This is a genomic window from Gilliamella apicola (genome assembly GCF_000599985.1).
Lineage (GTDB): Bacteria > Pseudomonadota > Gammaproteobacteria > Enterobacterales > Orbaceae > Gilliamella > Gilliamella apicola.
This window is the reverse complement of record NZ_CP007445.1, coordinates 1555893-1671235: the sequence shown is the minus strand read 5'-3', so window position 1 is coordinate 1671235 and position 115343 is coordinate 1555893. Positions and strand designations below refer to the sequence as shown.

Here is a 115343-nt window from a genome sequence, read left to right as displayed (position 1 = left end):
TAGAATAACAGCGATGGCACTCATGGGAAATATTGGTGGTGCTTCAGGTCCGCTCTATGGCTCTGCATTTATGGAAATGGCTAAAGCTGCTAAAGAAACCGATGAATTACCTCTCATTATTCAAGCAGGACTTAATGGCATTCTCAAACGAGGTAAAGCCGCATGCGGTGAAAAAACGATGGTTGATGTGTGGACGCCTGTTTGCGAAAGTCTTTTATCTAAACAATTAACGCAACAAATTATTGATATTGCCGTTGAATCAACAAAATCAATGATAGCAACAAAGGGACGAGCCTCTTACTTAGGAGAGCGTTCAATTGGTCATCTAGATCCTGGTTCAGTTTCAAGTGGGTATTTGTTCTCATCGATGCTAAGAAATATTCAATAAACAAGGAAATTAATAATGATAAGTTTCATTCTTGTATCTCACAGTAAGAAGATAACGGATGGTTTGAAAGAGATGATTGATCAAATGGCGTTGAATCAAGAAAACGTGACTGTTTTTTCTCTTGGTGGAACATCAGATGGAAATCTAGGAACAGATCCAATAGCAATATATGAAACTTTTCAAGAGCGCAAATCCGATGATGCCATTCTCGTATTCACAGATATAGGCAGTGCCGTAATGAGTTCAGAAGCAGCCGTCGATATGCTTGATAATGATGCGATTAAACAAAAAATTCATATTGTCAATTGCCCATTGGTTGAGGGGGCCTTCATGGCTGCTGTTCAAATTGAAAATATTGATAGTCTTGAATCAATTTTTGAAGAATTAAAATTAATAAATAAAGAATTTTAAAATGATTTGGTAATGAATGTAATTAAAGGTAAATCAGAATAATGAGTTAGATTAATACCAAGGTACATAATCGTTGTTTAGAAACTTAACTAATATTTTAATATGCCAGAAAAGCTGTTACACCAAAAGGTTTTGGATGGATAGTTAATAATGGTAATGATCGAGAAGAGATGAGTACTTGACTTCGAGTTACCGCTCAAATGATTTATTTGTATTATTCCTTAAATCCGCTTCGTTTCAATTGGTGCGGTTTTTATTGGCACTGTTATTGTCCCAAACCTTGTTAAATATATTGATAGAGTTTGGTTATATATTATTGGATGCGTAATTTGGGCTGCTGCTGATTTAACGGCTTTCTTTGTTGTCAATTCTCTTTCTACATTTGTTGCTTTTGCACTTTAGCTTACTTAGGTAGTTCTTTTATTTATACTCTCAATTCGGCTTTAATATCTGATACTGTTGAATATGGTGAATGGAAAACAGGAATTCGTGCTGAAGGTCTTATTTGTTCATCTTATCCTTTTTGGGGTGAAATGTTACAAGCTGTAGCTGGTTTTATATCAATAATTGTTTTAGCTTTAGTAGAGTATGTGCCAAATGCAGAACTAAGCGAAAATGCATTATTTGGAATTCGCAATCTTATCTATATTTACTCTTAAGTATTAGCAATATTGGCAATTGTCTTTATGTATTTCTTCTATCCTCTTTAGAATGATGAGTACGAACAGATTATTAATGAATTATCTAAAAGCAATGCCTGAATATAAAAAACTTTTTTGATTATTTATACTAACAAATTGAAGCAGGAGAACTTTTTTAATAATCCTGCTTTTATATGTTTTTGACTGTATGATTTAATATTAGTTGTATTATCTAACTAACTCTAAAGATTATTAAGAATAAAGTGGGAAGTAATTCGTTTAAATTAGTCTGTACTATGGTTTAAACTTGAGTGAAAAAAATCAATAATGGTTTTATTTACCGGCGTGATTTTCAGGTTTTTCCGCCAAACAAGGTAAATATTAATTTTTAATTTGTCATTTTGGTTGGTAATTAATTTTTTGTAGGAGACACCATCAACTTTAGCTTGTGCCTTTGATTGTGGTAAAAGCATCATTCCATTACCTAAAGCAACCTCTAGCAACATTGAAAGATTATCTGCAAGTTCTGCCCGTCTGATTATTGGTTTATCTAAACGATTGAAAACTTTATCACACTGTTCGTAAAAAAAAGGATTTAAATGTTGTTTAAACCAAAAAAGTGGTAAATCAGTTACATCACTAAGGTTTACTTTGTTTAGTTGGCTACATGGATGATTTGTTGGTAACACTAACATCATTGGTTCTTGGTAAATGAGCAATGAGTTTTCGCTAAAATCTCTATTTGAATAGTCAGAAACAATTGCAAAATCGATATTTCCTTTCTGTAATTCAAACAGTAGTTCTTTCGATGTATAGTTGTGTTTATATATTTCAGTTTCATCTCTAAATTCTGAAAAAAACAATCTAAAAAAAGGAATATAGTCAAAACTTAAGGTTTTAGTTGTTCCTATAATAACTTTTTCAAAACAATTTGTTCTTGTTGATTTTACTATAGTGCATAGACCATTTAATAATTTAGTAACTTTTGATTTTAATATTTCGCCTTCTTTAGTTAATACGATTTTGTGTGAATTTCTTAAAAAGAGTGTAATTTGTAGGGTCTCTTCCAAATTTTTTATTTGAGTAGAAAGTGGAGGTTGGCTTATGCCTAATTTTTCAGCGGCACCTGTAAAGCTAAGTTCCTCACATACGGCGATAAAATATTGTAATTGCTTGATTGTTGGTAATCTTTTGCTATAGATGTCCATAATGTTTTACTATCCTAATAAGCTATTTTTTAGATGCTTTGAAGTTTATATAACTTAACTATTATCTTGTTATTATGAATGAGATATTTATATTTTGCATTTATTTATATGTTTCTTTGCAATACGAATTTCGTATAACAAAATAAGTATTTTCCAATTATCAGTTTCAAAGTTAGTCTTTTAATCATTAATTAATTACTATTTTTTGTTAATCAATTTGATAACAGACAAACAATTTTTTGCATCGCTAATTTTTTTGTTTATGGAGTTAAACAACATGTCTAAACAAGATTTTGTACATACAAAACTGAGCGTAATCTTGTCGGCATTATTAATTGTGTTGTTAGTTGGTTCGGTTTATATAAGTCAACTTATATTTCAGGAAATATCGCAGAGTTATCATATTGATATTTTAGCAGCGAGAAATGTATTTAGCTTATCTTGTTTTTTTTATGCTATTTCGTTTTTTATTTATGGTCCTCTATCAGACAAGGTATCGACAAGGTTTTTAGTATTAGTTGGTAGTATTGGAACAGTTTGTTGTTTAGTTTTATCGGTGATTGTTGATTGTTTTGACTTATATTTGACCATCATGTCGCTAATCGGTTTTTTTGCCGCGGCTGTTCCTGCAGCATTATTTGCTTACACTGCTAAAAACACACCTAATCATAAATTGCCTCAAGCAATGGGAGTTATGATTTCAGCTTCAATTGTGGGCATTATTTTTAGCCGTAGTATGATTGCTATGTTGACAGATTTATGGTCTTGGCAAATTGGCTTTATAATTTATGCTGATTTGATAATTTTAATTTGCCTTTTTGTTCCTTTCTGTATAAAAAAAACTAATGCTCAATCTTCAGCTACCAGTGTACTCGATACTTATTTAGGTGCACTCAAATTATTATTCGATAAAGCGGTGATTATTTTTTTATTAGTCGGATTTCTACTATTTTTTGTTTACTTAGGATTATCTTCGCTACTCACATTTTATTTGAAAAGTGCACCTTTTTATTTATCTTCTACCATTTTGGGATGGCTCAATTTTGCCGGCCTCAGTGCGATTATCGGTACCATAATTACCGGCAAATTATCGCAAGTTATAAATGAACGCTATCTTCTAGTCATTTATTTGATAGCTGTATGTGCATCGGTTGTGACTATTGGTTATAGCTCAACTTTATATGTTATTGGATTAGGTATTTTTAGTTTGTTTTTATTTGTGTTTGGTATTCAGCCATTAGTTATTACCATGCTGAATAAAATTGTGTCAATTAATTCTAGAGGAGCGATTTCATCTTTATATTTACTTTCTTGTTTGGCTGGCGGAAGTATCGGAACTTATCTATTAGGTATTGTTTATCAAAACATGGATTGGAGTGGAGTAGTTACTATTTGTGTCATATTGACGATAGTTAATCTAATTCTAGCTATTGTTGGTATTCAATACATTAAAAATAGTCGTAAACATTAAAAAGGTAGCAGTTAATTATTAAGGAAACTAGTTATGAAAAAAAGATTTTTACATTTCTCTCTATTTATATTTTTATTCTTTTATTCAGGATTAAGTATGGCAAATTTAACAAAGGTAGCTTCGGGCTTTAGTGCTCCGACAGGAATCGCTTTTGATAGCTCTGGTGTGATGTATGTGACGAATTGGTCTGGTGATTCGATCGTAAAAGTTAAAAGCAATGGTGAACAGGAGACATTTTATAAAGGTATCTCTTCTCCTTCAGGAATAGTTATTGATAAACAAGATAATGTATATGTTTCGTCTTACAGTGATGATTATATTTTAAAAATCACCCCAAATGGTAAATCTCAAAAAATATCAGAGGGTTATCGTACACCTACAGGTATTGCTTTTTCTAATAATGGTCAACTATTGATCACTAACCGCTCAACGGGTGAAATTGTATCTCTTGATTTAGAAACCAAACAAAAAACTATCGTAGCTAACGGATTGTCTACACCCGTTGGTGTGACTCAACTAGCCGATAATAGTTTAGTTGTTTCTCAATATAGCGGTCGTTTGACTATGATCGAACCTAATGGTAATAAAACTGAATTAGGTGATCAATTCGATCGTCCTGGAGTTGGTATTGTAACAATTTCATCAAATGCTGTTGCTGTTATTGATAATGGTGCTGGAATGGTGCGACAAATTGATGTAAAAACGAAAAAAGTGACAAATTTGGCCTCTTCATTATCAGGAGCAGTTGCATTAGCAAATTATAATAATCATTACTATATTGGAACTTGGGGTGATGGTTCAGTTTACACAATGGATAGTAATTAAGATCTGATAAGCAATCATAATTACTTCAACAGATTCGTGTAAAACGAGTTTAATTAAAAAAATGAAATTTAAACCTATGAGTAGCAGGAATATCAAATTTAATATTGTAGATAGGATAATTAGCACTATTTCTATTTCTATTTCTATTGAATTTTGAATAAAATAATAAGTTTAATTTACAATTGATCATTGTGTTTTATAATATTGTTGCGCGTCATATACAATACAATATATAGGAATATCAATGAAAGAAAGAATTAAAAAACCTTATTATGCATTTGATCCTAATGAAGCTCATTTTTTGTTTGAACGCACATTTATATTTGATTCTCAACAGACGTTGTTTGCAAAAATTCCACGCATTATTCATCGTCTGTATTTCCCTAAATATGCGTTGATGATATTGGCTGGTTCAGTCGTCGCTTTGATATTGGTATGTTTTCTCTTTTCAACTTTTTTTACTTTAACTAATAATTTAACAAAGATTCTTGGTTTAATCCCAATAGTTGGAATCGTTGCTATACTCTATCTTCTTAGACACTATGTACAAATTTATTTCGAAATACACTCAATTAAAAAGCTTTACAAAAAAGCTAAATGGCCTGTTGAATGTTATTGTGCTTTTTTTGAAGAAGGTATTTATATCAAATCGATCGATATGGACGGTGTATTCTATTGGGATGATTTTATGGCATTAGGATGTTGTAAAGAGGCTTTAGTTTTACATTTTTGTCCTGCAGGTACACAAAGTGGAAAATTCTTCAAACAATACTATCCTCGTTTAGATAATGTCTACATCTTTATTGATGGTGATGAGAAAATTCTTGAACTAATAAAACTAGTCGATGACCAAGTTGGTGATCTGGTTGCTTTTAAATCATGATCTAAAAAAGGTAAATTTTGATATTATAAGATTTAATTTTACTATTCAAACTTATTGTTTAATTACATTCTTTTGTATATAAGAGATAATACAGCCTATTAGCTTTTCACTTAATTGGAGTAGATAAAGTAATTATTACAAATTAAATGCCAGTATAAAATTTAATCTTTAATGGTCGCGATATATAAAAAATATTCAAAAAATTATAGGGTTTGAAAAATAAAAGCTAACAACATAATCAATTGATTTTACATTAGTTAACAAATCTTTGTAAGATAAGTTTGCTAATTTTTTTTAAAATATTATACTTCGCAACATAAGATTGAATATATAAAACAAAACAATCTTTTGTAGGGAGGAAGTAATAATATGTTAAAATACAATTGGTTTGTAGGGGGTCATAATTTAAATTCATCTTTAAAATTAAAAAGTAAAGTTGATTTTTTGACTTCAATTTCTTCAAACTCTCAAAAGTATTTGCATTCAACCTCTAATTTTGCATTAAGCTTAACTAAAATCATGTTAGATAAATCTTTTTATTGCAAAATTCTGTTGATAGGTGCAAGTATATTTGTAGGGTTAAGTATTAATGATGTAACTGCATTAAATGTCAGGACAGCAAATGTAATCCAAGCTAACCCGACATATTTAATTAATACTGAAGAAACTGATAAGACACAATCAGGTTTAGCTTTATCAGATAAAACCTTAAATGGAAATAGTAATGATGAGTTAAATACAGACGATCAAATTGAAGATGAAGATGAATCTGAATTAAATGAAGACCAGATGATTGAGGTAAATCCTGTATCAGGCAATAGCCACTTGATTAAATCAATAAACTAAGCAGTTATTGTTTTAATAATATGGCTGGCATTGAATTTAGTTTGGTAGATAATACTTAAAAAAAAGGAAACGTTATAGCAACTATAATACAATTGAATGCATATAAGAAAATCATGCTATAGATTGAAGTATATTTTAAACATCATATAAATAGTGAGCTCAATTAAGACTCTATTCAAGAACTAATATGATTTACTAAATACTAGTATTTTTTTAAACATAGGTTAGGCCTATTGTATTGCATTCAAATTAAATTAGTTAATACAAACATAAAATTTAATAATTTGAAAAATATATACCTTGCTTTGATGAAATATTGTAGTTTCACTACGTCATTTTTTGAGAAAGTCTAACTTGACGTATAGGAAAATTCCTAATGTTAAGGAGGATAATGGCAAGGATAGTCGGATACGAATAAACTCAATTGAGCATCTTGTATCATTGAGCATTTCATATCTGGCTAATAAGATTATTTTAACCTTATATTCAATAGGTTATATTATTCCAATTACTAAAATTTATTGTTACATGATTTAAGTATCGAGAGCTATATTATCAAACGAATTTCGTATCCTAAAACCTTATCCAGACAAGTGCAATCATTAACTTGATTACTTTACATCATAAAAATTGTGATACTTTTGCATTAGTCACTGAATAAAAATTGATTGCATTACGGTCATAAAGATATCTTTTATGCATTAACAAAAAATGCATTAGTTCAATATCTCATTTTAACTAAAACGTATAGTTAACCTGAAACTTTTTTACAGTATTATCAGATTAGAATTTATAACGTTATCTTGACTCTGCCACGAGTGATATCACTGATATTTTTACTTAATATCAATGAGTTATCTTTTGTAATGGCTATGCTCACTTTTACTCCTTCGGCGTCAAATTCTTGATTTTCAATAATTACATCGAGTTCTTTGAGGCGATTTTCTATAATGGGCCATTCGTTATAGTAACAATGAAATTGCAATGTAATTCTTGCAATAAGCTCAATCAATGTTGCTTGTTGAAGACAGTGGCTTGTCGAACCGCCATATGCTCGAATTAAACCTCCTGTCCCCAGTTTTATACCACCAAAGTAACGAGTAACGACCACTACAATTTGATCGCAATCTTGTCCTTCAATCGCAGATAAAATAGGGCGTCCCGCTGTACTTGTAGGTTCTCCATCGTCATTAAAACGGTATTGTTGACCAATCTTCCATGCCCAGCAATTATGAGTGGCATTAGGATCGCTGATTGTATCAATGAACTGGGCTGCTTGATCTGCTGATGTTACCGGCGCCGCATTGACAATAAAACGACTTTTTTTGATTTCTTCTGTGAGTTCGGTAGGAATTGCTAATGTATATGGCATTCGTATTCTGGTAAAATTGTTTCATAACTGATAATGATACTGATCATAATTAAAATGTCTATTAATTTACAGCAATTAAAACAAACCCAGTTATCGTTGGCTAAGCAAGTGAGATTGTCCGATGACTTTAACGAACCAATCAATTTTATTGGCGGAACTGATGTAGGGTTTGAAGATAGTGGTAATATTACTCGGGCAGCGATTGTTGTGTTAAGTTATCCTAATTTTTCTGTTGTTGAATACCATGTCGCTCGTTTAAAAACTGAGTTTCCTTATATTCCTGGCTATTTATCCTTTCGGGAATATCCTGCTTTATTGGCAGCATGGCAACAAATAAAGCAAAAACCAGATTTACTATTGGTCGATGGTCAAGGTATTGCCCATCCCAGACGTTTAGGAATTGCCAGTCATCTCGGTTTATTGTTGGATATGCCAACCATTGGCGTGGCTAAAAAACGATTATGTGGGCAATATGAAACATTACCAAAACAAGCGGGCAATGTTACTCCTTTATTAGATAAAAAAGAGCAAATCGGTTGGGTATTACAAAGTAAAAATAATTGTAATCCTTTATTTATTTCGGCAGGGCATCGTGTCAGTCAGACGAGTGCTTTAAAATGGGTTAACTTGTGTTTACGAGGCTATCGATTACCTGAACCGACTCGTTGGGCAGATGCGATTGCGTCAAATAAATCTTTATTTAAAAAATTATTAAATGAAAAATAATCATCAAGAACCATTAAAAAAAGGTGGTTTTACATTTAAACGTTTTTTTGTTGCACATGATAAAAGTCCTATGCAAGTAACAACGGATAGTTGTTTGCTTGGTGCTTGGGCTCCGATTGAACATCATCCACAAAAAATACTCGATATTGGTACAGGATGCGGAGTGATAGCGTTAATGTTGGCTCAGCGTTTGGCTCATAACTCTTGCCAAATTGATGCAATTGATATTAATGCCGATGCTGTTAAGCAATGTCAGGAAAATAGTATGCATGCAGGTTTGACATCTGTTAAGGCACAACAAGCAGATATTAATAAATTCGATCCTACTATGAAGGCGAGTTATGATCTAATTGTGACAAATCCGCCTTATTTTGAACCTGCCGTTGATTGTCGCAATAGTCAACGACAACTTGCTCGTTATACTGAAAGTTTAAACTTTGGTCAGCTTATCAATTCAGTCAAACGTTTGTTAAAACAAGATGGTCTGTTTTGTTTGGTTCTCCCTTTTCATATGGCTGATCAGTTTATTTGTCTGTGCAAGTCAAATCAGCTTTTTTTACAGCAAGAGTTGTATGTCAGATATAATGCCAATAAAAACTTTTCATTGTCCTTATTGGCTTTTTCTTTAACTAATAATGGTCAAGTACTTAGTGAGCAACTTTGTATGCGTGATGATGATGGCCGTTATTCATCAGAATTCAGACAATTATTGAATGATTTTTATCTGTTTCGAAAATAACCCTCAATTATGAGTTAATTAGGTAGCACATAAAAATAGACTATGGCGATAATTGCCAAAATAATTATGGTAATGGCATAGATTTTATCATGTAGAAAACTGAAAGCAGGTAATGCTCTTTGCTTTCTAGCGTATAAGTAAAATGCCAATCCAACGCCATATAAAATCATGGATAATAATAGGTAATGTATCCCACCTGCATAAATCAACCATATCCCATAAATTGAACCCGCTAAGCCCAAAAAGATTAAGTAAGTTTTACCTCTATTTATTGCTAATTTAAATACAAAAAGGGCTGATAGCAGATAGGGAATGAGCACCATGGAAGTAGATAGTTGAATCAGCGTGTTATATCCAGATTGATAAAAGTGGGCAAGAATAATAAGTATACTGATCAAAGTTGACGTTAAATACAATGCATTTGCGGGCGTCCCTTTCTTGTTAAGTTTGCCAAAACAGCTAGGTACGGTGTGTTCGTCACCTTGTCCACTTAGAAACAGCATTTCTGCAGCAAGAAGTAACCATGATAATAATCCGCCACTCACTGATACGATAAGTCCGATATTAATTAAAGTTGCTCCCCAGCTACCGATAACATGTTCAATGACTAATGCCATTGAAGGATTTTTCATTTGTGCTAATTCATGCTGAGGGACAATGCCCAAAGATAATACTGATACACAAACGAGTAATAGACTGGTGATAGCAAAACCAAAAAAGGTGGCTCGACTTATACTTAAAATACTTTTGGCGCGTGATGCGTAAACTGTTGCACTTTCGATCCCTAAATAGACCCAGACAGTATAAAGCATAGTGTGTTTGATTTGAGTAACAATAGAGCCTAACTCAGGAGTTCCCCAGAAATCAGTTTTGAATGTATCCACTTTGAATGCTAAAACGATGCAAACAATAAATAATCCTATCGGTACAATTTTAGCTAAAGTAACTAAGCAATTTAATAAGAATGCATGATAAATACCTTTTAATACAAATGAATTGACAATCCATAAGAAAATAAGGGCACCAATAACTGCAGGGAATGTGGTGCCATTGCCAAAATAGTTAAAACAATCAAACGAACCTAGTGCACTAAATAAGATAACCAAATAACTAGCACATGACATCCATGCAGAGATCCAATATCCCCATGCTGCATTAAAGCCAATATAATCCCCAAATCCTTCTCGTACATATCCGTATAATCCATCATTAATTTTATAAAAACGGATTGATAAATACTGAAAGATTCTAGTTAGCATCAGCATGCCAAATAAGGTTATGGCCCATGCAATTAATATCGCTCCTGCGCCGGCGCCTTCGGCCATATTTTGTGGTAAGCTAAAAATACCACTACCTACGATGCTTCCTACTACTAGTAACGTGAGAGGAAGTATGCCAAGCTTTTTTCTTACTGGTGTATTCATATCGTTTTCTTATTTAGTTGTTTAGATAATTAACTTTTTTATGATTAAAATCTCAAAGACATACAACTTACACCACCGTCAATTTTACGGTATTCCGATGTATCAACTTCAATTATTTGATAACCCAGTGCTTCGATTTTAGCTTTGGTAATTGGATAGCCAGCAGGCATAATAACTCGTTCATTCACCCAAATACAGTTAGCGGCATAGCTTTCATGTTCAGGAATTTCAATAATATTAAGATGTTGAAATTCAGGTTTAGTAATAAATTCACCTGCAGCTAACAAATTGTCATGTTCTAAATAGGCAAGACCAGTTTTTAAATGTAGTACTTTTTCTAAACTAACCACAGATCCTGATAAACCATATTTTTCTAATATAGCAATCATTTGATCTGCACCCGCTTGATTAGTTCGTGCTGATAAACCAATATAATAGTGATTATTAACCATCATTATATCGCCAGCTTCAACAGTCCCTGGTGCGGAAATTTTTTCTACTTTATTGGGATAAAATCTTTCAATAGTTTCACTAATAATTTCGGTTTCACCACGACGACTTTCGGCGCCAGGTCTAGTGATGATGGCGCAATGTGGGGTACATAAAACAGGATCTTCAACAAATACCGAATCAGGAAAACGTTCATCAGCTGGTAAAATAGTGATATCAACATCACATTGTTGCAAAGCTCGAATATAGTTATTGTGTTGGTCTAATGCTTTTTGATAATCGGGTTTACCCAAGTTAGCCGATGTTAAACCATCGATAAGTGATTTAGCTGGTGTTCTTGCAATAATATGATTAAATTTTTTCATCAGTTTTAAATCCTTTTTTAATTAAATAATTATGCTTTGTTTTTGAATAATAATTCACAGCAATAACTTTATCAAGAGTTAATTTGACTTTTTATGCAATTTTTGTGTTTTTTTATTCAAATGGAAAATCTGTTTGATGGATGAAACTTAAATGAAAGAAAAATAGAGGCTGATTATTTTTTATAAAAAAGGGTAATAAACATTACCCTTAAAATTTGATTTTTAGCTATTATAAAGGCTTTATAGGTTATTCACCGCTAAAATCGACCAATGTATAACAATTAATTCCCATATTGGTTAATTTAGTTTTACCATGTAAATCTGGTAAATTGATTACAAATGCTGCATCTTCGGCTATTGCTCCCGCTTTTTGAATTAATTTAGCAGTAGCAGCAACAGTTCCACCTGTCGCAAGTAAATCATCAATGATCAATACTCGTTCATTAGGTTTTATAGCATCGCAATGCATTTCTAATGTATCAGTGCCGTATTCTAGTTGATATTCTTCTTTAAAAACCTGACGTGGCAACTTATTAGGTTTTCTTACTGGTACAAAACCGATACCCAATGCTAATGCTAAAGGCGCTGCAAAGATGAAACCACGCGCCTCGGTTCCGACAACTTTATCAATTTTTTTATCTTTATAATGATCAATTAAAAGCTCGACAGAAGTTTTAAATGCAATAGGGTCTTCAAGTAAACTGGTGATATCTCGAAAAAGGATCCCTTGTTTAGGATAATTGGGGATAGTAATAATGCTATTTTTAATAAGTTCAAGTTTTTCTTGCAATTGAGTCATATCAAATATTCTCTAACTATTTTCTTTAAGAGCGTCTAATTTTTTATTATATACCTATGCTCTTTACAGTGGCAATAAACAAACAGTTAACACACCGTAAAATAACGAAATAGGCTAGTTTGAATTCAATTACTGATCTTCATTTATGCATTGTTTAATTGGCTTTTTACAACTTTTTACAATTAAATACATTATTTAGACAATATATTTTGCAAATGATGAATAATTGAATAAACTTTATATGGAAGGAGAATTCAATGAAAATTATCAAAATCTTTGCTCTGCTAGGACTTTCAGTGTGCAGCTTATTTGGTCATGCCCAAATAAATAAACAAATCCAAGTTCGTTCAGAATTGTCATCACCAATTATTTTGGAAGGCACTCCAGAAACAAATTACTTAAAAGTCTCATTATCTGGTCAAAATATTGATTCCAAAAAACGTGTTCCGATTAATTTAGCTATTGTTATTGATAAATCTGGTTCAATGTCAGGACAGCGAATCGAAAAAGCAAGAGAGGCTGCTATTTTGGCGGTTAATATGTTGAATAAAAATGATACATTATCTATTGTTGCCTATGATTCTGAAGCAAAAGTGATTGTTCCAGCAACCAAAGTAGATAATAAACTGAGAATCATTGGACTTATTAATGAAAATATTTATGCAGGTGGAGGAACAGCTCTATTTGCTGGTTTGAGTAAAGGAATTAAACAAGTTGAAAATCAACTGACCAAAGATAAAGTTAATCGTATTATTTTGTTATCTGACGGTCAAGCAAATATTGGTCCAAGTTCAGTAGATGAACTTTCTCAGTTGGCTATTATTGCGGCAAAAAAGAATATCGCTATTACCACATTGGGAATTGGCTCTGATTATAATGAATTATTAATGTCATCAATCGCAAGTTATAGTGATGGAAATCATGTTTTTGTAAATAATTCTGCAGATCTCGAAAATGTGTTTGTGCACGAGTTTACTGATCTTATGTCAGCTATTGCTCAAGACGTTGTGATTACTATTCAATTGAAAAATGGCGTTAAACCTGTCCGTTTGCTTGGTCGAGATGGTGTGATTAAAGATAATCAAGTTACTGTTAGAATGAATCAATTGTTTTCAAATCAAGAAAAATATGTATTGTTAGAAGTTATACCCGATAAAGGTAAAGTAGGTCAAAGCAAAACTTTAGCTCAAATTGATTTGCAATATGATAATTTATTGGTAAATAAACCTGAACACGAAACTCAATCTGTTAACGTCGCGTACACTGATAATCAAAAGTTAGTTCAGGATTCAATAATCCAAGATGTTTTAGCTGAGTCAGAGATTCAGAAGGTGACAATTGCGAATGATAAAGCATTAGAGCTTTATGATCAAGGTAATCAACAAGCCGCCGAAAAAATGCTTATGGACAATAAGAGTAGACTTGAAGAACTTTCAGGCTCAATGAAATCAGCTGCATTAAAAGCAAGATTAGATAGTCAAATTGAAAATAATAATATTATGGCTGAAGCAGTACTAAATGAGGACGAATCTGTCTCTCGTAAAATAATAACTGAAAAACAATTTAAGTCAAAAAGTAATGTAATTAAAAAATAGTTATGAAAAAATTAACAACGATTTTATCTTTATTGATATTAATGATATTTATAAGTTATTTAGGTTGGCGAAGTGTAGAGCATGAAGTTTTATTGCGCGAGAATAATGAAACTTTACTCGCTAAAAGCCGTATTAATAATATCAATTTATTGATTGAATCGTTGTTAAATCAACGCCTATCTTATCTTAGTAGTTTGTCATCACAAATTGATAATAACCATGATGAAGCTGAACATTTATTAGAAGTGGAAACAGATATTAAGAATATTTTTATCATAAATAAAAATAAAATTTTATTTTTAAGTGATTTTAATGATTCTCAATGGCATAAGTTGGTTGAATCAATTGCTTTAGACAATTCTCTTATATTGAATCTAAAAGATTATGATGAACAATTTCAACCTAACTCTGGTTGGTATCAAAATTATGATCATCTTATATACTGGTTTAAAGTGTCAGATGATATTATTGGTTTTGAACTTTCAACAATTAAACTTACATTTGACATCATTAATTTACTCGATAATCAGTCATTGGATGATAACTTTAAACTTATTAATAGTGATAAACAGATTTATAGCAACGGTAAAACATTCGAGAATGAAATCACTGAGTCACTAAAATACCCATTACAAAATTGGAATTTAACTTATTATTATTCTTCACCTAATTTAGTAAATTTATATATATTAGGAATAGGGGGGATAGCACTATTTATTCTCGTTTTATTTGGATTTGTCTTTTATGGTTATCGAGAATACACACGTACTTTGCGTTTGGCAAAACAGCAAGTTACTTTTGTTGGACAAGTTTCTCATGAATTTAAAACACCTTTAACCAACATCACCTTGTATTCTGAAATGTTAAGCGAATATTTAGAAGATGAAGCTGTTCCCATTCCAGATTATTTGCAGGTAATAAGTGCAGAAAGTAAACGATTAACTCGACTTATTCAGAATGTTTTGACTTTTAATAAATCCAATAATTTAAATATAAAACCTGTTAATTTAACGGCACTTCTTAAGCAAGTCTATCTTACATTTAAACCTATACTAGCGGCTAAATCGTTACAACTTAATTTAATAAATCTTGAAAATGATTGTATTGTAAATACTGATGCCGATAGTGTTATGCAAATTCTTAATAATTTTTTGAGTAATGCTGAAAAATATGCGTCTAAGGGTAAACAAGTTGATTTGTCATTGTGTAGATCGGGGAAACAGGTTGTAATAACCGTTCGTGATTATGGTGAAGGTGTTGCCACTCATTTGTTAAAACAGATTTTTAAACCCTTCTATCGAGTCAGTTCATCTATTACTGAAGGTGTTTCTGGCACAGGGATAGGATTAACTATTGCCAACCAATTAGCCAAGCAATTGCAAGGCGAAATTAAAGTTGTAAATCAAAAACCTGGTATTGCGTTTTCACTTATTTTAATGGAGTAGAAAAATGAAAATATTAATTGCTGAGGATGATAAACATATCTTGAATGGCATGTCAGATCTTTTAGAAAAGGAAGGGTATACAATCATTAAAGCTTGTAATGGTAAAGTGGCACTTAAACTATTTAAACAACAACAACCAGATTTTATTATTTTGGATATTATGATGCCTGAGCTAGATGGTTATTCTGTTTGTCGTGAAGTTCGTAAATTGAATGAAGATGTACCTATTCTATTTCTATCTGCAAAAGATGAGGAAATTGATCGTGTAGTGGGTTTTGAGCTTGGTGCAGATGATTATATGAATAAACCTTTTGGAATTCATGAATTAAGAGTAAGAATTAAAGCCATTGCAAGACGTTATTTGAAAGCAAAAAATCCAAATCTCACTCAAGGTGATTATTTTGAATTTGGTGATTTAAAAATTTATCCTACTGAATTATATGCAAAACGAAATGACCAAATTATCGAGTTAACATTAAGAGAAATTAAAATATTGGAATGTTTATATCAACATAAAAATCAGGTTGTTACTCGTGATATGCTTTTCGATTATGCATGGGGATATGATTTTTTACCTAGCAGTCGGACGCTTGACCAACATATTTCAAAACTGAGAAAACAAATAGAAATTAACCCAACAATACCCATTTTAATTAAAACGGTTCATGGCATTGGTTATAGGCATTAGATCGCTCTAGTAATTGGGTTAAATATTTTCAATTTTCTGTTTTACTCAGTTTGATTGTGTGAGTGTGATTTTTCATGTTCTATTAACCATTTTTTTCTTTCTAACCCTCCTCCATAGCCAATCAGTTCACCCGTAGAGCCAATTACTCGATGGCATGGAATGATAATTGCTACACGATTATTACCATTAGCATTGGCTACAGCTCTAATTGCCAATGGATTATTCATTTTTTGCGCTTGCTGTTTGTAAGTTGTCAGTTCACCATAGGGAATTTGTTTTAAACATTCCCAAACAGTTTGTTGGAAGGTTGTTCCTGGCGTGTGTAATGCTACAGTGAAATGAGTTCTGATCCCTTGGAAATATTCGGAAATCTCAATTTTGGCTTGTTTTATGTGTTCGTTTTCTCCAAAAATAATCTTCATGTTAAGTTGGGTTTGTAATTGTTTGAATTCGGTTTCAAGCATTCGTCTATCGACAAATTCTAATAAACAAATACCTTGCTTGGTTGCACAAATAAACATTGGGCCTAAGGGAGTGGTTAAGCGATCAATTAAAATAACGTCATGCTGTAGATTGGTTGAGGGTGATTTTTTCATGATTTTTTTATACGTATAACCAAAACCGCTTAATGAATTATAACCTGTATCAAATGCGGTATTGATGATATTTTTTCCCGATTTAATTTCCTGAAAAGCATTGTTAATTCGAAACATTCGCTGATAAGCATGAAACGTAATTCCATAATGTTTTTTGAACCATCGACGAATAATTTCTGGGCTTAAGTTATTCAGTCTCAATTCATAATCCGTTATTTTTGTTTTAGGTTCTTTATTCATTAATTCAATAGCTTTAATTACCTCTTCCGGTGCTTGATTTGAATTTTCAGTGGGTTTACATATTTTGCAAGGTCGGTATCCTTCATCAAGTGCTGATTTAAAAGACGAGAAAAATTCGACATTTTCATATTTTGGTTTTCTTGCTCGGCATGTAGCAATACAAAAAATAGATGTCGTTTTAACACCTACATAGAAAATTCCTACGTAACTTTGATTTCGGTCCAGTAAGGCTAGGTAATAAGTTTCTTTTTGTTTAGTATCTGTAATTAGCATCGAATGTATCTTTTAGATTAATTCATTTTCGTTATTTTGTAGCTTATTAGAAAAGCCATTTTCTTGGCAACCGAAAAATTGACAACTATTTTTAAGAATAATTATTTGATAAAAATTTCAGATATTTGATCAAAATAATTGCCAAACAAATGAATATTCAATCTAATACTCACATTCAATAAAAGTAGAATTTTATGAATAATGATCATTTCAGATAAATGATTTATCTAATTTTTTATTTTAATTTATCAATAATAGCAAAATTTCAAAAATGAAAAGGAATAAAAAAATGAAAAAAGTATCTGCTATTATGGCATTACTATTGTGTTCAGGGCTGGCACAAGCAAGAACCTACGATGAAATTATCAATTCAGGTTTTTTAAAAGTTGGTGTTCCCGCTGATTATGCGCCATTGGCTTTTTATAATACCCAAGAAAAATTGGTCGGTTTTGATATTGATATGGCAAAAGATTTAGCAAAACAATTAAATGTGACGCCAGTATTTTATATCACTAGCTGGCCAACCTTATCACAAGATTTAACAGATGATAATTATGATATTGCTATGGGGGGTGTAACTTATACGAAGAGTCGTGCAGAAAAATTCTTACTGTCTGATGAAATTGTGCCAAATGGTAAAGTAGCGTTAGCTGCATGTCATGTCGCATCCAGTTTATCAAGTTTAGACAAAATTGATAAACCTGATGTTAAGGTGGTAGTTAATCCTGGTGGCACCAATGAGAGCTTTGTAAATGATAATATTCATACGGCACAAGTGATTCATGTAGAAAATAATTTTGATAACATTCAAGCGTTACGTGATAAAACAGCGGATCTTATGGTGACGGATCTTATTGAAGGTCAATATTATCAATATAAAGAGCCTAATGTTTTATGTTTAGCAACTGACACGCCATTTAAAGGTACAGAAAGCTATAAAGCTTATATGGTTCAATCGGGCAACCAAAAACTTTTGGATGCAATTAATAGTTGGCTTCCTAATTCTAATAAACAGCAATTAGCGATAAAATGGGGCGTAAAAACTCAGTTAAATTAGTTCGCTAATAACTTAATAAATATGGCGGTTAACATCGCCATTATTATCCTAAATAATGTCTGTTTTAGTTCTATTTAGTTTGTTACCTTAGGTCATTATCTATTTTCAAAACAATGTATATCAATCTTTTTTGGAGTAATACTAAAATGAATTACTATGATTTTTTAGTCATTGCATTAAAATTGTTGGTTGTATTCATCTGTATTATTTTATTTTTAAAAATTACCGGTAAAACCTCTCTATCCCAAATGTCGAGTATTGATTTTATTGGTAATATGATTTTAGGTGGAATTGCGGGTGGTATTATCTATAATCCAAAGTTAACCGTTTTTGATTTTTTGGTGGTGTTAATAATGTGGACAGCCATTATGTATACTTCCAACTATTTAAAGAAAAGAAGTCAAAATGCCAAAGCATTTATTGTCGGTAATCCAATTATTTTAATGGAAAGTGGCAAAATTAAACTAGATGCCTTTACATCAGTTAACTTAGATTTTTCCAGTTTTGCAGTATTACTTAGAATGAAGAATATTTTTACCATTCATGCTGTTGATAAAGCTATCTTGGAACCTAATGGACAATTAACCGTGGTTAAAAAAGGTGATAAAGATATATCCGTCCTTGTATTAGAAAATGAAAACCCAAATGAAGATGGGTTAAAATCGATTGGCAAAGATGAGGATTGGCTAAAATCGAAGTTAGCTGAACAAGGTTATGCTAATTATGAGGGATTGTATTGTGTTGAATACTATGATAAGCGTCTTTTTGTGATACCAAGTGAACTTGTTAATTGACTGTTTTATTATGATAAGTGTTCTGAATAAACCTTAACCATTGTTTTGGCTAAGGCTTTCTACAAATTTTACTTTATTAGTTATACAAAGGCGATCTGTTTAATGATTTAACAATAAAGCTCGATACCTGAAAGCTATTATCGAGTTTTTGTTGTATTTGTTTTGCTTCTTGTTCGGTTTTACATTGAGTAAAGATACAAGCACCTGTCCCTGTTAATCTGGTTGGGGCAAATTGAGACAGATAAGTAATAATTTTATCAACAATTGGATATCGTTTTCGAACAACGTTTTCACAATCATTTTTAAACCGATCAAATGGTAAAGCTAATAAATCATCAAGATCTCGGCTTGGTGTATTACGGGTAAGTTCAGGATCATTAAACACTTTAACTGTGGAGATTTCAATATTAGGGTAGGTGACTAAATACCAATATTGTGGAATATCAACTGATAATAACTGATCACCTATACCTTGGGCAAAAGCTGCATGGCCATAGATAAAGATAGGCACATCAGCGCCAATTTGTCTTCCTATTTCAATTAATGTTTCAGTTGTTAAATTAAGTTGCCATAATTGATTAAGAGCAACTAACACCGTAGCTGCATTTGATGATGCACCACCTAATCCACTACCCATTGGGATTTTTTTATCAATAGTGATATCTATACCCAAATCCTGACGATTTACATAAGATTTTAAGCGATTGGCAGCAATAACCATTAAGTTATTATCTACAGGGACATTAACAAACTCGGTCAGTAAATGAATTTGGTTATCCTGTCGAACGTTAAACGTTACAACGTCACAATAATCGATAAACTGAAATAAGGTTTGTAAATCGTGATAATTGTCAGCACGGCGTCCAGTTATATAAAGAAATAAATTTAGTTTTGCTGGTGAATACCATTGTTTCATCATTACTTCCTGTTATTGCAAAATCCAGTTACTTATCTTTAAACGAATATTTTCCTCATCATGATTTAACTCTATGATTGCAGGTAAATCTATTTTCTCGTTTTTATAAGTATATGTTGAATAACTAGAAATTTTTAATTTCCATCTATTATTGTTTTGCATAAATTCAGTTGATGCTAATCTGCCAGAGTTATCTAACTTATCACTGCTACTATTAGAATAACCTTTTAACCAATTATGGAGAGAGTTAAAAGGAATATTAACATTCGATACTTTCTTCATTAAGTTTTCAATATTAGTATCACTATAATGGTTACCATTTTTATCAATAAGTTCTGCAGAATCAGGCTCAGATTTTACCGTTAAAATATTTGTTCCGACAGGGGTAGTTAATTTTACTTCGAAATGGTTAACCGATTTTTGGGTAATTAAAAATCGCCCATAGTTACGAGTTTTTTCACTTATTTGAGCAATACTGCCATTAACACGAAAAGTATTTATTTGTTCAAGAATTTGTTGATGAGTTTTCCATTGTTGCTCAATTGATGCAGTATCTTTAGGTTTATTGATATGGCAAGCCGTGATTATAAAAGGTAAAACTAGGATAAATGCATATTTGATTTTAGACATGAATTATCTCTTGAAGTTGAACGTTTGAATTATTTTATTATAACTGATAATACCACAATAAGAAAAAGTAACTGTAAATTAACCTTTAATATTTTTTTATGTATAATGTTATGTAAAGGACGCTTCGTAATACAGCTATTGATTAAAATAAAACTCAAGAAGAAACAATGCAATGTCAATTACAATATTAGGTGTTAATCATAAAACTGCACCATTAGCTTTAAGAGAAAAAATTGCTTTCCCTAACGAAACAGTAGATAAAGCACTGTATAGCCTTTACCAACATCCTCTAATTGAGGGGTGTGTAATATTATCAACCTGTAATCGAACAGAAATATATCTAAATTATGAACACCAAACAGATTATATTAGATTAAAAGGATTTGTTGAAAATTGGTTAGGTCAATTTCACAATGTTGATCTTGAGCAATATAAAAATTCCCTTTATTGGTATGAAGGCCAACAAGCTGTTGAACATCTAATGGCTGTAGCAAGTGGTTTGGATTCAATGATTATAGGTGAACCACAAATTTTGGGACAAGTTAAAGTTGCCTACGGTATTGCACAAAAAAATCAGTGCTTGTCGATGACATTAGAAAAACTCTTTCAAAATATTTTCCATGTAGCAAAACTTGTGCGCAGTCAAACCGATATTGGCTCTAATACAGCTTCTGTTGCTTATGCCGCATGTCTTGTTGCTCGTAAGTTGTTTAACGACACAGCTAAATTAAATGTCATGTTAGTAGGAGCAGGAGAGACGATAGAACTAATTTCTCGTTATTTAAAACCTCATGGGTTTAATCATGTTCTTGTTGCTAATCGTACACGTGATAAAGCATTAAAATTAGCTTCACTTATTGATGCAGAAATTATTTCATTACCTGATATTGCTCATCGCCTTAAAGAGGTCGATATTGTTATCAGTTCTACTGCAAGCCCATTACCTATTATTGGAAAAGGAATGGTTGAACGCACCTTGCAAGCAAGGAATCATCAGCAGATGTTATTTATTGATCTAGCGGTTCCTCGTGATATAGAACAAGAAATTAACGAACTTGATAATGTACACTTATATACGATTGATGATCTTCAACAAACTATTGAAAATAATTTAGAACAACGTGCTATTGCTGCTCAAAAAGCGCAATATATTATTCAAGACCAAGCTGAACAATTCATCGATTGGCTTAAAGCTCGTTACGCAGTTGACTATGTTAAACAGTATCGCAGTAATGCACAAAGTATTAAACGCGAATTAGAGATCAAAGCGTTAAATGCTATCAAGCAAGGCGCAAATGTTGATGAAGTCTTTGCTGAGTTTTCTCATCGATTAACCAATAAATTAATCCATGCGCCAACCCAAACTTTACTTAATGCGGCAACTCATGATTGTGATGACTGTTTTAAAGTGTTAAGCAAAGGATTAGGTTTGAAAAGACATTAGTAAATTTTTGATATGTAAACAGGAAATAGAAATATTTGTATCAACTTGAATTTTTTGAAATACCTTCTCCTTGTAAACGCGTTTGTGAAACCGATAAACAAGGTTATTGTATTAAATGCTTTCGTTCTAGGACAGAACGATTTAATTGGTTAAGTTTTTCCGATAGTCAAAAGCAAGAAGTGCTTCGCTTATGTAAACAAAGGGAGTTAAGACGTCGTTATCTATTATTGCAACAGCAACAACAAAAGATCCAAGATACAATCTTGCAAAATGAACTCAATTTTTAAATCCTGACCTTGTTATCTATTTTACAACGGGATAACTTGTAATCTATAACAACTCGGAGTAGCATTTTTCAAACCAGCAATTATTGCAAATAATGAGTCATCATTGTTAATTAAATCGAGATCTCAGCTATGAAAATGTGTATTGCATGTGGCATGCCAATGACTTCACTTGGTGATTATCCTTTGCATGACATGTCTAAAAATTACTGTAAACATTGCGCTCATAATGATGGCACAATGAAAACGTTTGATGAGAAATGGCAAGAAGTTGCTCTGCGTTATGCTAATAATCATCATATCGATTATTCAATAGCTAAACACACTGCATATGTAATACTAAAAAAATTACCTGCTTGGAAACGAAAGTGGTAAAAAAGTATTTATTTTTTAACTTAGAAAATTGTTATTAGATTAAATATAAGAATATTAGCTAAATAAGCAGAGTTATCTGCTTATTTAATAAACTCATATAAACTAAAAATTTAATTGAAATTAAAACAAATTTTAATCAATAAATCTAAAATCTTGCAGTCTTTGACTAACAAAGATCAGCATATCATCAAATCCAGAAGTCCAATATGACCAATCATGACCACCATTGCGAGCAATAAAGGTATAGTTAATATTGTTTTTCTTGAAATTCATACTTAATAGTGTATTACCAATAAGAAAATCATCTTTAGAACCGCAATCAAGATAAAAATAGCTCTCAGACTCCAATTTATTCGATGTAGTATTTAAAATATCATATTTATCATAAAATTTATTATTTACTCTGCTTTCGCCTACAAGGTTTAAACCGAATGCTTTGCCATAGCGTCGATTATATTTATTCATATTCATTGAAATTATATCTTCTTTGGTTCTAAACGCTCCGCTTAAGGCCACCGTAGCCTTAAAAAGGCCGGGATATTGTAAACTATAATAAAGAGCGCCAAATTCGCCCATTGAAAGCCCACCAATGGCTCTAAATTTGGGTAAATTATTTACTCTGTAGCTTTTTTCAATTTGAGGCATGAATTCTTTGATAAACATATCCTAATAAAGATACTAGCCATCCGCATCATTCATATAATAGGTATTATTTTCAAAAGACCCATTTCTAGTAGTATCAGGTGTGACAACAATCATGGGTGTTATCTTTCCGGAATTGATTAAATTATCCAAATGAGCTTGTAAATTACCCTGAGTATAAGGTTCGGTATGAATACCATCCGCGCCACCATGCAAAAAATAAAAAATAGGGTAAGTTCTATTAGAACTATGATAATCTGGAGGCAAATATACCGTATAATGGACATCATTACCTAATATTTGACTTTTTATCGTTTTACTAGAATCAACAATACCCTGTGATGAAAAACAATTAGTAACATATAAAATGCTTACTAAAAAGGGATTTTTCAAAAAACGAAAAAAGGTTGTATTTCATAGGATGATTCTCCTTTTTGATTAACAGATTGAGTAATCATATATCGCTGATAATCTTTTTTAGGGAATTAAGATTTAATTTTTTGAATTTCGTCACATTATTATTAACCTAGAGCAACTTTCGATTGAATTATAGAATCCTGCTGAAGATAATTTATTTGGCGTAATTAAATATACAAAATCTGTTATTCAAAATATTGCTAAATAGATATCGGTTATAGAGACAAATCTATCATATTAAACCTTAAGGATATAAACGCTGACAATAGCTGGATTTTTAGGCAAACAAAGCGCTTTATGATAATAATTGTTGCAGATATCACAAAGCTTAGTATAATGCCCACGTTTACTTATTTACACTTCTAATGCCAGTGTGGCGAAATTGGTAGACGCAGCGGATTCAAAATCCGCCGCCCTTAAAAGCGTGTCGGTTCGAGTCCGACCACTGGCACCAATAAAGTCAATCAACAGTGACATTCTTTAAAATACATTGAATCCAATAAGGATTAAACCTATCTTATTATTCATTACGCGTCAGTAAAAGAAATTAATAACACAAATTTTTAGGTATATTTTTATCTATATGAATGCAATATATCCAAATAACATATACCTAAAATTATTATAGCAAGAAAAAACCTACCATTAACATTGTTATGTGCAAATGCACTCCAGTTGGAGTTCATAGAATTTTGCTTTAAAAAGTACTATGTTCGTCGATGTTAATGGTGGCGCAATCCAATCTAATTCGCTTGTTGTGACTCAAAAACAATTGAATTCCGAGAATAATGACGAAAACAACTTAATCAAAATTGATGCGCGTTGGCTATTACATTGGGCTGATGAATTATGCGAAAAGGATTGATACCATCATCGATTAAGCAAGCGTTCAAGCAAGAAGTCTAAGTATTTTCTAATAATATTGTTGAACAGGTAGACATTGGCACTATGACGAATGAATAGAGTACGGAAAAGGTCAAGGAAGAAGAAAAAAGTCTTAGGGAACAATCAAGAAAAAGGATAATTTTAGAACTATCTATTTGGGGTGGTTTTGCTATGATTTCAATTGGTGCGGCTATGTTTATGTTAGCGTTCGTAATGGCAACGATGGACATAGAGAGTATTACCTCTGTACGACTCCTGATGATGAACAATATACAATTGATAGCGAAGCAGATTAATAATGTTTATTATTTTTTATCTATAGCTACTTTGTGTGCTTTATATTCTCTTATTATATTACCAGACCAACCGCGTTATTATAGGCAGCGATGCACGATTAAAAGCAATTACTGTAGTTGATGAAGTCACAATTAACCCCAAACACAAACAGCCCTATTCCTGTAAGATTCCAGCAGTAGTGTTAGTAATCAAGAACGAAGCTATGAGATTTAACGAATGAAATGGCGGTATATCACGGCGGAGGGTAATATTTCACTTTGGCGAGGTTATCCCTGAAAAGAACAAGATTTAAATTCGGTTAGCAAAATAAAGCAAGAGTTATCCTCAATTGTGATGCTACTAGTTAATGAGTTAGCTGATCCTAAATAATCCACTTTCATTAAACAGCTTTGGCACATCATTAAATTGAGCTAAAAATGAAAACTAGAAGACTTATTTTAAAAAATGTACTAATTCTGGGATGAGAACAAATTCAGAAATAGATATAAGCAAAGTTTGGCTACCAAGATCTGAAGAACAAAGTTAAATATCATTTTTTATTATGAGGTTACCTTAATTCGGGATTTACTCAATGTTATTTGTTAATAATTTTGATATTTCCCATATCCAACCAAATTCAGAATATCGAGGTTCTCCGATAACTTGCTCGGAAGCTGTGTGAATCCATTGTGTTCCATTGAAATAGATCTCATTTAATTTGTTTGAGAGGTCTATTACTGTCTGTGGATATATTTCTCCATTACCAGAAAGTATTCCTTGAATAATAGAGTGGTTTCCTCCGTTTACAAAACCAATTTTCATTGGCAATACAAGCGTTACATCATGATTAATATCTTGTTTAAATTCTCCACATTTGCGATTTTTCTTTCCTATTGAACCTAGATTACAAACTAAGCTAGTAGGATGCCAAGCAGTAGGTAAAATAATATCAGAGGCTAGTTTGAGTGAGTGGTGACTTGTTGAATTCGAATGTTGTGTAGAATTAGCCAAGATTTCGTATACTATACTATGTGAACAAAGGAAATCCTGGTATAAACCAATTCCTTTTATGGCATGATGTTTTTGCTTTAAATAAGCATTTCTAATGTGTTCTGCTTGTATTGGTTTCATCACTATTTTTATCAAATCATACAAGGCTTCATTCTTAGAAAAACAAGATGAGTTTTGATTCGCAATCTTATTCGCCCACTCCATAAGATTAATAAATTGATTATTTTTCAAAGAAGTAATATTCTTTCTTTTAGAAAAATAGATACTCATGTTAACCTCATTTTTCATTTATTAGGCATTTTTATGATTAATAATTCTAATATGATTATAAATGAAGTAAGTTAATACCATGAACATTTTTTATAAAATTTTATTTTTATGGGTGGTGGATAAAATCTAAAACATAATTAACGGTAACTACTCATCTAGATAAATTTTAACACCGTCCAAAATTCTAAAATCAATTTTTTAACCTTTCAATTTGGCAAGATTAAAATACCTAATTTAGTGGTCATTTATTGTTTTGGGACTATATTAGGGACTATTTCTTTAATTAAGAAAAAGAAATGCTTTTTTCAAAAAGGTTTTAATAATCCATTTTCAAGTCCGACCACATCGCATCACTCAAATTATCGCAAACTAATCACTTATTTGGTCTATATACTTAAATGATATAACAATATAACTATTTATTATTATTTAAATATTTCTATCTAATTATAATCAAATTCATCCAAACAATATCAATGTAATCTATTTTTGTATTGAAACCAGACAAGGATGGAAAAGTTATGTCCTCTTTCCTATTATCTAATGAAAAAATTCTAAGAATTATCATTGGCTTTATTTTTATCTTTATAAGTCCTTTAACTATAGCTGTCATCGATGAAAAATCTGAGACATTAAAAGTAGGCATTGATTTGACTTATGCACCTTTTGCTTATTTAGAAAACAATCAAGCTGAAGGTTTTGATCCCGATTTTATGCGGTTGTTGGCCGAAAAAGCCAATAAAACAGCTTATTTTAATGATACCCGAATTGAAAATATCATTATTGGACTTGAATCAGGGCATTATGATGTTGTTGCAAGTGCACTATATGTAAATGCAACGCGTGCTAAACAGGTTGATTTTATTCCTTATTTACAAACTGGTGGCGTTTTGCTTGTTCGACAAAATGATAATTTTAACCCGCAAACTTTAAAAGATTTATGTGGTAAAAGTGTCTCTTCTATGAAAGGGGCTGCATGGATTGAAACCATGAATCAGGTTAGTCAGACTTATTGCAAATCAAACAATTTGAACCCAATTATTGTGAAGGAGTATCCAAGTGCTCCCGAAGCCTCACAAGCGCTGCTTTCACATGGTGTTGATGTTCAATATGAAGATGCAGCTGTAGCTAATATGGTTATAAATCAGCTAAACAATACATTGAAAATTACCAGTAAAAACATGCTAAATCCAGTTCTGATTGGTTTAGCAGTACGTAAAAATGATATGGTGTTTAAACAAAATTTAGTTGATCTTATTAAAATGGCAAAACAATCGGGACAGTATGATGCTTTGCTTAAAAAATATAATCTAGCTTACCCTAGTCAAACTTTATTGAATGACAATTTAGACTATATCGCAACAGATCTAGATGGCAATCTAAAAAACAACAATAAGATTGAACAAAAAGGCTTTAATTGGAATTATTTCTTTAACGAATTAATCAATCCAAATTTTGTAAAAGCCAGTTTTACAGTTATCTCTTTAAGTTGTTTGGCTTGGATAAGTGCGCTACTTTTTGGTTTGCTATTGGCATTAGGTAATCGTTCAAAACAGTTTATTTTAATCAAGGTTACATCATTGTATATCTGGTTATTTAGAAGTTTGCCATTACTCGTTTTATTAATTTATATTTATAGCTTACCAAGATTTTGGGAGGCAAGTAGTGTCATTCTATCTAATCCATTTTGGGCAGGGCTTATTGCTTTAATTCTTAGTGAAAGTGCTTATATGGCTGAAATTCATCGAGGTGCATTACAAGCTGTCTCAAATGACCAAATAGATGCAGGCAGAGCTTTAGGATTAAGATATTGGGCGATTCAAACTAAAATTGTTTTTCCTCAAGCACTGAGAATAGCACTTCCGCCATTGACTAATCAATTAGTCACAATCATAAAATTAACATCATTAGTGTCAGTTATTTCTTTAACAGAAATTCTATTAGTTGGCCAACAGCTTTATACGCGTAATTTTTTGGTAATTGAAACATTAACGGTTGTTGCTATTTATTACGTTGCAATCGTGACAATAGTGACTTGGTTAATTAAACGCTTTGAGGTTTATTTAGACGTCACAAAAAGGGCTAACAACGAAAAAATTCAATTTATTACCCTTGATTCCGTTTCCAAAAAAGAGAGCGATTCTTTATCAACTAATAAAACAAGCAAGTATGTGTTAGAGTTGCAACATTTGAATAAAAATTATGGACATACAAAAGTATTAAACAATATAAATTTAAATGTTAATTGGGGTGATGTTATTTCAATAATAGGACCATCAGGCTCCGGCAAAACAACTCTTATACGAACCATAAACGGATTATCAAATTTGGATGAAGGAACAATTAAATTCGAAGGAATTCCTTTTATTGAAGGACGAAAATTACATGATAAACAATTTTACAACCGTATTGTTCACCTTGGAATGGTCTTTCAAAACTATAATTTATTTCCTCACAAAACTGTCTTAGAAAATTTACTTTTAGCACCGCAATATCATGATAAAGATCTAGAAAACAGTAAACAATTGGCATTAGCTTTATTAGATAAAGTTGGAATGCTAGAACATGCCAATAAATACCCGCATCAATTATCTGGAGGGCAACAGCAAAGAGTTGCGATAGCTCGAGCACTTGTTATGGAACCAAGCATTATGCTATTCGATGAGCCTACTTCAGCTCTGGATCCTGAACTAGTTAATGAAGTCTTGCTTGTAATTGCACAGTTAGCAACTGAAGGTATGACTATGTTAATTGTCACTCATGAAATGTCTTTTGCATTTAAAGTTTCAAATCGTATCATCTTTATGGAAAAAGGTCAGATCATCCATGATGATAGTCCTGATATTTTAAAAAATTGTGATGATAAACGTCTACAACAATTTTTAAACCAAAGTGAACATTAATTTAATACACATTAATAGGATCAATAGTTAAATATGAGTAAATGAGGTATAAGTGATGCAAGAATTTCCCGAAATAGGTATTTTACATCGTCGTAAAATCGAAGCTGAAATAATCAAGCCGATCTATGAAATATTAATAAGAAATTACGGAAAAGAGGCAGCCAAAGCTGTTATTGAAGAGGCTGTTGCAAAAGCAGCTATTGAGGCAGGAAAAGAGTTTGCTGCTAAAGAACCAAATGGTACCAGTGTTGAGAGTTTTGTAGCATTACAACATCTTTGGGAACAAGATGATGCATTAACAATCACTGTTGTTGAGAATAGCCATGAAAAGTATGACTATAATGTTCATCGCTGTAAATATGCTGAAATGTATAAAGAAATGGGATTAGCTGAAATCGGTTTTCTATTATCGTGTAATCGGGATAGTAAATTCATAGAAGGTTATGCACCACAAGTTAATTTAGACCGTCCTCATACAATTATGATGGGCGATGGTATTTGTGATTTTCGTTACTGTCTGCGAGTTAAAAATGATGAATAATATACAGCCTCAAATTAATATAAAACGCCTTGAAAAATTATTAGATGATTTCGCACAAATAGGTAGGACGGATAATGGTGGTGTGACTCGTTTAACATTAACAATGGTAGATAAACAAGCACGTGATTTATTAATTCAAATTAGCCAATCTGCTGGCTTCAAAGTACGCATAGACGCAATCGGAAACATCTTCATACGCAGAGAAGGCCTTAAGGACTTACCCGTTGTTATGACAGGCTCTCATGGTGATAGCCAACCTAAAGGAGGGCGCTATGATGGCATTTATGGCGTATTAGCTGGTTTGGAAGTGCTATTAACTTTGAATGATTTTAATATTGAGACCAATCATCCAATTGAATTAGTCATGTGGACGAATGAAGAAGGTTCACGTTTTGCACCTGCTATGATGGGCTCTGCTGTTTTTACGGGTAAGTTGAAACTTGAAGAAGCTTATGCAATCAAAGATCAAGATGGAATCACAGTAAAACAAGCTTTAGAAAAAATAGGCTATTTGGGGAGTGATAATACAGAAAATTATTCTATTAAAGCTATTATCGAGGCTCATATTGAACAGGGGCCTATATTGGAACTCGAAAACAAAACTATTGGTATTGTTAAAGGTGCATTTGCCCAACGTTGGTATGAAGTAAATTTGACTGGTTTGGCTGCTCATGCAGGAACTACACCAGTCAATATGCGCCAAGATGCAGTTGTAGGATTGTCTGAATGTGTGACCGCTTTGAATCAATTAGCTTTAAATCCTAACAGTAAAGATATTCGCTTAACGGTTGGTATGATAACGGTTAGTCCTAATTCTCGTAATGTTGTTGCTGGAGATTGCTTTTTTACTATTGATTTACGGCATTATGATTCAGATTTGTTAGAAAGTTTTGAAACAAAAATGTACGCTCTATTATCTAATATAGCAAAAAAATTAAATTTAAAACTTGATATCAAAAAAGTACTGAATATGTCAGCTATACATTTCGATCAAGGCTGTATTGATTCTGTTAAGCATGCGACAGCTAAAAATAATTATTCTGCAATTGAGATGATTTCGGGCGCAGGGCATGATGCATGTCATTTAAGTACAATTGCCCCCACTTCAATGATATTTATTCCTTGCATTAAAGGAATAAGTCATAATGAAGCCGAATCGATAACTACGTCTTGGTGTAAAGCTGGAGCAGATGTTTTACTTGATACGTTATTAGATTTAACGAGGTAAGTTATTTCATTGTTGTAAAGATAATAATAAGAATGTTTATACATTAACAATTAATGAGTTGTCATAATAGATTAAAGAAAATATGCAATAATTTGTACATTACTTTTATTCTGTAACTTATTTGTCAATGAAGGTTTTACAACAATGTAAAAAACTCTGTTACCAAAAATATTATGGAAGATTTATCTTTTCATTCTAGCAAACTGACGCATGTTTGTAATAAAATGCATTTAACTTATTAATTTAAAATAACTATTATTACAGTTGAGAATAAACTAATGCTTAGTAAGTAGTAATATGGTATTTATTTAATATGTGATTGGTTTAAATTGGATTTTTTGGAAAGGAATTAATGAAAAAAGTAATAACGATAAAGCTATTTTTGGTGGTCTCCGTATTGGTTTTGATACCATATTTGAACAATGCTTTTATGTATGAATTTGTTTCTTATTTGAAACTCATCTCTTTGATAATCATTTTTGGGTGTTTATCTATTTTCATTATCAAACTGATTTATCATGATAAATGGTTACTTAAAAAATTGGTTAAACCTAATGTGACAAAAACGGTTAGAAATAATGAGAAAAGTTATGAATATTTGGATTATAGGATGAATCAAGGTGTTGCTCTTATTTGGGAAGGTGATGCAATATTTGCAAATTTTAGGTTACCCGATAATAACAAAAATTTTAGTGGTTATATAAAACAATTGTGCTTAAAAGAGGATGGAAATTTTTATCTATCTGTTGCAAATGGTCATCAAATTGAACGAATTGCATTCAATGAACTTACATCGTCGATTAAAATTACTATTAATGCAACATGTTATAGCTTTAAGTCTTTATGTAAGGATGTGTTAAAGCTGGAATTAAATAAGATATTTAAATTTGCTGATCATGTCCGAAAGCAATTAACTCTTAATGAAAAGTATATTTTTACCTTTGATCCCCCAACAAAAGTGTTTATAACTATAAATAACAATAAAGAACTATTTGAAATCGAAAAATATTATATTTTTCATAATAATGACAAAGCCATCCAGATGAAAAGCGTTTCAAAACAGAAAAGTGCTTTGGTTCCGATTGAGAATATTAAGGCTAAAATAGAATTTGAAAATGGCGAAAAAATTGATATAAAAAAATGGTTAGAGTATTTATGTGTGATGACTGATATCAATTAAAATATTTTTCGGTTATAGAAAAAATAATTGAATTCAAATTAATCATTTATTGGGTTAGCAATAAGGCTTATTATTCAATTTACTAATTAAATAACTTTTTTGTTAAATAACCGAATATAAAAAGGCAATATAAAATAGAAAGATACTTGTATTGCCTTTTCAATAGAATGGTTTTACTTCATTAAGGCATTTATCTCTTCTCTAACAAGAGGTACAGTTAATCCTACGATAATTTGTATAGATTTGCCTTTATTTACGATATTTATTGCGCCATTACTTTGAAAATATTCGACATCATATACTAATTCAGGATTGATAATTTGGACTCGTAGCCGAGTTGCACAATTAGTTAGATGTGAAATATTATCTTTTCCGCCTAAACCTTCAAGAAAAGCTATCGCCTTTTGTTTAATTTCATCATCTTCTTTTTCGACTTCATCCGTTTGAATATTAGTTGTTGTGTTATGTTTACTATTTTTATAATCTGCTTTAGTAAATAATTTTATATTGCTATCTGTTCGTCCTGGAGTCATCAAATTAAACTTAATGACAAGAAATTTAAATACAAAATAGTAAATTGCTGTGAAAGACAATCCAATCACAATTTGAATAACATAAGTAACCCAATGATTTGCACCTAATGGTAACCAATTTTGGAAAATAAAATCGATGACACCCAAATAGAAATTTCCTGACACACCAAACATAAACATAATAGTTGCCATTGTGGCAGCTAAAAGAGCATGAACAAAAAATAGCATTGGAGCAATAAATAAAAACGTAAATTCAATAGGTTCAGTAATACCTGTTAAAACTGCAGTGATTGTTGCACCAATTAATAACCCAAAGACCATTTTTTTATTTTCAGGCTTGGCAGTTGAATAAATTGCCATTGAGATACCTGTACAACCAAATACTTTTCCCATACCAATGAGCATAAATCCTCCTTGAGGAAAAAGTTCTGTTAATGATTTAGTGCTATCTGCAAATTCTGAAATGTGTGAAATCCAATAATTAACTGTTCCCCCATCAGTAACAATCGGACCGAAATAAATTGGTCCATAGACAAAATGGTGCAAACCAGTTGGTATTAAAATGCGTTCTAAAAAAGTAAATAACCAAACCCCAATAGCGCCAGAATTTAAGATAATAACTTGAAGGCTTTGTATTCCACTTTGGATTGGTGGCCAAACAATAACGGTTAAGATAGCTAGAATTAGCATTAAAGGAAAACTAAGAACGACAATAATTGGAGTTCCCGTAAATATATTTGCCCACTCTGGTAGGCGTAAATCATAAAAACGGTTATGGAGCCAAACGGTGAAACTTGCAGTTAGAATTGAGCCAACAATTGAGGTATCTAAAGTTAGTACACCACAAATTTCAATTAATCCTGCTTGTCCTGTTTGATAATTTATTCCTAACTCCTCACTCCATACATCAATAATCCCACCAATAAAATAGTTGAAAGTAAGATATGAAATAAAAGCTGCAAGCACTGCACGCCCAGATGCTTTTTGGGCTAAAGCAATAGGTAAACCAAGAGCGAAAAGCATCGGCATATTTTGAAATAAAACCATCGATGCCTTTTGCAATATGCCAAGAATTTTTACATACGTAGACCCCTCTGTAGCGAATGGAAATAAATGTGGATTAAGTAAAACTACTGTTAAACCTAGTAAAATACCGGCAGCTGGGAATAATAAAACCGGAACAAACATTGCTGCACCAAAGCGTTGAATTGTATTTCTCATATAGACATTAATCCTTTAATATATTGATTAATATTCATTTTAATTTGTTGATGACTCAAGTTAGCACTAAGGTTGAGATCAACCCTAGTGTTATTTGTTTCAACTAAATTAATTATTTAAAAAATTGCGGTAGATATTTTTTGTTTTCGTTTAATATTTCTTCGACGATTATTTTCGCTTTAGGTACATTAACTACTGTTCGATTGAGTGTTAATGCATTAATAAGCTTTTGTTTTGAACCTTCATACCAAGCATCAACAACAAGTTTTTCATAGCCTAATTGGATTTCAATCATTGCTTTTTGGAATGTTGGAATATTACCGATAGCAAACGCTTTAGGGCCATCTGATGTGAGCATACATGGGATTTCAACCATTGCATCATCTTGAATGTTATTAATAGCTCCATTGTTAGGAACAATGACAAGATAAATATCGCCTTTGTTGTAAGCTAAGGATGACGCTACGCGGATCATATAACGACCATGTATATCATCATGAACATCTTCCCCTTGGATTGAATTTTTTTCGATGATTCGACGGCACATTTCAAATACATGTTTTTCCCGTCCATTAATAACCTGACGAGCTCTGGTATTATTGATATCCTCTTTATTAACCATTTTTTCCGGATACAAATAATATTGTAAATAAGTGTTTGGTAGAAATTCAGGATTATCCCTTAACATAATTTCCATATTTTTAAAAGTTGCTTGCCAAGATGGATCATTGGCAATAACTGAATCAACTGCGCTAATACCATCTTTTAAAATGATATCTTTTATCTTTTGTGTAAGATCTTCTCCTTGTTTATTTTTTATTTTGGTGAACCAACCATAATGATTTAGACCAAAATATTCCGGTATAAAATCCCAAATTTGACAGCCAAGTAATTTGGCATAACTTACCATTATCGCTGCAGGCATATCACAAATATTTAAAATTCGCTTGTCATCAGGAAATTCTCTATTTAAAGCTTCGGCAACAATAGCTGCAGGATTAGTATAATTTAAGATCCAAGCCTCTTTTTGATAGCTTCGGATATCACGAATAAGATCTATCATGTCACCAATAGATCGTAAACCATAAGCCATACCTCCTGCACCACAGGTTTCTTGACCCACACACTGATGCGAAAGAGGTATTTGCTCATCACGCTCCCGCATTTTTAATCCACCTGTTCGGATTTGCATAAAAAAGAAATCGGAGTTTTCAAAAGCAACTTTTCTATCTGTGGTATAGATGAATTCTTCAATTTCTGGATAAAGCTCCTGAAACATTATTTTTGTTGCTTTAGCGTTTAATTCTTGACGAGGTGCATCAATATCATAGAAAACAACTCTTTTTAAAGGAAAATTATCTTTTTCAGTAATCAGACTTCTCATAATACCTAACGTATAAGTACTTCCCGCCCCAACGACAGTTAAATTGATCTTTTTCATATTATTTCCTAATTGTATTGTTGAATAAAAACAAATAAAGTACAAATATGTTACCAATAAGTATTATTTAAAATAATACTTATTTAATACAAATGTGAAAATGATCACAAAATATTTTTAATCTCTATTTGCTAATTAAATGATAAAATGACCTAAACTTAACCTGTTGAGACTTTAAATGGCAAAACCACTTTACCGACAAATAGCTGAAACTTTTGAACAAAAAATTTATTCTGGCGAATTAGATTTAGAAGATGTATTACCTACTGAACAGGCCTTACAAGATCTCTATAAAGTCAGTCGTGTAACTATTCGTAAAGCACTTGAGCAATTAGAAAATCTTGGGCTTGTAGAGAGAATTAAAGGAAGTGGTACTTATGTAAAATATAATTCAGCCAAACATGATGCTATTCAATTAAAAGGATTTGATGAAAATATTACTTCATTAGGTCGAATAGCAGGTACAAAAGTAATACATTTTCAATTGGAACAAGCTTTACCGGCTATTGCGAATCAATTAAAAATAGAAATTGGAGCGCCAATATTTTCAATAATACGAATAAGAACAATTGATGATGAACCTGAAATTTTAGAGCAAAGCTATATGCCTCTTTCACTATTTCCTGATTTAAGCGTAAAAGTTATGCAATCATCAAAGTATTATTATGTTGAAAATCAGAAGGGTTATCAAATATCTCATAGTAAGCAAGACGTAAAACCAGTGTTGGCAACCAATATTGTTGCAAAACATTTAAACATTGATACAAACCATCCAGTATTACGACTTCGCTCAGTTAGTGAGTTGAAGACAGGCGAAAGGTTTGAATACAGTATTCAATATTTAAGAGGATTTCAGTATAGATTTGAATATATTGCCCGCAGAGGATTAGGTTAATAACCAATTGGGTAATATTAGAGATAACTTAAAAAAATGATTTCTATAAATCATTATATTATTGTAGAAAGTTAAAATATCGTATAATCTATAACACGTAGGTTTTATAATATAAAAAAAATTAGAGCTTAGGTACTCCACTAACTTATCGCGTTTTTATAATTTCAAGTTCTTCGTAGTTGACTCGTTGTTGTTGAATATAAATTAGATAATAGGAGTAAATAATGAAAAAAAATGTAAGCGTTAAAAAACTGACAATATTTATTTCTACACTATATTGCTCTCTATCTTTCTCAACATCATTCGCTTTCCAAAAAGGCTCGACAGAGGATTTTTTAGGTCATGAAATAGGAGTTACTTATCATACCGCTGAGCAAGCTGTGAGTAGTAAAGAATATTTGCCGATCTACCCAAAAGAAGGCTCTCCTGAATTTGAAGCAGATAAAATTTCTTATCTTCATGGATATAACCTTAAAGGAACAGAACGCTGGAAACAAGCAACGATCGATGCTGACTTACATACTTCAAATGTTGCTAAAATTTTTTCTGTCCCTTTAGGAGTTACAATTTCACCTGAAACAACTCCAATTTTATATAAAATGCTAGGCGATCTCTTGGTAGATTCAGCTGATAATGCGACTAAAACAGCGAAAGAAGCATATAAAAGAGAGCGCCCATTTGTCTACTTTGGTAATCACACATGTCAACCTGAAGATGAAGAAGATCGTTTACGTCAAAACGGATCGTTTCCCTCTGGACATACTTCTTATGGGTGGACTTTAGCATTAGTACTTGCTCAAATAGCTCCATTACACGCTGAAGCAATTATAAAACGTGGATATGAATTTGGTCAGAGTCGAATGATCTGTGGTGCTCATTGGCAAAGTGATGTGGATGCAGGACGACTTGTAGGCGCTGTTGAATATTCTCGTTTACTCACTATTCCCAAGTTTCAAGAAGATCTTCAAAAAGCAACCGAAGAAGTTCAAAATCAGCTTAATTTAGTTAACAAAAAAATTAAGTGAAATGACTTTTTATCATTCAGTATAGAAATTGAAGAATATAATAAAAATTATTTTTAATTAATAGGTTAATAAAATATTACCAAATAAATTATTAATCAATATAGCATTAAATATATTTTTTATTGATGTTTTTTAGGAAAGTTATTGATATGCCATTTTTATATAGATCCCTTATATAATTCTATATTTTTTATTTGAATATCGGCTCAATTATCTATTAATTAAAAAAGTAAATAAAAACTTATAGGCAACACACAAATAAATAATAAAATTTACTGATTCTTAACAAACCTATCTTTGTATAAATTTCGTTCAAAATATTGAAAGTAATCTAAAAAATTAGAATAAAGACACAAAATGGTTGCAAATTATTATAAAACAGGTAGTTTATATATTACATTTGATTATTTTTTGTTAACTTTTGTAAATTTATAGTTAATTTAATATCAATAAATTTACATTCATCATAATGATAATCAAGATGTTAAATAAAAAAATTTAAAAAATTACTAATAAAAAATATATCAATATTAATCATTACAGTATGTAGGGGTTAAAACAGGAGAAAAGTATGAAAAATGAATCACTAGAATTCATGGGTCGATTATGCATAAATTTTGGTCATAATCATTATGCTTTAGAATTCCATGAAAAGAATTTAATCATATCATTATTAAATGTTGTACATAAAAATCAATTAGATCAATACTGGTATCATACTATCATTTATATCAGTTTAGCTAATATTTTATCAATTAATTCTCAATGCCTTAAAACAAATCAAACGTTTCATATGTAATACAGTTAAGTATTCACTAATGTAATGTCATATAAAAAATAGGATAAGCTAATGAACGATAAATTGCAGCAACTCTTAGAAGAATATAAATCAAACTATGATAAGTTTAGTTTTGGTCGTTATTTAGACTTGGATCATACTGAAAATGCTTTAAAAATAGGGTTAATTGGATGCTTTTATTTAGACAAATCTTATAAACCCGAAAAACGTCAAGCAATTAATCAAGTTTTATCATTATACGATAAATATTGGGGAAAATATCTTAATTATGGTTTTGGTGATGGGGATCCGAATACGTTATATCAGTATCAAAATATTAGTTTAGCTCAAAAAATAATACTTAATAATGGCTTTTGTTTAGATACATTAAGTTTTTATTGGAGCAATGTAGAGAAATTATATTTAATCCCTGATTATTTAATTAAAGTCTTATCAAGATCTGAATCTCTTGAAAAAAAATTCAACACAGTTAGTTATTTACAAATTTATTTGCCAATTTATGAATTGAAATATTTTGGTGTTGATAAATTAGTAGAATTCATCCGACAAGTAAGTCAAATTTTAAAACCTTTACATGGTTTTTTTGGTTTAGGCATAAGGCAGCGTTATAAATATTATGATTTTCAATATTTAGAAGGTGAATTAGCACGCAAATATTTAGGACTAGATATTTCTACTGATGAAGAAGATAAACATTTCAGAGACGGATTTAAAAGCATTAACTGGCTAACAATACTTAGTGAAGAACTATTCACTGAAAAACTAGGTAGCCTTGATGAAGTTAAACAACAAAATAGTGATGAGGGCGTTATTTTTCATCCCTACACTGGCGGAGTAATGGTTCAGGCTGGTGAAGTGCCAGAATTTTGTGATATTAGTCGTAATCCTTATCCTGAACATTATGTTAATGCTAATGCATTATTAAAAAATGCACGAGCTCCAATGATAGCTTCATTTGGGTTTACTTCAAATAACGGTAAAATTCAAGATAGCCAAACTTCTAAAGGATGGCAATCTCGTTTCGATGATGTAATTCCAACTGATCTTCCATCAAAAGATTCTGAAGATTAGCAAAATGTTGGGCTAAATGAAACTTGAAATGTATTTATTAAAGTATTTTTATTCCTCTAGTTAGACTTTTTAACTAACTTATAAAATACCTGATCTTTTACTATCAACATTAGTTTTTTAGACTATTGTTAAATAGTTTTAGATCGGGTATACATTCTGGTTTAAATCTATTTTATGTAAAAATACTTGTTTCAAGCTGAAACTTTATTTTATGAAAAGTTTTAGGTCAACAATAGTGCTTATTAAAAAATCGTTTTAGACTTAAATTTTAGATATAGATTGTTGAACAAAATAAAACCTTAAATTATTAAAAATCACAATTTTTTCAATAATTCATGATTTTTTATTTATTTCAGAAATCTTAACTGAATTAAAAAAATGAAATGATATACACTCCTGAATATTTTTTACAAAATAAATTATAAATAACTAATATAATTAACTTTTTATATAAAAGTTAATTCAATCATTTAATCACACTAAAAGCTTATTCACTATCTTTGATCCTATAGATTTTAAAAAAATAATTTTTATTGTTGTATTGTCAGTCATTTTGTCAAAAAGTTTGAGGTTATGGGTATGTTTCAGTCAAAAGAATTTTTTATATATAACTTTTAATAAAAATTCTGAGCAAAACATTCAATATAAAACCTAATAAAGCAAAATTTTGTTAATCCTTTTTTGATAATTCTTAAGTAATATATTTTAATTATATTTTGATAATTAATTAATGATATCAGTAAGTTATCTATCTAATTTAAGTTAAAGAAAATTTCAAAAAAAGGTTGCAAAATACCCAAAACAGGGTATTTTTATACTCTTTTTTAGGTTGTTTTTTAACGTGAATTCATTAAAGCGTTTTTCTTATAATAATAAATTTTAAAATAATCAAACCATTAGTAAAAAATAACACTAAATAATTATTAATAACAATAAACACAGTTCAATAAAGCATAGTCGTATTTGCTATGTATATGAAATATATCGAGGATAACATGGATAAAGGATTAACCAATCTGATTAGTCAGTTGGGGAATGGTTTAAGTCGTGGTTTAAAGAATGGTTTGGTTAATGGCGCGGGTCACAATCGTTATACATTAAATATCGAAGATTTACCTGCTGAGGTTTCAATCTTACAGGTTGAAGGTAATGAACAACTTAACCAGCCTTGGTATTACACTATTACTTTTACCAGCTCAAATAAACATCTTCTTGTCGAGTCATTTCTTAATCAAAATGCCCGTTTGAGTTTTAACTCGGCGAATTCTAACCATTTAAGTGATATTGCAACGAAAGGACTTTGTAACTATCCCCTAAAATAGTACATAAAAAAGTAGAAAATTCTCTATAATATTTTTAAGGAGAATTTCAATATGAAAAAATTATCGGAACACCAAATTGTCTCCATTTTAAAAGAAGCTGAAGTTGGTATCCCTATTAAAGAGCTTTGCCGTAAATATGGTATGGCCGTTTCTACTTTTTATAAATGGCGAGATAAATATGGCGGTATGCAATCATCGGACATTAAGCGGTTAAAACAGCTGGAAGCTGAAAATCGTAAACTTAAACAGATGTATGCTGAATTAAGTTTAACTTCTCAGCTCCAGCAAGAAATAATAAAAAAGCTATAGTGCCGACGGCAGTTCGTAAGAGTTGGGCACAAACACTACAGTCACAATACTGTATAACAATTAAAATGAGTTGCACTATTGTGAATTTAAGTCGCTGTGCTTACTACTATCAACCTAAATCGGCAGATGACACTATGATTATTTCATTACTTAAGTCAATAACAGACAAGCATTTACGTTGGGGATTTCCTAAGTGTTTTCATCGAATCAGGAAACTGGGATATACGTGGAATCATAAACGGATTTATCGAGTTTATTGTCAGTTAAAACTCAATATTCGTTCTAAACGCAATAAACGATTGCCCCAACGTTATCCAGAGCCATTATCAGTACCAAGTCGTTTGGGAGAATGTTGGTCAATGGATTTTATGAGTGATAGTTCTCAAAATCACCGCCGATTTAGAACCTTTAATGTTATTGATGACTTTAATCGAGAGGCATTAGGCATTGATATTGCGGTCAGTTTATCGGCAGGTAGAATTACCCGTTATTTAGACAGACTGGCTCAATATCACGGTTATCCATTAAAAATACGCGTTGATAATGGCACAGAATTTACCTCAAACAGATTTACAAGTTGGGCAAAATCACATGGAATAACCCTAGATTATATTAAACCAGGTAGTCCTTATCAAAACGGCTATATAGAACGATTTAACCGCACATATCGAACGGAGGTATTAGATCTGTATTTATTTAAAAATCTGGAACAAGTAAGAAAAATAACCGAAGAGTGGTTAGAAATGTATAACACAGAAAGACCGCATGAAGCATTAAATAATATGACACCAATTGAATATAGAAACATGAAGCAAATAGCATGATTTTCTACTTGATTTGTGTGCTAACAATGGGGTATTTACAACTTGATGCGCTCAATTCTTTAACCTCCGCCAATCCTTTACAAGCATTAAAACAGTCCGAGCCATTAAAACAGTTAGATAAGTTTACACAATCCAATCCACTTGATTCACTTAACTCTTTAACGCAACTCAATCCACTTAATTCCTTAAACTCATTATTATCTCAAGGCGGCTCACGCACTTTTTATGGTGTGATAACCCAGTTCAGTCAGTTATCGGTGAGTAATGACGAAGCCCGTTATCAGGTGGTTTTGTCCTCGCAATTAGCCAAACTGGCATTAAGTCATAACTGTGCTATTTTTCAAAATCAGAGCGTTATCAGTGTGGTTGAAGAGGTATTGCGCGGTCATGGTTATACAGGGATTGATTATCGTTTAGCACTTAAAGAGCAATACCCAGAGCGTGAATTTATCACCCAGTGGCAAGAGAGTGACCTTGAGTTTATTCAAAGACTGCTTGCTGATGTGGGCGTCTATTTCCGATTTGAAACCCATGGTGAACACAATTGTGATGTGATGGTCATCAGTGATTATGAACAAGGTTATCAGCAGGTGGCTGATATTGTCTACAAACAACCAAGTGGCACACTGGATAACGGCGTTGAAAGTGTCTGGGATATGACCTTGCACAGTCAAATGGTGGAAGCTTCAGTAAAAGTACAGGATTATAACTACCGAAATGCACAGGCGAATTTACTGGGTGAAGTTAACAGCCAACAGAAAGATAACACCACTTATGGCACTGATTACCGTTATGATGAGCACTATAAAGGGTTAAATACCAATGATAAAAGCAATAATGGAATTGATAGTGACACCAACAATAATGATGATGAAAACAGTGGTGATATCGATACCGATACCGATGACAGTCAAGACAGTAACGGCAATAGTAATGACACCGACAATAATAGCGATAATACTAACGGTAGTAATAGCAATAACAACAGCAGTGATATTAGCACTAACTCTGGTAATACGAATAATGGTGTTGAAAGTGGTGAATGGTATGCCCGCATTCGTCATGAGCGAGCGATTAGTCGTCAAATTCTTATCCGAGGTAAAAGTAATCAAGCCAATTTAGCACCAGGTCAACATATCCGCATCAAAGGCAGTGCGATATCTGGAATAGATGAAGGGATAATGATATTAACGGTGCAAGGACAGGGAAACCGCAGTGAGGCTTATGAACTGAGTTTTACCGCGATACCTTACCAACCATTAAAACCTTACCACCCGGAGCCTATCCCTTTCCCAACCATTGATGGCACCTTACCAGCACGGATAACCAGTCCGAATAATGACACCTATGGTTATATTGATACACAAGGGCGCTATCGGGTTAAATTTAACTTTGACTTAAAAAAGTGGCGAAACGGTGAAGAGAGTTTATGGCTAAGGCTGGCTAAACCGTATGCCGGCAGTACCTATGGTTTTCACTTTCCACTGATTGACGGCACAGAAGTTGCAGTTGCGTTTACTAACGGTAATCCAGACCGACCTTATATCGCGCATGCGATGCATGACAGTCAACACCCTGACCATGTGACCACCATAAACAAACACCGTAATGTGATTCGCACACCGGCGAATAATAAGTTACGGATGGATGATAAACGCGGACAAGAGCACATCAAGTTAGCGACCGAATATGGTAAAACCCAGCTTAACATTGGGCATTTAGTTGACCAAAACAAAACCCAGCGAGGTGAAGGGTTTGAACTGCGCACCGATGAGTGGGGTGCAATTGCTGCCAATAAAGGCTTATACCTGACCAGTCAGACCGAGCCTAAAGCTCAGGGTAAACAACTTGATATGCAAGCTGCCATTACTCAGCTTGAAAATGCGTTATCAATTGCCAAAGCACTGCAAAATGCGGCAACCGCTTCTGAAGCTCATGGTGCGGACACTGAAAGTCAGGAGCAACTTAAAACAACATTAACCCAGTTAGCCCAAAGTGGCATTCTTGCTTATGCACAAGAAGGTATCGCTTTAACCAGTCCTGAAAACATCCAACTGTCAACGTCAAATAGCGTTTCAGTAACCAGTGAAAACCAAACTGACATCAATGCATTAAAAAACATAACCGTCTCATCCGGTGAATCCATCGGTCTATTTGCCCATAAATCAGGAATGAAAGTCTTTGCCAACCAAGGTGATGTTGAGGTGCAAGCACAAAATGCCAACCTAAATATGGCCGCCAAGCAAGATATTAAAATAGACAGTGTCGATGGTGAACTGACGGTTATCGCAAGTGAAGAACTAACGTTAATGTGTGGTGGTTCATACATCAAAATCAGTAGCGCAGGAATTGAACTGGGTACGGCTGATAATGTTTATATAAAAAGTAATGCCATGCAGAAAATGGGACCAGCAACGAAAAATATACTTGAAATTTTATTACCTAAAGCTATGCCAAACGAATTTTCATCAAGTAAAACATATAGCTTAAAATACCTTATGGTAAATGATGAAGATCAACCATATAAAAACACAAAGTATTTAGCCTTTATGGAAGATGGTTCAGTTAAACAAGGGCAAACAGATGATAAAGGATATACGGAAAGATTTTATACAAAAAAAGAAGAAAAAATTGCGATTCGCTTATTGATAAGCAAAACAAGCAATGGCGAGTTTATCAATTAGTAAAGAATTAAGCTAAAAAATATTAACTCACTAACTTTTAGAATAATGATATAAGCTTAATCTTAAGGATGAAAATTAAATGACAATATACAACATATCAACATATATTAAGACTAAAACTGATCCTAAATATATTGTTTATGAAATGGAATTATATAAAATCGATGATAAAGGTAATAAAATTTATGCTTTAAAATCAACAGGAAAACAAAATTTGCAAGCTGATAAGAGGACATTGGTTCACTCCTCATTAGATATTTCTGCCACTGAAAATACATCTTATATCTTAGAACTCAATCTTTTTCATAAAATAGGTAACGATGAATATGAAGTGTTACCAGAACCTATGACAGCAATTATACCTCTAAAAGGATTTTTAACAGCTGATAAAAAATGGGGGTTATCAAGGGAATTTGAATACAATGAAACAACTGAAAAAACCCAAAACGGTCATGTATTCATATATAGTGTAAAGGTGACCTTTAAATCAAGAGCTTTTGAAGCTAAAGAACACCCTGTCGGTGATCAACATGATCCTTTTAGGAAAGAAAAAATTGAAGAGGGTTTGGCATTTCGATTAGCAAAATTGGATTATCCAAATCAAGATCGATCTATGCTATGTGGTCCGGCCGCGTTTTTTTATTGTTTATTGATCGATAGACCAGATCTGTATAAACAGATGGTGAAAGAACTTTGGGAATCGGGTAGAACGAAGATTGGCACATTAAAACTAGAACCTAGTTATGATTGTCGTCATCCGACAAACTTTTTTAAAAATGAACCGCCAGGATATTTACCAAAAGTTCCAGCTATTGATTGGATAACTCTAGCAAGTTTAAGAGATACAGAAAATAGTTTTTTTGATTATGATTCTCCTAATGATAACATTCCGGGTATTACGACAGCAGGGGATCTTAAAACGTGGTTTAAAAAAGCTGGCGCCGAAATTATTTACGAAATCAATACAAAGATAATAAATCATATAACAGGTCCTAAATTAACGTTAAAAGATTTATGCCGCTTAAATTCTTATGTTGGTGAAGATACGCACGTAGTCATGTTGATAACATCACGAATGTTTAATGACTTGATAAATATTCCAACTAAAAACCATTGGATTGTTTTGGCAGATAAATTAAAGTTAATAAATGGTTATGAGGTAACTGAACAAACTCTACTCACTGAGCTAGTAGAGCTTACATGTTTTTCATGGGGTAAGGTCAAGAATCATTTACTAGATAATACAACTTTAGCTGATGTTATGAGATACTCTTATGCAGCTTTTGTGATAAGTAAAATACCATAAAACGGAAAATTAAATGGCATTGAAACAAATAGGGAAGTGTTAAAAAAAACACTTATTAACAACCAATTCAATTAAACTAAATAAATTATATGAAAAAAATACGATATCACTTAATGTTAATCATTGGATTTTCTTTGACTACTGTTCTTAACGGTTGTTTTTGTATGGAAAAAATGGAAGTTCGACCGAAGTCGTTACCCAATGCCATATTAGGTACTCCCTATTATGCTAAAATTGAAGTTTTCGGTGGCTACACTGATCAGGATAACTTTTACTATGATATCCAACCAGAAAAATCAGGACTTGAATTATCTCCTAGAGGTTTAGGAACAAAATATGTTACCTATAATCATCTTGAAGTAAAAGGAACACCTAAAGTTACAGGGACAATCACAATAAAACTTTATGGAGGTACTTACGGTACAATGTCGTGTCCGGGAAGAGACTTTAAGAAAACTTATACTATTAAAGTTGAAGAATAGTATTAGGATTGGTCTAGATTTTATGAAAAAACTACAACATCATTTAATGTTAATCATTGGATTTTTTTTGACTACTGTTCTTACAAGTAGTAAAAAAATCACCCATGGTTAATATTATTAGTAATCGGCAAACAGAGCGAATCCAAAGGCAAAACTCCGCTGACGAAAGATGAGATATATGAACTAGCAAAAAAAATTGAAGCCTCAATTAAACGAAGAGCAACAGAGCAATGATTGATCATTTAAAAGGATTAGAAATTTGGCTTCTTTGAAATTGATTAGAAGTGATATAACAAGATTTATACTATTCACAACCTGTATGGCTATCAGCAGTATTGCGCAGGCTGCTGATTTAACATTTAAAACCGAATGTATTGGATCTTATTCTATTGATCTTCCAGATAATATTGAAATCGCTCTTTTTCCGATTGAGCGTTATTTACAACCTAGATCAAATTATCCAAACTATTTTTTAGACGGTAAATGGGCTATTCTTTCTACGTTTAATTATAATCGTAATAATATAGACATTGCTGATGGTAAATTTAACAAAAAAATTCTACAAAACATTGTTAACCAATTAAATAGTGATTATGATGAACGATTGAAATCTAAACGTCAGTATAAAATTAAAAATATAAATAATAACAATAAATTAATTGGTTATTATAATGATTATGCTAGTGATTTAGCTTTAATAGCCAATGCTCGAATTTATACATTCTATTCGGATGAACATTACCAAGGTAAGGAAAAAGATTTTGCATTTTACAAACAAAATACCGAATCCATTATAAATAATTTTAGAACTCGAGAACTGTTTGAAGTGCCTAAAGAAGCAGGAAAATGTATACTCTATGGTTTTGTTGCTGGTAATGATAAAACGATGCCAATTAATATGACAGTTTCTTTTCGCTTAAATGAACATCCCGATATTGTAATCTCATTTTCAGAAAATACACGCAATTTTACTAATTCATTGAGCTTTAGCAACAAAGATGAAATCAATCTGTTTTGGAATACAAATTATGATATTAATAATGATAACATTAAAAATATCAAATTATTAGGTTTTCCGTTTAAGTATCGAGATATTAAGATGGATGGACGAAAAGGATTAGCAAGCTTCGTGGAAATACGTTATAAAGATAACGCTCCGTCTGATTACGGCTACTATAGTATTGTCGAACATGTTCCAGTAGTTAAACAAAGTTCAAAAAATTACCCATGGTTAATTATGTCAGTAATTGGCAAACAGAGCGAATCCAAAGGCAAAACTCCGTTGACGAAAGATGAGATTTATGAACTAGCAAAAAAAATTGAAGCCTCAATTAAACGAAGAGCAACAGAGCAATGATTGATCATTTAAAAGGATTAGGAAATTTGGCCTCTTTGAAATTAATTAGAAGTAATATAACAAGATTTATACTATTCACAACCTGTATGGCTATCAGCAGTATTACACAGGCAGCTGATTTAATATTTAAAACCGAATGCATTGGATCTTATTCTATTGATCTACCTGATAATATTGAGGTTGCACTGTATCCTACCAATAAATTTTTTGAACCTAAAACAAGATTTCCAGTCTATTTTTCTGATGGTAAATGGGCAATTTTATCAACTTTTAATTATAATGATAATGACTTATCTATTACAGCAAAATGGAAAAATGAAGAATGGATCAATATTAAACAAAAACTATATAACTCAAACAAGAATGTTAAAATTAATAATCCTAATATTTTAGTAGAATTATTTGAGCAAAATAATGGTTTTGGATATTATGCAGATAAAGCATCTAGAGTGTTATTTGTTGAAAATAATAGAATTTATTCATTTTATACTAATAAACGTTACCAAGGTAAGGAAAAAGATTTTGCATTTTACAAACAAAATGCCGAATCCATTATCAATAATTTTAGAACTCGAGAACTGTTTGAAGTGCCTAAAGAAGCAGGAAAATGTATACCCTATGGTTTTGTTGCTGGTAATGATAAAACGATGCCAATTAATATGACGGTCTCTTTTCGCTTAAATGAACATCCCGATATTGTCATTTCATTTTCAGAGAGTACTTGGTCATTTACTAATTCATTGAGCTTTAGCAACAAAGATGAAATCAATCTGTTTTGGAATACGAATTATGATATCGATAATGATAACATTAAAAATATCAAATTATTAGGCTTTCCGTTTAAGTATCGAGATATTAAGATGGATGGACGAAAAGGATTAGCAAGCTTCGTGGAAATACGTTATAAAGATAACGCTCCGTCTGATTACGGCTACTATAGTATTGTCGAACATATTCCAGTAGTTAAAAAAAGTTCAAAAAATTACCCATGGTTAATTATGTCAGTAATTGGCAAACAGAGCGAATCTAAAGGCAAAACTCCGCTGACGAAAGATGAGATATATGAACTAGCAAAAAAAATTGAAGCCTCAATTAAACGAAGAGCAACAGAGCAATGATTGATCATTTAAAAGGATTAGAAATTTGGCTTCTTTGAAATTGATTAGAAGTGATATAACAAGATTTATACTATTCACAACCTGTATGACTATCAGCAGTATTACGCAGGCAGCTGATTTAACATTTAAAACCGAATGCATTGGATCTTATTCTATTGATCTTCCTGATAATATTGAAATCGCTCTTTTTCCGATTGAGCGTTATTTACAACCTAGATCAAATTATCCAAACTATTTTTTAGACGGTAAATGGGCTATTCTTTCTACGTTTAATTATAATAATAATAATATAGACATTGCTGATGGTAAATTTAACAAAAAAATTCTAAAAAACATTGTTAATCAATTAAATAGCGATTATGATGAACGATTGAAATCTAAACGCCAGTATAAAATTAAAAATATAAATAATAACAATAAATTAATTGGTTATTATAGTGATTATGCTAGTAATCTAGCTTTAATAGCCAATGAACGAATTTATACATTCTATTCAAATGAACGTTACCAAGGTGAGGAAAAAGATTTTGCATTTTACAAACAAAATGCTGAATTCATTATCAATAATTTTAGAGTTCGAGAACTGTTTGAAGTGCCTAAAGAAGCAGGAAAATGTATACCCTATGGTTTTGTTGCTGGTAATGATAAAACGATGCCAATTAATATGACGGTCTCTTTTCGCTTAAATGAACATCCCGATATTGTCATTTCATTTTCAGAGAGTACTTGGTCATTTACTAATTCATTGAGCTTTAGCAGCAAAGATGAAATCAATCTGTTTTGGAATACGAATTATGATATTAATAATGATAACATTAAAAATATCAAATTATTAGGCTTTCCGTTTAAGTATCGAGATATTAAGATGGATGGACGAAAAGGATTAGCAAGCTTTGTGGAAATACGTTACAAAGATAACGCTCCGTCTGATTACGGTTACTATAGTATTGTCGAACAGTATCCAGTAGCTAAACAAAGTTCAAAAAATTACCCATGGTTAATTATGTCAGTAATTGGCAAACAGAGCGAATCCAAAGGCAAAACTCCGCTGACGAAAGATGAGATATATGAACTAGCAAAAAAAATTGAAGCCTCAATTAAACGAAGAGCAACAGAGCAATGATTATTTAATTAATCTTTGGGATAATTTGACTTTATAAGTGATGATTTTTAAAGATTAACTATTCTTAGTAAATAGTATTTCAATTTATAAAAACTAAATATGTTTTATACGGATTTAAAAAATAACTTAATAATCCTTATACATAGATTAATAATTATCAATGATATTATGTAAATAGTTTCAAATATTTTTTATTTAAAACAAAAATAGCAATAATAGCGATTAAAGCACTTAAGAATGCGACAAAATAGTTAAAATATTCCACTAGTGTCATTGAGAGGGAAGAACCAATAATTTCTGAGAGTAACAACGTACTTTGAAATACGGCATAATCAGTAGCCGTTTGTTTGCTTTGTTTTGCATAAATCATGGTAAAGGTATAGATACTAACATTAATAAATCCTATACCAATTCCCAATAATGTCATTGATATCATGACGGTAACTGGATTAATATAACTAGGGTAATAATTCAGTATACTCCAGCTAAAAGCTAAGGATGCAAGTAGACTAAAACCTAATTTTAAAGTATAGCTAGGTGGATGTTTTTTTAGTAAATAAGCAGCAAGTATACAACCTAATATCATTGTTAAATAACCGCCAATACCTGTATATAGTCCTACATCACTAACCGATAAACCACGATCTAAAAGAATCAATTTAGACATTGTTAAAATCACTGAACCAGCAAAAGGTATGAGTAATGCAAGTAATAACATTGAATAAGCCTTTGGTCTTTTAAAGAAAAGGCTAAGTTTAGCTCGAGGTTTAGGTTCTGAAGTATAAAATAGTTTAGGCTCTTTCCACAACAGAAGTTGTGCAATTGAAAAAATAATAATTACAACGAGCAATAAAATACTATAAGTTTTTCCAATATAGTCATAGCAGATACTCACTCCAGCGCCACCAATTAACATTCCAGCAATATTCCCCATAACTTGAATGCTATTAATTTGTGTAATGGTATTTGTTTGTGCTAAGTCAGCGGCTAATCCATCAGTAGCAATATCTTGAGTGGCAGAAATTATACAAGATAAAATAATAATACCAATTAATTGGCTGGTAGTATCTTCGGTAAAAGGTGTAAAAGCAATTACTGCAATTAATATAGCTAATAAAAACTGCATAGGGAGTAGCCAACTTTTACGATAACCTATTTTATCCAGCCAATAATTTTCTACTAATGGCGCCCATAGAAATTTAACTACCCAAGGTATTCCCGCTAGGGGAATTATTGCAATTATAGCCAGTGATACGCCTGCATCACGCAATAAAATAGGATAAGCATCAAACGCTAAACCAACAGGAATACCCTGAATAATATAGAGTTGGGCAATTAAAAATAGAAAATAAGGTCGGCGATTACTGCTAGTATTTTTGTTATCCATAAAGCATTTTCATAAATCATTTATTTTTATAAATCTATGGGAGAATTTATTTTTTTGCTAAAAATTACAAAGAATAGTAGCTTTATTTTATTGTAAATGCAAATGATATTTGTTATCGTTTAAGTGTTATGAAGGAGCTGATATGCATTTATATGAAATGTTAAACAATTATAAGTCGGATAATAATATTTATGGTTCAATCTCTATAGAGCTTCAGCCTGGTTTATCTGTGAGTATGGTAACTGCTGAACATTTAGATGCTATAGATGTTTATAAACAATTTCCTAGCAGTAATAATTATTTATGCTTTAATTGCCAGCTACAGGGTGAATTAAATGTTAAAGTTAAAGATAGACAGTTTATTACTCATAAAGGGGATTTAACTTTTGGATTTGCTAATGGCGAGACTTTTCATTTACAACATTCCAAAGATTTTTGTAACATTGAAGTGATGATAATGCCAAAATTATTAGATATTTTAATCAAAGATATGGATTTTCATTTTTCGTGTCTATCAGCAAAAGTTGACTTTTTTCTACAACACCTTCAAATACATCAAAGCATTAATGTATTATCCTGTGCTCGACAGCTATTTTATTTAATGCAAAACACTGACTGTAAAGTAACAAATCGTCTCTTATTATATGCTCATGTACTAAAATATTTAAATTGGTATTTTAAGTCTTTTGATAGTCTTCTGACAAAGGAAGAATTTACTCAATGGGAATATGAACAATTTAATTATGTACGCAACTATTTAGTAAGTGATCTAACTAATCCTCCTACTATCGAATGGTTAGCTAAACAGGTAGGTATTAATCAGAGTAAGTTAAAAAAAGGATTTAAGCAGGTTTTTGGTAAAAGTATATATGCTTATTTTTTGACTGAAAGGATGAATAAAGCCAAACAACTTTTAATGGAAAATAGTGTTACAGAAACGGCAGTTATGATGGGGTATAGCAATATTAGTCATTTTAGTTCGGCCTTTAGAAAACAGTTTGGAGTGTTACCCAAAGAGATACGCCGCCAAAATTCGAATTTTTTAAATGAATAGTGGCAGCAAAATTATCATTAAACTGTAATTGACCTTATCAAAATACATACCTTTATAGTTATTGTTAATAATTATAAATGAAACCAACTCCTAAAGTTCGTCCTCTACCTGGAGAACCAATTGTTGCATCTGGACCACCATGATACATAGCAGGAATATAATATCCCCACAAATCATAAGATTTATTTAATAGGTTATCTCCCCATACATAAAATTCGGCATTTTCGCTTTTAATAGAAATTCGAGCATCAAGCTTGTTATAAGGTTTTAGCCCAAAATTATTTTGAATATCTGCTTTACGTGAACCAATATAACGATTAGTAATTCTGGTTTCCAATGATAATCCAGAAGCTAAATCAAGTGGTATAGAATGAAGTACTGTTAAGTTAGCATTCCATTGAGCAGTGTCAGGTACCTCGTTACGTTTTTTTACTTGAGCTAAGCTTACATTGGGGATTCCAGTGATTTTAGCATTGGTGTAGCCTATGCCACCAGTAAAATCTAGATTTCCAGGTGCTTTCCAAAAACCATCTAATTCGACACCATAACTTCGAATATCATAATTTTCAACAACAGATATAAAAGTTGCAGGATTATAAGCCATTAAATGTTCACGCTTAGTATTATTATAAAATAATGCACTATTGAATCCTACTGTATTATTTTCAACTTTAACCCCTAATTCATAAGAGTTTACATATGCTGATTTATAGGCTTGATCAGAACGGCCCAAAGTGGCAAAGTCAGTACCTTCATCATTAAAACCACCTGTTTTATAACCCCTAGAATACAATCCATATACAGTAGCATAATCGTTAATGACATAATTTAAACCAAGTCGTCCAGTGGTAAAGTTATCAGTTATTTTTTGTTTATCAAAAGCTAAGGTTGGCATACCTATTGCGTTATTGGTATAAATTGAATTAGCCAACCATTTTGCATGATAATTTTTCTTTTCATATGATTGACGAATGCCGGCGGTTAATTTGAATTTATCTGTAATAGGGTAGGTAATTTCACCAAAAATACCTAAATTATCGGTTTCAAATTGCCTTCTAATATCAGCATTCAATGAATTAGTAGGATAAAACACATCCATAACATCATAGGTGTTTCTATGGCGATTATTGGTATAGTAGTTAATACCTGCCACCCAAAATATAGAAGCTTCCGGTTTTGACGATATTCTAAATTCTTGATTAAAAAGGTTCTCTTTAGTTAAAAATGACCAGTTAGAAGGTGGAGACATACCTATTAAATGATTATATAACTTACCTTCATAAATAGGCGATCTTCTATCACTTTTGCTATAAGAATAGCTAGTAATAGATGTTAATAAGCTATTGTTTAGCTCATGTTCAACCTTTAAATTGAAACGGTAAATTTTTTTATCGTTTTTATCACTACTATTAGGAATATCAATTTTAGGATGATGACCATAAGGTCGCATCATATACATATCATCCATACCCATGGCTTCTTCTATTTCAGAAATAAATAATACAGAAGTGAGATCTGAAACCTCCCATAATAGTGAACCTCTTGCTATTTTATTTCTAAGAATGCTAACCGGCTTATCATCATTAATATTATCTAAAATACTATCTGCTTCATCATAACGAACAGCAAAACGTCCACTTAAGTTATCATTTAACGGGCCGCTGATTACGCCTTCAGTTAATATCTGATTTTGCTGACCAAATTCTGTTCTAAAAGTTGACTCAAAATACTGAGTTGGTTTTTTAGAAATAACATTAATAGCTCCAGCTTCACTATTCCGACCAAATAACGTCCCTTGTGGACCTTTTAATATTTCTACACGTTGAACATCAAGTAAATTTAAAGTTGTATTACTTTTTGACTGTGGCATACCATCCACGTTAATACTAACAGAACTATCATCACCACTCATTGGTAGTATCGATCCAACTCCGCGCATCCTTATAGACTTAGCTGCACCCATATTACTAATAACTTGCAAACCAACGGTATCATTTAAAGTCTTTTCTAAAGTATTTTCGCGGTGATCAACAAGTTTTTTATCATCAATAATATTGATGGTAAACGGAATATCTTTAGCAGACTCTTTTACATGCCTTGCTGTAACTGTTAATTGTTCTATTTGATTAGCGTTATCTTTTTCCTCAACGGTGTCAGCCATCGCATTAAAAGATAAGCAGAAAATACCTGCCAATAACCAAGGTGAACCAATATTGTTTTTATCAGAATAAACTAAGGTTGAATTAGTTATTCTATCCGTAAAAGCTAATTTGTATCTCATATAATATTTCCTAATATTACTTATAAAAGCATTAGTGCATGCTTTACACAGTTATGAACCACCATCTAACATTCCATTTAATTAGCATCATTAGATATATTTAAATAAGAATAATTATCATTTATAAGTTAAGTGTTTTACTAAAAAAGGGCTCCCCTAATCGGTCAAAAATAACCGAATCAGGTCTAAATTTTTTAAATTTTATTATTGATTATTTAAGTGATTGATTTATCTATATGAAAAATATATCTGATATCAATTATTTAATGCCAAGAAGTTCTATGAAGTAATGTCATCACAACGATGCCAAAATTATGTTTAAAATGCTTTTTATGAGGTGACATAAATGATTACTTATAAAATATAAATGAAATTATCATATTATTTTGTGGAAAATAGATGAAAAGGAGTTAAATATTAATAGAAACCGTATAAACCTTTTTAAAAGACATAGTTATATTATTATAACAAGCATATTTAAAGTGAAATGTATCGATATTTAATTATAATAATTATACCGTATTAGATTAGGCTTACCGTCGGTTGCATTGACATATATTGGGTTGTAGAAACTAATTTAGAACTTATTGGAGAAACTTATGAATAAAGTAACAGCAGGAAGGGATGTTCTAGGAGAATTTGCACCTAAGTTTGCAGAACTTAACGATGATGTATTGTTTGGAGAAGTTTGGTCTAGAGAAAAAGAGCTATCAGCAAGAGATCGAAGCTTAGTAACAGTTACTGCACTGCTTGCCAGTGGTATTTTAGACAGTTCTTTACAGTTTCATTTACAGACAGCTAAAACTAATGGCATTACAAAAGAAGAAATAGCAGAAATTTTGACTCATATAGCATTTTATGTTGGTTGGCCTAAAGCTTGGGCTGCGTTTCGTTTAGCTAAAGAAATTTGGAAAGATTAATTTTAACGTTATCAATACTTCAAACATAATAAGTAATTATTGAAGTTATTTAACTTTACATTTCCTTTGTAATATTTTCAATGCTATGATAAATCAATAAGTAAGGAAAATATCCTATTATAAAATATTTAAATAGTGTATTTAAATCAGAATTTGCAGTAGCAGCAGGAGCGATGTGTTTTTATTAGTAATAAATTTTTGCGACTTTAGGCTATCCAAAACGTTTACTAACGTGACAGAGCAAAAGAACATAATCGTTTCAAAAAACTCAGTCGTTCAGGCGATCCTGAACTACGTTACTATCTGCAATCTTCTGAATTTGAAAGAATAAAAAACTAGATTCTAATGCCTGCTGTTATTGCCGTTCCCCTAACTTACCTGATTGGGTAGAAGCAATTGATGAGCGAGGCTATACGCCCAATTTAAAAGAACAAAAAGAATTATCAAGTTAAGAGAAGAATAATGGCTAAATACAGTTTATTAAAAGGTAAGGTTAGTAAACTACATGTATTTGACGACTCCAAAGAGATACGTTCAGGTGACGTTGGTTGGCTAGCTTTATTTGGATTAATGATAATTGGAGCTTTTGAATTACTTATTGATATTATTGATTCATTAGCCATAGGTAATATTACTTTAAAAGGAAAGACTTTTTATTGTTATATAGGTAAAAAAGAGGTATTAGGGAATCTAGAGCATGTTGGTTTTAAAGAGGGGGATTATGTTGAAATGGTAGTTAAGCAAATTGACACTAACCAATATCAATCCTACGCAGTGCGAATGCCTCAATACCATGCTTTATATTTTCCTCGCTCAATCGGTGTACCAACGCTATTAAAATTAAAATTTTGTTCCATAGTTTCAGGTGTGATGTGTTTATTCGCTTATCTATTTTTAACAATTCTTGCATTTTTTGATTTAGAAAAAGATCCTGATGATTTCATTTTTAGAACTATTGCAACTATTATTATGTTTTTGCTGATCTCCATTATACTTTTTTTCTTAGCAGGGGGACGCTATTCTTTTATTAGCAATAGAATTTTTGCTACTTTAGGCTATCCGAAACCTTGGTTGCATAGTAGTGTAGAAGAACATGATCGTTTTAAAAAACTTAATCGCTCAGGCGATCCTGAACTGTATGATGATCCGCAAACTCCTGAATTTGAAAGAATAAAAAAGCTAGATCCTGATGCTTACTATTATTGCCGTACCCCTAACTTACCTGATTGGGTAGAAGTAATTGATGAGCGAGGCTATACGACCAATTTAAAAGAAAAAAAAGAATTATCAAGTTAAGAGAAAATAATGGCTAAATACAGTTTATTAAAAGGTAAGGTTAGTAAACTACATGTATTTGACGCCCCTAAAGAGATACGTTCAAATGATATTGGTTTGCTAGCTTTATTTGGGTTGTTAATAATTGGAGCTTTTGAATTAATTGTTTCTATTATTGGTTCATTAACATCAGATAGTATTACTTTATAAAAGAAAGCATTTCCTTTATTTTATTTTTGACCATTTTCTTTTTAAAAAAATTAGTAAATTTAGTGGCTAACCGTTCAAAAGACGTCGGCATATTAGTACTACTTTAAAAAACATATATTTAAAAATTCTACCATTTAGTTCTCATATACCAGCTACAGCATTGCCAATTAAAATATTGATAAATTTATTTAGTCTAAATTATGAAGTGATTTGGCAATTACTTCTTTAAAAAATAAACTAGTTTAAATGAGGTTGTATTGTTGATAAGGAGTATTATTATCATTGAATATTTTTTTAACCTATTTTAAAAAATACCATCGACTGTATTAGCAATAACATCACAGATAAGAATTTTTTGTTAAGAACTTTAATGTTGATAATTTGTTTTTTCTATTTCCAGCATTTAAGAAAAGGAAGATTTATTAGCATTAGGATAAAAAGGCTTGTTTAGTACTAGGTAAATTAATTATTGTAATCTATGCTGTTTATAAGAGGATTCAACTCATCATTCTAATTATTTTAAAAATGAATAACTCAATTTTTATATTGATAAACTTTTTTGTTAATATTATTGTATTGGAGTTGTATATTTTATAAGGAAATAATTATGATAAAACCATTGTCCAATATTATTTTAAAGGCATTACCTAGCAACAAAAAGGGAATTATTGGTGCTCAGGTTGAAGTCGATGGTGTTTGTTATCATGACAAACTGGATGTTTGTGATTTAAAAGCTGCCTATCTTTACAATAATCGTTATCTATTATTGTTTGTTATTGATGTTGATATGGGACTTTATGACGAAGAGTTATACGTATATTTGCTTGATTCTCAGACTAAAAAAATTGTTGATTATGTTATTATTGGTGGGAAAGATGATGGCTTAACGCCGAGTATTTTCAAAGTTGGAGAAATTGAAATTCTGAGTGACGATACCATAAGTTTCAAATTTATGTCGCCAAACGGTAGTGATGGTTGGGTAGTTAAACTGTTTAGTAAGCCGGTTAAAAGTTTGCCATCGGCTTTAAAATATCCACTTTTGGTGACATGTCCAGTCTCGTTAAAGCGTTATTTTCAAGTTTATCCCAAAATACCAATAAAATAAAAATAGACAACAAGAAAAATAAGATATTTTCATAAATATTATGGAGTGAAAATGGAATTTATATCTATACATGATCTATTAATTAACATTAAAGACATGCCGAGATTTTGGTTTTATCTACCACGAGATTCAAAATCATGGACGCTTGATACAATAGGATTTTGTGGAGTTGAGGATATTGACGATAATTACGAAATTAATTTACCTAAGCAAGTTATTGAAGAAGGGTGGATAGCTACATTAGAACAGGCTGATATTGAAGATATTGTCATTGTAGCTAATAATAATTCAGATAACCCAACAATAGATGAATTGTTTGACTCTTTTGTTTTCTATTTTGAAAATGACGCTTTTTTACAATACAGTGATTAAAGTTATTAAACTTTTTAATAAATTATTCTTAATCCCACTTTAATCGTTTACAAATGACAATAGATCATTGAAAGTTAATAATTCTATTGTCATTACGTTTAATAATATTAATAATCAGGACATATCAGACTAAGTTTATCTATTTTAAATAAAGCCTCTATTTAATTTAACGCTATGTTAAATCTATCGCGTGATTTGATGATCAAGTACTCGGCAGAGTAGTAAATTAATAAAATTATAAAATTTTGCCAGCCATAATTTAATCCAGAGTAGAAATAAAATATAGTCATGAAAAGATAAATATCTGTTATAACAATGGATATTCTTTAGTCTCAAATTGATATAGCGATCTCTTAATTTCAAAATTTTTAAATATTTTATCCAATATATAAGACAATATTGTGAACAAAATTCGAATTTTGAAGTAAATTCTCAAATTTATGGAAGTTCTTTGTATTAATCTTCTCAAAAAGTTAAAAACGGACAAAATTGGCAAAAATACGTTCAGATTTTCTGTTACAATCAGTTCAGTCAATCACATTGAACTTTAAAAACTTTTTCAATAAAAAATTGTTATTAAACAAGTTGTAATAGATGTTAACAACACCATTATTTTAATCATCTTTAATGCTAAAATGGATTTGGTTATTTATATGATTTATAATATGTTTATAGGGTTTAAAACAATACCTTATTGAATTATTGATATTAGAATTGAATATGTCATGGGGTGATTACCATAGGAAAATCAAATATTGAATATTAAAAAGGAAACACAAAATGACATTGGTACTTGAGAATAGTCAACAAAAATTGGCCTACGAAGATATTATTGAATTCAACCGATTATTTAATGAAAAAATCCCTTCCTCTTTTCTTGATTTTTTCCATGAATTTAATGGCGGGGATTTTCCTAAAGTCAATGATCATAATTGTGAGTATTTGAGTGGTTTTTATAGCATCAAATATGGTCATTCGACTATAACACGAATGTATAATGAATTATTAATTGAAAATCCTGAATTGCAATTCATGTTACCTTTTGCTTATGATCATAACCTCAATAGTTACTTAATCTCATTAAAAGAAGAAGATTATGGAACTATTTATCTATGGTCAAATGAAGAGCAAGGGATTGCTCATGTTTCAAATTCATTTGGTGATTTTATTCAATTATTTGATGAATTAATCGATGCGGTTGAGATAAAAAAGGTAAGTAATAATTTAAAAAATCGTATAGTTAAAACGGCTATTCTTGTTATAGCAAGTTTTATTGCTTGGTATATATTTTCCAAAAAATAAATCATTATAAGTTTTTAAACTATAGCGATTTTTCACATAAATCATCACTTTCTTACTGATTAGTTGTGAGCATTGACGATTTTTATAAAATTATCACGATAATTATTGTTAATTTTGGAATTCCAAGCCATTAACGATTTCCCATTGAACATTGTTTTGCTCAGGCGCGAGGAGCTTAACCTTTACTGGCGGGATTGCCTCATACTTTGAGGAATAAAAGCGACAGCGTTACCCCCAGCAACTAATGCTAGCAGAGTTGTCATATCACATTGTACAAAAATTTTGTGAGCATTTAGTTGATTATGCTGTAAAAATAGTTCTGTTTGTTCAGCTAAGCAAGGATAGGTATTGCTATCAAGTTGGTATAAAGGGTAATAATTTAAAATCTTATGCAAATTGTTACTCAAATCTTTGTGGCAATTTTCTGGTATGGCGAGCGCAAGCATTTCCTGACAAATTGATTGTGTAGTTAGATTGCTATCCACTGGCAAGCGTACAAAGCCGATTTGTAAGGACCCTTCAAGTAACTTAATTGATTCTAATTCGGTAATAGAAAGGGCTTGGCGAGAAGCTGCACAGATGTATGACAAAGAAATTTCAAATGATGATATGATTAAGCATATTGATGGTCAGCCTGGACCTCATACTATTTCAGCACTATTTGGCAATTTGTCACAAGTCGATCAGAAAAAAGTTCAAGACCATATAATATATGTTTAAAATACAGCTATTTATAAACCAATTAAGGGTGTGGCAGAACTTATTTTATCATTGCATAAAGTAGGTATCCGTATCGGAACTGTTACAAGTGGTTGGCGTGAAAAAATTGATTCTGTGATAAAATTATTGAAAGTCGATGGCTGTATTTCAGTAATTGTTGAACGTGACGATGTCACTAAAGGTAAACCTTATCCTGATCCTTTTCTTTTGGCAATCAAGCGATTAAATATTCCAGCCAATCATACAATTGTATTTGAAGATTCCTCAAGTGGCGTAAAATCTGCTGTAGCAGCAGGTACATATTGTGTTGGCATTGGGGGAGAGAACTTATTAAGTGTTGGTGCACAATTCACAATTACTGATTTTTCGGCTGTAAAAATTGTAACTCATCCTAATGGTCAAATTATGATTAGCTTTGATGACCAGCATCAATTAACTTATATAAATCCATGATAAACTGCTTAAATTAATTTTTTTGTAAATTAACCATTTTAATAATGCTTAAATAGTGAAAATGGTCAAAATAAAACCATTTCTTAGCTTGATTTATTGCTAGATCAGCGTTTATATATAAGAGTGATAAGTATTGTACTTATCATTCATATTAATTTACTGGAGGAGCTTATAATGGTACAAAAATTTGCTGCATACGGTAGTGATGCATCTGCAGGCACTTTTAAATGTGCTGATTGTGGCTATGTATATTCAAACCAAAGTAAAAAATCGTTACCCCCTTGCCCAGATCATAATAAAAAACCGCATAGTAAAAATGGCTGGTATATTATGTCCGGTCAAGGTGATTCAGTTAAAGATCCTCATCCTAATAAAAAATAATCTTTTTGTTCTATCTTAAGGTAACCATTGTGTTACCTTTTTTAATTTTATTTAATTAATAAATTGCATAGTTAAAGTTAGTAATATTTTTTAAAAAGTTATTCTTTATTTCATGCTGCTCTGCGCTATTGTATCTATGTTGTCTTTAATATATAGCATGTTGAACAAATATAATTAAGAACATCAAAACAAAGATAGTCAATCATTTTAAATGTGACAATGTCACTTAATGATGCAAATGAATATTTTTTATTTATCTGATGACATGCTATCTATGAGGTTAAATACAAAAATGGTTAATTAGTAGCATGCCTTAAAATAAAAATTATAAGTTTATTAGATACTCTTTTTTTGTAAAGTTTTGTGTATGATGATTATCAATCACTGTTTATTTAAGTAAAATTATCAAAAATCCCCAATAAAGATTAAAAATGACACTTGTTATCTAATGATATAGGTATTAAAAGGTGATAGAGGCTTTAACTTCACTTTAATAAAAAGAGTGAGCAAGCAGAATTAAAGGATAAAATAATGAGAAATTTGATAAGATTAATTGCATTACTTTCTGGAATTATGATGTTTTCACCCGTTTATAGCGATGAAAATTTGCCTTCGGTTAATGACGTAAGTTCAGCAATTGTAGAGAGTGCTAAAAGATCCCTATTAGGTGAAAAGGGCAAATTTCCCTTTAGTACCAAAGATGGTACTGAAATTACCAATATTAGCTACAATAGCAATAATATTTTATTTGAATTTAAAATACCATCAGATAGTCAAAGCATACTTGCACAATACCTTACGGAAGATCTGAGAATAAGATTTAATAAAGAATTTTGTCATAACGAAAATTTGATTAATGTATTAAATCATTATGATATTAGTTTTATATTCCGCTTTGAATATACTGATAATCGAACTGTTCCAGCAATGCTTTCGATGAATGAAATTTGCCCTGAAATGAACTAGTTTTCAAATAACTAACTGTAATTCGTGTTTGAAAATTAAATTAAAATAGTAATGAAGAGTCTTGATTAAAGTTTAGTAAACAGATTTTTATACTGAAACGTATAGTTGACCTCAAACTTTTTTACAGTTTCAGATGTTTTTTGAAATATTCTAAATAAAAATGGTGAATATTATTGATTGATAAACCCAATTTTTGCATTACAAATCATCCACTGTGTATGATTAAAAGAATATTTAGAAAGCACATTTATGATTAATGTTAATTTTTTATAGGGATTAAAAAATTAACGCTATTAAACTTAATCAGTTAACCTCTCATTATTATAAAAAGAGCTTACTAATAAAATGAGAGGTTAATTATTGAACTTTATTTTATGGCAATAAAAACTGCTCGCATTGGTGCTGGGTAACCTTCAATAGTTTTGCTTGAATCATTTGGATCTAAGAAATCAGCTAATGAATCTGATGTCATCCATTCGGTTTTACGTTGTTCATCCAAACTCGTTACTGATTTATCAACCATTTTAACGTCAGAAAATCCGCATTTGTATAACCAATTAATCATCGTTGGAACCGATGGAATAAAATAGACATTTCGCATTTGAGCATAGCGTTCGCCTGGCATTAAAGCTTGATGTAGATCACCATCAATAACTAACGTCTCAAGTACTAGTTGCCCACCATCAACCAATTGATCTTTTAATTGAAATAGATGATCCAAAGGGGAGCGTCTGTGATATAAAACACCCATAGAAAATACGGTATCAAACGCATTGAGTTTAGGCAATTCTTCTATCCCAAGCGGTAATAAATGTGCTCGTTGATCGTTACCCAACAATTTGCGAATCGCTTCAAATTGACAAAGGTAAAGTGCCATAGGATCAATACCAACCGCTAGCTTAGCGCCGGCTCCAACCATTCGCCATAAATGATAACCACTATTACATCCCACATCTAAAACTGTTTGTCCTTCAAGATTATTAATGTGCGGAATCAATCGCTCCCATTTCCAATCTGAACGCCACTCAGTATCGATATTAATACCATAAAGATGAAAAGGACCTTTACGCCAAGGCATCATATTTTTAAGCAATTGGGTAATACGTTGTTGTTCACCGATTGATATAGGTTGTTCGCTTTCGACAGTTACACTATTTAATAGATCAATTTGATAAGGTTTAATCGTAGGTAAATGTTTGATACTGTTGAGCCATTGATTAAAACGGTTATCAATGTTACTTTTTTGCCAATTGGCAAGTTGTGCAGGTAATACCTCAAGCCATTTGCTTAGTTTATTTTTAGCGATAATTTGGTAAAAATTGCCAAAATCAATCATTCTTTTTTCCTATTTAATGAAGTAAATAAATGTGTTATTTAATGGCAATGATTGAGCCAAAATTAAAACATTGAAACCAAGTATCAATATGTTTAAAACCCGCATCCGATAGCCGTTTTTTATGGGTTTCGATGGTATCAGTAAGCATGACGTTCTCGAGCATGTTTCGCTTTTGACTAATTTCAAGTTCGCTATAACCATTTGCACGTTTAAAGTCGTGATGCATATTAAATAGCAGTTCATCAACGGTTGAATCATTAAAACTAAATTTTTCGGACAGTATTAAGATCCCATTGGGGTTTAATGCCTGATAAATTTTATTTAAAACTTGTTGGCGGTTTTCTGGTGTTAAAAATTGTAAAGTAAAATTCAGCACCACCATTGAGGCGTTTTGCATATCAATATTGCTAATATCATCACAAATCACTTCGACAGGGGTGTTGGCTTTATAGGATTCAATATGCCTTTTACAACGTTCGACCATTGGCTGTGAATTATCAACAGCAATAATACGGCAGTTTTTATTATTGACATTCCGACGAATGGATAGAGTAGCTGCTCCTAATGAACAACCTAAATCATAAATTGTTGAATTGGGTTGAACAAATCTTTCTGCGAGCATACCAATCATGGAAATAATATTTGAATAACCTGGTACGGAACGTTGGACCATATCAGGAAATACTTCAGCAACTTTTTCATCGAATGTCCAATCGCCCAATTTATCAATTGGTGTAGAAAATAATTGATCTTTTTTAATACTCATAAAACATATTGGTGCTATTGAAATAAATTCTGTTATTATAACATTTTTTGACTTCTATTGTTTGGATTATTATGACTATTGCAGATCTTATAGCCATTTCTATAGCTATTATCATTAGTTGCTCAATGGCTGTCTATTTGGGAAAACGATGGCAGTTTTGGTTTAACTTTTCTTTAACTGGTTATTACCAAATTGTTTATTGGACAGTTGTTATTATGACTGGGGTATCAATTGTATTATCAAGGTTATCGGAAAGTATTTCAACTTATTGGCTACCACTAATCTTAAATACTGTTTGTGCAATAATGATTTGCAGCGTTTTTGTTACATTAATATTTGATATTGGCCGTTGGATCAGTAAAAAAAGGTTAAAACCTCAATTAACAACTAAAGTTGTATATATTCTTGGCATTTGTTCATTATTTTATTACGGTCATGAAATGGCGATGGAACCTAGCATAGTGAACTATCAAGTTAAAATTGATAAAAGTGCAAAAGTTAATAAACTGCGTATTGTGCAATTGAGTGATATTCATATTAATGACATGACTTCTTCTGATAGAATTCAACACATGGTTGATGAAGTAAATCAACTTGATGCAGATTTTATTGTAATTACTGGCGACACGTTGGATAGAAGGTTACAACCTTTTACTGAAAAAGGTTTTGATAAACAATTTCAGCAATTTAAGTCAAAATATGGAACCTATATTATTTTTGGTAATCATGAATATTTGAATATTAAAGAAGAAAATAATCATGAACAAGATATTATCAATGCTTTTAAACACGCTAATATGAAAGTTTTAAAAGATGATGTAGTTCATCTTGATAACGTAGGTATTACTTTTATCGGTCGGGATGATTTTTCTTCATCGCGTTATGATATTAAACGAGCATCATTGCCAGATCTTATGATGTTTTCTAATACCAACAAACCGATTATATTGTTAGATCATCAGCCACATAATCTTGATGAACCTGCAAATTTAGGTGTCGATTTAATGATTTCTGGACATACCCATGCTGGGCAAGTGTTTCCTATTAATCTTATTGAAAAACTAATCTATAAAAATAATTATGGAATATATAAAAATACAAAACAGCATTTTACCAGTATTGTAAGTAGTGGATTCGGTTTTTGGGGACCTCCAATTCGCTTAATGACACGTTCAGAAATAGTAGTCATTGATGTAACATTCGATAAAAAACTCCCTGAGCTCATTAATTTTTCTTCGTAGGAATTTAAACTTTGTCTTATCAATATATAGTTAATAATAAGCAGTTAATTGATTATTGTTCAAAAATCGGAAACAGCACTGCTTTGGCCTTGGATACTGAATTTGTTCGTACACGAACGTTCTATCCTCATTTAGGACTTTTACAAGTTTTTAATGGTGAGCACGCAGCGCTCATTGATCCGATTAATATTACTGATTGGCATGCTTTTTTAAGCATTTTAAGTAATCCTAACATTGAAAAGTATTTTCATTCCTGTAGCGAAGATCTTGAAGTTTTTTTTCATAAGTTCGGCTCTATTCCAACACCTATTATTGATAGCCAAATCTTGGCTTCATTTTTGGATAATCCACTAAGTAGTGGTTATGCAAACTTAGTTAATAAATATTTACAGGTGGAACTCGATAAAAGTGAAACGAGAACTGACTGGCTAAAGAGACCATTGACGGATAAACAATGTGAATATGCGATTAATGATGTGTTGTATTTGTATCCTTTAGTCAATATTTTAAAAGCACAATTAACCTCAAAAGGATATTTAGAAGCAGCCTATCAAGAGAGCCAAATGGTTGTCACCCGTAAATGTGAAACAATAGATCCAAATGATGCTTATTTGAATATCAAAAACAGTTGGCAATTAAAAGGGCGAAGTTTAGGTCAATTATATAAATTAGCCAGTTGGCGTTATAAATTAGCGAAAGAACAAGATTTAGCACTGAATTTTGTTGTACATGAAAAGACGTTATGGAATATTGCTCGATACTCACCATCATCATTAGCACAACTGGGCAATTTGGGCTTAAAAGGGAAAGAAATCCGTTTATATGGACAAAAAATATTAAATATTTTGTCCGAACCGGTTCCGGCATTACCGCCGATTTGTAGGGTAACGAGTTACCCTAATTACAAAAAAACTAGTGATGAATTAAAACTAATCGCCCAAGATATTTGTTCTCATACTGGATTGAATCAAGATTTATTACTTTCACGACGCTTAATCAATCAATATGTAAAATGGCAAGTGGATAAAAACGGAAGCCAACCAGAACTGTTATCTGGTTGGAGAGAGCCTTTATTTAGACAATATGGTTTATCGCTTTAATAAATATTGATAATTAGCGTTTTAAGCAAGCTCACTTAACATTGATTCAACAATTAATGATGATTGAGCTGCAGCTAATTTTAAAAAAGATTGGAAATCAACAGCAGATTCACTATCCCCATTATCTGAAATTGCACGAACTACCACAAATGGTGTCTTATATAACCAACAAACATGACCAATAGCGGCAGCCTCCATTTCAACTGCAATCGCGTCAGGGAAAGTTTGCTTTATTCTTTCTAAATTGGATTTACCATTTATAAAAGCATCACCACTACCAATTGATCCTTCGACAGCATTCACACCATGTTTTTTAATGCAAGTTTTGGCTAATAACTGATACTTTGAATCGGCTTCAAAAGCAACCGGACAACCGGACATTTGTCCAGGTTTATAACCAAAAGCGGTTAAATCAACATCATGATAAAATACATCTTTTGACACAATAATATCGCCAATATTGAGTTCTGAAGAGAGTCCTCCTGCCGACCCCGTATTGATTACAGCATCAACTTTATAATTATTTAATAATAAAGTAGTCCCAGATGCCGCAGCTACTTTACCAATACCAGATTGGAGTAAAACAATTTCACAATTTGCGATTTGACCAAGATGGAAGTCACATCCTAAATGGCGCTCGACATGGTAATGAGTTATTTTGCTTTTAAGTATAGCGACTTCTTCTTCCATTGCTGCAATAATGGCAATTTTCATTTGATCCTCTTGGTTTACAATAAGTAACTTGAATTTAGTTGTGCTATCATAATTGCTATAAGCAAACTTGACAATATATGAATATAACGGAGCAAACAAATTGCAAACGATTTTTATTACGGGTTGTTCTAGTGGGATTGGTTTAATTTCGGCGATTGCCCTTAAAAAACGTGGATATCGTGTTATTACCTCATGCCGTAAGGAAGCCGATCAAAAAAAACTTATTGAGCAAGGATTTGAATGTGTTTTGCTTGATTTAGATAATCCTGAGTCAGTTACTCATGCGGCACAAGAGGTATTGGCATTAACAGAAGGTAAGTTATACGCATTATTCAATAATGCTGGTTTTGGTGTTTATGGACGATTAAATACGATAAATCGTGAGCAATTAGAATCACAATTTTCTACCAATTTTTTTGGTGTGCATCAGTTAACTCAGCTACTATTGCCAGCCATGTTGTCACAAAATTCTGGTCGAATTATTCAAACAAGTTCAATAGTTGGTATTATAGCAACTCCAGGTCGTGGCGCATATAGTGCAAGTAAATATGCTTTAGAAGCTTGGTCTGATGTGTTACGATTAGAGCTAACTAATACAGATATTAAAGTTTGTTTAATTGAGCCGGGTCCATTAAAAACTTATTTTTCTAATAATGTTAATCAAACAGAAAAAGAAAATATTGTGAAAAATCCGCCGATTGCAAAACGTTTTACTTTGCCTCCTGAAGCAATTTTGCCCTATCTGTTTCATGCGTTAGAACACCCGAAACCAAAAATTCGTTACAGGGTAACAAAAATAACTAAAATTGCAGCCATTGCTAAACGTTTGCTTCCAGATAGATTAATGGATAAAATTTTAAAGAACAAATAATAACTCATCATATTTCTAGGATATATTATGCAAAACCAATTCATTTTTGATGTTAATGAACAAAATATTCAAGAGGTTATAGAAACCTCTTCTAAATATCCAGTATTGTTTTATTTTTGGTCTCCTAGAAGTCCAAATTATGAAGCGATGACACAAACATTAACTAATTTAGCAAATGAATATCATGGGCAATTTGTTTTAGCTAGTGTAAATTGTGATGATCAGCAGATGTTAGCTGCACAATTTGGCTTACGTGCTATCCCAACTGTATATTTATTTCAAAATGGACAACCTGTTGATGGTTTCCAAGGTCCGCAACCAGAAGAAACGATCAGAGCATTTTTAGATAAGGTTTTACCAAACGAAGATGAACTTAAATTGATTGAAGCGCAAAACTTATTTAATGAAGCCAATTACGAGCAGGCTTTACCATTATTAAGACATGTTTGGAAAACATTAACCGATCATTTAGGTAAACCAAGAACAGATATCGCCTTAATGTTAGTTAAAGCTCAAATAGAACAAAAACAGCTAAGCGAAGCTAAAGAGGTATTAGCAACTATTCCTCTGCAAGATCAAGACTCTGATTTTCATGGATTGCAAGCTGAAATTGAATTGCTTGAGCAAGCAGCCAATTCGCCTGAACTTCAACAATTACAAGCTGAACTTGCCAAACAACCTGATAATGTAGAACTTATGATTCAATTATCATCACAATTAATGCAAGTAGGGCGACATGAAGAAGCGTTAGAACTATTATTTAAACCATTAACTCATGATCTAAATGCTGGAGATGGACAGGTGAAAAAAACATTACTAGATCTGCTTGCTGCTCTTGGAACAAGTAATCCTTTAGCAAGTGCTTATCGCCGTAAACTTTACACACTTTTATATTAATTTTTATGAAACCAAAGTACAAACGATTTTGGCTACGCATGTTAATGTGGTTACTTTCTATATTGAGCCTTGATTGTTATTCTCATCAACTATGGCAACCTTATATTAAAATTTTGAAAGAAAAAATATATAAAAGTAAAGTTGATGAATTAAACAAGAAATTAGAGGAAAAAAACTCGAATCTAAGAGTATTGGATAAATTTTGAGAAATGAGGAGATTCAACAATAATAAAATTGTTGAATCTTTCTCTATTTAATGTTCAATAATTCTTGGAAAGTCTTCATTGCTACGCAATGTTAAAATTTCAACACCATTATCCGTCACTAAAAGGGTGTGTTCATATTGAGCAGAAAGACCATGATCTTTTGTTTTCACTGTCCAGCCGTCTTTCATTGTGCGTGTTCGCCAATCACCAGTATTCACCATTGGTTCAATGGTAAACGTCATTCCTGACTTCAAAATCACACCGCCATCATCAGCATCGTAATGCAGTACTTGTGGTTCGTCGTGATACACTTCGCCGATACCATGACCACAATATTCACGGACTGATGAAAAACCAAATTTATCAACATATTTTTGGATTGTTTTACCAATTTCTTGTAAACGAATACCAGGTTTGATAATTTTTATTGCTTCATATAAGCTTTGTTGGGTAACTTGGCAAAGTTTTTCACCAGCAACAGTTGGTTTACCCGCTATGTACATTCGGGACGTATCACCATGATAACCATCTTTAATAACAGTTACATCAATGTTTAAAATATCACCATCTTTTAATTTTTTATCAAAACTTGGAATACCATGACAGACGACATCATTGATTGAAATACAAGTAGTATGTTGATAACCACTATAACCAATATTGGCAGGTATAGCTTTTTGAACATTTACAATATATTCATAACAGATTTGATCAAGCTCACCAGTACTAATGCCTGGTTTTACATAGGGTTCAATCATTTCTAATACATCAGCAGCAAGCTTACCTGCTATACGCATTTTTTCAATCTCAGCGGGGGTTTTTAACTTAATAGACATTAGAGTGTTCCTGTAATTTTCATGGCAATATCCTATCATATACCATTGTTTCGTCAAATCAACGCGATAAATAAATTAATTGAATAAATTAAATAATAATTTTCTTGTAAAGAAGTTTGAGGTTAAGGGTACGTTTTAGTATAAAATTGAAAACTAATATTTATTATCCGACTTTAAGTATATAATTATTGATTATAAAAAAAGGTTATATAGTGATGCAATGTAGTTATTATCAACAAAATAAATGTTCATCTTGCCAGTGGATTGAATATTCTTATCCAACTCAACTTGAAATCAAACAAAATGAAATTTTAAATCAATTAATTCCTTTTAAACCGCTGGAAGTTAAATCTCCTTTTGCGAGTCGCGAGACAGCTTTCCGTAATAAAGCTAAAATGGCTGTCCTTGGGACCGTTGAAAAACCAGTATTAGGTATTCAAAATGGTGATGAAATCGTCGATTTGTGTGATTGTCCTCTTTATTCCCATAGTATGCAAAGCATCCTTAAAATAGTACGAAGTTACATTCGGAAACAAGGTTTAGTTCCTTATAATATTAATAAACGAAAAGGCGAATTGAAATTTGTAATTATCAATGAGAGTGTCAGTGCTGACGAACATAAATATATGTTAAGGTTTGTTGTAAAATCAGATAAATTTGTTCATAAAATCAGAGATACCTATAAACAGTTGCAAGAGAAGATTCAAAATTTACTTGTTGTTTCAATTAATATTCAACCTAAACATGCTGCAATTTTAGAAGGCGATCAAGAAATTGTTCTAACTCATAATGCTTTTTTACCTATGATTTTAAATCATATTCCACTTTATATTAAGTCCAGAAGCTTTTTTCAAACTAATACTTATATTGCCGAAAATCTTTATAAAACAGCAAGTGAATGGGTTACAACTTTGCCAATTAATTCTATTTGGGATCTCTTTTGTGGTGTTGGAGGATTTGGTCTAAGTTGTGTCAATAATGCCACATCAAATGTCATTAAATTAACTGGTATTGAAATTAATTCTGATGCAATTGAGTGTGCAACAAAAACAGCAGAAACATTAAATTTTAAACAGTTGACATTCAAATCACTCGATGCAACGCAGTACGCCATTGCAACGCAAGATATCCCAGATTTAGTTTTACTTAATCCTCCACGTCGTGGGGCAGGTAAAGATTTGATGCAATATTTAGAAGATGTTAAACCGAACTATGTTTTATATTCTAGTTGTAATTTGACTTCGTTAACCGAGGATTTAATGCTTTTACCCAATTACCAAATATTAAAAGTTCAACTATTTGATATGTTCCCTCATACATCACATATGGAAATTTTAGTTTTATTAGCGAAAAAAAATTAATCCTCTTTTGATTAGTCTATAAAGGCTAATCAATATCCATATATCTTATTGATTTTATAAATTTTATAGTAATAGCAATTTCATTTTACTAACTTAATCTTACTTTTCCGTACCTTCATAACAAATCTTAACTTACTTATCTAATTTTATTTTATGACATTCATTATAAACAGTAATGATAATTATTATTAAATGTTAATAATAATTATTATCATTGATCGTTTTAATTAAATTTGATAGATTAGCGCAACAAATATGATAAATATCAAATATTGGAGCAATACTTTATAAGTTTTATATGTTTTATGGTGTAATAATGAGAGTAAATAATATCCTTTTAACTTTTGTAATTGCTTCAATATCGTTGCCAGTATTAGCGGATAGTGATGAATTAGAAACAATAACTGTGACGGCAAGTCGGCAAAAAAAAGCAAAATTGACCATTCCTGAGACCGTTGATGTCATAAGTAAAAAGACTATTGATGATCATCAAATGACAACAATGGAAGATTTAGTCCGTTATCTTCCCAGTATTTCGGTAAATAGACAAACATCAGGAACAGATCCTTATGGTAATTTGGGTGGAATTAGAATTAGAGGAATGACCGGAAATCGAGTGCAATTACAAGTCGATGGTGCAAGAGTAATCGAAGGTTTGCAAGACGGCAATCGTAATTTTATCGATTTATCAACAATTAAAGCTGTTGAAATCGTTCGTGGACCAGGTTCTGTTTTATGGGGAGCGGATGCATTAGGTGGAGTCGTTGCATTTAAGACATTAGATCCTAGTGATTTACTGAAAGATAAACCTTATGCAGTACAAATCAAGGGTGCTTATGATAGCTTGAATAAGCAGAATACAAAAACAAGTATGCTGGCATTAGAATTGATGCCTAATTTAGAAGCACTTATCAGTTTTAGTCGACGTGATTATCAAGAAACGAAACTAAAAAAAGCTAAAGCGAATGGTGGAATATGGGGATGCCCACGCGGTGAAAATGCAATTAGATGTAATAAACTTAATCCGTTAGATGCTAAAGCTGAAAATATGTTGTCAAAACTGGTCTATCATAATGATAATCGTGAGACGAAATTAACTTTTGAAAATTTCCGCTCTAACTCTTTTGTTAAACAGTTATACGATTATGGTTTACAATCTTCTGGTACTTTTAATGGTGATTATAGAAGAACTCAAATACAAACAAGAAAGCGTTATGCTATAGAAGACTCATGGTCACCAGTTTTACCTTTTATCGATCAGATCAAAACAATGATCTCTTATTCTCCTCAAGAGCGTTACCTAAAATCTCATCGTCAACAGATTGATAGAAATAGTAATCCAATCTATACCTATACTACTAATGATTATAAAGAGAAATTTTGGCAATTTGATTTACAATTCAGTTCGAATTTCGATTTTTTGAATGTTGGTCATGACATAGTGTATGGATTTCAAGGTGATATTACCCACAGTGATTATCGTAATGTAAATTCAAAAAATGGTATAACAACCATCGGAGGTGGATTCAATTTTGCTAATTCTAAAACTCGGCGAGCAGATATCTATTTGCAAGATGAGTTTCATATATTTACGGAACGTTTAAAAGTTAAACCTGGTTTACGTTATGCTACTTATGAAATTAAACCTGATATAGACAACTATTATGCTGTGATTAAAGGCAAAGAGCCACGTAAATTAACGTCTCACCGTTTAATTCCTCAATTGGGGACATTATTCAATATTACAGATCAATATTCTATTTATGCTCGTTATGCAGAAGGCTTCAAAATGCCAACAGCTCAACAGTTATATACTTCTTTACCATCAGTATCGATGAATTTGATCCCTAATCCGAATTTAAAACCAGAAAAAGTTAAATCTTATGAAGCAGGTATAAGGGGCGATTATTCCAATGGTTGGTTTAGCTTTGGTGCGTTTAAAGCCGACTATAGTAATTATATTAAAAACTTCATTCGCGTTGGGCCTAAAGATTATACATATAAGAATTTATCGAGAGTAAATCTTTGGGGATTAGAATCATCTGCTGAATGGCGGTTTGCAAATAACTGGACTTTAAATACTTCCGCATCTTATCAACATGGTAAAAAACAAGAAACACCTGGTGAAAAGAAGTCATATTTTAATGAAGCAATGCCTTTACAAGGTACTGTTGGTCTTAAATGGCATCATCCAGAATACAATTTTGATACTGAAATAGTTGGAACGTTCTCTAAAGCTGTGACACGTGTGTCAAAAGATAGTACCTCAAATGATGAAGTATTCAAACCTAAAGGATATGCTATTTATGATGCGTATCTTAATTGGCATCCTAGTAAAAATATTACTTTTAGGGCATCAGTCTTAAATATTTTCGATCGACGTTACTTTAAGTGGCCAATGTTTAGTACATATTATAAAAATCCACAAGATAATGTAAAAGTAACCAATCCGATTGAGCTACAAACAGCACCGGGTAGAACCTTTGCTGTTGATATGGTAGTAAGTTTTTAAAAGATTTTTTGAATATAAAAGAGGCTATCTTTTCTGATTTAAATGCAGGGTAGGTAGCTTCAAAAAATAGTTGGTTTTTTTATTGAGAGTAAAAGTTTTGCAAACATTAAAAAATATTTTTTTGCTTATAAAGCTTTGCAGCAAAACTAAGCAAGGTAAGTGGGGGTTTTGTTATGCCTTCATTGTGATAAGTTTGAAAATTGTTTTAATTAAAATTAGTTTGGAGATGATTGGTTGGAATAAGAATTTCTATAATGCTCTGGAAAAATACAATTTACAGGAAGTGGTAAATCAAATTGGCGTTTTTATTTTATTAACAATCCTAGGTGCCATTACTTTTTTAATATCAGATTATTTAAGAAAAATTACCGTTATTATATGGCGTAAAGTACTTAACGATACAATATTAGATCATTGGATAAATAATAAGGCTTATTGGTTTTTGAATAATAAACCAGATGAAATAGATAATCCTGAACAGCGAATAGCAGAAGATTGCCAACTTTTTGTTGATAAGTTAACCAATGAAGGATTTTCTTTTATTACTCAACTTATTGGTCTAGTTACATATTTTATGCTGTTGTGGCAAATTACGGATAACTTCGTCCTATCTTTTAATCTATTGGGTTTTGATATTAGTCTTTCACACTATATGGTTTGGTTAGCGCCAATATATGTCATTATCTGTTCTTACCTGACCCATTGGCTTGGAAGTCCTTTAAAAGCTTTATTAATTCAACAACAGCACAAAGAAGCGGATTATCGATTTGCTTTAACCCGATTCAGAGAGTCAAAAGAACCGATAGCATTATTAAATGGAGAGAAAGTTGAAAGACAGATACTTGATCAACATTTTAGTGACATCATGACAAATTGGTATCAGTTAATAAAACGGCAGTTATTTTTAGGATGTTTTACTCGACCTTATAATCTTACTGTTTTACAGATACCAACTTTTTTTGCTTTACCTATTTACCTAATTGGCAAAGTTAGTCTCGGCTCATTGATGCAAATTAGTAAGACTTTTAGTAATGTAGTGGTTAATTTATCATGGTTTATATTTAATTATCATAATTTAGCTGAGTTGACTGCTTGTAGTCACCGTTTATGTCAGTTTATTAATCGAGCAAGATTGATAGCTGATATACATAACCAACAAAATCAATTTCAAAAAGATTCTCAGACTTTACTAATAAATAATTTAGTCATAAAAAATCCAGACGGTAAGGTTTTACTTAAATTGCCAGAACTGCGAATAAATAAAGGAGAGTCAATCATTTTGTCTGGGATGTCAGGAATAGGTAAATCGACCTTGTTTAAATTGTTGTCAGGAATTTACCCCTACTATGATGGTTATTTTGAGCTACCAAAAGCTAATAAACTCTTTTTATCACAAAATCCTTATTTTCCTATGGGAGGATTAGCTCATGCAGTGGCTTATCCTAACCCTTTATTAGAAAAGGATCTAGACAGTATTAAACAAATTTTAACAGAGGTAGGTTTCTTAGCTCAAGATATTGAACAAAAACTACTTGATTATGATTTAAATAGACTATCTGGAGGTGAAAAACAGCGCTTAATTATAGCGAGGATTTTATTACATAAACCTGATTGGATATTTATGGATGAAACGACAAATGCTTTAGATAAGCATTCAGAACATCAGTTACTAAAATTGTTACAAACTAACTTACCAACGAGTAGTTTTATTATAATTTCTCATTCAGATATATCGTCTTATTTTAAACAATGTAATCAAATAATATTATAAAAAAGAAGTAATAGATTAAGTAAAAAATAGTTATATTAAATAAGGAGTTTTTATGGCAGAATCCAAAACTAATAACGTTCAAGAAACATTAGATAATTTACATGAATCAGTGTTAACAGTCATACTATCGACTATAAATAAAGATGGAAGAGTGGAAACCAGTTATTCACCTTATTTTTTCGATGGGAATGATTATTATGTTCTTATTTCTGATTTAGCACCACATAGTCAAAATATGAAAACCAATCCTGATATTTCCTTCATTATTATAGATGATGAATCTAAAACGAAAAATATTTATGCACGTAGACGTTTAACTTCTCAAGCTTTAGCTGAAATTGTAGATAAAAAATCTCCACTTTTTGAGGACATAATCGACCAGCTTGCTAAACGGGTAAGTAAAATGGTTTATATGCTTTCTGAAATGAATGATTTTAACTTGTTTAAAATTACACCAACATCTGGACGCATTGTTATTGGTTTTGGTAAAACCTATCTTATCGATTATCAAAATAAAATGGTCACGCCTGTCGATGAAGATTATGTAGCTAAACAAAAAGAGGAAATGATAATTAATCTTTAATTTATAGCAAGTTTTTTAAATCAATAGAGTAGGAGAATTATCAACTCTATTGATTCTTAGTATTCTTCAGAAAAATTGAACACTGCATATTATTACTTTTCTATTTGAAGATAAAATAAATATTTATCTGATCTGTAATTAGTTAAAACTCTATTATGAATATAATAGTGAACTTTATCTTTTAGAATGAATAAATTTTAATTTATTGATTGAGTATTATCAAAATAGCCTATGGAAGGCTGCAATTTATGTTAATATTATCAAAATCAATCTTATCTTAGGAAACGCAAAATTATGATACCTGATGTTTCTAAAGCGCTTAGCTGGTTAGAAAAGCATTATACTATTTTACAAGGCATTCAACGCGGTCTTGAACGAGAAACTTTGCGTATTTTACCTGATGGTTCATTATCAAAAACCCCGTTCCCAGCCAATATTGGTTCGGCGCTTACTCACCCTTGGATCACAACTGATTTTGCTGAATCACTACTTGAATTCATTACGCCTGTTAATACTAATATTGATTATATGCTAACATTTTTACGTGACTTGCATCGTTATGCTAGCGTTAATATTGGTGATGAGTTGATGTGGCCTTTAAGTATGCCATGTTTTGTTGCAAATGAAGACAATATTATTCTGGCACAATATGGATCATCAAATGAAGGGCGTTTTAAAACGGTTTATCGTGAAGGTTTAAAAAATCGTTATGGCGCAATGATGCAAACTATTTCAGGGGTTCATTATAATTTTTCATTACCAATGGCATTTTGGCAAGCTAGAGATGGTGTCAAAAATACTGAAGAAGGTAAAGCAGTTATTTCCGAAGGTTATTTTACTTTAATCCGTAACTATTATCGATTTGGATGGGTTATTCCTTATTTATTCGGTGCTTCTCCATCAATGTGTTCTTCATTTATTCAAGACCCAGAAAAAGCAAAAGCTTTTATTGAACAAACAAATGGAAATTGTTATTTGCCTTATGCAACATCATTAAGATTAAGTGATATTGGCTACACGAATAATGCACAAAAGCAGTTAGGCATAACATTTAATCATTTAGATACATATGTTGCAGGACTTAAACGAGCAACACATACCAAATCACCACAATTTAGTAAATTAGGTATCAAAGTAAATGGTCATTATCGTCAATTGAATGATAACGTATTACAGATTGAAAACGAGTTTTATGCACCGATTCGTCCTAAACGGGTACCAAGATCTGAAGAATCACCATCGGATGCACTTATGCGTGGTGGTATTGAGTATATAGAAGTACGAGCGTTGGATATCAATCCTTTTTCACCTATTGGTATTACTGAGGAACAAATTCGGTTTATTGATCTTTTTTTAATTTGGTGTGCGTTAGCCCCAGCGCCAGAAATGAGCAGTGAGGAACTTGAGTGTTCTAAAATAAATTGGAATCGAGTAATCATAGAAGGACGTAAGCCTGGCTTGGAAATAGGTATGGGCTGTGATAGTTATCGGGAACCATTATCAAAAGTAGGTCATAATTTATTTAAAGATCTGCTTAGAGTTGCGGATGTTTTGGATCATAATGATGAGCATCGACAATATCGAAAGGTTTGCGAAAAGTTAAATGTTATGTTTGACCAACCTGAATTAACATTATCAGCCAGAACTCTTGAAGCTATTAGTGATTTAGGAACTTCAAATTTTGGTTTAGTACTTGCATCTCAATATAAAAAACAACTTTCAGCAGAACCTTTAGCAATATTAACTGATAGCGATTTTGTTCAACAGCGAATTTTGTCTATTGAAAAACAAAAGAAAAAAGAGCAAAGTGATACCTTATCATTTGATGAATATGTAAAACAAAAAAACAATATTTAATATGTTCAAAAAACGCAATTATACATTAAGATATAAAAAAAATAGCGATGTAGAATTGATATTACCTAACCATCATATAGTGGTAAATGAACCACTTATTGATCAAGAGTATTTTTCAATTTTAGTTTGGAATATTTTTAAGCAAAAGAGGGCGGAATGTATTAATATTTTAGAACTTTATGCGGATAAAGCTAAATTAATTTTATTACAAGAAGCCCAAACTACAACTCAATTATTAAATTTTATTTCAAGACGCAATAAAATAGCGGATCATGTTCCAGCTTATTGCTTAAACGATATTTATGCTGGTGTTATGACTATAACCGACAGTTTACCTACCAAGCTTTTATCTTTTAGGGAAATAGAACCACTGATTCGAGTTCCAAAATCAGCGTTAATAACCATCTATCCCATTAAAAACTCATCACAACAATTATTAGTGGCAAACATTCATGCTGTTAATTTTAGTATTGGAGTTAAGGTTTATCGCCAACAAATCCATATTTTATTAAATTGTATTAAAGAACATCATGGTCCAGTAATATTGGCAGGGGATTTTAATGCATGGAGTAAACAGCGCTTAGATTTATTATTTTATTTAGTGAGTTCAATTGGACTTAAACCAGTAAATTTCAGCGTTGATATTCGAAAAACATTTATGGGAAGGCCTTTAGACTTTGTTTTTTATCGAGGATTACAGCTTGATGCAGCGCAAATAATTAGTACAGCTGCATCAGATCATAATCCTCTATATGTTAGTTTTAAATTGGATTTGCATCAGCAAGGTTAATTGTTAAAACATCACCTTCTTTAACTCGTGAATTTTTTAATTTATTCCATAAAAGCAGATCGGTGATTTTTACTCGATAATTTTGTGCAATGCTATAGAGATTATCTCCCGCTTTCACCTGATAGGTGATTTGGTTATTGTTGGTATTATTCTCTACAATTGAACGAATATTTTTATTATTTAAATCATTATGTTGAACTGCTGATGACTTAACTTCAAACGGCATCGGTGCATGCGGTATATCTTGCAAAAGTTCAGTTATTTCATTTGCTACAAGATTTTCCGCTTGCAATTTTTGGAATAAACTTTTGGCATGAGCATGTGGAATAAGCAAATGGAAAGGACCATTTACGGTTTGCTGTACATACCCCGCATTGTAAGTCGTTAACTCATTGAGTGACAGCCCTGTATATTGAGCAATTTTAGCCAAGGAAATGTTTTTAGTTATATCAATTCTTACTAATGAATTTTCATAATTACAATCAGGTAATTTAACACCATATCGAGTGTTATTTTTTACAATATCTATAATTGCTAAAATTTTAGGGACATAGTGCATTGTTTCACTAGGTAAATCTAAAGACCAATAGTCAGTTGGCAAACCTTTTGCTTGGTTTTTCTCCATGGCTCTTCTTACACGACCTTCACCAGCATTATAAGCTGCAAGGGTTAATAACCAATCGCCATTAAAGTGTTCGTTTAAGTTTTGTAATAATGAAATGGCTGAATTTGTTGATGCAATTAAATCACGGCGAGCATCAAAATAATTACTCTGTTTTAAGCCATATTCTTTTGCTGTTACAGGTACAAATTGCCATAAACCAGCAGCTTGAGCGGATGATGTTGCTAAAGGGTCATAAGCACTTTCAATTACTGGAACTAACGCTAACTCTACTGGTAAATTATTTTTACGTAGTTGATTAATTATATAATAAACATAAGGCTCTGAACGTAATGCTATAGTTTCAAATCCTTTAGGATCACGTAATAGCTGCTCTCTTTCAGCTTTAATACGGCTATTATTGGGAACATTAGCATTAATTTGATTATTCATATACTGCCATGGATTCTGAGTGATAGAAACATAATTACTATTACCGATACTGACAGTTTGTCTATCGCTAACTACGGTATTTTTGGAATACTTTATTCTAACAACTGCATTGTGGCGTGGTCCACTATACTGCTGGCATGCGCCTAAAAAAGAGCATAACATTGTAAATATTAATAATTTTTTCATTAGACTGACTAAGTTCTATATTGTTTAAGTTTACTATTATACCTAAAAATTATCTTTTAGGCTCCTAAAAAAAACAAACAAATCTAATTCATCGTTAAAATTGAATTTATCTTGTAAAGATTTTTCTTCACATCGCAAAAATAAATTAATTTGTTTTTCTTTATTTAAAGTAGAAGGTAAAGTCACTGATTTATTAAATATACTATTAAAATATACCATTATTTCTTTGTCATCTGGAACTACATTTTTAGCAAAATTTAAATTTGCTAAAGTGTATTCATGTCCAGCACAAACAAGAGTATCATCAGGCAACTGTTTTAATTTTTTAAGCGAACTTAACATTTGTTGATAAGTTCCTTCAAAAATTCTTCCACATCCAGCAGAAAACAATGTATCACCAGAAAACAGATAAGGATGACAATAATAAGCTAAATGTCCCAAAGTATGCCCAGGTAAATGAAACACCTCAAAATTGAAATCACCAATACTCACTTCATTTTGATTAGTTAGATAGGTAATTGGTAAATTAATCTCCCTTGGACCATAAATGATTATATCGGGATATTTGGTTTTTAGCTCGCTAACACCTCCAACGTGGTCTATATGGTGATGAGTAAGTAAAATTGCAAGTGGTAATAGTTCATGGTGATTAAGATAATTAATGACGGGTTTTGCTTCACTAGGATCGACTATGATGACCTGATTATGTGAATTTTCTAATAACCATATATAGTTATCTTTTAATGCGGGAATGACATGTAAGTGAAACATTTATTATTGACTCCGTTAATGTTACTTATTGCAATTTATTAAAAATTTACACTTATTATCGATACTTTATCAAAATAGATTCAATTCAATGTCGTCGTTATTTGTTTTGTCAGATAATGATTCTTCAAATACAACATCGGATAAACTCGGTGCTTCTGCCATAGATTTTGCAATAACATCACAACGTTCATTTTCAATATGTCCAGCATGACCTTTTACCCAAATCCATTCAATTTTATGTATTTGAACCAATTTGTCTAAACGCATCCATAAATCCACATTTTTAACAGGTTTTTTATTGGATGTTTTCCACCCATTTTTTTTCCATCCATGTATCCAATTAGTAATTCCGTTGCGTACATATTGACTATCGGAATAGAGTTTAATCTGGCAAGTTTGTTTTAGTTGTTCTAAGGCAACAATAGCGGCTAATAATTCCATACGATTGTTTGTTGTTTTAAAATAACCTTGAGATAAGATTTTTTCATTTTGTTTATATTTTAATATAGCGGCATATCCTCCCGGACCAGGATTACCAAGGCAAGAACCATCTGTGTATATTTCAATTTGTTTTAACATTTTAATGATCTTTTTAAAAATCAAATAACATTTTGAATGTGAGTTTGATATAAAATAGTAAAATATTTGTACTAATTTGATTAAATTATTTACTTCAATTTTTGCAGATATCTACATCATAGAATTTTAGTGCTAGACTATACCACTATTTTGTTTTTTCCAAAATTTATTAATACATAAAAAGAGAATAATGTGATAACTAATTGTACCCGCCAAATTGTATTAGATACAGAAACTACTGGTATGAATCAAGAAGGCAATAACCATTATGAAGGTCATAAGATTATTGAAATCGGTGCTGTTGAAGTGGTTAACCGTCGATTAACAGGCAACCATTTTCATGTCTACATTAATCCTGAACGTTTAATTGATGAAGAAGCTTTCAGAGTTCATGGTATAAGTGATGAATTCGTTAAAGATAAACCGATTTTCAAAAATATTGCTCATGATTTTATTAAATTTATTGATGGTGCTGAGTTAGTGATTCATAACGCTTCGTTTGACGTCGGATTTATGGATTACGAATTCCGCCTTTGTGGTCTTGATTTCAAAACGTCTGAGCATTGTATTGTAACCGATACTTTAGCTATGGCAAGACGAATGTTTCCTGGTAAACGTAATAATTTAGATGTTCTTTGTGAACGTTATCAGATAGATAATTCTCATCGAACACTTCATGGCGCTTTACTTGATGCCGAGATTTTAGCTGAAGTCTATTTAGCTATGACTGGTGGGCAAACAACTCTAGCCTTTAGTTCCGATGAACATCTTTCAACTTCAACAGAGGGAAGTGTTATTAAAAGAATAGAACGCACAGGCAATCCGTTAAAGATCATAAAAGCAACGGAACACGAACTTTCTGAACATGAATCAATAATAAAGAAAATTGAAAAGAAAAGTGGTGAAGCCATGTGGAAGTTACATTAATGATGCTTTTATATTCAATTGAGCAATGATTTTAAAAATATGATTGACGAATAAGAAAATAGCCTTTAATATCACGCCTACTTTGATGTTGTTCATTAAAGGTATCCAAAAGCGGAGCGGTAGTTCAGTTGGTTAGAATACCTGCCTGTCACGCAGGGGGTCGCGGGTTCGAGCCCCGTCCGTTCCGCCAATTCTTAAATAATTTCGTTTAATTAAAGCGCCACATAAAAGTCTATTATCTATTCTAATAATTTTTGTCCCAAATTTTTACATTATCAAGGTTAGCCTTTTCAGATTGAGATAGTTTCAATATTTATTTTATAATAGTTATTATTAAAAACCAGATTAACAACCTCACAAGTACACTTGCATCAGTGTAAATTTCTTTAGTATTCTATAATTCTAAATATTTAGTATTTGGAATAACCATAACTATGTTTACACTTGTTCATTATTAGTAAACTGTATATCGATAAGTTCATCCATATCGTTTTTTTCTCTATTTGATATAAATAATGCCATCAAAATTAAAAATTACTCAATAAATGCCAACTGTTAAGCTGTACTGATATTTATGATTAATTAATGATTTAACATTAATTCAATTCGGCATGTTCTATAACTAATATATATGATTACGAACCAAAACGTTTTTTGAATTTTTCTTAATTACTTCAATGTTTATATTTGGCAAATAATTTTATTCACATATGTTTGATTTTTTTATATGCAATTACAGTATAAATAGTCTAATTATCGGTTTTTATTGCAAAAAAATTATAAATAACATAATATTACCTAAAATAAAGATACAATAAAAAGTAAGTAGTTTTAACAATCATTTATAATAAAGGAATATTTATATGAAAAAGAAACTGTTGGTCTTGTTGCTTCCCATTATATTTACAGATTTTGCTTTTGCCGAAAGTCTATCAATATCTACAATAGGTTCATGTAAATCTATTAATGATAATGACCAACGTTTAGCTTGTTATGATGCAGCTTTTGAAGTTAATACAAGTGTTGTAGAGACAAACAGCAAAAGTAAATGGGTTATTATCGAAGATGTATCCCCAATTGATGATAGTAAAACAGTGAGGTTATCATTAAAATCTGATTCTCCTATCAAATCTGATTTTTCACAAGTAATACCAACATTAAATATACAATGTCAAGAAAGAGAAACTGATTTTTATATAAATTTTAACATTTTTCTTAGTACTAATGATATTAAAACAATAACAAGAATTGATTCGGATAAGGCTGTCACTGATGTAGAGTGGACTATATCAACTAATTACAAGGGATTATTTTATCCCGGATCTCAAAAAAAGATACAAGAATTTATAAAGACTTTAATAGATAAGAAGAAATTTTTTATTCAGGTAACACCATTTAGCAAAGGATCAGTAAATACAACTTTTGACCTAACTGGTCTTGATGAAGCGATAAAACCTGTGAGAGAAGCTTGTAATTGGTAATTTTATAGTATCTGTGTTCTTTGTAAGCAAGGATGTTGTTTTGAGCAGTGAGTGCTAAAAAATTTATCAGAGCGATTCATTAAATATTATCGCAATAAATATATATGTTATCTTCTTATAAAATTATCTATAGAACAACGGTAATTTAGAATAGTTTCAAAAATCGTTTAAGTAATGAGCTCGAAATGTCTATTTAGTGACAAATGTCAATGATAATGATTTTTATATTCAATAAACTAATATTAATAAACAAGTTAACAGCTAATTGTTTTTGGACTCAAATTTTTAAAATCCATATTATGATTACAATTATTCATCAGATGGTAGTCGCTAAATATTTTGAGCTTATACGGATAAAAATAGATTATTTTCAAAGTGATAGTTCACATTATATTATGCTTGATAAATTTTTATTAAACGATTATTAAAAAACTTAAAAGATTTTTATATATTCTTTTTAGAAAAAATTATATTTTAATTAGCTACCTGTCACGTAGAATGTTGTGGGTTCAAGCTACATCCTTTCCAACAAATCTCAATATTGTTTTTTAATTATCTTATTTATTCGGACTCGATTTAAGTGCAAAGATTTATATTCCACTATTATATTTATTTTATTGATAATACTTTTGGTGATTATTAATATAAATACGTAGAAAAATTTGTTATAAACATTATAGCTTATGTTTATTAACGTAAATAAATTCGGTCTATGTCTTAAAATCATTAATAAGCATATTACTTATTTATTGTGATAATATCCTAACGCTAAACTCTAAAATAGAAAAGGACGAGAATAAAATTGCTCTATAACAGTTAAAATCATAAGAACTATCCAGATATCGTTTTGATATTAATAATAATATCAAAAATTTTAATGGCATTTTTATTGTCTACCAGAAATTATATTATTGATGTTTAAATGCAGTTAACAAAAGCATTTTACAAAAGAAAATTGCATCAGAATAAGCTATATTATATTAATTCATAGCTAATTAGACTGTAAATTCACTTAGAGCTAAATTTTATAATGTTAAAAAAGATTTTATTTATATTAGTAGGAAGTCTTTCTTTTATTTTAGGAACCGTTGGTATTTTTTTACCAGTTCTACCTACTGTACCTTTCTATTTATTAACTGCTTATCTTTGGTTGAATAGCTCTGATCGCCTTTATTTTTATTTTACTAAAAGTAAATATTATCAAATTTACATTCAGAAAATGTTTATTGAGAAAAAAGCTTCAAAATCAAGCTTAATTAAAATGCTATTGATGGTATTTATTGTTTTACTCATACCTTTTATTATTTTTAATTCATTACATGTTAGAATTATTCTTATTATTGTTTTTTTTGCGCATCTTATATTTGGTTATGTTTATTTTAATAAAAATAAATAAAAGTAATATTGTTACAAATAAGATTAATTGAAGTTAAAAAGTTATAGGGTATATACAAGTTACCCTGTAACTTTTTAGAATGTCTATTTATTATTGTTTTAAACTCTTTTTGATTTCTATTGCAAGTAAAGGATTCCACATAGCGCCTGTAGCACTCATCACAGCATTAGCACCAGCTTTTATAAACTCCTGATAATGTTCACTTGAGCTTACGCCACCAACGCCAATAATTGCAAATTTTAATTCCATTTGTTGACGATATTTAGCTAGACGGGTCACCATATCCAAACCTGCCCAACGAATAGCATCACCACAGACTCCACCTTCTTTTCTATTTTCTCCTAATGCTGGATGACCATCCGCATCAACAGGTTTAGCGGAAAGAGTATTAATAGTACTTAATCCATCTATAATTGAGCCAACTCGTTTTAATAACGACACAATTTTTTCATCATCAGGAAAATAAGCTAATTTTAAAATAAGAGGGCGATCTGGTACCGCCATTTTTATTTCATTAACAATACGCTCCACTCTATCTGTATCAAAACAAAGTAGTTTGCTTGCACCTTCGTTAGGACAACTCAGATTAGCTTCTAGAATGGGGGCATCAGTTTCTCTAACTAATTTTGCTGCTAAAGCATAGTCTTTTTCAATTGCACCATTGCCCTGAGTTCCTTGGAAGCTACCAATTACACATTGACCATGGCCAGCTGCTTTAACTGCCTCAGCCATATCTGGTTGCCAAACGTCAGGTGCAAAAGAAGGAACGCCAAAGGAGTTAGTAATTGATAATGGCTGATTATAATTGGTGTCGGCTAAAACTGTATCAAGGTTACTGGTTAGTTTACCTTTAGGATGTACTGACAAAACATTTGGTAAAGGATGACATTTATGCATTTTTGTTCTAACTGTTTTGTACACACATAAATCAAATCCATATACAAAAGCTGCTTTGATATAATTTGCATTTAATAATGGACCTGCCGGCATACCAAAGGGTAAGTTTACATCAACATTTAAAAATTTAGTGGGTTGAGTCGGTACTTGTTCTGCCTTATCTAATTGACTAAATAGTCCAAAAGGTCCTTGAGCATAATTATCTTCATAACTTATACTTGGATTATAAAAAGGGATCAAAGGTTTCATGCTTGCTCCTGTTTTTTGTACTTAAATTGAATTTAATTGATAATTTAAGGAGAAAATAAAAAAAGATAGGCTTAAAATAAAAAATCCTCCATAAAGGAGGATCATTAATTAAAATAGAAAAAGAATGATGTTTTAATGTTTCTTTCAGTTTGTGTGTATGTGCCACAATCATCTACCATTCCCTTTTATATAAATTGCTAAGCATTCTAACTGATTAGAATTAAAGTTCAAGAATAAAGTATTAAAAAATTTGCAAGTAAATGAAATAGTTATAGTGTTTTTTTTTAGACTAAAAATCCATTTTTATTAATCAAAAATGGAAAAAATGATACAAAATAAACAATATTTAATTATTTAAAAAGTAAATAATTCTATAATTTTTTAATAAATTTAAAAAAATTTCTGTCGAAAAAATGATACTAGCCTTGCTAATGAAGTTATTGTTGGTAGAGGATGAATATTAGTAATGCTATTATTAACCATTAGAAATCAATTTAAGTAATTATCAGGTACCTAAAATGACAAAGAAAAATGCTTTCGAACCATTTACTTTACCCAATGGTGTTGAACTAAAAAATCGCATAATTATGGCACCAATGACTACTTGTTCTGGATTTTATGAAGGATCTGTAACATCCGATTTAATTGAATATTACCATGCTAGATCGGGAGAAATTGGAACTATTATTGTCGAATGTGGTTTTGTTGACAAAAAAGGGTTAGCTTTTCCTGGAGCTATTGGATTAGATAGTGATGATAAAATCGAGGGATTAGCAAAAATAGCTCAAGCAATTAAAGAAAAAGGTTCAAAAGCAATCATTCAGGTTTACCATGGTGGTAGAATGGTGGATCCCAAGCTTATTGGTGGACTTTCTCCGGTAGGGCCTAGTGCGATTGCAGCACCTAGACCTGAAGCCGCTGCACCAACAGAGTTAACGGAAAATGAAGTAGATCAAATGATCGAAAAATTTGGACAAGCCGTTAGACGAGCAATCCAAGCGGGCTTTGATGGTGTAGAAATCCACGGTGCTAATACCTATTTAATTCAGCAATTTTATTCACCAAATTCTAATCAACGTAATGATAAATGGGGAGGAAGTCGGGATAACCGAACAAGATTCCCCTTAGCCATTTTGGACATAACTCACAATATCGTTAAGCAGTTTGCTAACTCTGATTTTATTATTGGCTATCGCTTTTCTCCGGAAGAGTTAGAGATACCAGGTATCCGATTTGATGATACTCTATATTTGCTTGATAAATTAGCCGAAAAAGGTTTAGATTATGTTCATTTTTCCATGGGAACCATCTTAAGATCATCAATTGTCAATATTGAAGATCCAACACCACTAATTAAAAAATACCTTGCAATGCGTTCTGAGGCATTAGCTAAAATTCCTGTTGTCGGTGTAGGTAACGTAATTAACCAAACTGATCTGACAACAGCATTAGAAAATGGTTATGATTTAGTTGCTGTTGGTCGAGCCTGCATTGCCTATCCTGATTGGACAAGTCGAATCAAAAATGGTGAAAAGCTTGAATTATTTATCAATAGCGATAAGCGAGAAGAACTCAAAATTCCAGTACCATTATGGCATTTTTCATTAATTGAAAGTTTAATTCGAGATGTAAATTTAAATAACAAAAAATTTAATCCAGGTAGTTATCAAGAGAAAGTTAATGATGAATCCTATGAATTTACAATCAATGTTGAATTAGCAAAAGACTATATTAAAGATATGCAATTAGTTAATGCAAATAATTTTGATGATAATGTATTAAGTAATTTTAATGAAATTAAAGATAGAATTATTAGTTCAAATAGCCCTCATGTTGATACTATTTCTGGTGCTACAACTCAGTGTGAAGCATTTAAAAAAGCAGTAACTAAAGCCATGGTTAAATCCAATAAAGATGCCATTTTGGCCGAAGGTGGTGATCCGGATGATAAATCTTATGATATTGTTGTTGTTGGAAGTGGAGGCGCGGGATTAGCTGCGGCTATTCGTGCACATGATTTAGGTGCCAATGTAGTCATTATTGAAAAAATGTCAGTGATTGGAGGAAATACCAATAAAGCATCAGCCGGTATGAATGCTGCAGAGACTAAATTTCAAAAACTGAAAGGAATCATCGATAGTAAAGATCTTTTCTATAAAGAAACAATGATTGGAGGAAAAAACAAAAATAATCCTGACTTGTTACGTTATTTTGTTGACAATGCACCAGATGCTATCGATTGGTTAGATAAAAATGGCATTACGTTAAGTGGTATTACTACTACTGGAGGCATGAGTATCGATCGAACTCATCGACCAGAAAGTGGCACTGCGGTAGGTGGATTTTTAATAAGTGGATTGGTTAAAAATATCAATAACCGTGCTATTGAAGTTATGCTTGATACGAATGTCATTAAGATTGTAACTGAAAATCATAAAGTAACGGGGGTGGAAGTTACTCAAGAAGATGGTTCAATTCATACAATTAAAACAAAAGCAGTAATTATTGCTACCGGTGGATTTGGCGCCAATAAAGACATGATTGAAAAATACCGCCCTGATCTCAAAGGTTTTGTGACAACTAATCATAAAGGGGCTACAGGATCGGGAATTACGATTTTAGAAAAACTGGGTGCAGGTACGGTGGATATGAAAGAAATTCAAATTCATCCAACTGTAGAACAAACTACCTCTTATCTCATTTCTGAATCAATTCGTGGTGGAGGTGCGATATTAATATCACAAAGTGGAAAACGCTTTGTTAATGAATTAGATACGCGCGATAAAGTTTCTAATAGTATTAATAAGCTACCAGAACATTATGCTTATATTTTATTTGATCAACAAGTTCGTGATGAAAATAAATCGGTAGAGGAGTATATTTCACGTAATTTAGTTATTCAAACTAATACTCTTGTTGAATTAGCAGAACAATTATCCATTGATATAAATACTTTGACCAAGACAATAGAACGTTATAATAATTTTATTTTAAATAAATATGATGAAGATTTTGGACGCACTACAGGGATGCGTCATCCTATTAACAAAGGTTCATTTTATGCGATAAAAATTGCACCCGGCATACATCATACTATGGGCGGAGTAACGATTAATGCACAAACACAAGTATTAGATATTCAACATCATGTTATTGAAGGCGTCTTTGCTGCTGGTGAGGTGGTTGGGGGCGTACATGGTGCTAATCGTATTGGTGGAAATGCTGTTGCAGATATCATAATCTTTGGTTTACAGGCGGGCAAAAAAGCTACAGATTATATTCATCAATATTAATACGTCCCCATTTTGTTAGAAACAACGGTTCTATTGAAGCTAGATTAGCCAAGTAAAACCGTTGTTTAGATATAATATTCGAGAATCTGATAACCAATTTGTTATTAAACTACACATACTAGAGGTAATTTCCGTGAATTTAGGTAATGATAAATATCTAGTTAGAATTATTCTAAAGTTACTGTCAAACAATTCCTAAACACTTTTAAAAGTGCATCTATGGAATAATGAATGAATAGATTTCATAACCTCTAAAGTAGCAAATATATAAAGTAAATGTTTTTCGATAAATTCATTGAAAAATAAAATAATAAAATTAATAAACACCTATAGTTTCACTTGCCAAATAATTAACGATTAACAAAATTAAATAATTATCTAAAAAGTAATTTTTTTAAACTAAATTAAATCTTTTTAAAATAAGAAGGAAAATGCAATGGATACAATAAAAAAGCCATCGGTTAAATGGCTACCATTTATTATTATCGCTGCTATTTCAGCCATTTTATGGCTATTTGTATTACCTCCTGATGGAATCAGTATAGAAGGATGGCGGACAAGTATTATTTTTGTGGCTACTATTGCTTGTATTGTTGCAGAAATTATGCCTATTGGCGCAATTGGTTTATTGGCAATTACCATTTTTGCAGTGTTAAGACCATCTGGAGCGACTTCCGCAACGGAATCAATCAAAATCGCGTTAAGCGAATTAAATAGTACATTAATATGGCTTATTGTTATCGCTTTTATGATCGCTCGTGGTTTTATTAAAACAGGGTTAAGTAAACGTATCGCTTATTACCTAGTGAAAATTCTCGGACGAAATACATTAGGTTTAGCCTATGGATTATCAGTAACTGATATTGCTTTAGCACCTGCAATTCCAAGTACCACCGCTCGAGCGGGAGGCGTAATTTACCCAATTGCTGAAGCTTTAGCCATTAATTTTAATTCAAATCCTAAAGATGATTCACGAAACCGCATTGGAACTTTTTTGATGCTAACGATCAGTCATATCAATGATATTACCTCAGCAATGTTTTTAACGGCATTCACTGGAAATCTACTAGCAGCTAAATTAGTGACATCCTCGTTTGGCATAACATTAGGTTGGGGTCAATGGTTTATTGCTGCTATTGCTCCTTGTTTAGCTTCTTTCATTATCATTCCGTTGGTTATCTATTTTTTGACCAATCCAGAACTTAAAAAAACACCTGAAGCACCAAAATTAGCGACGGAAGAGCTTAAAAAAATGGGTCCCGTTACTGGTAAAGAAATTATAATGGGAAGTACAGTGATACTGCTTTTGGTATTTTGGATTTTTGGTAATAAGTTGGATATTGACTCAACTACTACAGCTTTTATTGGCTTAACTTTATTAATTTTAACAGGCGTATTGAGTTGGGATGATATTAAAGGAGAAAAAGCTGCTTGGGATACTTTAATATGGTTTGCAGCCTTACTTATGATGGCAGGACAAGTAAACAAACTTGGTGTAACTAAGTGGTTAGGTAATACTATAGGTAATGCAATAGAAAGGCATTTAGGTGAGAGTAGTTGGATGCTTGTTATTATTATATTGTGCATTGTTTACGTTTATTTACACTACTTTTTTGCCAGCGGTAATGCTCATATTGCAGCTTTGTTCCCTGTATTTTTATCTGTAGCAATTGCACTCGGTGTACCAGAAATGATAGCAATTTTTGCATTAGTTGTTTGTACAAATTATTTTGGTTCAATTACACAATTTGCTAATGCAAGAAATCCCTTATTATTTGCAGAAGGATTTGTGCCAGTAAAAACATGGTGGAAAGTTGGTTTTGTATGTAGTGTTGTGAATTTAATTATTGTTTTCACCATTGGGTTATTATGGTGGAAAATGATAGGGTTAGGTCGATAAAGTAATTTTTTTACTCAAGAAATGTTTTTACGGCTAGTTTAACTAGCGGTAAAAACATATTAATAAAATTTATTCAATATATTACAATTGATAACTTCCAATCATCTACTGTTTTCCAATATTTTTGCTCTTGCTCTAAATCAAGTAGAATAAGTTTATTATTTTCGATGAATGTTGCATCTATCTCTAAAGTAATATTTGTTAATTTGTCATCAATTAATTTCAAACGAAAAGCATTTAAATTCAGATCATTATTACGCTGATTATTGATTAATATTGATAATCTTAATATCTGTAATAATGATATGATATGCTTATATTCAAAAAGACTAAAATATGGCAAATTATCAATATTTATTGATTTTCTATGATAACGAACAAGAGAAGATAAAAGAAGTTGTTGTTCTTCATTAAATCCTGGAAGATTACTGTTTTGTAAAATATAACTTGAATGTTTATGTATAGAAGAAAAATTGATTTTTAATCCTACTTCGTGTAATTGTGCTGCCCAGTATAATATTGACTCCAAATGCATCGGAATAGTTATAGGAGATTGTGCTTTCCACTGTGAATATAAATATTTGGTTGTTTTAACTACCTGTTTTGCATGCCGTTCATCTATATTATAATGTTGAGAAAGGGACTCAGCTGTCGTTTCTCTAATATCTCGATAATTGGGACCGTCAATGAGTTCATATAATACGCCTTCTCGTAGAGCACCGGGACAATATCTTAAATCTTGTAACTCTAATGCATCAAACACACCGCTAAATATAGCAAGGCCGCTAACAAAAACATTTTTTCTTTCATCGGAAAGAGAAGGGTATTGAATATCATAGAAAGAATCAAATTCTAAAATATAACTGATTAGGTCATTTAACCGTTTTTGAGTTATGATCCCATCACTGACACCCAAATCCAACAGGATGTTATAAATGGATTTGATCGTACCAGATGTACCAAAAGCAATACTAATATTCTGTTTTTTTATGGTATTAATAATGCTTTCTATTTGTTGTGCCGCGGCAAGTTTAGCTCGTTGAAAGGATATTTTATCAATCTTTTTTTGGGAAAAAAATTGCTTTGTATAAGTGACACATCCCATTGGCCTACTCGCAACGATGTACGGTTTAAGATTGTTGCCTTTACCTATTGCTATTTCAGTCGATCCACCACCTATATCTATAACAAAGTTCGTATTGGTTATGTTGGTTGATTCGGTAGTCATTGTACCAAGATAAATTAAGCGAGCTTCCTCTTGACCAGAAATAATTTCAATAGGATAAGGTATTACTTTAGCCGCTGCCTTCAAAAATACCTGTTTGTTTTTGGCAATGCGTAATGTATGTGTTGCGACAATCCTTACATTTTCAATGGGAAAATCTTTTAATCGTTCAGAAAACAAAGCAAGGCATTCTACGCCTCGTTTGATACTTGATTCACTTAACTCATTGTTTTCATTTAATCCAGTAGCTAAATGAATATTTTTTTTATTTTTATAAATGATTTGTGAAGTACCATTTATACAACGAGCAATGATCATATGAAAACTATTTGATCCAAGATCAATAACAGCATATTCATTTAATTTAGTCACTTTCCTAATTCCTTATACGAGTGTTTCTAATTGTTTTAAATAATCATAAATAGCATGTTGTGCTCTAATTTTCTTTTTATTGCCTCTTAATACATAATTGTTAGTGTTATCTTTATCAATAATTCTAGCTTTAACATTGTCATTACATTGGATATTAAATATATCATGAATCGTAGATTTTATAATAGGGTCAAAAATTTTAACGCCAACTTCAATACGATTATCTAGATTCCTAGGCATCCAATCAGCTGAAGAAATATAGGTATCTTTTTTTCCATCATTTTCAAAAATATAAACACGAGCATGTTCTAAATATTGATCAACAATGCTGGTCACAAAGATGTTTTCACTTAAATTAGGTATTTGAGGAACTAATACGCAAGTCCCTCGAACAATCATTCTAATTTTTACTCCCGCACATGATGCCCGATAAAGAGCATCAATCATTTCTTTATCGGTTATTGCATTGAGTTTTAAATATATACCCGCTGATTTTCCTGCTTTAACATTTGCTATTTCTCGTTCTATAAACTCATGAAATCGTAAACGTGTATTTTGTGGAGAAACCAACAGATAATTGAAAGATACTGGTTTAAATGGATTTTCAATAAAGTTAAAAACTTTTTTTACTTCATCAGTTATAGCGGGATCCGCTGTTAATAATGAAAAATCGGTATAAATTCGGGCTGTTCTTTCATTAAAATTACCAGAACCAATATGTGCATAACGCACTATTTCATCATTTTCCTTACGGTCAATTAAAAATAATTTGGCATGGATTTTTAATTTTGGTTGTGAATAGATAACTTTTATACCACTACTAATCAATCTTTTGGCCCATTTTATATTTGCTTCTTCATCAAAACGAGCTTGTAATTCAACAACAACCGTTACCTTTTTTCCATTATTGGCAGCATTTATAGCTGCATGAATAAAACGAGAATCTTTTGCGACTCGATAAATATTCATTCTTATGTGCGTCACAGCAGGATCGAAAGAGGCCTGTCGCATGATTTCTAATACATGACCAAATGAATAATAGGGATAGTATAGTAGTACATCACGATCTTTGATTGCTGCAAAAGCATTTCTGTATTGTTTGAATCTATTATAAACAAGATTAGGCACATGTTTATTCAACAAATTTTTAATACCCAGATCTGGAAATTTCGCCAAATCTTTAAAATTCGGATATCTTCCACCTGGCATGGCATCTTGCTCAGTTAATCTTAATTTGTTAATAAGCAATTCAAATAATGCTTTTGGCATGTCCTTTTGATAGGTAAATCGAACTGGTTGCGCTGTTAATCGTTGTTTCAGTCCTTGAGACATCAGTTCTAGTAAACTATCTAATTCGGTATTTAATTCATACTCAGCATCGCGATTTATATTGATTGAATAAGCATTTAGTTCTGATGCATCAAAAAAAACTTTAAATATTTCAGTAAGACAATAACGTAAAATATTATCTAAAAATATAATTGATTTATTTTTTGTCGACACCTCAGAAGGAAGTAAAACGAATCGCGAAACATTGTCAGTTGGTAGTTCGAGTAGTGCATAGCTGATGCTAGTATCACAAATTATTTCAACAGCCAAATAGGCATGATCGTCTTTTAAAAATTGAATTAATTCAGTATGACTATCAAGAAGAATAGGCGTGATATACTGTCTTAAATTGTTTTTGTAATAATTTTTTATCCAATTTTCTTGATAAGAAGATAATTGTCTTTCATTAATCAAAAAAATCTGATTTCTGGCCATTTCAAGTAATAATTCATTATAAAGCTGATCAAACTGAAGTTCTAATTGAATGACTTTTTGATTTACTTGGCGTAAAAGTTGTTTTGAATTTGAGGAACCTTGAGATTGTTCTTGCTCAATCAATACATACTTTTTTAGATTAGCAAATTGTACTTTATAAAATTCATCAAGATTACTGGAGTATATTCCTAAAAATCGAATACGCTCAATAAGCGGATTAGTTTTATCAGCAGCTTCTTGTAGAACACGCTGATTAAAAGACAACCAACTTAATTCTTTTGGAAAATATACTTTTTCTGATAGCATTTTTATCTCTTACAATTTATTATTACTGTATATTTACAGGATAACTTAAGTAAAAAAAAAAGCTAGCACATAGCTAGCTTTTTATATTTAATTAACGATATTAGAATTAATTAAATTCTATGAACTGAAGTTGTGTTGGTTGTTCCGCTTGGAACTAATGCTCCTGATACCATCACAATTGTATCACCTTGGTTTAAACCGCAATGTTTAACTGCCATTTCTTTACCTAAACGGTAAAAATCATCAGTAGAGTTAATTGCATCAATTAAAATAGGCTCTACACCTTTAGACAATGCTAATTGATTAACAGTTTTTTGACTTGATGATAATGCTAAAATACGCGCTTTAGGGAAATAATGACGTACTTCACGTGCAGATTTGCCACTGCGAGTTGCAACAACAATCAATGGAACATTGAGTCGTTCTGCAATTTCAACTGCACCACAACAAACTGCTGCTGTAATTCGTAATTTTTCTTCTTTAGCGGTAAGTTCAAGTGAAGCAGGAATAGTACTATCTGTACGTTTACAAATAGTTGCCATGACATTCACCGTTTCAAGTGGGTATTTACCTTTAGCACTTTCGCCTGATAACATCACAGCATCAGTTCCATCAATGATTGCGTTAGCTACATCACCCGCCTCAGCACGAGTAGGGCGAGGATTTTTTATCATTGAGTCAAGCATTTGTGTAGCGGTAATAACTGGTTTTGATGCTCGATTACATTTTTTAATCATCATTTTTTGAGCAAAGATGACTTCTTCAACTGCAATTTCAACACCTAAATCACCACGAGCAACCATAATACCATCTGATGCTTCTAATATTTCGTCAAAATTATCTAAACCTTCTTGGTTTTCAATTTTAGAAATAATTTTAATATCTTCACCACCATGAGCTTTTAAGTGAGCACGGATATCTTCAACATCTGAACGTTTACGAATAAATGAAGCCGCAATAAAGTCAACACCTTGTTCGCAACCAAAGATAAGATCATTTTTATCTTTTTCAGCTAGAGCTGGTAATTTAATTGAAACACCTGGTAAGTTAATACCTTTATTTTCACCCAAGTCACCGTTATTTAAAACTGTACAGATAACCTCATTACCTTTAATTTCTTTAACATCCATAGCAATTAAGCCGTCATCAACTAGCACGCGATTACCTGGTTTTAGATCATGTGCAAAGCCATCATAGGTTACCGCAACACGTTCAGAATTACCGACAACATTTTTATCAGTGGTAAAAGTGAAAGTTTGACCAGCTACTAATGAAACGTCGTTTCCGCCTTCTAATTTGATAGTACGAATTTCAGGACCTTTGGTATCTAGCATGATTGCAGCTTTTAAGCCAGTTTCTTGCATTACTTCTCGTAAATTTTTTATTCTATTACCATGCTCTTCATAATCACCATGAGAAAAATTTAAACGCATAACGTTCATTCCTGCGTTTAATAATTTGGCTAGCATCTCTTTTGATTCAGATTTAGGACCTATGGTACAAACTATTTTTGTCTTTTTCATAATATTTTCTACTAGTTGTTAAAGTTAATGTTTAAAATTTAAATAATCTTTTTCGCAAAAAAAACCAATGTCTGATGATTGATTAGATTGGTATATAGAGAGATGAGTAACTACAAAATAGTTACATAACTTAAATAAAATATTTGAAGAATTAGTCATTTTCATTAAAGCTTGGACATCTACAAAACTGAAGCCATTATATTCTTAACTACATTTAAAATAAAGCTTTTTGTAATAAAATTGTCTCAATTAGTAACTAAAAAACATCTAATTAATATAAATCTCTGTCAAAAAGTTTGAGGAAATACCCACGTTTTAATCACATTAACTCCCTAAGTTTATAAGTAAGTTCGTTATCTTCATTCTTTAGAATTAATTGATCCTTTGTTAATTCAATCTTTGCACCTTTAACAATTAAATCCTCAATAATAGCATCTAATTTACCCAGTTCACCCTCAGGGCAGACCATTTTAGTCATGGCTAAACCATCACCTTTAATAATATTATTATTTAATGTCACTTTGCCAGAAAATAAATTGCACATTTTTCCTGTTATTGTCATATTTTCACCGAATTCTAATTCTACATACTTATCAGATGCGAGTTCTTGTCCATTAGCCTTTACTAGCACAAAGTGGTGATGCATAAGATCGGTATCTTTAACATTGTTTGATTTATTACAACCAGAAATAGCAAACGTTGCAGTAATTAAAGGCAAGATAAAAATTGTTTTTTTCATTTGAACTCCTAATGAGAGGTTTAATTTGCTATAATTGATCACAATTTGGATTATTGACAGAGCATTTTACTCTCTATGTTATCTCAACAGCAACTAAAAGATTTACAATCAACGACTTTCTTAGATAAACATAAAATAATAAAACTGGCTAAAAAAGATCATCTTGAGAATGATATTAATTTGGCTATACAAGCAGCTAACCAGCATTACCAAGCTCGAGTATTGTCATTACCAAATAAAATCCATTATCCTGACAATTTACCTGTAGCTGAAAAGAAACAGGCGATTTATGATGCTATAAAAAACCATCAAGTTGTCATTATTGCAGGTGAAACGGGGTCAGGTAAAACGACACAAATTCCGAAGATTTGTTTAGAGCTAGGTTTAGGGGTTAAAGGATATATTGGTCATACCCAACCAAGAAGATTAGCTGCTCGTTCTGTTGCAAATCGTATTGCAGAAGAATTAAAAACAGAAATAGGGCAGTTAGTTGGTTATAAAGTTAGATTTTCAGACCATGTGAGTGAAACAACACTAATAAAATTAATGACCGATGGCATATTACTTGCTGAAATCCAAAAAGATAAGTTGTTGTTACAATATGACACAATTATTATTGATGAAGCTCATGAACGTAGTTTAAATATTGACTTTATTTTAGGTTATCTAAAACAGTTATTACCTAAACGCCCCGATTTAAAAGTAATAATCACATCAGCAACCATTGATGTAGAACGATTTTCTAATCACTTTAATCAAGCGCCAATAATTGAAGTTTCTGGACGAACTTATCCTGTAGAAGTGAGATATCGTCCGCCAATCCTCAATGAGGAAGATGATATAAATAGTGATTTCCAACCTATTATTGACGCTATTGAGGAACTCTCAGCAGAAAGCTTTGGTGACATATTGATATTTTTAACTGGTGAACGGGAAATTCGTGATGTTGCCGATATACTTAATAAATTAGAATTACGACATACCGATATTTTACCTTTATATGCTAGATTATCTGCAACAGAACAAAATCGCATATTTCAATCTCATTCTAAACGTCGAATTATTCTTGCAACTAATGTCGCAGAAACATCATTAACCGTGCCAGGAATTAAATATGTAATCGATCCTGGTTTAGCTAGAATTAGTCGTTATAGCTATCGAACAAAAGTCCAGCGATTACCAATTGAACCGATATCTCAAGCTTCGGCTAATCAACGAAAAGGTCGTTGTGGTCGTACGTCGGATGGTATATGTATTCGTTTATATGATGAAAAGGATTTTTTATCACGACCAGAATTTACTGATCCCGAAATATTACGAACTAATTTAGCTTCGGTAATTTTACAAATGACTTCATTAGGTTTGGGTAATATTGCTGCTTTTCCTTTTGTCGAAGCACCTGACTCGAGATATATTCGTGATGGTATTCGATTATTAGAAGAGCTTGGTGCAATATACATTAAGCATCATCAGTATCATTTAACTGAAACAGGTAAAATTTTAGCTCAATTACCTATTGATCCAAGATTGGCCAGAATGTTAGTAGAAGCAAGGCGATTGGGTTGTACGAAAGAAATAATGATCATTACAGCGGCTTTGTCTATTCAAGATCCTAGAGAAAGACCATTTGATAAGCAACAAGCTTCTGATGAAAAACATCGCCGTTTTGCAGATAAAGAATCAGACTTTTTATCTTTAATTAATTTATGGAATTACATCAAAGAGCAACAAGAACTTTTATCTGGAAATCAATTTAGAAGATTATGTCAAAAAGAATTTTTAAATTATCTTCGTATTAGGGAATGGCAAGATATTTATACTCAAATCAGACAAACCATCAAACAATTAGCTTTTCCGATAAACAGTAAAGCTGCAGATTATATTTCCTTACATACTTCTTTATTGAGTGGTTTATTATCTCATATTGGTATGAAAGAAATTGAAAAACGTGAATATATTGGTGCGCGTAATATTAAGTTTGCAATTTTTCCAAATTCTGCACTTTTTAAAAGTCAACCTAAATGGTGTATTGTTAGTGAACTGGTCGAAACGAGTCGATTATGGGGGAGAACAGCCGGAAAAATTGAAGCTGAATGGATCGAGCCAATAGCAAAACATTTAATTAAATATAGCTATAGCGAACCAAGATGGTCTAAAAAGCAGGGTACCACAATAGCCAACGAAAAAGTAACATTGTTTGGTTTACCAATTGTTGCAAGCCGAATAGTTAATTATAGCAAAATTGATCCAGTTTTAAGTCGTTCTTTATTTATCAGGCACGCATTAGTTGAAGGAGATTGGTTAACTAATCACAAATTTTATAAACAAAATAAAAAATTAATCAAGGAAGTTGAAGATCTTGAACATAAATCTCGTCGCCAAGATATTTTAATTGACGACGATGAGCTTTACGAATTCTATAATAAACGTATTGATGATTCAGTTATTTCTGCAAAACATTTTGATAATTGGTGGAAACAAAAGCAAAAAACTCAACCTGATTATCTTAATATTGATAAGGAGATGTTGATCAAACAATCAGCACAACTGATTAATCTAAATGATTTCCCTGATTTCTGGTATCAAGATAATTTTAAATTAGCATTAAAGTATCAATTTGATATAGGTCATAACCGTGACGGTGTCACAATTAAAATCCCTCTTGATTTACTTAATCAAATAAAAAATATAGGATTTGATTGGCAAGTTCCTGGTTTTAGGAAAGATTTAATTATTGCCTTAATTAAATCATTACCAAAGTCATTACGTCGTAATCTTGTTCCTGCACCGAATTATGCAGAAGCATTTTTAGAGAGAATAAAAACAACAGACCAACCAATTCTTGAAAGTTTAGAAAACGAATTTCGTAAAATGACTGGAGTAAAAATCACATCTGAAGATTGGCAACTAGATCAGGTTCCCGATTATTTAAAAATGACATTTAGCATTATTAATAGCAATAATGAAGAAATTGCATCAGGCAAAGATTTAATCTTATTGAAAGAACAGTTAAAAAATGAAGTTCAAAAAGCTTTATCTGAGTTAACAACAAAAAAAATAGTATCCATTGAGCAAAGTAATATAACTGATTGGAATTTTGGTACATTACCTACAACTTATGAAGAAAAACAGAAAAATTATACGGTTAAAGCTTATCCTGCACTCATCGATCATCAAAATTCAGTCAGTATCGAATTAGTTGAGAATCAAGAGGAACAACAAAAATTAAATAAATTGGGGCTTAGACGTTTGTTAATGCTGAATATTCCTTCACCAATCAAATATTTACATGAAAAATTACCAAATAAATCCAAATTAGGACTTTATTTCAACTCTTTTGGTACTGTATTAATGTTGATTGATGATTGTATTGCTTGTGCAGTTGATGAATTAATAGATAAATATAATCAAAATATTCAAAATCAAGTTCAGTATCAGAAATTGCTTGATTATACCAAAATGAATATTAATGAAACGGTTATAGATATTGCCAAACAGGTAGAAACTATTTTGACTTTACACTATAACATTAACAAAAAATTAAAAGGTCGAGTTGATCTATCATTAGCTTTTGCGCTGTCAGACATAAAAAGGCAACTTAGTAATTTAGTTTATAAAGGTTTTGTTGCTGATTCGGGTTATAAACGACTTGCTGATATCTATCGTTATTTACTAGCAATTGAAAAAAGAATTGAAAAACTTATGGGTAATGTAATGAAAGATAGACAATCGATGAATATTATAGAGGAAGTTGAAAGTCAATATGAAAAATGGGTTAACAGCTTACCACAAATTGTTAGATCTAAAGATATTGTCATTAATATACGTTGGATGATTGAAGAGTTAAGAGTGAATCTATTTGCTCAACAATTAGGAACCCCTTATCCAATTTCACCCAAACGAGTCAAACAGCAGATCGAACTTGTAAAATCTGAATTATAAATATTAGGATGATCATTTCAGATTTGAAAATTAGAATATGAAATAATAAGAAGAAAATTAAAAAAGAAAGTAGGGCGTGAAATACGCCCATCTTCGAAAAAACTACTTATAAAGATCTACAAATACAGTGATATTAGGTCCTTTAGTATCATGAGCAACTCGAGCAATATGATAATATTTAGCTCCATTTTCAATGGCTCTTTTACCTGCTTGATAAGAAATTTCATGATCAGTTACATAATACCCTCGGAATTTAATAGTATCAAAAGCAATCATTTTTGCAGCTGTAGCATCATTCAATTCTTGAATTTTTCTCCCGTCAGGAAGCGTTACAGTGTAACGTGTTAAACGTTGTGGTTCGGTCACAACTGCAGGAGTTGCATCAGCTGAAGCAGTTTCAGTTACTTTTGTTTGTGCCGTCTTCGTGGTTGATTGATCTATTACTTTTACTTTATTATTAAATTTGTCAGCATAAAATTTTTCATTAAATGCAGATGGTGAATAATAACCAGGTTTTTCAACTTGCATCGCCGCTTCACCACCTTGTGCAAGTGCAAGTTGGCCAGCTTCAGAATCATAAGGTATGGCGTTTTCTGGTTGAAGTTTACGCTCTGGGGCATCTTTTTTAAATAAATAAGCTGCAACTTGGATGTTGCTTCCTAATTCGGAACGTGAATCAATGTAAAAAGCGTAGGCACCTTTTGCTAAAGCTTCTTTTGCAACAGCTTGATTTAAATCAATTTCACTAGGGAAATATCCACGTATACGTACAATATTGAAAGGTTCTAACCGAATTGCCTTAGATTTTGGATATTCAAATACACCTTCGAATTTACGAAAATTCTCTGCTACTTCAACAGCCTTTGGTGCATCTGATTTATATAATTTAGCATAAACAATACGCAATGTATCATTAGATGGACTGATGTTAGTAGTAGTTATATAAAATGCAGAAGCCCCTTCTTTATCAGCTGCTCTCGACATAGCCATAACATAATCATTATCGGTATAAAAAGCACCTCGAACAGTAATTTGTTTAAAAGATTGCAGGTCCTTTGCTTGTTCTTCATTTAATTGTTGAGCTGCAAAAGAGCTAATAGGGCTTGCAGCGATAGTTGCAACAATAAGAGTTTTCTTTAAACTTATCATATTTGATTAACCTTAGAATTAACTTATTTAATATTTTATCATGAAATAAATTACTTTCCCAAAACAATTAAAGCATTTAAATTTTTGATAAAGATATATTTTCCTTTTACAGATAAAACATCAATTTCTTGAAATTTAGTTAAAATTCGGCTAACAGTTTCAATTGTTAATCCTAGATAATTAGCAATGTCAGTTCTGCTCATAGATAATTTAATGTTTAATGATGTATGACCACGTTTTTCATAACGTTTATAAAGGGAGTAAATAAAATAAGCTAGACGTTCATCGGCCTTTTTTTGTGAATAACATAAAACTAATTTTTGATAGTTATATATATCACTGCTTAATAATTTAAAAATCATATCCCTTACACTTTTATTTGTATCAACCAAAGACATCAATTCATCATAATCGAGTTCACATATAGCAACATTATTTAATGCTTTAACTGTATAGTTATAAACTTTAGTTGAGATAGAATCTAACCCAACAATATCTCCTGGTAGATAGAAACCATTAATCTGTTCATTACCATCAGATGTAGTGACATAGGTTTTTAATGCGCCTGAATGGATGATAAATAATTTGGTGAAGAATGTGTTTTCGTGAATTAAGATCTCATCTTTTATATAAGACTTTTTTCGATCTAAAACTGTATGTAGGGTATTATTAAGTAACATCGGGATACATAGTGATCCAACACTGCACAATTCACACGGAACAGAATAACTTTTTGATCGTAATGACTTATATTTAGTTTGCATCTTTCTAAAAGTATTAATCCATTAGTTGATAAAAACAGTATATTCTATAATAAAAAACATAGAATAGTTAGATATTATTTTTTTATTTACAAAAAAGTCAGATTTTATGAAAAAAACAAAATTTTTTAATCTTATATGAAATAATCATAAATCGATCAAGGGAAATTTGTTCAAATGCGAAATGCAGGTTTGGGGCAAAATAAAATAATAAATATTAAAAATGCCATTACCAGGTAGTGATATTATTTTAATGGTCAAAAGTTAAATTTCTATTTTATAAAATGCATTTTAAAGATCAGCAATTGTTTTAGTGATACTCAAACCATGCAAATAATAATTTAAAAATTCTGAGAGTAACACTCAACAACACCATAATAATTGAATAGAAGTAACTGGGTTTTAATATTTAATTTTAAAACCGAAGAGTTAACGTTCAGATTTCATGCCTAAAAAAGTAATAAGCCTAATTAGGCCTAATTAGGCCTAAATAGAATTAAAATGCAGAATGCATTATGATAAGTTATATTTAACATAATATACATTATGCGAACCTATATAAATTTAGAAGTAGAGCGCTAAATCATGATGCTACAGGAAAATTTGTGGCATTATTGGCTTGAATCTCTTCAGTTAACTAGCGAGATTTATTGACATTGATTTGAATTTTTTTTTGCGGGATTTTTTTGGTGAATTGTTTATTATTTCGGTTAATAGCCCGCTTCTCTTGCATCATGAAGCAGACTTGGCGCACCTTTATGTTACCAATACTGCTTTTGGATATACTCGCTGAGTTTGGTTGATTTGTTTGCTCTTTTTAACCAAGCATAATAACTTGATGAACTGAGTAACGGGATAGCAGATTAAATGGTTTTTCATATAAGCGTACTTCACCGACTTGGATTGTTGATGAAGTACACATGCGCCTTTTTTAGTATATCATTGGCCATTTTCAGTTCTTTAATCTCTTTTTCTAACACCATAATCCGCTGTTGCTCAGCCGTTAACTCTCGACGGCTGGTTTTATTCGGGGAAAGTTGCCTAATCCATTTATCTAGGGTTGATTTACCCACACCTAGATGGTTGGCAAGTTCGCTGATAGAAAGGTGTGCATTAGATAACGCATAATCCACTGATTGTTGTTTGAATTCGATACTAAATTTTTTGACCATGATATTTGTCTCCTATGATTTTTGTTTATATCATAGAGGCGACTTTTGTCCACTTTTTTGGCGAGGATCAAATCTCGCTAGTTAACTGAAGAGATTCAAGCCAATAATGCCACAAATTTTCCTGTAGCATCATGATTTAGCGCTCTACTTCTAAATTTATATAGGTTCGCATAATGTATATTATGTTAAATATAACTTATCATAATGCATTCTGCATTTTAATTCTATTTAGGCCTAATTAGGCCTAATTAGGCTTATTACTTTTTTAGGCATGAAATCTGAACGTTAACTCTTCGGTTTTAAAATTAAATATTAAAACTCAGTATAAAATTGGTAACGCTCCACTTTTCAGGATATTTATTAGATTAATATCAATTATATATATTTTTTTAGACTGATGCTTTATAGAATGATTCCATTAGCACCAATTTTTATAATATTTGGTTTATCTTCTAATATATTTTTATCCTTTATGAGAGTATCAATTTCTTCAACCGCTAACTCAGGGCGATCAAAACTAATTTTTGAGAGCATATTAGGAGCAAATCTCCACCATTGCTGATTTAATAATCTTTCAATTATTTCATTGCTGAATCTAAAGCGAATCAATTTAGCCGGAACACCCCCTACTATCGAATATGGCTCAACATCTTTAACTACAACAGCACCTGCTGCAATGATAGCTCCATCACCGATCTTTACATTGGGTGTTATAGTTACATTTGTGCCAATCCAAACATCATTACCAATCGTAATTGTTCTATTAGGTTTCGTAAAAACAAGGGAATTCTCTAATGGTTCTTCCATTGGTACTGGAAAAGCCCCCCATTGAAATGGGCTTGTAGAAAGCCAATTTGTAGGATGATTACCATCTCCTATTTTTACATCTGGTGCTATAGAACAATAACGTCCGATCGATTTTAATGCGGGAGACAGTCGACACCCTTTTCTTATGTAAGTATAAGCCCCTATTGAACCTTTAAATGATATTTCTCCACCAATTTTTATTGGAACTTCACACGAAACTTCAGCATTTTTTTCAAACTTTGTTCCCATATATGTATATATTTTATGTTTTCGAAGAATTACTTTTTGCTCATGATTCATGTTATAGCTCCTAATATTGTTATAAAATTACTTTTCGAATGAAGATTCGAAAGGAAAATAAGATTCTAAAAATTGGATAGTTAGTTCATTAACTGCAGAAAGTCTTTCAGTAGGAACTGCTACATCATTAATACATATGGTTTTATATTTACGAGTTACAAAAACACCATTGAATTGTCTATCAATAGTATCTTTGTATAAAGCTAAATATCTATGTGTTAAAGAGCTTGGAATAGCTAATCCTTTAAGAAAACCATAATGATATTGCATAAATGCAATCGGTCTTAAATCATTTTTCGATCTAAATCGTTCCTTTGCACATTTAGCAAATTCAGATTCATATCTATCTTCTAAAAAAGAAAGAATACTTTTTCTCGAAGGATATGGACAATGTAGCATAACATCATTTCCTGATTTACCAAAATCTTCCTTTATTAGAGTAATTGCATTTCGATCCGCTATTAAATATTCTTCTCTAGAATCATCAATATCATTCTCAAATACTCTTGTATCTGAAGGAAAATATTTCATTATTCCATTAGCAAAGAAAAAGTCATTGGGTACACAAAAATCTGTAAGCATAAAATCATCGTTAAAATAGATAAAATGCTCTGATAAACCTTCAATGTGATGAAGTTGAGTCTCTATGCTACTTGAGTTAAAAACTGGTAAAGCTTCTTTATCTTTATAAATTTCATTATGATTAACTAATACTATTCTATCATTATCAGTATTTAACCACTCAGGCGTTTGTCCACAGGTAACAATAAAAATTTTTCTTATAAATGGTGCAAACATTTCGATTGAACGCAATAAATATTTCAATTCATTTCTATTTCTGAATCGTTCATCCTCATTAGCCCTACTTTCAGTATTATTATTACTATTATCAACTAAATGAAAACTTGAGTAAAATTCTTTTTCTAACTTCCATTCAGGATCATCACCATTAACCCAAGTAATAACAGCATCAATTGGGAATGAATAATTTGATGATCGCACTTTTAAAAATTCATCTAAGTCTTTATTATTATCAACAAATTCTCTAAATGTATCCTGTGTTAGTTTACTTATATATTTGTTATTTCCCTTGATAGTGTAAAGTGGAAAGTTTGAATAATTCGCTTGCAAACTCCAAAAAGAAACTCTTATAAGAGAATAATATTTGTTTGTATAAGATTCAGATGAATATTCTTTTTCAACATGAACAAGATCAAAATATTTAAGTTTCGGAATGTCAACTTTGGAAGTAATATTTTTAATTAAAAAATATTCGTTATCGACTTTGAGGTAATAATTATTTTCTGAAAACCAATATTGAAGTACTTTGATAAACTCATAAAGATTTTCATAATCAATATGAATTCCTTTCATCCAAACGTCATCTGTAGCACCTGTCATAAACGGAATATTAATTAGTTTACAAATTTCAGTAAGTTTTTCATAAAATAATTGTCCATTTTTAGAAGTAGCCACTCTTTGAAAATACACAGGGTTCTTTTTTTTCTTTTCTTTCTTTTTTTCTTTTTTCTCCACTTTTTTAGCCTCTTTCTTTTCCTCTTTCTTTTTCTTTTCCTCTTTCTTTTCCTCTTTCTCTTTCTCTTTCTTTTTCTTTTCCTCTTTCTTTTCCTCTTTCTTTTCCTCTTTCTCTTTCTTTTTCTTTTCCTCTTTCTTTTCCTCTTTCTCTTTCTTTTTCTTTTCCTCTTTCTTTTCCTCTTTCTTTTCCATTTCCTTCGCTGTTGTTTCTATCTTTTTTTCTAATAATAAAGAAATATTTGATAAATCAATTTTATTTGATAACTCAATTTTTTTCCTTTTTGCTTTGTAATCATCAATAAAAAGTGAAGGATTACGAAATAATTTTTTTGTTTTAGCTAAAATTCTCATGAGACCTCTTTATATTTCATATCTAAGTATAACCAATAATTAACTGTAAAATTTTTTTAGAAAAGCCATTAAATTAGCTTTATAATCAAATGGATTTTGAATGTTGGAAATAAAATCATTAGCACAGAAAGAATGGGGTAATATATTTTCATTTTTTCTTGTATTTAACATATGATAATGACTGAAGGATGATGCAGATCTAATATTAAAATGATAGCAAATATCACGTGATAATTTAGATTTACCATCAAGATACATCATCCAAGGAACTAGAAAAGTGGCCAAATTAAGATCATTATCATATCTAAACCTATTAGGTAAAAAGTTATTAATTTCATTTCTAAACAACGACCACGCTAATTTGAAATAAGATTTCTTTAATGGAACATAGGTATGCACCAATGGATTACTAATTTTTTTATTATACTTTTTCAATAGCAATTCCCGACAATTCAAGCTAGCTAATAATGTTGGCGTTTTTACACCCTTTTTAAGCATTTCATCTAAATTTTTTCTGTTTAAAAATAAAGAAGATAAATTATTTCCACTTAGAAAATGTGTTTTGGGTAGAGCTCTTGCAACAAAAACATCATCATTAAAATAAATGAAATTTTCCGACAGTTCTGGAATATTATGCAAGTGGGCTTCAATAACATGTGAATTAAAAGTGGGAAGATATTTTTCATCTATTATTTGTCTATGATCAATAATTACTACTTTATTGGACAGAGAAAAATGCGGTATTTGGTTATCTGTAACTAAAAAAATAGTTTTTATCCAAGGCATGTAAAGTTCAATGCTTTTTATTACATAATATAATTCGCCATGATTTTCAAACCGGGCATTGTCAATTGATAATGGATTGATGTCCTTGATTTTATCATTTTTATAATAACTTAATTTTTTTTGCCAGTTTTGATCTTCGTTATTAACCCAAGTGATGACAGCATCAACATCATCAGTATTCTGATTTACGTCAATATTATATATTTTAAAATCACTAGCTACTAAAATACCTTCATTAAAAACATCATGACCTTGTTCATCCAATGATAAAGGATATCTATTTATGAAATAATCTCTAAAAAATAATCCAGGATTATTTAAAAGTTTACTTAATTTACTCATTTTAATCGTTTATTTTCAAATTAAAGTCATGATAATAAACAGAACCCTTAATTTGGGATTTACTGCATAAATAACTTCGATAACGTTCAAACAACTCGGCGTCAGGTTTTTGCCCTTCATTCCAAAAAAGATCCAGTTCTTTTTGGAAAGTTAGCCTTTCAATATCATAATGAGCATTACCTAACACTTTAACTGGTAATCCATGGATAAGTGCAGAAAGCCCACAAGTACTATTAACTGTAACTAGTCCTTTTGCGTTTCTTAATAAAACTGGCATAGGAACGCCATGCAAATATATTACTCTTTCACTGACACCATACCGTTTAGACAATTTTTTTATTAAATGATTATAATTATTAAACCCTTCATCCATAGGGTGATGTTTAATTAACAGATAGCTTTTATCATCGGCAAACTTGGAGAATGATCGAATAACTCTAAAAATATATGATCTCATTGAATGATAATTACTGTGAACTTGTATTTGAAAATCTTGATCACACTGCAATGGGAAAATATAAAATGGTTTATATTTGTTATTAAACAGGTTTTTTATTAATCTGGGTTGAATTAATTTTGCTTTTAACTTTCGTATTAATGCTAATCCCCAATGAGATGCATAAAAAGCTAATGATGAATTTCTATGATGTATATAATTTGAATACTTGCGTCTTTTTAAGAACATTAAAACATAATAAACACAGGTATAATATACCATTGAGTAAAAGTGTGATTTTCCTTTGTTTTCATCAAAAGAAGTAATTTCAATATTTTTATAAAAATCATAATTTTTAGGAATAAGAGAAAAGCCGTTCACACCATTTTTTTCAAATGTAATATAGTGAGGTCTTAGGTAGCCCTCTTCAAATACCCAAAATGATAAATTGGAGTTAGAATCAACTATTGACTTAGCTATTTTATGATAAGCACGACAATCACCAAAAACTACAATTGCACTAATACTGTATTTTTCAATATAATCTATTAAAAATTGACGAAATTCGGTAATTGGTTCATAAAAAGACATACTATTCTGCGGAAAGAAAAACTCATCGCCTCCATTTAAATTGATTTTATAGACCTTACATCCTTGATTTTGTAACCATTTTGTAACATTTTTAAAAAATGGGCCGACAGGTCCCTGTAAAAAAAGAATATTTTCTTTTAACTGGGCTAATTCATATAAATAATGACTCATTCCATAATTCACATAATAAATTATTTCTCATAAAAAACATATTATTTGTTATAAATACAAATATATAATTTATTAATGTGGTTCCTTTATAATTCCATTTATGAACCAAAAAACTTGTCTATAAGTTATCAATTGATAATTATAAATATAGTTTATTCCAAAGTTTAGTTTCAATGACAATAAATGTTATAAAGCATAATAACATTTATTACTAATTTACCATTATAATAAGCTAATATTAAAATTTTGTAAAATTTATTAGGATTATTTTTGACCAAATTACATGTATAAGTAATAGTTTTTTGTAAAAAATAAAACTTATATTAGATTTTTGAAAAAATCTGATAAAATTTTATACAATAAATTATGTTATAATGTATTCAGTTTTATATAATCAATTACATTTACTAAACTTCATTTTAATAATAAGAAGGAGAATCTGCTTTATTTTTTGGAGTTGCTTTTTTAACCAAAATTGTTTGATTGGTCGCATCTTTTCCAATTTTTTATTATTTAAATATTTAATCAATGTTTCCGGATCTGTAAAATCCAGACTTTGTGGGTGAATGTATATCGGATATTCGTACATTACAATGTAAATTAATTCATCTAATGATAAAATTCGTTTTCTTCTAGAGTTTGGATATATATCTTTAGTTAACCCCCAGCCAGAATAAAATGGTTGGCCATAACAAACAACTTTTTTATGACGGATTAAAGCTTCAAAACCCGCCAATGATGTAATTGTGTGAATTTCATCCACCTGTTCAATGCAATGAATAATATCAACAAATTCAACAATATCATTAACATATTTTTTTAATTCTGCTTCGCCTATCTTTCCTATTCGATTACCACTTAAAACATCTGGATGAGGTTTATAAATAATATAAGCATCCGGATTTTTTTGCCTCACAATTTGTACGAGTTCTAAATTAGTTTTAATTATTGGTGATCCATAAATTATTGATGCATCATCTTCAACTTGACCTGGTATTAATATTATTTTGGAGTTTGTATCAAGTGGTTTAATATTCTTTTCATAACCAACATTATATTTGCCTAACTTTGTTTCTATTAGTAATTGTTGTAATGAATTGGCTTGTTGTTGTTCTTCCTTTGTCACTACTTTGGTAGCTAATAATAACTCTAACTCACTAACTTGTTGAGAATTGAAATAAATACCTATCTCATCAATTACTAATGAATATGGCATTACTAAATTGGAACCTAATCCAATTGATCGAATAAAGCCATCTTCAATACGCATAGTACGAAATTGTCCATTTTGAAGAATAGAGTTAATATTTTTTTTACCTTGTCCCCAAATTAATATTTTTTGGGATTTGACTTTATGATTTAATTTATTGTGATTTTCATTATTTATAAACTTATTTATAGAATAAAAATGAGTTTGGATGGAGGGAAGATTTAGATATGGCAACAATACGTGCTTCTTCCAAAATGAAAATCCAACTAATTTAACAGAACCACGTAATTTATCATTTAATTTTTTAATTTTGATTAGGTAATTAATAACGTCGAAAATAGTCCCTTTTTTACCTGTATTTGGATTTATATATTGGCAATATAGAATATAACTTGCTGTAAATAATTCAATAATAGTTGCCTCGCTCCGTCTATTATTATGCTTTAAACTTTTTATATTTTTATGTCTATCATCTGTTAATCCCCATCCGGCATACCATGGTAAACCAAATGTTATAACTTCTTTTCCTAATAAAAGAGCTTCAAATCCCATGTGTGATGTAACTACATAGACTTTATCAACATGCTTTAAAAGTGAAATAGGATTGATATCATCACTAAACAGAATTACGGAGGTATTATTTAAGTTACTAGTTAAAAAACCTTTTTTATATCCATTAATTACATCAGTGTGTGTTTTAATGTAAACAGTTGCGTTAGGATTTTCCTTTATAGCTTTATCAAGCATTTCAAGAAAAGTTTGTTGATCTGCACCACCATATTTGACCGACATATCTCCAAGAGTTTGATCAATTACTAAAACTTTCTTATTTTGAAGGTGGTGTTCATTACTAAAGCCTGTAAAGGCTGGTGCATGATTGTATTTTGTTAATTCATTATCAATAATTAATTTTATCGCTTCAGTTGCATCATTTAAGTGAAGAAGTAAACGGCTTTTATCTTTTATCAATTTTTCTAATTCTGAAGGAGATCGAGCATCATAATAAATCCCTAATTTATCTGCTATAAGTGATAGTGGAGAAAAACCATCTAATCCTAGCCCAACGGAACGTAAAAAACCATCTTCAAGTGAAATGAATGGTAGTTGATTTTCTATTGCATATTTTCTTGCTTTTATTGTTGTAAGTCGATATCCCCAACCTGCAATCGCATTAGCTTGTTTATTTGTATTTTTATACATAAAACATAAATCAGGGAAAAAATTATTAATATTTTTAATATTAGAAATTTTTTTTGAGAAAACGGCAACTTTTTGCATAAATAATTTAGAGGTTACTATGTTAATTTTTGTTGATTGTTATGATAATTATAAGCTTCATCTATAGTTTGAAATTGGTATAAATTTCCCTCATCTAAAACCATTGCCTTATCACAATAGCTTTTAATTGCCTTCATATTGTGTGAAACTAATATTAGGGAACGATCTTTTTTATTTTCAAATAGTTCTTTTTTACATTTTTGTGTAAATCTTGAATCGCCTACAGCAATAACCTCATCGATTAGATAACAATCAAATTCTATTGACAAAGATAATGCAAAAGCCAAACGTGCTCTCATACCTGAAGAATATTTTTTTAAAGGTTCATATAGATACTCGCCTAGTTCAGCAAAATCCTCAACATATTCTTTGGCTTTTTTTATATCATTTTGATAGATTCTACAAATAAATCGTAAATTATCCATTCCAGTTAAACTACCTTGAAAAGCCCCTGAAAAAGCTAAGGGCCATGAAATAGTCATACTACGTTTGATGGTTCCTGATGTTGGTTTTTCAATTTCACTGATAAGCCTTATTAATGTTGACTTACCTGCCCCATTACGCCCAAGAATTCCAAGCTTTTCTCCTCGTTGTAGTGTAAAGCTAACATTATTTAAAACAGTCTTATAACCTTTGCGAGTTATATATCTTTTAGATACATTATCCACTATGATCATTACCCTTCCTCAAGTATATGGTTTTCATTAATTTTAACCATCGCCAATCCAATAAACAACATAACTATATCGGATAAAATTAGATAACTTATACTTTGATGAGTAGTGACAGATGAACCAAAATATCCAGAACGGAACATCTCAGTTCCATGAATGGGAGGAATTAGAAGTAACAACCTTCTAATTTCATTGGGAAAAGTATCTACCCAAAAAAAAGTACCTGAAATGGGTATCAAGATAAAACTCAACGTTCCCCATATTTTATTAAAAGCTTCAAACCTAGCTGATAAAACAAAAATAATAAGTCCTAATCCAAGAGAAAACCAACACATCAAACCCCAGGCACAAAGCATATAAAATGGGTCATTAGGTATGGAAATTAATCCAATAAATATAAAAATTATCATTACAAATATTTGTGCGGCACTAGCTCCTATTATTTCAAGAAAAATGCGCGCATATACAAGATCTAAAATACGTATATTATGGTGATATAATAATGCTTGATTAGCCTTAACAGCTCCTTTTGCTCGAGATGAACTATTACGCCACATCATTGCCATAGGATAGCCTGTTATTACAAAAGCAACAATATTGAGATTAGAAAAAGCATTAACTTTAAAAAAATACCACATTAAGCTTATCAATAAAGTCAATGACATAGGTTCAACAAATAGCCATAAAAAACCAATATTATTACGACCATAACGAGTTATAATCTCTCGCAATATTAAAGCTTTTAACACATTAATTTGTATAATGAGTGAGTGCCAAAATGGAGTTTTAGAAATAACTTCACTCATTAATCTTTGTGCTCCCTTATGCCTGCTATTATCAAATTAACTATGCCATATATAATTAGACTTATTATAAAAGTTGAGATCGTATAATAAGTTCGTGCAGGTTTGAATGAAACATCTGAAACACTTGGTTGCTCTATTCGTTCTAAATAGAGTTGTTTTTTAGTTATCTCTACTTGAGCATTACGTAAAGACAATGTAGCAGCCTCGAATTGCTGTTTAGCAACTGTATTATTTATAAGAATTTGTTGATACTCAGCTAGATTAGCATCTTTATTTTTACTCTTTTGAAATTCTGATAGTGCATTAGCTTCTTTTTTCATCTGTAATTCAGCATTTTTCAGTTCAGCTAGAGATGCAGTAATAAGATCTTGTTTAGCACGTAAATTTATTTGATTAACAAAGCCTTCAGCTTGTTTTAATAAATTTTCGTTAATATTAAATGCATCTTGCATATCAAATGCATTAACACTTATTGTTGCAATCCCCGTAGAACTATCAAAGTTAACAGTTATCATATCTCTCATATAGCGATAAAAATATTCATTTTTATTCATAAAATCAAAATTAAATCCATTGAAACGAGCAATTATATCTCCTTTTTGAGTATACCATTGTTTAACTGGTAGCAGTTTTTCAATAGAAGATAATGCATCTCTAGACTTTATGTAAGAAAGAACAACATATGAATCATCATTAGAACGAGAAAGACCAACTTTTGAAAAAAAAGTTCCTAATCCTCCCAAAGATGACTGGGTATCAGAGGAACGTATGATATATGTAGCTTCAGATGTATATATATTCTCTGCTATAAATCCAAAATAAATTATTGATAATAAAGTTGGTAGTGTAACGAGTAAATGCAGTAACCATCTTTTTTTCAACTTAATGAATAAAAACATAATGATACCAAGCCTATCTTATTAATTAAAAAATCATTCTGTAATTTGACTAACTTGATTAATCATTCCTACACTTGGTGAAAACACAGCATATAAGAATTTCTGTAGTTCAACAATTGGTGCAGAAGCAACATAAACAATATCATTATTTTGGACTTGGAAATTTTTCATAATGAAAAAAGAATTTGGATTAGTTAAGTCTATTTGATAAATTGTTGGAATAGTTTCTTTTTTATTATTGGTTAATAGTTTATCTTGATATCTAAATACAAACACACCCTTCGCATTTGCTTTATTATCAGTTAACCCACCAATACGACTTAATGCTTGAGATAAATTGATCCCTATAGCTTCAAAACGTACTTCTCTGGTTGATCCGGTTGCCCCCATTGAAATAAAAGAACTTGGCTTGTTAATTAAGGTAATTATATCATTCTGCTGAAGATGAATATTAA

Annotated in this window: 99 protein-coding genes, 2 tRNA genes and 3 pseudogenes (2 of these 104 cut by a window edge); 64 read left to right on the top strand and 40 right to left on the bottom strand. The window is 31.2% G+C overall.

Features of this window, described 5'->3' with window-relative positions; translation table 11 throughout:
- The 3 genes from dhaL to GAPWK_RS15600 form a co-directional block, all read left to right on the top strand.
- Positions 1–388 carry the 3' portion of a dihydroxyacetone kinase subunit DhaL gene (gene dhaL, locus GAPWK_RS07750; protein WP_025315671.1) on the top strand. The gene continues 191 nt to the left of window position 1, outside the view, so only the last 388 of its 579 coding nucleotides appear in the window; its start codon lies off the left edge, out of view; it ends in the stop codon at positions 386–388.
- Positions 389–400: 12 nt separating this feature from the next.
- Positions 401–799, top strand: coding sequence for a dihydroxyacetone kinase phosphoryl donor subunit DhaM (gene dhaM, locus GAPWK_RS07745; RefSeq protein WP_407919856.1), 399 nt, complete (start codon positions 401–403; stop codon positions 797–799).
- Between the two features lie 380 nt (positions 800–1179).
- Positions 1180–1458 carry an MFS transporter gene (locus tag GAPWK_RS15600; protein WP_080692464.1) on the top strand — a complete coding sequence of 93 codons (279 nt, stop codon included), beginning with the start codon at positions 1180–1182 and terminating at the stop codon, positions 1456–1458.
- 266 nt (positions 1459–1724) lie between these two features.
- Here GAPWK_RS15600 and GAPWK_RS07735 read toward each other — a convergent pair whose 3' ends face one another.
- Positions 1725–2648, bottom strand: coding sequence for a LysR family transcriptional regulator (locus GAPWK_RS07735; RefSeq protein WP_025315669.1), 924 nt, complete (start codon positions 2646–2648; stop codon positions 1725–1727).
- 277 nt (positions 2649–2925) lie between these two features.
- Between GAPWK_RS07735 and GAPWK_RS07730 the strand changes: the two genes are divergently transcribed.
- The 4 genes from GAPWK_RS07730 to GAPWK_RS07715 all read left to right on the top strand — a co-directional run bounded on the left by GAPWK_RS07730 (position 2926) and on the right by GAPWK_RS07715 (position 6673).
- On the top strand, positions 2926–4119 hold the full coding sequence (locus tag GAPWK_RS07730) for an MFS transporter (RefSeq protein ID WP_025315668.1): 1194 nt from the start codon (positions 2926–2928) through the stop codon (positions 4117–4119).
- Between the two features lie 96 nt (positions 4120–4215).
- Positions 4216–4944, top strand: a complete 729-nt coding sequence (locus GAPWK_RS07725; protein WP_025315667.1) for a Vgb family protein — start codon at positions 4216–4218, stop codon at positions 4942–4944.
- 244 nt (positions 4945–5188) lie between these two features.
- Complete coding sequence (locus GAPWK_RS07720) at positions 5189–5827, top strand: hypothetical protein (RefSeq protein ID WP_025315666.1); 639 nt, start codon at positions 5189–5191, stop codon at positions 5825–5827.
- Positions 5828–6196: 369 nt separating this feature from the next.
- The gene (locus GAPWK_RS07715; protein WP_025315665.1) at positions 6197–6673 is read left to right on the top strand and encodes a hypothetical protein; all 477 of its coding nucleotides are present in this window, start codon (positions 6197–6199) and stop codon (positions 6671–6673) included.
- Positions 6674–7463: 790 nt separating this feature from the next.
- Here the strand turns inward: GAPWK_RS07715 and GAPWK_RS07710 are convergent.
- Positions 7464–8045 carry an IMPACT family protein gene (locus GAPWK_RS07710; protein WP_025315664.1) on the bottom strand — a complete coding sequence of 194 codons (582 nt, stop codon included), beginning with the start codon at positions 8043–8045 and terminating at the stop codon, positions 7464–7466.
- 60 nt (positions 8046–8105) lie between these two features.
- Here GAPWK_RS07710 and nfi point away from each other — a divergent pair, with 60 nt between their 5' ends.
- Both nfi and GAPWK_RS07700 read left to right on the top strand, forming a co-directional pair.
- Positions 8106–8771 (top strand): deoxyribonuclease V, encoded by a 666-nt coding sequence (gene nfi, locus GAPWK_RS07705; RefSeq protein WP_025315663.1) that lies wholly within the window; start codon positions 8106–8108, stop codon positions 8769–8771.
- A complete protein-coding gene (locus tag GAPWK_RS07700) occupies positions 8761–9510 on the top strand; it encodes a tRNA1(Val) (adenine(37)-N6)-methyltransferase (RefSeq protein WP_025315662.1) in 750 nt (249 codons plus the stop codon). Before nfi ends, GAPWK_RS07700 begins: the two co-directional genes overlap by 11 nt.
- 14 nt (positions 9511–9524) lie before the next feature.
- On the opposite strand, the gene GAPWK_RS07695 is transcribed toward GAPWK_RS07700, so the two are convergent.
- The 3 genes from GAPWK_RS07695 to apt form a co-directional block, all read right to left on the bottom strand.
- Positions 9525–10934 (bottom strand): basic amino acid/polyamine antiporter, encoded by a 1410-nt coding sequence (locus tag GAPWK_RS07695; protein WP_025315661.1) that lies wholly within the window; start codon positions 10932–10934, stop codon positions 9525–9527.
- Positions 10935–10978: 44 nt separating this feature from the next.
- Positions 10979–11749 (bottom strand): dimethylargininase, encoded by a 771-nt coding sequence (gene ddaH / locus GAPWK_RS07690; RefSeq protein ID WP_025315660.1) that lies wholly within the window; start codon positions 11747–11749, stop codon positions 10979–10981.
- 247 nt (positions 11750–11996) lie between these two features.
- Positions 11997–12548 carry an adenine phosphoribosyltransferase gene (gene apt, locus GAPWK_RS07685; protein WP_025315659.1) on the bottom strand — a complete coding sequence of 184 codons (552 nt, stop codon included), beginning with the start codon at positions 12546–12548 and terminating at the stop codon, positions 11997–11999.
- 257 nt (positions 12549–12805) lie between these two features.
- On the opposite strand from apt, the gene GAPWK_RS07680 reads away from it, so the two are divergent.
- The 3 genes from GAPWK_RS07680 to GAPWK_RS07670 are packed head-to-tail and all read left to right on the top strand — an operon-like array spanning position 12806 to position 16276.
- Positions 12806–14143, top strand: a complete 1338-nt coding sequence (locus tag GAPWK_RS07680) for a vWA domain-containing protein (RefSeq protein ID WP_038517361.1) — start codon at positions 12806–12808, stop codon at positions 14141–14143.
- Between the two features lie 2 nt (positions 14144–14145).
- Entirely contained in the window at positions 14146–15588 is a 1443-nt protein-coding gene (locus GAPWK_RS07675; protein ID WP_025315657.1) for a sensor histidine kinase, read from the top strand.
- A gap of 4 nt (positions 15589–15592) precedes the next feature.
- A complete protein-coding gene (locus GAPWK_RS07670; RefSeq protein WP_025315656.1) occupies positions 15593–16276 on the top strand; it encodes a response regulator transcription factor in 684 nt (227 codons plus the stop codon).
- Between the two features lie 41 nt (positions 16277–16317).
- Here the strand turns inward: GAPWK_RS07670 and GAPWK_RS07665 are convergent, their stop codons facing one another.
- The gene (locus GAPWK_RS07665) at positions 16318–17385 is read right to left on the bottom strand and encodes a bifunctional transcriptional activator/DNA repair enzyme AdaA (protein ID WP_025315655.1); all 1068 of its coding nucleotides are present in this window, start codon (positions 17383–17385) and stop codon (positions 16318–16320) included.
- Between the two features lie 289 nt (positions 17386–17674).
- Between GAPWK_RS07665 and GAPWK_RS07660 the strand changes: the two genes are divergently transcribed.
- Both GAPWK_RS07660 and GAPWK_RS07655 read left to right on the top strand, forming a co-directional pair.
- Entirely contained in the window at positions 17675–18442 is a 768-nt protein-coding gene (locus GAPWK_RS07660; RefSeq protein WP_025315654.1) for a transporter substrate-binding domain-containing protein, read from the top strand.
- 146 nt (positions 18443–18588) lie between these two features.
- Complete coding sequence (locus tag GAPWK_RS07655) at positions 18589–19236, top strand: DUF421 domain-containing protein (protein ID WP_025315653.1); 648 nt, start codon at positions 18589–18591, stop codon at positions 19234–19236.
- Positions 19237–19312: 76 nt separating this feature from the next.
- Here GAPWK_RS07655 and ispE read toward each other — a convergent pair whose 3' ends face one another.
- Together ispE and lolB are read right to left on the bottom strand one after the other, a co-directional pair.
- Positions 19313–20155: a 4-(cytidine 5'-diphospho)-2-C-methyl-D-erythritol kinase gene (gene ispE, locus GAPWK_RS07650; RefSeq protein ID WP_025315652.1), complete on the bottom strand. Its 843-nt coding sequence runs from the start codon at positions 20153–20155 to the stop codon at positions 19313–19315.
- A gap of 9 nt (positions 20156–20164) precedes the next feature.
- The gene (gene lolB, locus GAPWK_RS07645) at positions 20165–20782 is read right to left on the bottom strand and encodes a lipoprotein insertase outer membrane protein LolB (protein ID WP_025315651.1); all 618 of its coding nucleotides are present in this window, start codon (positions 20780–20782) and stop codon (positions 20165–20167) included.
- A 172-nt stretch (positions 20783–20954) separates the two neighbouring features.
- Between lolB and hemA the strand changes: the two genes are divergently transcribed.
- The 3 genes from hemA (at position 20955) to GAPWK_RS07630 (ending at position 22885) form a co-directional block, all read left to right on the top strand.
- Positions 20955–22226: a glutamyl-tRNA reductase gene (hemA, locus tag GAPWK_RS07640; protein WP_025315650.1), complete on the top strand. Its 1272-nt coding sequence runs from the start codon at positions 20955–20957 to the stop codon at positions 22224–22226.
- A 35-nt stretch (positions 22227–22261) separates the two neighbouring features.
- Positions 22262–22513 (top strand): DUF1289 domain-containing protein, encoded by a 252-nt coding sequence (locus GAPWK_RS07635; protein WP_025315649.1) that lies wholly within the window; start codon positions 22262–22264, stop codon positions 22511–22513.
- Positions 22514–22642: 129 nt separating this feature from the next.
- On the top strand, positions 22643–22885 hold the full coding sequence (locus tag GAPWK_RS07630; RefSeq protein ID WP_025315648.1) for a zinc ribbon domain-containing protein: 243 nt from the start codon (positions 22643–22645) through the stop codon (positions 22883–22885).
- A gap of 132 nt (positions 22886–23017) precedes the next feature.
- On the opposite strand, the pseudogene GAPWK_RS14255 reads toward GAPWK_RS07630, so the two are convergent.
- Positions 23018–23920: pseudogene (locus GAPWK_RS14255) on the bottom strand (alpha/beta hydrolase).
- A gap of 391 nt (positions 23921–24311) precedes the next feature.
- Between GAPWK_RS14255 and GAPWK_RS07620 the strand changes: the two are divergent.
- The 3 genes from GAPWK_RS07620 to GAPWK_RS14895 all read left to right on the top strand — a co-directional run bounded on the left by GAPWK_RS07620 (position 24312) and on the right by GAPWK_RS14895 (position 25125).
- Positions 24312–24398, top strand: a tRNA-Leu gene (locus GAPWK_RS07620).
- Between the two features lie 255 nt (positions 24399–24653).
- Positions 24654–24809 carry a hypothetical protein gene (locus GAPWK_RS14900; protein WP_158413590.1) on the top strand — a complete coding sequence of 52 codons (156 nt, stop codon included), beginning with the start codon at positions 24654–24656 and terminating at the stop codon, positions 24807–24809.
- 175 nt (positions 24810–24984) lie between these two features.
- Positions 24985–25125: a hypothetical protein gene (locus GAPWK_RS14895; protein ID WP_158413589.1), complete on the top strand. Its 141-nt coding sequence runs from the start codon at positions 24985–24987 to the stop codon at positions 25123–25125.
- Between the two features lie 565 nt (positions 25126–25690).
- Here GAPWK_RS14895 and GAPWK_RS14250 read toward each other — a convergent pair.
- On the bottom strand, positions 25691–26386 hold the full coding sequence (locus GAPWK_RS14250; protein WP_025315645.1) for a DUF6710 family protein: 696 nt from the start codon (positions 26384–26386) through the stop codon (positions 25691–25693).
- 521 nt (positions 26387–26907) lie between these two features.
- On the opposite strand from GAPWK_RS14250, the gene GAPWK_RS07610 reads away from it, so the two are divergent.
- The 4 genes from GAPWK_RS07610 (at position 26908) to GAPWK_RS07595 (ending at position 32238) form a co-directional block, all read left to right on the top strand.
- The gene (locus GAPWK_RS07610; RefSeq protein ID WP_025315644.1) at positions 26908–29289 is read left to right on the top strand and encodes an ABC transporter permease subunit; all 2382 of its coding nucleotides are present in this window, start codon (positions 26908–26910) and stop codon (positions 29287–29289) included.
- 55 nt (positions 29290–29344) lie between these two features.
- Positions 29345–29830 (top strand): L-2-amino-thiazoline-4-carboxylic acid hydrolase, encoded by a 486-nt coding sequence (locus tag GAPWK_RS07605; protein ID WP_025315643.1) that lies wholly within the window; start codon positions 29345–29347, stop codon positions 29828–29830.
- Positions 29823–31058: a M20 family metallo-hydrolase gene (locus GAPWK_RS07600; protein ID WP_025315642.1), complete on the top strand. Its 1236-nt coding sequence runs from the start codon at positions 29823–29825 to the stop codon at positions 31056–31058. The genes GAPWK_RS07605 and GAPWK_RS07600 overlap by 8 nt, the downstream gene beginning before the upstream one ends.
- Positions 31059–31410: 352 nt before the next feature.
- Positions 31411–32238, top strand: coding sequence for a hypothetical protein (locus tag GAPWK_RS07595; protein WP_146206951.1), 828 nt, complete (start codon positions 31411–31413; stop codon positions 32236–32238).
- A gap of 173 nt (positions 32239–32411) precedes the next feature.
- Here GAPWK_RS07595 and GAPWK_RS07590 read toward each other — a convergent pair whose 3' ends face one another.
- Positions 32412–33992, bottom strand: a complete 1581-nt coding sequence (locus tag GAPWK_RS07590) for an alpha-glucoside-specific PTS transporter subunit IIBC (protein ID WP_038517359.1) — start codon at positions 33990–33992, stop codon at positions 32412–32414.
- A gap of 112 nt (positions 33993–34104) precedes the next feature.
- Positions 34105–35433 carry a 6-phospho-alpha-glucosidase gene (locus GAPWK_RS07585; protein ID WP_025315640.1) on the bottom strand — a complete coding sequence of 443 codons (1329 nt, stop codon included), beginning with the start codon at positions 35431–35433 and terminating at the stop codon, positions 34105–34107.
- A gap of 178 nt (positions 35434–35611) precedes the next feature.
- On the opposite strand from GAPWK_RS07585, the gene GAPWK_RS07580 reads away from it, so the two are divergent.
- The 12 genes from GAPWK_RS07580 (at position 35612) to GAPWK_RS07520 (ending at position 49748) form a co-directional block, all read left to right on the top strand.
- A complete protein-coding gene (locus tag GAPWK_RS07580; RefSeq protein ID WP_025315639.1) occupies positions 35612–36328 on the top strand; it encodes a GntR family transcriptional regulator in 717 nt (238 codons plus the stop codon).
- 224 nt (positions 36329–36552) lie between these two features.
- On the top strand, positions 36553–37353 hold the full coding sequence (locus GAPWK_RS07575) for an acid phosphatase (protein ID WP_025315638.1): 801 nt from the start codon (positions 36553–36555) through the stop codon (positions 37351–37353).
- 571 nt (positions 37354–37924) lie between these two features.
- On the top strand, positions 37925–38152 hold the full coding sequence (locus tag GAPWK_RS07570) for a hypothetical protein (RefSeq protein ID WP_025315637.1): 228 nt from the start codon (positions 37925–37927) through the stop codon (positions 38150–38152).
- 51 nt (positions 38153–38203) lie between these two features.
- Complete coding sequence (locus GAPWK_RS07565; RefSeq protein WP_025315636.1) at positions 38204–39223, top strand: type VI immunity family protein; 1020 nt, start codon at positions 38204–38206, stop codon at positions 39221–39223.
- 974 nt (positions 39224–40197) lie between these two features.
- Positions 40198–40545 carry a hypothetical protein gene (locus GAPWK_RS07560; protein ID WP_148296402.1) on the top strand — a complete coding sequence of 116 codons (348 nt, stop codon included), beginning with the start codon at positions 40198–40200 and terminating at the stop codon, positions 40543–40545.
- 51 nt (positions 40546–40596) lie between these two features.
- A protein-coding gene (locus GAPWK_RS07550) for an IS3 family transposase (RefSeq protein ID WP_407919837.1) occupies positions 40597–41678 on the top strand; the annotation gives its coding sequence in 2 pieces (ribosomal slippage) (positions 40597–40852 and positions 40852–41678; 1083 coding nt in all).
- A 26-nt stretch (positions 41679–41704) separates the two neighbouring features.
- Positions 41705–44362 (top strand): DUF2345 domain-containing protein, encoded by a 2658-nt coding sequence (locus tag GAPWK_RS07545; protein WP_158413588.1) that lies wholly within the window; start codon positions 41705–41707, stop codon positions 44360–44362.
- Positions 44363–44441: 79 nt separating this feature from the next.
- On the top strand, positions 44442–45668 hold the full coding sequence (locus GAPWK_RS14245; RefSeq protein WP_025315633.1) for a hypothetical protein: 1227 nt from the start codon (positions 44442–44444) through the stop codon (positions 45666–45668).
- 89 nt (positions 45669–45757) lie between these two features.
- A complete protein-coding gene (locus tag GAPWK_RS07535) occupies positions 45758–46150 on the top strand; it encodes a hypothetical protein (protein WP_148296401.1) in 393 nt (130 codons plus the stop codon).
- Positions 46151–46469: 319 nt separating this feature from the next.
- Complete coding sequence (locus GAPWK_RS07530; protein ID WP_025315631.1) at positions 46470–47507, top strand: T6SS immunity protein Tli4 family protein; 1038 nt, start codon at positions 46470–46472, stop codon at positions 47505–47507.
- Positions 47508–47593: 86 nt separating this feature from the next.
- Positions 47594–48625: a T6SS immunity protein Tli4 family protein gene (locus tag GAPWK_RS07525; RefSeq protein WP_238551108.1), complete on the top strand. Its 1032-nt coding sequence runs from the start codon at positions 47594–47596 to the stop codon at positions 48623–48625.
- 85 nt (positions 48626–48710) lie between these two features.
- Positions 48711–49748, top strand: coding sequence for a T6SS immunity protein Tli4 family protein (locus GAPWK_RS07520; protein WP_025315629.1), 1038 nt, complete (start codon positions 48711–48713; stop codon positions 49746–49748).
- Between the two features lie 166 nt (positions 49749–49914).
- Here GAPWK_RS07520 and GAPWK_RS07515 read toward each other — a convergent pair whose 3' ends face one another.
- On the bottom strand, positions 49915–51135 hold the full coding sequence (locus tag GAPWK_RS07515; protein WP_025315628.1) for an MFS transporter: 1221 nt from the start codon (positions 51133–51135) through the stop codon (positions 49915–49917).
- Between the two features lie 142 nt (positions 51136–51277).
- Between GAPWK_RS07515 and GAPWK_RS07510 the strand changes: the two genes are divergently transcribed.
- Complete coding sequence (locus GAPWK_RS07510) at positions 51278–52189, top strand: helix-turn-helix transcriptional regulator (protein WP_025315627.1); 912 nt, start codon at positions 51278–51280, stop codon at positions 52187–52189.
- Between the two features lie 64 nt (positions 52190–52253).
- Here the strand turns inward: GAPWK_RS07510 and GAPWK_RS07505 are convergent, their stop codons facing one another.
- Positions 52254–54470 carry a TonB-dependent receptor gene (locus GAPWK_RS07505; protein ID WP_025315626.1) on the bottom strand — a complete coding sequence of 739 codons (2217 nt, stop codon included), beginning with the start codon at positions 54468–54470 and terminating at the stop codon, positions 52254–52256.
- A gap of 599 nt (positions 54471–55069) precedes the next feature.
- Between GAPWK_RS07505 and GAPWK_RS07500 the strand changes: the two genes are divergently transcribed.
- The 6 genes from GAPWK_RS07500 to GAPWK_RS07475 all read left to right on the top strand — a co-directional run bounded on the left by GAPWK_RS07500 (position 55070) and on the right by GAPWK_RS07475 (position 59654).
- Positions 55070–55390: a carboxymuconolactone decarboxylase family protein gene (locus tag GAPWK_RS07500; RefSeq protein ID WP_025315625.1), complete on the top strand. Its 321-nt coding sequence runs from the start codon at positions 55070–55072 to the stop codon at positions 55388–55390.
- A 462-nt stretch (positions 55391–55852) separates the two neighbouring features.
- Positions 55853–56686 carry a hypothetical protein gene (locus GAPWK_RS07495; RefSeq protein ID WP_025315624.1) on the top strand — a complete coding sequence of 278 codons (834 nt, stop codon included), beginning with the start codon at positions 55853–55855 and terminating at the stop codon, positions 56684–56686.
- Positions 56687–56695: 9 nt separating this feature from the next.
- Positions 56696–56875 (top strand): hypothetical protein, encoded by a 180-nt coding sequence (locus GAPWK_RS07490; protein WP_025315623.1) that lies wholly within the window; start codon positions 56696–56698, stop codon positions 56873–56875.
- Between the two features lie 607 nt (positions 56876–57482).
- On the top strand, positions 57483–57980 hold the full coding sequence (locus GAPWK_RS07485; protein WP_025315622.1) for a hypothetical protein: 498 nt from the start codon (positions 57483–57485) through the stop codon (positions 57978–57980).
- A 51-nt stretch (positions 57981–58031) separates the two neighbouring features.
- A complete protein-coding gene (locus tag GAPWK_RS07480) occupies positions 58032–58352 on the top strand; it encodes a DUF7716 domain-containing protein (protein ID WP_025315621.1) in 321 nt (106 codons plus the stop codon).
- Positions 58353–59132: 780 nt separating this feature from the next.
- Complete coding sequence (locus GAPWK_RS07475; protein ID WP_025315620.1) at positions 59133–59654, top strand: SMI1/KNR4 family protein; 522 nt, start codon at positions 59133–59135, stop codon at positions 59652–59654.
- A 182-nt stretch (positions 59655–59836) separates the two neighbouring features.
- On the opposite strand, the gene GAPWK_RS14600 is transcribed toward GAPWK_RS07475, so the two are convergent.
- Positions 59837–60244 carry a type 2 periplasmic-binding domain-containing protein gene (locus GAPWK_RS14600; protein ID WP_080692461.1) on the bottom strand — a complete coding sequence of 136 codons (408 nt, stop codon included), beginning with the start codon at positions 60242–60244 and terminating at the stop codon, positions 59837–59839.
- On the opposite strand from GAPWK_RS14600, the gene GAPWK_RS15135 reads away from it, so the two are divergent.
- The 4 genes from GAPWK_RS15135 (at position 60234) to GAPWK_RS07455 (ending at position 62174) form a co-directional block, all read left to right on the top strand.
- Positions 60234–60374 carry a hypothetical protein gene (locus tag GAPWK_RS15135; protein WP_202961626.1) on the top strand — a complete coding sequence of 47 codons (141 nt, stop codon included), beginning with the start codon at positions 60234–60236 and terminating at the stop codon, positions 60372–60374. The genes GAPWK_RS14600 and GAPWK_RS15135 overlap by 11 nt on opposite strands.
- Positions 60375–60383: 9 nt before the next feature.
- A complete protein-coding gene (locus GAPWK_RS07465) occupies positions 60384–60827 on the top strand; it encodes an HAD family hydrolase (RefSeq protein WP_330981650.1) in 444 nt (147 codons plus the stop codon).
- 174 nt (positions 60828–61001) lie between these two features.
- Entirely contained in the window at positions 61002–61208 is a 207-nt protein-coding gene (locus tag GAPWK_RS07460) for a hypothetical protein (RefSeq protein WP_025315619.1), read from the top strand.
- A gap of 531 nt (positions 61209–61739) precedes the next feature.
- A complete protein-coding gene (locus GAPWK_RS07455) occupies positions 61740–62174 on the top strand; it encodes a hypothetical protein (RefSeq protein ID WP_025315618.1) in 435 nt (144 codons plus the stop codon).
- Positions 62175–62541: 367 nt separating this feature from the next.
- On the opposite strand, the gene cmoB is transcribed toward GAPWK_RS07455, so the two are convergent.
- Positions 62542–63510 (bottom strand): tRNA 5-methoxyuridine(34)/uridine 5-oxyacetic acid(34) synthase CmoB, encoded by a 969-nt coding sequence (gene cmoB, locus GAPWK_RS07450; RefSeq protein ID WP_025315617.1) that lies wholly within the window; start codon positions 63508–63510, stop codon positions 62542–62544.
- Between the two features lie 34 nt (positions 63511–63544).
- Positions 63545–64276 carry a carboxy-S-adenosyl-L-methionine synthase CmoA gene (gene cmoA / locus GAPWK_RS07445; RefSeq protein WP_025315616.1) on the bottom strand — a complete coding sequence of 244 codons (732 nt, stop codon included), beginning with the start codon at positions 64274–64276 and terminating at the stop codon, positions 63545–63547.
- 71 nt (positions 64277–64347) lie between these two features.
- On the opposite strand from cmoA, the gene GAPWK_RS07440 reads away from it, so the two are divergent.
- Together GAPWK_RS07440 and rnd are read left to right on the top strand one after the other, a co-directional pair.
- On the top strand, positions 64348–65517 hold the full coding sequence (locus tag GAPWK_RS07440) for a metallophosphoesterase (protein ID WP_025315615.1): 1170 nt from the start codon (positions 64348–64350) through the stop codon (positions 65515–65517).
- An 11-nt stretch (positions 65518–65528) separates the two neighbouring features.
- Positions 65529–66617, top strand: a complete 1089-nt coding sequence (gene rnd / locus GAPWK_RS07435) for a ribonuclease D (protein WP_025315614.1) — start codon at positions 65529–65531, stop codon at positions 66615–66617.
- Between the two features lie 21 nt (positions 66618–66638).
- Here the strand turns inward: rnd and GAPWK_RS07430 are convergent, their stop codons facing one another.
- On the bottom strand, positions 66639–67331 hold the full coding sequence (locus tag GAPWK_RS07430; protein WP_025315613.1) for a 5'-methylthioadenosine/adenosylhomocysteine nucleosidase: 693 nt from the start codon (positions 67329–67331) through the stop codon (positions 66639–66641).
- A 100-nt stretch (positions 67332–67431) separates the two neighbouring features.
- On the opposite strand from GAPWK_RS07430, the gene GAPWK_RS07425 reads away from it, so the two are divergent.
- Both GAPWK_RS07425 and GAPWK_RS07420 read left to right on the top strand, forming a co-directional pair.
- Positions 67432–68202 (top strand): SDR family oxidoreductase, encoded by a 771-nt coding sequence (locus GAPWK_RS07425; protein ID WP_025315612.1) that lies wholly within the window; start codon positions 67432–67434, stop codon positions 68200–68202.
- Between the two features lie 27 nt (positions 68203–68229).
- Entirely contained in the window at positions 68230–69099 is an 870-nt protein-coding gene (locus GAPWK_RS07420; RefSeq protein WP_025315611.1) for a co-chaperone YbbN, read from the top strand.
- Between the two features lie 253 nt (positions 69100–69352).
- Here the strand turns inward: GAPWK_RS07420 and map are convergent, their stop codons facing one another.
- On the bottom strand, positions 69353–70141 hold the full coding sequence (gene map / locus GAPWK_RS07415; protein ID WP_025315610.1) for a type I methionyl aminopeptidase: 789 nt from the start codon (positions 70139–70141) through the stop codon (positions 69353–69355).
- A gap of 215 nt (positions 70142–70356) precedes the next feature.
- Between map and rlmC the strand changes: the two genes are divergently transcribed.
- The 6 genes from rlmC (at position 70357) to GAPWK_RS07385 (ending at position 79015) form a co-directional block, all read left to right on the top strand.
- Positions 70357–71502, top strand: a complete 1146-nt coding sequence (gene rlmC / locus GAPWK_RS07410) for a 23S rRNA (uracil(747)-C(5))-methyltransferase RlmC (protein ID WP_038517350.1) — start codon at positions 70357–70359, stop codon at positions 71500–71502.
- Between the two features lie 316 nt (positions 71503–71818).
- Positions 71819–74014: a TonB-dependent hemoglobin/transferrin/lactoferrin family receptor gene (locus tag GAPWK_RS07405; RefSeq protein ID WP_025315608.1), complete on the top strand. Its 2196-nt coding sequence runs from the start codon at positions 71819–71821 to the stop codon at positions 74012–74014.
- A 70-nt stretch (positions 74015–74084) separates the two neighbouring features.
- Positions 74085–75785: an ABC transporter ATP-binding protein/permease gene (locus tag GAPWK_RS07400; protein ID WP_080692459.1), complete on the top strand. Its 1701-nt coding sequence runs from the start codon at positions 74085–74087 to the stop codon at positions 75783–75785.
- 52 nt (positions 75786–75837) lie between these two features.
- On the top strand, positions 75838–76368 hold the full coding sequence (locus tag GAPWK_RS07395; protein WP_025315606.1) for a HugZ family pyridoxamine 5'-phosphate oxidase: 531 nt from the start codon (positions 75838–75840) through the stop codon (positions 76366–76368).
- A gap of 294 nt (positions 76369–76662) precedes the next feature.
- Positions 76663–78225, top strand: coding sequence for a glutamate--cysteine ligase (gshA, locus tag GAPWK_RS07390; RefSeq protein ID WP_025315605.1), 1563 nt, complete (start codon positions 76663–76665; stop codon positions 78223–78225).
- A gap of 1 nt (position 78226) precedes the next feature.
- Positions 78227–79015 (top strand): endonuclease/exonuclease/phosphatase family protein, encoded by a 789-nt coding sequence (locus GAPWK_RS07385; protein WP_025315604.1) that lies wholly within the window; start codon positions 78227–78229, stop codon positions 79013–79015.
- Here the strand turns inward: GAPWK_RS07385 and GAPWK_RS07380 are convergent.
- The 3 genes from GAPWK_RS07380 to rnhA form a co-directional block, all read right to left on the bottom strand.
- Positions 78987–80255 (bottom strand): transglycosylase SLT domain-containing protein, encoded by a 1269-nt coding sequence (locus tag GAPWK_RS07380; protein WP_080692458.1) that lies wholly within the window; start codon positions 80253–80255, stop codon positions 78987–78989. The two genes, GAPWK_RS07385 and GAPWK_RS07380, sit on opposite strands and share 29 nt — an antisense overlap.
- A gap of 42 nt (positions 80256–80297) precedes the next feature.
- Complete coding sequence (gene gloB / locus GAPWK_RS07375; protein ID WP_025315602.1) at positions 80298–81026, bottom strand: hydroxyacylglutathione hydrolase; 729 nt, start codon at positions 81024–81026, stop codon at positions 80298–80300.
- A 69-nt stretch (positions 81027–81095) separates the two neighbouring features.
- Positions 81096–81605 carry a ribonuclease HI gene (gene rnhA, locus GAPWK_RS07370; protein WP_025315601.1) on the bottom strand — a complete coding sequence of 170 codons (510 nt, stop codon included), beginning with the start codon at positions 81603–81605 and terminating at the stop codon, positions 81096–81098.
- A 192-nt stretch (positions 81606–81797) separates the two neighbouring features.
- Here rnhA and dnaQ point away from each other — a divergent pair, with 192 nt between their 5' ends.
- The 4 genes from dnaQ to GAPWK_RS07345 all read left to right on the top strand — a co-directional run bounded on the left by dnaQ (position 81798) and on the right by GAPWK_RS07345 (position 85409).
- A complete protein-coding gene (gene dnaQ, locus GAPWK_RS07365) occupies positions 81798–82532 on the top strand; it encodes a DNA polymerase III subunit epsilon (RefSeq protein WP_025315600.1) in 735 nt (244 codons plus the stop codon).
- A gap of 113 nt (positions 82533–82645) precedes the next feature.
- Positions 82646–82722: transfer RNA gene (locus tag GAPWK_RS07360), tRNA-Asp, on the top strand.
- Between the two features lie 673 nt (positions 82723–83395).
- Positions 83396–84013, top strand: a complete 618-nt coding sequence (locus GAPWK_RS07355) for a type VI secretion system-associated protein TagO (RefSeq protein WP_025315599.1) — start codon at positions 83396–83398, stop codon at positions 84011–84013.
- Positions 84014–85043: 1030 nt separating this feature from the next.
- Positions 85044–85409 (top strand): YbaN family protein, encoded by a 366-nt coding sequence (locus GAPWK_RS07345; protein WP_038517345.1) that lies wholly within the window; start codon positions 85044–85046, stop codon positions 85407–85409.
- Positions 85410–85499: 90 nt separating this feature from the next.
- Here GAPWK_RS07345 and GAPWK_RS07340 read toward each other — a convergent pair whose 3' ends face one another.
- Positions 85500–86555, bottom strand: a complete 1056-nt coding sequence (locus GAPWK_RS07340) for a beta/alpha barrel domain-containing protein (protein WP_025315597.1) — start codon at positions 86553–86555, stop codon at positions 85500–85502.
- Positions 86556–87073: 518 nt separating this feature from the next.
- Between GAPWK_RS07340 and GAPWK_RS07330 the strand changes: the two genes are divergently transcribed.
- Both GAPWK_RS07330 and GAPWK_RS07325 read left to right on the top strand, forming a co-directional pair.
- Positions 87074–89848 (top strand): flavocytochrome c, encoded by a 2775-nt coding sequence (locus tag GAPWK_RS07330; RefSeq protein ID WP_025315596.1) that lies wholly within the window; start codon positions 87074–87076, stop codon positions 89846–89848.
- 436 nt (positions 89849–90284) lie between these two features.
- Positions 90285–91748: a DASS family sodium-coupled anion symporter gene (locus GAPWK_RS07325; protein WP_025315595.1), complete on the top strand. Its 1464-nt coding sequence runs from the start codon at positions 90285–90287 to the stop codon at positions 91746–91748.
- Positions 91749–91821: 73 nt separating this feature from the next.
- On the opposite strand, the gene GAPWK_RS07320 is transcribed toward GAPWK_RS07325, so the two are convergent.
- The 4 genes from GAPWK_RS07320 to GAPWK_RS07305 all read right to left on the bottom strand — a co-directional run bounded on the left by GAPWK_RS07320 (position 91822) and on the right by GAPWK_RS07305 (position 97677).
- Entirely contained in the window at positions 91822–93291 is a 1470-nt protein-coding gene (locus GAPWK_RS07320; protein WP_080692533.1) for a Ppx/GppA phosphatase family protein, read from the bottom strand.
- A gap of 66 nt (positions 93292–93357) precedes the next feature.
- Positions 93358–95415: a polyphosphate kinase 1 gene (gene ppk1, locus GAPWK_RS07315; protein ID WP_025315593.1), complete on the bottom strand. Its 2058-nt coding sequence runs from the start codon at positions 95413–95415 to the stop codon at positions 93358–93360.
- A 110-nt stretch (positions 95416–95525) separates the two neighbouring features.
- Entirely contained in the window at positions 95526–96938 is a 1413-nt protein-coding gene (pykF, locus tag GAPWK_RS07310; RefSeq protein ID WP_025315592.1) for a pyruvate kinase PykF, read from the bottom strand.
- A gap of 319 nt (positions 96939–97257) precedes the next feature.
- On the bottom strand, positions 97258–97677 hold the full coding sequence (locus GAPWK_RS07305; protein ID WP_025315591.1) for an META domain-containing protein: 420 nt from the start codon (positions 97675–97677) through the stop codon (positions 97258–97260).
- 75 nt (positions 97678–97752) lie between these two features.
- Here GAPWK_RS07305 and hrpA point away from each other — a divergent pair, with 75 nt between their 5' ends.
- The gene (hrpA, locus tag GAPWK_RS07300; protein ID WP_051516254.1) at positions 97753–101619 is read left to right on the top strand and encodes an ATP-dependent RNA helicase HrpA; all 3867 of its coding nucleotides are present in this window, start codon (positions 97753–97755) and stop codon (positions 101617–101619) included.
- Between the two features lie 102 nt (positions 101620–101721).
- On the opposite strand, the pseudogene GAPWK_RS15595 reads toward hrpA, so the two are convergent.
- The 13 genes and pseudogenes from GAPWK_RS15595 to GAPWK_RS07235 form a co-directional block, all read right to left on the bottom strand.
- Positions 101722–102210: pseudogene (locus GAPWK_RS15595) on the bottom strand (YdgH/BhsA/McbA-like domain containing protein); the annotation flags it as partial.
- 45 nt (positions 102211–102255) lie between these two features.
- A pseudogene (locus tag GAPWK_RS15590) lies at positions 102256–102768 on the bottom strand (YdgH/BhsA/McbA-like domain containing protein); the annotation flags it as partial.
- A gap of 50 nt (positions 102769–102818) precedes the next feature.
- Positions 102819–103448 (bottom strand): cyclic nucleotide-binding domain-containing protein, encoded by a 630-nt coding sequence (locus GAPWK_RS07290; protein WP_051516252.1) that lies wholly within the window; start codon positions 103446–103448, stop codon positions 102819–102821.
- Between the two features lie 971 nt (positions 103449–104419).
- Positions 104420–104701: an IS3 family transposase gene (locus GAPWK_RS07285; protein ID WP_025315588.1), complete on the bottom strand. Its 282-nt coding sequence runs from the start codon at positions 104699–104701 to the stop codon at positions 104420–104422.
- Between the two features lie 402 nt (positions 104702–105103).
- On the bottom strand, positions 105104–105808 hold the full coding sequence (locus GAPWK_RS07280) for a CatB-related O-acetyltransferase (protein ID WP_025315587.1): 705 nt from the start codon (positions 105806–105808) through the stop codon (positions 105104–105106).
- 27 nt (positions 105809–105835) lie between these two features.
- Positions 105836–107695, bottom strand: coding sequence for a stealth family protein (locus GAPWK_RS14235; RefSeq protein WP_025315586.1), 1860 nt, complete (start codon positions 107693–107695; stop codon positions 105836–105838).
- Between the two features lie 39 nt (positions 107696–107734).
- Positions 107735–108823, bottom strand: a complete 1089-nt coding sequence (locus GAPWK_RS07265; RefSeq protein WP_025315585.1) for a Stealth CR1 domain-containing protein — start codon at positions 108821–108823, stop codon at positions 107735–107737.
- Between the two features lies 1 nt (position 108824).
- Positions 108825–110021 carry a capsule biosynthesis protein gene (locus GAPWK_RS07260; RefSeq protein WP_025315584.1) on the bottom strand — a complete coding sequence of 399 codons (1197 nt, stop codon included), beginning with the start codon at positions 110019–110021 and terminating at the stop codon, positions 108825–108827.
- Between the two features lie 394 nt (positions 110022–110415).
- Complete coding sequence (locus tag GAPWK_RS07255) at positions 110416–112509, bottom strand: capsular polysaccharide biosynthesis protein (protein ID WP_025315583.1); 2094 nt, start codon at positions 112507–112509, stop codon at positions 110416–110418.
- Positions 112510–112526: 17 nt separating this feature from the next.
- Complete coding sequence (locus tag GAPWK_RS07250) at positions 112527–113186, bottom strand: ABC transporter ATP-binding protein (protein ID WP_025315582.1); 660 nt, start codon at positions 113184–113186, stop codon at positions 112527–112529.
- Positions 113186–113989, bottom strand: a complete 804-nt coding sequence (locus GAPWK_RS07245; RefSeq protein WP_025315581.1) for an ABC transporter permease — start codon at positions 113987–113989, stop codon at positions 113186–113188. The genes GAPWK_RS07250 and GAPWK_RS07245 overlap by 1 nt, the downstream gene beginning before the upstream one ends.
- Positions 113989–114888, bottom strand: coding sequence for a hypothetical protein (locus GAPWK_RS07240; protein WP_025315580.1), 900 nt, complete (start codon positions 114886–114888; stop codon positions 113989–113991). Before GAPWK_RS07240 ends, GAPWK_RS07245 begins: the two co-directional genes overlap by 1 nt.
- Before the next feature lie 33 nt (positions 114889–114921).
- Positions 114922–115343 carry the final stretch of a polysaccharide biosynthesis/export family protein gene (locus tag GAPWK_RS07235; RefSeq protein WP_025315579.1) on the bottom strand. Its footprint extends 721 nt past the window's final position, so the window shows 422 of its 1143 coding nt (coding positions 722–1143); its start codon lies off the right edge, out of view — the gene reads right to left on this strand; the stop codon is at positions 114922–114924.

Excerpts from the sequence above, each read along its gene's own strand:
- GAPWK_RS07735 (WP_025315669.1), bottom strand. The coding sequence starts at position 2,648 with ATGGACATCTATAGCAAAAGATTACCAACAATCAAGCAATTACAATAT.
- GAPWK_RS07730 (WP_025315668.1), top strand. The coding sequence starts at position 2,926 with ATGTCTAAACAAGATTTTGTACATACAAAACTGAGCGTAATCTTGTCG.
- GAPWK_RS07725 (WP_025315667.1), top strand. The coding sequence starts at position 4,216 with ATGGCAAATTTAACAAAGGTAGCTTCGGGCTTTAGTGCTCCGACAGGA.
- GAPWK_RS07720 (WP_025315666.1), top strand. The coding sequence starts at position 5,189 with ATGAAAGAAAGAATTAAAAAACCTTATTATGCATTTGATCCTAATGAA.
- GAPWK_RS07715 (WP_025315665.1), top strand. The coding sequence starts at position 6,197 with ATGTTAAAATACAATTGGTTTGTAGGGGGTCATAATTTAAATTCATCT.
- GAPWK_RS07710 (WP_025315664.1), bottom strand. The coding sequence starts at position 8,045 with ATGCCATATACATTAGCAATTCCTACCGAACTCACAGAAGAAATCAAA.
- GAPWK_RS07700 (WP_025315662.1), top strand. The coding sequence starts at position 8,761 with ATGAAAAATAATCATCAAGAACCATTAAAAAAAGGTGGTTTTACATTT.
- GAPWK_RS07695 (WP_025315661.1), bottom strand. The coding sequence starts at position 10,934 with ATGAATACACCAGTAAGAAAAAAGCTTGGCATACTTCCTCTCACGTTA.
- ddaH (WP_025315660.1), bottom strand. The coding sequence starts at position 11,749 with ATGAAAAAATTTAATCATATTATTGCAAGAACACCAGCTAAATCACTT.
- apt (WP_025315659.1), bottom strand. The coding sequence starts at position 12,548 with ATGACTCAATTGCAAGAAAAACTTGAACTTATTAAAAATAGCATTATT.
- GAPWK_RS07680 (WP_038517361.1), top strand. The coding sequence starts at position 12,806 with ATGAAAATTATCAAAATCTTTGCTCTGCTAGGACTTTCAGTGTGCAGC.
- GAPWK_RS07675 (WP_025315657.1), top strand. The coding sequence starts at position 14,146 with ATGAAAAAATTAACAACGATTTTATCTTTATTGATATTAATGATATTT.
- GAPWK_RS07670 (WP_025315656.1), top strand. The coding sequence starts at position 15,593 with ATGAAAATATTAATTGCTGAGGATGATAAACATATCTTGAATGGCATG.
- GAPWK_RS07665 (WP_025315655.1), bottom strand. The coding sequence starts at position 17,385 with ATGCTAATTACAGATACTAAACAAAAAGAAACTTATTACCTAGCCTTA.
- GAPWK_RS07660 (WP_025315654.1), top strand. The coding sequence starts at position 17,675 with ATGAAAAAAGTATCTGCTATTATGGCATTACTATTGTGTTCAGGGCTG.
- GAPWK_RS07655 (WP_025315653.1), top strand. The coding sequence starts at position 18,589 with ATGAATTACTATGATTTTTTAGTCATTGCATTAAAATTGTTGGTTGTA.
- ispE (WP_025315652.1), bottom strand. The coding sequence starts at position 20,155 with ATGATGAAACAATGGTATTCACCAGCAAAACTAAATTTATTTCTTTAT.
- lolB (WP_025315651.1), bottom strand. The coding sequence starts at position 20,782 with ATGTCTAAAATCAAATATGCATTTATCCTAGTTTTACCTTTTATAATC.
- hemA (WP_025315650.1), top strand. The coding sequence starts at position 20,955 with ATGTCAATTACAATATTAGGTGTTAATCATAAAACTGCACCATTAGCT.
- GAPWK_RS07630 (WP_025315648.1), top strand. The coding sequence starts at position 22,643 with ATGAAAATGTGTATTGCATGTGGCATGCCAATGACTTCACTTGGTGAT.
- GAPWK_RS14900 (WP_158413590.1), top strand. The coding sequence starts at position 24,654 with ATGTTCGTCGATGTTAATGGTGGCGCAATCCAATCTAATTCGCTTGTT.
- GAPWK_RS14250 (WP_025315645.1), bottom strand. The coding sequence starts at position 26,386 with ATGAGTATCTATTTTTCTAAAAGAAAGAATATTACTTCTTTGAAAAAT.
- GAPWK_RS07610 (WP_025315644.1), top strand. The coding sequence starts at position 26,908 with ATGTCCTCTTTCCTATTATCTAATGAAAAAATTCTAAGAATTATCATT.
- GAPWK_RS07605 (WP_025315643.1), top strand. The coding sequence starts at position 29,345 with ATGCAAGAATTTCCCGAAATAGGTATTTTACATCGTCGTAAAATCGAA.
- GAPWK_RS07600 (WP_025315642.1), top strand. The coding sequence starts at position 29,823 with ATGAATAATATACAGCCTCAAATTAATATAAAACGCCTTGAAAAATTA.
- GAPWK_RS07595 (WP_146206951.1), top strand. The coding sequence starts at position 31,411 with ATGAAAAAAGTAATAACGATAAAGCTATTTTTGGTGGTCTCCGTATTG.
- GAPWK_RS07590 (WP_038517359.1), bottom strand. The coding sequence starts at position 33,992 with ATGAGAAATACAATTCAACGCTTTGGTGCAGCAATGTTTGTTCCGGTT.
- GAPWK_RS07585 (WP_025315640.1), bottom strand. The coding sequence starts at position 35,433 with ATGAAAAAGATCAATTTAACTGTCGTTGGGGCGGGAAGTACTTATACG.
- GAPWK_RS07580 (WP_025315639.1), top strand. The coding sequence starts at position 35,612 with ATGGCAAAACCACTTTACCGACAAATAGCTGAAACTTTTGAACAAAAA.
- GAPWK_RS07575 (WP_025315638.1), top strand. The coding sequence starts at position 36,553 with ATGAAAAAAAATGTAAGCGTTAAAAAACTGACAATATTTATTTCTACA.
- GAPWK_RS07570 (WP_025315637.1), top strand. The coding sequence starts at position 37,925 with ATGAAAAATGAATCACTAGAATTCATGGGTCGATTATGCATAAATTTT.
- GAPWK_RS07565 (WP_025315636.1), top strand. The coding sequence starts at position 38,204 with ATGAACGATAAATTGCAGCAACTCTTAGAAGAATATAAATCAAACTAT.
- GAPWK_RS07560 (WP_148296402.1), top strand. The coding sequence starts at position 40,198 with ATGAAATATATCGAGGATAACATGGATAAAGGATTAACCAATCTGATT.
- GAPWK_RS07545 (WP_158413588.1), top strand. The coding sequence starts at position 41,705 with ATGGGGTATTTACAACTTGATGCGCTCAATTCTTTAACCTCCGCCAAT.
- GAPWK_RS14245 (WP_025315633.1), top strand. The coding sequence starts at position 44,442 with ATGACAATATACAACATATCAACATATATTAAGACTAAAACTGATCCT.
- GAPWK_RS07535 (WP_148296401.1), top strand. The coding sequence starts at position 45,758 with ATGAAAAAAATACGATATCACTTAATGTTAATCATTGGATTTTCTTTG.
- GAPWK_RS07530 (WP_025315631.1), top strand. The coding sequence starts at position 46,470 with ATGGCTATCAGCAGTATTGCGCAGGCTGCTGATTTAACATTTAAAACC.
- GAPWK_RS07525 (WP_238551108.1), top strand. The coding sequence starts at position 47,594 with ATGGCTATCAGCAGTATTACACAGGCAGCTGATTTAATATTTAAAACC.
- GAPWK_RS07520 (WP_025315629.1), top strand. The coding sequence starts at position 48,711 with ATGACTATCAGCAGTATTACGCAGGCAGCTGATTTAACATTTAAAACC.
- GAPWK_RS07515 (WP_025315628.1), bottom strand. The coding sequence starts at position 51,135 with ATGGATAACAAAAATACTAGCAGTAATCGCCGACCTTATTTTCTATTT.
- GAPWK_RS07510 (WP_025315627.1), top strand. The coding sequence starts at position 51,278 with ATGCATTTATATGAAATGTTAAACAATTATAAGTCGGATAATAATATT.
- GAPWK_RS07505 (WP_025315626.1), bottom strand. The coding sequence starts at position 54,470 with ATGAGATACAAATTAGCTTTTACGGATAGAATAACTAATTCAACCTTA.
- GAPWK_RS07500 (WP_025315625.1), top strand. The coding sequence starts at position 55,070 with ATGAATAAAGTAACAGCAGGAAGGGATGTTCTAGGAGAATTTGCACCT.
- GAPWK_RS07495 (WP_025315624.1), top strand. The coding sequence starts at position 55,853 with ATGGCTAAATACAGTTTATTAAAAGGTAAGGTTAGTAAACTACATGTA.
- GAPWK_RS07490 (WP_025315623.1), top strand. The coding sequence starts at position 56,696 with ATGGCTAAATACAGTTTATTAAAAGGTAAGGTTAGTAAACTACATGTA.
- GAPWK_RS07485 (WP_025315622.1), top strand. The coding sequence starts at position 57,483 with ATGATAAAACCATTGTCCAATATTATTTTAAAGGCATTACCTAGCAAC.
- GAPWK_RS07480 (WP_025315621.1), top strand. The coding sequence starts at position 58,032 with ATGGAATTTATATCTATACATGATCTATTAATTAACATTAAAGACATG.
- GAPWK_RS07475 (WP_025315620.1), top strand. The coding sequence starts at position 59,133 with ATGACATTGGTACTTGAGAATAGTCAACAAAAATTGGCCTACGAAGAT.
- GAPWK_RS15135 (WP_202961626.1), top strand. The coding sequence starts at position 60,234 with ATGTATGACAAAGAAATTTCAAATGATGATATGATTAAGCATATTGAT.
- GAPWK_RS07460 (WP_025315619.1), top strand. The coding sequence starts at position 61,002 with ATGGTACAAAAATTTGCTGCATACGGTAGTGATGCATCTGCAGGCACT.
- GAPWK_RS07455 (WP_025315618.1), top strand. The coding sequence starts at position 61,740 with ATGAGAAATTTGATAAGATTAATTGCATTACTTTCTGGAATTATGATG.
- cmoB (WP_025315617.1), bottom strand. The coding sequence starts at position 63,510 with ATGATTGATTTTGGCAATTTTTACCAAATTATCGCTAAAAATAAACTA.
- cmoA (WP_025315616.1), bottom strand. The coding sequence starts at position 64,276 with ATGAGTATTAAAAAAGATCAATTATTTTCTACACCAATTGATAAATTG.
- GAPWK_RS07440 (WP_025315615.1), top strand. The coding sequence starts at position 64,348 with ATGACTATTGCAGATCTTATAGCCATTTCTATAGCTATTATCATTAGT.
- GAPWK_RS07430 (WP_025315613.1), bottom strand. The coding sequence starts at position 67,331 with ATGAAAATTGCCATTATTGCAGCAATGGAAGAAGAAGTCGCTATACTT.
- GAPWK_RS07420 (WP_025315611.1), top strand. The coding sequence starts at position 68,230 with ATGCAAAACCAATTCATTTTTGATGTTAATGAACAAAATATTCAAGAG.
- map (WP_025315610.1), bottom strand. The coding sequence starts at position 70,141 with ATGTCTATTAAGTTAAAAACCCCCGCTGAGATTGAAAAAATGCGTATA.
- rlmC (WP_038517350.1), top strand. The coding sequence starts at position 70,357 with ATGCAATGTAGTTATTATCAACAAAATAAATGTTCATCTTGCCAGTGG.
- GAPWK_RS07405 (WP_025315608.1), top strand. The coding sequence starts at position 71,819 with ATGAGAGTAAATAATATCCTTTTAACTTTTGTAATTGCTTCAATATCG.
- GAPWK_RS07395 (WP_025315606.1), top strand. The coding sequence starts at position 75,838 with ATGGCAGAATCCAAAACTAATAACGTTCAAGAAACATTAGATAATTTA.
- gshA (WP_025315605.1), top strand. The coding sequence starts at position 76,663 with ATGATACCTGATGTTTCTAAAGCGCTTAGCTGGTTAGAAAAGCATTAT.
- GAPWK_RS07385 (WP_025315604.1), top strand. The coding sequence starts at position 78,227 with ATGTTCAAAAAACGCAATTATACATTAAGATATAAAAAAAATAGCGAT.
- GAPWK_RS07380 (WP_080692458.1), bottom strand. The coding sequence starts at position 80,255 with ATGAAAAAATTATTAATATTTACAATGTTATGCTCTTTTTTAGGCGCA.
- gloB (WP_025315602.1), bottom strand. The coding sequence starts at position 81,026 with ATGTTTCACTTACATGTCATTCCCGCATTAAAAGATAACTATATATGG.
- rnhA (WP_025315601.1), bottom strand. The coding sequence starts at position 81,605 with ATGTTAAAACAAATTGAAATATACACAGATGGTTCTTGCCTTGGTAAT.
- GAPWK_RS07355 (WP_025315599.1), top strand. The coding sequence starts at position 83,396 with ATGAAAAAGAAACTGTTGGTCTTGTTGCTTCCCATTATATTTACAGAT.
- GAPWK_RS07345 (WP_038517345.1), top strand. The coding sequence starts at position 85,044 with ATGTTAAAAAAGATTTTATTTATATTAGTAGGAAGTCTTTCTTTTATT.
- GAPWK_RS07340 (WP_025315597.1), bottom strand. The coding sequence starts at position 86,555 with ATGAAACCTTTGATCCCTTTTTATAATCCAAGTATAAGTTATGAAGAT.
- GAPWK_RS07330 (WP_025315596.1), top strand. The coding sequence starts at position 87,074 with ATGACAAAGAAAAATGCTTTCGAACCATTTACTTTACCCAATGGTGTT.
- GAPWK_RS07325 (WP_025315595.1), top strand. The coding sequence starts at position 90,285 with ATGGATACAATAAAAAAGCCATCGGTTAAATGGCTACCATTTATTATT.
- GAPWK_RS07320 (WP_080692533.1), bottom strand. The coding sequence starts at position 93,291 with ATGATCATTGCTCGTTGTATAAATGGTACTTCACAAATCATTTATAAA.
- ppk1 (WP_025315593.1), bottom strand. The coding sequence starts at position 95,415 with ATGCTATCAGAAAAAGTATATTTTCCAAAAGAATTAAGTTGGTTGTCT.
- pykF (WP_025315592.1), bottom strand. The coding sequence starts at position 96,938 with ATGAAAAAGACAAAAATAGTTTGTACCATAGGTCCTAAATCTGAATCA.
- GAPWK_RS07305 (WP_025315591.1), bottom strand. The coding sequence starts at position 97,677 with ATGAAAAAAACAATTTTTATCTTGCCTTTAATTACTGCAACGTTTGCT.
- hrpA (WP_051516254.1), top strand. The coding sequence starts at position 97,753 with ATGTTATCTCAACAGCAACTAAAAGATTTACAATCAACGACTTTCTTA.
- GAPWK_RS07290 (WP_051516252.1), bottom strand. The coding sequence starts at position 103,448 with ATGTTACTTAATAATACCCTACATACAGTTTTAGATCGAAAAAAGTCT.
- GAPWK_RS07285 (WP_025315588.1), bottom strand. The coding sequence starts at position 104,701 with ATGGTCAAAAAATTTAGTATCGAATTCAAACAACAATCAGTGGATTAT.
- GAPWK_RS07280 (WP_025315587.1), bottom strand. The coding sequence starts at position 105,808 with ATGAATCATGAGCAAAAAGTAATTCTTCGAAAACATAAAATATATACA.
- GAPWK_RS14235 (WP_025315586.1), bottom strand. The coding sequence starts at position 107,695 with ATGAGAATTTTAGCTAAAACAAAAAAATTATTTCGTAATCCTTCACTT.
- GAPWK_RS07265 (WP_025315585.1), bottom strand. The coding sequence starts at position 108,823 with ATGAGTAAATTAAGTAAACTTTTAAATAATCCTGGATTATTTTTTAGA.
- GAPWK_RS07260 (WP_025315584.1), bottom strand. The coding sequence starts at position 110,021 with ATGAGTCATTATTTATATGAATTAGCCCAGTTAAAAGAAAATATTCTT.
- GAPWK_RS07255 (WP_025315583.1), bottom strand. The coding sequence starts at position 112,509 with ATGCAAAAAGTTGCCGTTTTCTCAAAAAAAATTTCTAATATTAAAAAT.
- GAPWK_RS07250 (WP_025315582.1), bottom strand. The coding sequence starts at position 113,186 with ATGATCATAGTGGATAATGTATCTAAAAGATATATAACTCGCAAAGGT.
- GAPWK_RS07245 (WP_025315581.1), bottom strand. The coding sequence starts at position 113,989 with ATGAGTGAAGTTATTTCTAAAACTCCATTTTGGCACTCACTCATTATA.
- GAPWK_RS07240 (WP_025315580.1), bottom strand. The coding sequence starts at position 114,888 with ATGTTTTTATTCATTAAGTTGAAAAAAAGATGGTTACTGCATTTACTC.